General features: G+C 70.8%; 103 protein-coding genes, 1 tRNA gene and 1 pseudogene. 60 read left to right on the top strand and 45 right to left on the bottom strand.

Translation table 11 applies throughout. The annotated features are described in order from the left end of the window. Window positions 1-149 precede the first annotated feature (149 nt). The 3 genes from AS029_RS06705 to AS029_RS06695 all read left to right on the top strand — a co-directional run bounded on the left by AS029_RS06705 (window position 150) and on the right by AS029_RS06695 (window position 3,090). Window positions 150-479, top strand: coding sequence for a DUF3140 domain-containing protein (locus AS029_RS06705; RefSeq protein WP_058231820.1), 330 nt, complete (start codon window positions 150-152; stop codon window positions 477-479). Between the two features lie 36 nt (window positions 480-515). Then, on the top strand, window positions 516-1,514 hold the full coding sequence (gene corA / locus AS029_RS06700) for a magnesium/cobalt transporter CorA (RefSeq protein WP_058231819.1): 999 nt from the start codon (window positions 516-518) through the stop codon (window positions 1,512-1,514). Window positions 1,515-1,629: 115 nt separating this feature from the next. Further along, a complete protein-coding gene (locus tag AS029_RS06695; RefSeq protein WP_058232048.1) occupies window positions 1,630-3,090 on the top strand; it encodes an amino acid permease in 1,461 nt (486 codons plus the stop codon). Between the two features lie 178 nt (window positions 3,091-3,268). Here AS029_RS06695 and AS029_RS06690 read toward each other — a convergent pair whose 3' ends face one another. After that, a complete protein-coding gene (locus AS029_RS06690) occupies window positions 3,269-4,444 on the bottom strand; it encodes a 4-hydroxybenzoate 3-monooxygenase (RefSeq protein WP_058231818.1) in 1,176 nt (391 codons plus the stop codon). A 357-nt stretch (window positions 4,445-4,801) separates the two neighbouring features. Beyond that, entirely contained in the window at window positions 4,802-5,554 is a 753-nt protein-coding gene (locus AS029_RS06685; RefSeq protein ID WP_058231817.1) for an IclR family transcriptional regulator, read from the bottom strand. 90 nt (window positions 5,555-5,644) lie between these two features. Here AS029_RS06685 and pcaH point away from each other — a divergent pair, with 90 nt between their 5' ends. From pcaH to AS029_RS06635, 10 genes are all read left to right on the top strand, one after another. Then, window positions 5,645-6,454 (top strand): protocatechuate 3,4-dioxygenase subunit beta, encoded by an 810-nt coding sequence (gene pcaH, locus AS029_RS06680; protein WP_074615873.1) that lies wholly within the window; start codon window positions 5,645-5,647, stop codon window positions 6,452-6,454. Between the two features lies 1 nt (window position 6,455). After that, window positions 6,456-7,043, top strand: a complete 588-nt coding sequence (pcaG, locus tag AS029_RS06675) for a protocatechuate 3,4-dioxygenase subunit alpha (RefSeq protein ID WP_058231816.1) — start codon at window positions 6,456-6,458, stop codon at window positions 7,041-7,043. Beyond that, entirely contained in the window at window positions 7,033-8,505 is a 1,473-nt protein-coding gene (locus AS029_RS06670) for a lyase family protein (protein ID WP_074615872.1), read from the top strand. Before pcaG ends, AS029_RS06670 begins: the two co-directional genes overlap by 11 nt. Further along, window positions 8,502-9,284, top strand: coding sequence for an alpha/beta fold hydrolase (locus AS029_RS06665; RefSeq protein ID WP_058231815.1), 783 nt, complete (start codon window positions 8,502-8,504; stop codon window positions 9,282-9,284). Before AS029_RS06670 ends, AS029_RS06665 begins: the two co-directional genes overlap by 4 nt. Further along, window positions 9,284-9,799 (top strand): 4-carboxymuconolactone decarboxylase, encoded by a 516-nt coding sequence (gene pcaC / locus AS029_RS06660; protein WP_414683034.1) that lies wholly within the window; start codon window positions 9,284-9,286, stop codon window positions 9,797-9,799. The genes AS029_RS06665 and pcaC overlap by 1 nt, the downstream gene beginning before the upstream one ends. Beyond that, window positions 9,796-10,575, top strand: coding sequence for a 3-oxoacid CoA-transferase subunit A (locus AS029_RS06655; protein WP_058231814.1), 780 nt, complete (start codon window positions 9,796-9,798; stop codon window positions 10,573-10,575). Before pcaC ends, AS029_RS06655 begins: the two co-directional genes overlap by 4 nt. Next, a complete protein-coding gene (locus AS029_RS06650) occupies window positions 10,572-11,210 on the top strand; it encodes a 3-oxoacid CoA-transferase subunit B (RefSeq protein ID WP_058231813.1) in 639 nt (212 codons plus the stop codon). Before AS029_RS06655 ends, AS029_RS06650 begins: the two co-directional genes overlap by 4 nt. Before the next feature lie 3 nt (window positions 11,211-11,213). Continuing rightward, window positions 11,214-12,380, top strand: coding sequence for a thiolase family protein (locus AS029_RS06645; RefSeq protein ID WP_058231812.1), 1,167 nt, complete (start codon window positions 11,214-11,216; stop codon window positions 12,378-12,380). 280 nt (window positions 12,381-12,660) lie between these two features. Further along, window positions 12,661-13,962: a C-glycoside deglycosidase beta subunit domain-containing protein gene (locus tag AS029_RS06640; protein ID WP_058231811.1), complete on the top strand. Its 1,302-nt coding sequence runs from the start codon at window positions 12,661-12,663 to the stop codon at window positions 13,960-13,962. A gap of 9 nt (window positions 13,963-13,971) precedes the next feature. Further along, window positions 13,972-15,450 carry a C-glycoside deglycosidase beta subunit domain-containing protein gene (locus tag AS029_RS06635; RefSeq protein ID WP_058231810.1) on the top strand — a complete coding sequence of 493 codons (1,479 nt, stop codon included), beginning with the start codon at window positions 13,972-13,974 and terminating at the stop codon, window positions 15,448-15,450. 81 nt (window positions 15,451-15,531) lie between these two features. On the opposite strand, the gene AS029_RS06630 is transcribed toward AS029_RS06635, so the two are convergent. From AS029_RS06630 to AS029_RS06595, 9 genes and pseudogenes are all read right to left on the bottom strand, one after another. Next, window positions 15,532-16,182 (bottom strand): TetR/AcrR family transcriptional regulator, encoded by a 651-nt coding sequence (locus AS029_RS06630; protein ID WP_058231809.1) that lies wholly within the window; start codon window positions 16,180-16,182, stop codon window positions 15,532-15,534. A gap of 35 nt (window positions 16,183-16,217) precedes the next feature. Further along, window positions 16,218-17,657, bottom strand: coding sequence for a GH39 family glycosyl hydrolase (locus AS029_RS06625; RefSeq protein ID WP_058231808.1), 1,440 nt, complete (start codon window positions 17,655-17,657; stop codon window positions 16,218-16,220). 17 nt (window positions 17,658-17,674) lie between these two features. Continuing rightward, complete coding sequence (locus AS029_RS06620; RefSeq protein WP_058231807.1) at window positions 17,675-18,838, bottom strand: FAD-dependent monooxygenase; 1,164 nt, start codon at window positions 18,836-18,838, stop codon at window positions 17,675-17,677. A gap of 224 nt (window positions 18,839-19,062) precedes the next feature. Then, a complete protein-coding gene (locus tag AS029_RS06615) occupies window positions 19,063-20,001 on the bottom strand; it encodes a LysR family transcriptional regulator (protein WP_058231806.1) in 939 nt (312 codons plus the stop codon). A 103-nt stretch (window positions 20,002-20,104) separates the two neighbouring features. Beyond that, on the bottom strand, window positions 20,105-22,258 hold the full coding sequence (locus tag AS029_RS06610) for a glycoside hydrolase family 3 N-terminal domain-containing protein (RefSeq protein ID WP_082642197.1): 2,154 nt from the start codon (window positions 22,256-22,258) through the stop codon (window positions 20,105-20,107). Further along, window positions 22,255-23,718 carry a family 43 glycosylhydrolase gene (locus tag AS029_RS06605; RefSeq protein WP_058231805.1) on the bottom strand — a complete coding sequence of 488 codons (1,464 nt, stop codon included), beginning with the start codon at window positions 23,716-23,718 and terminating at the stop codon, window positions 22,255-22,257. The genes AS029_RS06610 and AS029_RS06605 overlap by 4 nt, the downstream gene beginning before the upstream one ends. A gap of 124 nt (window positions 23,719-23,842) precedes the next feature. Next, the gene (locus AS029_RS06600; protein ID WP_058231804.1) at window positions 23,843-25,126 is read right to left on the bottom strand and encodes an ABC transporter substrate-binding protein; all 1,284 of its coding nucleotides are present in this window, start codon (window positions 25,124-25,126) and stop codon (window positions 23,843-23,845) included. 150 nt (window positions 25,127-25,276) lie between these two features. Further along, window positions 25,277-25,720, bottom strand: a complete 444-nt coding sequence (locus AS029_RS18055) for a glycosylhydrolase-like jelly roll fold domain-containing protein (protein WP_342341538.1) — start codon at window positions 25,718-25,720, stop codon at window positions 25,277-25,279. Window positions 25,721-25,870: 150 nt separating this feature from the next. Beyond that, window positions 25,871-28,432: pseudogene (locus AS029_RS06595) on the bottom strand (glycosyl hydrolase); the annotation flags it as partial. Window positions 28,433-28,588: 156 nt separating this feature from the next. Here AS029_RS06595 and AS029_RS06590 point away from each other — a divergent pair. The 12 genes from AS029_RS06590 (at window position 28,589) to AS029_RS06535 (ending at window position 39,950) form a co-directional block, all read left to right on the top strand. Next, entirely contained in the window at window positions 28,589-29,554 is a 966-nt protein-coding gene (locus AS029_RS06590) for a carbohydrate ABC transporter permease (RefSeq protein WP_058231803.1), read from the top strand. After that, window positions 29,554-30,390: a carbohydrate ABC transporter permease gene (locus tag AS029_RS06585; protein WP_058231802.1), complete on the top strand. Its 837-nt coding sequence runs from the start codon at window positions 29,554-29,556 to the stop codon at window positions 30,388-30,390. Before AS029_RS06590 ends, AS029_RS06585 begins: the two co-directional genes overlap by 1 nt. 160 nt (window positions 30,391-30,550) lie before the next feature. Beyond that, window positions 30,551-31,345: a TIM barrel protein gene (locus AS029_RS06580; RefSeq protein WP_058231801.1), complete on the top strand. Its 795-nt coding sequence runs from the start codon at window positions 30,551-30,553 to the stop codon at window positions 31,343-31,345. Then, window positions 31,342-32,889, top strand: a complete 1,548-nt coding sequence (locus tag AS029_RS06575; RefSeq protein WP_058231800.1) for a GMC oxidoreductase — start codon at window positions 31,342-31,344, stop codon at window positions 32,887-32,889. The genes AS029_RS06580 and AS029_RS06575 overlap by 4 nt, the downstream gene beginning before the upstream one ends. Before the next feature lie 88 nt (window positions 32,890-32,977). After that, entirely contained in the window at window positions 32,978-33,385 is a 408-nt protein-coding gene (locus AS029_RS06570; protein ID WP_058231799.1) for a C-glycoside deglycosidase beta subunit domain-containing protein, read from the top strand. Continuing rightward, window positions 33,382-34,524 carry a sugar phosphate isomerase/epimerase family protein gene (locus AS029_RS06565; RefSeq protein ID WP_058231798.1) on the top strand — a complete coding sequence of 381 codons (1,143 nt, stop codon included), beginning with the start codon at window positions 33,382-33,384 and terminating at the stop codon, window positions 34,522-34,524. The genes AS029_RS06570 and AS029_RS06565 overlap by 4 nt, the downstream gene beginning before the upstream one ends. 17 nt (window positions 34,525-34,541) lie before the next feature. After that, window positions 34,542-35,582 (top strand): sugar phosphate isomerase/epimerase family protein, encoded by a 1,041-nt coding sequence (locus AS029_RS06560; protein ID WP_058231797.1) that lies wholly within the window; start codon window positions 34,542-34,544, stop codon window positions 35,580-35,582. 25 nt (window positions 35,583-35,607) lie between these two features. Then, window positions 35,608-36,390: a nuclear transport factor 2 family protein gene (locus AS029_RS06555; RefSeq protein WP_058231796.1), complete on the top strand. Its 783-nt coding sequence runs from the start codon at window positions 35,608-35,610 to the stop codon at window positions 36,388-36,390. Between the two features lie 8 nt (window positions 36,391-36,398). Beyond that, window positions 36,399-36,815 carry a C-glycoside deglycosidase beta subunit domain-containing protein gene (locus AS029_RS06550; protein ID WP_058231795.1) on the top strand — a complete coding sequence of 139 codons (417 nt, stop codon included), beginning with the start codon at window positions 36,399-36,401 and terminating at the stop codon, window positions 36,813-36,815. 56 nt (window positions 36,816-36,871) lie between these two features. After that, the gene (locus tag AS029_RS06545) at window positions 36,872-38,038 is read left to right on the top strand and encodes a Gfo/Idh/MocA family protein (protein ID WP_058231794.1); all 1,167 of its coding nucleotides are present in this window, start codon (window positions 36,872-36,874) and stop codon (window positions 38,036-38,038) included. A 31-nt stretch (window positions 38,039-38,069) separates the two neighbouring features. Further along, the gene (locus AS029_RS06540) at window positions 38,070-39,074 is read left to right on the top strand and encodes a sugar phosphate isomerase/epimerase family protein (RefSeq protein WP_058231793.1); all 1,005 of its coding nucleotides are present in this window, start codon (window positions 38,070-38,072) and stop codon (window positions 39,072-39,074) included. Between the two features lie 3 nt (window positions 39,075-39,077). Further along, a complete protein-coding gene (locus tag AS029_RS06535) occupies window positions 39,078-39,950 on the top strand; it encodes a ThuA domain-containing protein (RefSeq protein WP_058231792.1) in 873 nt (290 codons plus the stop codon). Between the two features lie 242 nt (window positions 39,951-40,192). On the opposite strand, the gene AS029_RS06530 is transcribed toward AS029_RS06535, so the two are convergent. From AS029_RS06530 to AS029_RS06510, 5 genes are all read right to left on the bottom strand, one after another. Beyond that, window positions 40,193-41,182, bottom strand: a complete 990-nt coding sequence (locus AS029_RS06530) for a sugar phosphate isomerase/epimerase family protein (RefSeq protein ID WP_058231791.1) — start codon at window positions 41,180-41,182, stop codon at window positions 40,193-40,195. Then, complete coding sequence (locus AS029_RS06525; protein WP_058231790.1) at window positions 41,179-42,138, bottom strand: sugar phosphate isomerase/epimerase family protein; 960 nt, start codon at window positions 42,136-42,138, stop codon at window positions 41,179-41,181. The genes AS029_RS06530 and AS029_RS06525 overlap by 4 nt, the downstream gene beginning before the upstream one ends. Next, a complete protein-coding gene (locus AS029_RS06520; protein ID WP_058231789.1) occupies window positions 42,135-43,145 on the bottom strand; it encodes a hypothetical protein in 1,011 nt (336 codons plus the stop codon). The genes AS029_RS06525 and AS029_RS06520 overlap by 4 nt, the downstream gene beginning before the upstream one ends. Then, window positions 43,142-43,555, bottom strand: coding sequence for a hypothetical protein (locus AS029_RS06515; RefSeq protein ID WP_058232045.1), 414 nt, complete (start codon window positions 43,553-43,555; stop codon window positions 43,142-43,144). Before AS029_RS06515 ends, AS029_RS06520 begins: the two co-directional genes overlap by 4 nt. A gap of 84 nt (window positions 43,556-43,639) precedes the next feature. Then, window positions 43,640-44,908 (bottom strand): ROK family protein, encoded by a 1,269-nt coding sequence (locus tag AS029_RS06510; protein ID WP_058231788.1) that lies wholly within the window; start codon window positions 44,906-44,908, stop codon window positions 43,640-43,642. Between the two features lie 110 nt (window positions 44,909-45,018). Here AS029_RS06510 and AS029_RS06505 point away from each other — a divergent pair, with 110 nt between their 5' ends. The 11 genes from AS029_RS06505 (at window position 45,019) to AS029_RS06455 (ending at window position 57,281) form a co-directional block, all read left to right on the top strand. Next, entirely contained in the window at window positions 45,019-46,125 is a 1,107-nt protein-coding gene (locus AS029_RS06505) for a Gfo/Idh/MocA family protein (RefSeq protein ID WP_058231787.1), read from the top strand. Further along, entirely contained in the window at window positions 46,122-46,859 is a 738-nt protein-coding gene (locus tag AS029_RS06500; RefSeq protein ID WP_058231786.1) for a hypothetical protein, read from the top strand. Before AS029_RS06505 ends, AS029_RS06500 begins: the two co-directional genes overlap by 4 nt. A gap of 147 nt (window positions 46,860-47,006) precedes the next feature. Continuing rightward, window positions 47,007-48,023 (top strand): VOC family protein, encoded by a 1,017-nt coding sequence (locus AS029_RS06495; protein ID WP_058231785.1) that lies wholly within the window; start codon window positions 47,007-47,009, stop codon window positions 48,021-48,023. Window positions 48,024-48,057: 34 nt separating this feature from the next. Further along, window positions 48,058-49,002 (top strand): fumarylacetoacetate hydrolase family protein, encoded by a 945-nt coding sequence (locus AS029_RS06490; RefSeq protein ID WP_058231784.1) that lies wholly within the window; start codon window positions 48,058-48,060, stop codon window positions 49,000-49,002. Window positions 49,003-49,061: 59 nt separating this feature from the next. Next, entirely contained in the window at window positions 49,062-50,048 is a 987-nt protein-coding gene (locus AS029_RS06485) for a cyclase family protein (protein WP_058232044.1), read from the top strand. Between the two features lie 31 nt (window positions 50,049-50,079). Then, entirely contained in the window at window positions 50,080-51,213 is a 1,134-nt protein-coding gene (locus tag AS029_RS06480) for an FAD-dependent monooxygenase (RefSeq protein WP_058231783.1), read from the top strand. Beyond that, window positions 51,210-52,277 carry an amidohydrolase family protein gene (locus AS029_RS06475; protein WP_074615871.1) on the top strand — a complete coding sequence of 356 codons (1,068 nt, stop codon included), beginning with the start codon at window positions 51,210-51,212 and terminating at the stop codon, window positions 52,275-52,277. Before AS029_RS06480 ends, AS029_RS06475 begins: the two co-directional genes overlap by 4 nt. Then, on the top strand, window positions 52,274-53,245 hold the full coding sequence (locus AS029_RS06470; protein ID WP_058231782.1) for a fumarylacetoacetate hydrolase family protein: 972 nt from the start codon (window positions 52,274-52,276) through the stop codon (window positions 53,243-53,245). Before AS029_RS06475 ends, AS029_RS06470 begins: the two co-directional genes overlap by 4 nt. Continuing rightward, window positions 53,242-54,030, top strand: coding sequence for an SDR family NAD(P)-dependent oxidoreductase (locus tag AS029_RS06465; protein WP_058231781.1), 789 nt, complete (start codon window positions 53,242-53,244; stop codon window positions 54,028-54,030). Before AS029_RS06470 ends, AS029_RS06465 begins: the two co-directional genes overlap by 4 nt. Before the next feature lie 130 nt (window positions 54,031-54,160). Continuing rightward, on the top strand, window positions 54,161-55,654 hold the full coding sequence (locus tag AS029_RS06460; RefSeq protein ID WP_058231780.1) for an MFS transporter: 1,494 nt from the start codon (window positions 54,161-54,163) through the stop codon (window positions 55,652-55,654). Between the two features lie 40 nt (window positions 55,655-55,694). After that, window positions 55,695-57,281, top strand: coding sequence for a GMC oxidoreductase (locus AS029_RS06455; protein WP_058231779.1), 1,587 nt, complete (start codon window positions 55,695-55,697; stop codon window positions 57,279-57,281). 301 nt (window positions 57,282-57,582) lie between these two features. Here AS029_RS06455 and AS029_RS06450 read toward each other — a convergent pair whose 3' ends face one another. Continuing rightward, window positions 57,583-58,896 (bottom strand): cytochrome P450, encoded by a 1,314-nt coding sequence (locus AS029_RS06450; protein ID WP_058231778.1) that lies wholly within the window; start codon window positions 58,894-58,896, stop codon window positions 57,583-57,585. A 195-nt stretch (window positions 58,897-59,091) separates the two neighbouring features. Here AS029_RS06450 and AS029_RS06445 point away from each other — a divergent pair, with 195 nt between their 5' ends. The 4 genes from AS029_RS06445 (at window position 59,092) to AS029_RS06430 (ending at window position 61,188) form a co-directional block, all read left to right on the top strand. Beyond that, window positions 59,092-59,481 (top strand): ester cyclase, encoded by a 390-nt coding sequence (locus tag AS029_RS06445; protein WP_058231777.1) that lies wholly within the window; start codon window positions 59,092-59,094, stop codon window positions 59,479-59,481. A 126-nt stretch (window positions 59,482-59,607) separates the two neighbouring features. Then, on the top strand, window positions 59,608-59,895 hold the full coding sequence (locus AS029_RS06440; RefSeq protein ID WP_058231776.1) for a hypothetical protein: 288 nt from the start codon (window positions 59,608-59,610) through the stop codon (window positions 59,893-59,895). After that, window positions 59,892-60,329 (top strand): BLUF domain-containing protein, encoded by a 438-nt coding sequence (locus AS029_RS06435; protein WP_058231775.1) that lies wholly within the window; start codon window positions 59,892-59,894, stop codon window positions 60,327-60,329. Before AS029_RS06440 ends, AS029_RS06435 begins: the two co-directional genes overlap by 4 nt. A 205-nt stretch (window positions 60,330-60,534) precedes the next feature. Next, window positions 60,535-61,188: a Pr6Pr family membrane protein gene (locus tag AS029_RS06430; RefSeq protein ID WP_082642196.1), complete on the top strand. Its 654-nt coding sequence runs from the start codon at window positions 60,535-60,537 to the stop codon at window positions 61,186-61,188. Between the two features lie 87 nt (window positions 61,189-61,275). Here the strand turns inward: AS029_RS06430 and AS029_RS06425 are convergent, their stop codons facing one another. Continuing rightward, window positions 61,276-61,980, bottom strand: a complete 705-nt coding sequence (locus AS029_RS06425; protein WP_058231774.1) for an SGNH/GDSL hydrolase family protein — start codon at window positions 61,978-61,980, stop codon at window positions 61,276-61,278. 92 nt (window positions 61,981-62,072) lie between these two features. After that, entirely contained in the window at window positions 62,073-62,657 is a 585-nt protein-coding gene (locus tag AS029_RS06420) for a YdeI/OmpD-associated family protein (protein ID WP_058231773.1), read from the bottom strand. Window positions 62,658-62,812: 155 nt separating this feature from the next. Between AS029_RS06420 and AS029_RS06415 the strand changes: the two genes are divergently transcribed. Next, on the top strand, window positions 62,813-63,145 hold the full coding sequence (locus tag AS029_RS06415) for a hypothetical protein (RefSeq protein ID WP_228375896.1): 333 nt from the start codon (window positions 62,813-62,815) through the stop codon (window positions 63,143-63,145). A 440-nt stretch (window positions 63,146-63,585) separates the two neighbouring features. Further along, window positions 63,586-64,347: an SDR family NAD(P)-dependent oxidoreductase gene (locus AS029_RS06410; protein ID WP_058231771.1), complete on the top strand. Its 762-nt coding sequence runs from the start codon at window positions 63,586-63,588 to the stop codon at window positions 64,345-64,347. A gap of 38 nt (window positions 64,348-64,385) precedes the next feature. On the opposite strand, the gene AS029_RS06405 is transcribed toward AS029_RS06410, so the two are convergent. Beyond that, on the bottom strand, window positions 64,386-64,604 hold the full coding sequence (locus tag AS029_RS06405; RefSeq protein WP_058231770.1) for a hypothetical protein: 219 nt from the start codon (window positions 64,602-64,604) through the stop codon (window positions 64,386-64,388). Between the two features lie 542 nt (window positions 64,605-65,146). Next, window positions 65,147-65,217 (bottom strand) — tRNA-Gly (locus tag AS029_RS06400). A gap of 235 nt (window positions 65,218-65,452) precedes the next feature. Here AS029_RS06400 and dcd point away from each other — a divergent pair. Next, window positions 65,453-66,058, top strand: coding sequence for a dCTP deaminase (dcd, locus tag AS029_RS06395; protein ID WP_058231769.1), 606 nt, complete (start codon window positions 65,453-65,455; stop codon window positions 66,056-66,058). A 438-nt stretch (window positions 66,059-66,496) separates the two neighbouring features. Here the strand turns inward: dcd and AS029_RS06385 are convergent, their stop codons facing one another. From AS029_RS06385 to AS029_RS06330, 12 genes are all read right to left on the bottom strand, one after another. Beyond that, window positions 66,497-67,513, bottom strand: a complete 1,017-nt coding sequence (locus AS029_RS06385) for an NAD(P)/FAD-dependent oxidoreductase (protein WP_082642195.1) — start codon at window positions 67,511-67,513, stop codon at window positions 66,497-66,499. Continuing rightward, window positions 67,506-67,829: a ferredoxin gene (gene fdxA / locus AS029_RS06380; protein ID WP_058231767.1), complete on the bottom strand. Its 324-nt coding sequence runs from the start codon at window positions 67,827-67,829 to the stop codon at window positions 67,506-67,508. The genes AS029_RS06385 and fdxA overlap by 8 nt, the downstream gene beginning before the upstream one ends. After that, complete coding sequence (locus AS029_RS06375) at window positions 67,826-69,202, bottom strand: FAD-dependent oxidoreductase (RefSeq protein WP_058231766.1); 1,377 nt, start codon at window positions 69,200-69,202, stop codon at window positions 67,826-67,828. Before AS029_RS06375 ends, fdxA begins: the two co-directional genes overlap by 4 nt. Then, window positions 69,199-70,104, bottom strand: coding sequence for a uroporphyrinogen-III C-methyltransferase (cobA, locus tag AS029_RS06370; RefSeq protein WP_082642194.1), 906 nt, complete (start codon window positions 70,102-70,104; stop codon window positions 69,199-69,201). The genes AS029_RS06375 and cobA overlap by 4 nt, the downstream gene beginning before the upstream one ends. Beyond that, window positions 70,101-70,991 (bottom strand): ABC transporter permease, encoded by an 891-nt coding sequence (locus tag AS029_RS06365; RefSeq protein ID WP_058231765.1) that lies wholly within the window; start codon window positions 70,989-70,991, stop codon window positions 70,101-70,103. Before AS029_RS06365 ends, cobA begins: the two co-directional genes overlap by 4 nt. Beyond that, a complete protein-coding gene (locus AS029_RS06360) occupies window positions 70,981-71,760 on the bottom strand; it encodes an ABC transporter ATP-binding protein (protein ID WP_058231764.1) in 780 nt (259 codons plus the stop codon). Before AS029_RS06360 ends, AS029_RS06365 begins: the two co-directional genes overlap by 11 nt. A 1-nt stretch (window position 71,761) precedes the next feature. Further along, the gene (locus AS029_RS06355; RefSeq protein WP_414683033.1) at window positions 71,762-72,823 is read right to left on the bottom strand and encodes an ABC transporter substrate-binding protein; all 1,062 of its coding nucleotides are present in this window, start codon (window positions 72,821-72,823) and stop codon (window positions 71,762-71,764) included. 58 nt (window positions 72,824-72,881) lie between these two features. Next, window positions 72,882-74,213: a sulfate adenylyltransferase subunit 1 gene (locus AS029_RS06350; RefSeq protein WP_058231762.1), complete on the bottom strand. Its 1,332-nt coding sequence runs from the start codon at window positions 74,211-74,213 to the stop codon at window positions 72,882-72,884. Next, the gene (gene cysD, locus AS029_RS06345; protein WP_228375895.1) at window positions 74,213-75,130 is read right to left on the bottom strand and encodes a sulfate adenylyltransferase subunit CysD; all 918 of its coding nucleotides are present in this window, start codon (window positions 75,128-75,130) and stop codon (window positions 74,213-74,215) included. Before cysD ends, AS029_RS06350 begins: the two co-directional genes overlap by 1 nt. Beyond that, window positions 75,127-75,870 (bottom strand): phosphoadenylyl-sulfate reductase, encoded by a 744-nt coding sequence (locus AS029_RS06340; protein ID WP_058231760.1) that lies wholly within the window; start codon window positions 75,868-75,870, stop codon window positions 75,127-75,129. The genes cysD and AS029_RS06340 overlap by 4 nt, the downstream gene beginning before the upstream one ends. Next, window positions 75,867-77,579 (bottom strand): nitrite/sulfite reductase, encoded by a 1,713-nt coding sequence (locus tag AS029_RS06335; RefSeq protein WP_058231759.1) that lies wholly within the window; start codon window positions 77,577-77,579, stop codon window positions 75,867-75,869. The genes AS029_RS06340 and AS029_RS06335 overlap by 4 nt, the downstream gene beginning before the upstream one ends. A 234-nt stretch (window positions 77,580-77,813) precedes the next feature. Further along, the gene (locus AS029_RS06330) at window positions 77,814-78,620 is read right to left on the bottom strand and encodes a MarR family winged helix-turn-helix transcriptional regulator (RefSeq protein ID WP_058231758.1); all 807 of its coding nucleotides are present in this window, start codon (window positions 78,618-78,620) and stop codon (window positions 77,814-77,816) included. A gap of 108 nt (window positions 78,621-78,728) precedes the next feature. Here AS029_RS06330 and AS029_RS17865 point away from each other — a divergent pair, with 108 nt between their 5' ends. After that, the gene (locus tag AS029_RS17865) at window positions 78,729-79,253 is read left to right on the top strand and encodes a MarR family winged helix-turn-helix transcriptional regulator (RefSeq protein WP_074615870.1); all 525 of its coding nucleotides are present in this window, start codon (window positions 78,729-78,731) and stop codon (window positions 79,251-79,253) included. A 309-nt stretch (window positions 79,254-79,562) separates the two neighbouring features. Here the strand turns inward: AS029_RS17865 and AS029_RS06320 are convergent, their stop codons facing one another. Further along, entirely contained in the window at window positions 79,563-80,933 is a 1,371-nt protein-coding gene (locus tag AS029_RS06320; RefSeq protein WP_058232038.1) for an MFS transporter, read from the bottom strand. 126 nt (window positions 80,934-81,059) lie between these two features. Here AS029_RS06320 and AS029_RS06315 point away from each other — a divergent pair, with 126 nt between their 5' ends. The 5 genes from AS029_RS06315 to AS029_RS06295 all read left to right on the top strand — a co-directional run bounded on the left by AS029_RS06315 (window position 81,060) and on the right by AS029_RS06295 (window position 87,722). Beyond that, window positions 81,060-82,802, top strand: coding sequence for a DEAD/DEAH box helicase (locus AS029_RS06315; RefSeq protein WP_058231757.1), 1,743 nt, complete (start codon window positions 81,060-81,062; stop codon window positions 82,800-82,802). A gap of 914 nt (window positions 82,803-83,716) precedes the next feature. Further along, a complete protein-coding gene (gene dnaK, locus AS029_RS06310; RefSeq protein ID WP_058231756.1) occupies window positions 83,717-85,588 on the top strand; it encodes a molecular chaperone DnaK in 1,872 nt (623 codons plus the stop codon). 9 nt (window positions 85,589-85,597) lie between these two features. Continuing rightward, window positions 85,598-86,212, top strand: a complete 615-nt coding sequence (locus AS029_RS06305) for a nucleotide exchange factor GrpE (RefSeq protein WP_058231755.1) — start codon at window positions 85,598-85,600, stop codon at window positions 86,210-86,212. An 11-nt stretch (window positions 86,213-86,223) separates the two neighbouring features. Further along, window positions 86,224-87,210 (top strand): DnaJ C-terminal domain-containing protein, encoded by a 987-nt coding sequence (locus tag AS029_RS06300; RefSeq protein WP_058231754.1) that lies wholly within the window; start codon window positions 86,224-86,226, stop codon window positions 87,208-87,210. Between the two features lie 74 nt (window positions 87,211-87,284). After that, complete coding sequence (locus AS029_RS06295) at window positions 87,285-87,722, top strand: heat shock protein transcriptional repressor HspR (RefSeq protein ID WP_058231753.1); 438 nt, start codon at window positions 87,285-87,287, stop codon at window positions 87,720-87,722. A gap of 99 nt (window positions 87,723-87,821) precedes the next feature. On the opposite strand, the gene AS029_RS18075 is transcribed toward AS029_RS06295, so the two are convergent. After that, the gene (locus AS029_RS18075) at window positions 87,822-88,034 is read right to left on the bottom strand and encodes a hypothetical protein (RefSeq protein WP_414683032.1); all 213 of its coding nucleotides are present in this window, start codon (window positions 88,032-88,034) and stop codon (window positions 87,822-87,824) included. A 551-nt stretch (window positions 88,035-88,585) separates the two neighbouring features. Here AS029_RS18075 and AS029_RS06285 point away from each other — a divergent pair. The 4 genes from AS029_RS06285 (at window position 88,586) to AS029_RS06270 (ending at window position 96,119) form a co-directional block, all read left to right on the top strand. Next, window positions 88,586-90,313 carry an ABC transporter ATP-binding protein gene (locus AS029_RS06285; RefSeq protein WP_058231752.1) on the top strand — a complete coding sequence of 576 codons (1,728 nt, stop codon included), beginning with the start codon at window positions 88,586-88,588 and terminating at the stop codon, window positions 90,311-90,313. Beyond that, window positions 90,310-92,481, top strand: a complete 2,172-nt coding sequence (locus AS029_RS06280) for an ABC transporter ATP-binding protein (RefSeq protein WP_228375894.1) — start codon at window positions 90,310-90,312, stop codon at window positions 92,479-92,481. The genes AS029_RS06285 and AS029_RS06280 overlap by 4 nt, the downstream gene beginning before the upstream one ends. A 1,102-nt stretch (window positions 92,482-93,583) precedes the next feature. Beyond that, window positions 93,584-94,744, top strand: a complete 1,161-nt coding sequence (locus AS029_RS06275) for a glycosyltransferase (protein WP_058232037.1) — start codon at window positions 93,584-93,586, stop codon at window positions 94,742-94,744. A gap of 4 nt (window positions 94,745-94,748) precedes the next feature. Further along, the gene (locus tag AS029_RS06270; RefSeq protein ID WP_058231751.1) at window positions 94,749-96,119 is read left to right on the top strand and encodes a glycosyltransferase; all 1,371 of its coding nucleotides are present in this window, start codon (window positions 94,749-94,751) and stop codon (window positions 96,117-96,119) included. Between the two features lie 239 nt (window positions 96,120-96,358). On the opposite strand, the gene AS029_RS06265 is transcribed toward AS029_RS06270, so the two are convergent. Beyond that, window positions 96,359-96,613 carry a hypothetical protein gene (locus AS029_RS06265; RefSeq protein WP_058231750.1) on the bottom strand — a complete coding sequence of 85 codons (255 nt, stop codon included), beginning with the start codon at window positions 96,611-96,613 and terminating at the stop codon, window positions 96,359-96,361. 87 nt (window positions 96,614-96,700) lie between these two features. On the opposite strand from AS029_RS06265, the gene AS029_RS06260 reads away from it, so the two are divergent. Continuing rightward, the gene (locus tag AS029_RS06260) at window positions 96,701-97,717 is read left to right on the top strand and encodes a GlxA family transcriptional regulator (protein WP_058231749.1); all 1,017 of its coding nucleotides are present in this window, start codon (window positions 96,701-96,703) and stop codon (window positions 97,715-97,717) included. Between the two features lie 233 nt (window positions 97,718-97,950). Continuing rightward, window positions 97,951-100,146, top strand: a complete 2,196-nt coding sequence (locus AS029_RS06255; RefSeq protein WP_074615869.1) for an ATP-dependent Clp protease ATP-binding subunit — start codon at window positions 97,951-97,953, stop codon at window positions 100,144-100,146. A 173-nt stretch (window positions 100,147-100,319) separates the two neighbouring features. Here the strand turns inward: AS029_RS06255 and AS029_RS06250 are convergent, their stop codons facing one another. Together AS029_RS06250 and AS029_RS06245 are read right to left on the bottom strand one after the other, a co-directional pair. After that, complete coding sequence (locus tag AS029_RS06250; protein ID WP_058231748.1) at window positions 100,320-100,904, bottom strand: nitroreductase family protein; 585 nt, start codon at window positions 100,902-100,904, stop codon at window positions 100,320-100,322. 395 nt (window positions 100,905-101,299) lie between these two features. After that, complete coding sequence (locus AS029_RS06245) at window positions 101,300-102,661, bottom strand: glucose-6-phosphate dehydrogenase (RefSeq protein WP_058231747.1); 1,362 nt, start codon at window positions 102,659-102,661, stop codon at window positions 101,300-101,302. A gap of 113 nt (window positions 102,662-102,774) precedes the next feature. Between AS029_RS06245 and AS029_RS06240 the strand changes: the two genes are divergently transcribed. The 3 genes from AS029_RS06240 (at window position 102,775) to AS029_RS06230 (ending at window position 105,865) form a co-directional block, all read left to right on the top strand. Next, window positions 102,775-104,556, top strand: a complete 1,782-nt coding sequence (locus AS029_RS06240; RefSeq protein WP_058231746.1) for a glycoside hydrolase family 15 protein — start codon at window positions 102,775-102,777, stop codon at window positions 104,554-104,556. Between the two features lie 200 nt (window positions 104,557-104,756). After that, window positions 104,757-105,470 (top strand): hypothetical protein, encoded by a 714-nt coding sequence (locus AS029_RS06235; protein ID WP_058231745.1) that lies wholly within the window; start codon window positions 104,757-104,759, stop codon window positions 105,468-105,470. Between the two features lie 14 nt (window positions 105,471-105,484). Further along, a complete protein-coding gene (locus AS029_RS06230) occupies window positions 105,485-105,865 on the top strand; it encodes a VOC family protein (RefSeq protein WP_058231744.1) in 381 nt (126 codons plus the stop codon). Between the two features lie 68 nt (window positions 105,866-105,933). Here the strand turns inward: AS029_RS06230 and AS029_RS06225 are convergent, their stop codons facing one another. The 4 genes from AS029_RS06225 to AS029_RS06210 all read right to left on the bottom strand — a co-directional run bounded on the left by AS029_RS06225 (window position 105,934) and on the right by AS029_RS06210 (window position 110,282). Further along, window positions 105,934-107,052: an ABC transporter permease gene (locus AS029_RS06225; protein ID WP_058231743.1), complete on the bottom strand. Its 1,119-nt coding sequence runs from the start codon at window positions 107,050-107,052 to the stop codon at window positions 105,934-105,936. Then, window positions 107,049-107,933, bottom strand: a complete 885-nt coding sequence (locus tag AS029_RS06220) for an ABC transporter ATP-binding protein (RefSeq protein WP_058231742.1) — start codon at window positions 107,931-107,933, stop codon at window positions 107,049-107,051. Before AS029_RS06220 ends, AS029_RS06225 begins: the two co-directional genes overlap by 4 nt. 443 nt (window positions 107,934-108,376) lie before the next feature. Then, the gene (locus AS029_RS06215; RefSeq protein ID WP_074615868.1) at window positions 108,377-109,042 is read right to left on the bottom strand and encodes a response regulator; all 666 of its coding nucleotides are present in this window, start codon (window positions 109,040-109,042) and stop codon (window positions 108,377-108,379) included. Further along, on the bottom strand, window positions 109,035-110,282 hold the full coding sequence (locus AS029_RS06210; RefSeq protein WP_058231741.1) for a sensor histidine kinase: 1,248 nt from the start codon (window positions 110,280-110,282) through the stop codon (window positions 109,035-109,037). Before AS029_RS06210 ends, AS029_RS06215 begins: the two co-directional genes overlap by 8 nt. A gap of 143 nt (window positions 110,283-110,425) precedes the next feature. Between AS029_RS06210 and AS029_RS06205 the strand changes: the two genes are divergently transcribed. After that, window positions 110,426-110,998, top strand: coding sequence for an NADPH-dependent FMN reductase (locus tag AS029_RS06205; RefSeq protein ID WP_058231740.1), 573 nt, complete (start codon window positions 110,426-110,428; stop codon window positions 110,996-110,998). Window positions 110,999-111,210: 212 nt separating this feature from the next. Here the strand turns inward: AS029_RS06205 and AS029_RS06200 are convergent, their stop codons facing one another. The 3 genes from AS029_RS06200 to AS029_RS06190 form a co-directional block, all read right to left on the bottom strand. Beyond that, complete coding sequence (locus AS029_RS06200) at window positions 111,211-112,446, bottom strand: RNA polymerase sigma factor (protein WP_058231739.1); 1,236 nt, start codon at window positions 112,444-112,446, stop codon at window positions 111,211-111,213. A 4-nt stretch (window positions 112,447-112,450) separates the two neighbouring features. After that, window positions 112,451-112,876, bottom strand: a complete 426-nt coding sequence (locus AS029_RS06195; protein ID WP_058231738.1) for a YciI family protein — start codon at window positions 112,874-112,876, stop codon at window positions 112,451-112,453. A gap of 309 nt (window positions 112,877-113,185) precedes the next feature. Then, on the bottom strand, window positions 113,186-114,031 hold the full coding sequence (locus AS029_RS06190) for an exodeoxyribonuclease III (protein WP_058231737.1): 846 nt from the start codon (window positions 114,029-114,031) through the stop codon (window positions 113,186-113,188). 83 nt (window positions 114,032-114,114) lie between these two features. Here AS029_RS06190 and pyrE point away from each other — a divergent pair, with 83 nt between their 5' ends. Then, window positions 114,115-114,693, top strand: a complete 579-nt coding sequence (gene pyrE / locus AS029_RS06185) for an orotate phosphoribosyltransferase (RefSeq protein WP_058231736.1) — start codon at window positions 114,115-114,117, stop codon at window positions 114,691-114,693. The last annotated feature ends 358 nt before the right edge of the window (window positions 114,694-115,051 follow it).

Here is a 115,051-nt window from a genome sequence, read left to right as displayed (position 1 = left end):
ACGGATGCCGCCGCGCGGTGAGCGCCACAGCGAGCCGTCGGCGGTGCGGACGCCGACGCGTGGCGGATGCCGGTGCGGTGCGGATGCCACCGCGTCGTCGCCGGCGCAAGGGGGCGTCGACGTCGTCGGCCCTTGGCGAGGATGACGGCATGAGCGACGACAACGATCAGACCAAGAAGGACTTCGACGACGCGGTGAACATGACCGCGAGCGAGCTGAAGAAGTGGCTCGACACCGACGAATCGAAATCCGTCGGGCAGAAGAAGGACGGCGGCGAGTCGACCGGTCACGAGAGCGGGCGGCACATCGTGCGCATCCTCGAGAAGAAGAAGGCCGATCTCACCGACGACGACTACGCCCACATGCGCAAGGTCGTCGGCTACGTCAAGCGCCACAGCGCGCAGAAGCCGAAGGGCGACATCACCGACACCGACTGGCGCTACTCGCTCATGAACTGGGGCAACGACCCGAAGAAGTGACCGGGCGCACATAGGCGTCGGGAGTACAACGGACTCATGCCCATCATCGACAGCGCCGTGTACGTCGACGGTCACCGCATCGAGAACCCCGCGAGCCTCGACCAGACCTTCGAGTACATGGAGGCCCACGGCGGCATGGCGTGGATCGGGCTGCTGCGCCCCTCGCCCGACGAGCTCGAGCGTGTGGCCGCCGAGTTCTCGCTGCACCCGCTCGCCGTCGAGGACGCGCTCACCGGGCACCAGCGGGCGAAGCTCGAACGCTACGGCGACAACCTCTTCGCGGTGCTGCGCCCGGCGCGGTACATAGACGAGAGCGAGACGGTCGAGTTCGGCGAGCTGCACGTGTTCATCGGCGCCGACTACGTCGTCACGGTGCGTCATGCCGAGGTGCCCGACCTCTCGCGCGTGCGCCGTCGCCTCGAGAAGAGCCCCGACCTGCTCGCGCGGGGACCCGAGGCCGTGCTCTACGCGATCCTCGACGAGGTCGTCGACCAGTACGACCCGGTCGCGCGGGGGCTGCGCAACGACGTCGACGAGATCGAGGACCAGCTGTTCGGCACCGGCGGCGCCGAGCTCACGCAGCGCATCTACGAGCTCGCGCGGGAGGTCATCCACTTCCAGCGAGCCGCCGAGCCGTTGCGCGGCATGCTCGAGGCGCTGCTGCGGGGCGCCGACAAGTACGGCGTCGACCTCGAACTGCAACGGTCGCTGCGCGACGTGCTCGACCACGTGCTGCGCCAGTGCGAGAAGCTCACGGCGCTGCGCGCGATCCTCGACAACGCCCTCACCGTGAACGCCACCCTCGTCACCCAACGGCAGACCGAGACCTCGCTGCAGCAGAACGAACAGGTGAAGAAGATCTCGGGGTGGGCGGCCATCCTGTTCGGCCCCTCGCTGATCGGCGCGATCTACGGCATGAACTTCAAGAACATGCCCGAGCTGGAGTGGCAGTACGGCTACCCGATGGCGCTGGTGCTCATGGTGGCGGTGTCGGCGGGTCTGTGGCTGACGTTCAAGTGGAAGAAGTGGCTCTGAGCCGTGGCATCCGGATGCCGCCGATCTCGGCGCGCTTGCTGGACAGGCGGTGCGCGAAACGAATGATGGGTACGTGAACGACTCCACTCCGCGCTCGGGCGACGCCGCCGAGCCGATCAACACCTCGACCGTGCAGCTCGAGGACAGCGGCTACCACAAGGGCCTGTCGTCGCGTCAGGTGCAGATGATCGCCATCGGCGGTGCGATCGGAACGGGGCTGTTCCTCGGCGCCGGCGGCCGTCTCGCCCAGGCCGGGCCGGCGATCGTCATCTCGTACGCCGTCTGCGGCGTCTTCGCGTTCTTCATCCTGCGCGCGCTCGGCGAGCTGGTGCTGCACCGCCCGAGCTCGGGGTCGTTCGTGTCGTACGCGCGCGAGTTCTTCGGCGAGAAGGCCGCGTTCGTCTCGGGCTGGTTCTACTGGATCAACTGGGCGATGACGACCATCGTCGACATCACCGCCGCGGCCGTCTACATGAACTTCTTCGGCAAGTACGTGCCGTGGATCGGCGCGGTCCCGCAGTGGCTGTGGGCGCTGATCGCACTGGTCGTGGTGCTGGCGGTCAATCTCGTGTCGGTCAAGGTGTTCGGCGAGCTGGAGTTCTGGTTCGCCCTCATCAAGGTCGCCGCCCTCGTGGCGTTCCTGCTCGTCGGCATCTACTTCGTCGTGTTCGGCACGCCCAACGGCTCGCCCGTCGGGTTCTCGCTCATCGCCGACAACGGCGGGTTCCTCCCCAACGGCATCCTGCCCGCCATCCTCCTCATGCAGGGCGTCGTCTTCGCCTACGCCTCGATCGAGCTGATCGGCACGGCCGCCGGCGAGACGAAGAACCCCGAGAAGGTCATGCCCCGGGCCATCAACTCGGTGGTGCTGCGCGTGGCGGTGTTCTACGTCGGGTCGGTGCTGCTGCTGTCGCTGCTGCTCCCGTTCACGGCGTACTCGGCCGGCGAGAGCCCGTTCGTGACGTTCTTCGCCTCGATCGGGGTGCCGGGCGTCGACGTCATCATGAACATGGTCGTGCTGACCGCGGCGCTGTCGTCGCTGAATGCGGGGCTGTACTCCACGGGCCGCATCCTGCGCTCGATGGCGATCGCGGGCTCCGCGCCGCAGTTCGCCGCGCGCATGAACAAGGCGGGCGTGCCCTACGGCGGCATCGCGATCACGGCAGCGGTGGCCCTGTTGGGGGTCGTGCTGAACTTCTTCGTGCCCGCCGAGGCGTTCGAGACGGTGCTGAGCGTCGCATCGGTCGGCATCATCTCGACGTGGGCGACCATCATCATCTGCCAGATGCGTCTGAAGCAGCTCGCCGACCGCGGGCTGCTGGTGCGCCCGTCGTTCCGGCTCTTCGGCGCGCCGTACACGAACTGGGTGACGCTGGTGTTCCTCGCGGGTGTGCTCGTGCTGGTCTTCGTGGACTCACCGGCGACGCTGGTGGCCACGGTCGTCGCCGTGATCGGCATCGTCATCGGCTGGTACGCCTGCCGCAAGCGCATCGCCGAACTGGCTGCGGAGCGTGAGGGCTACACGGGAACGCACCCCGTGGTGCCGAGCCCGTTCCCGAAGGCGCCCGAGGACTGAGCTTCTCCGCCCCGGCACGCGGGGATGCCGGGCTCGCTTCGGTTCGGGGCGGGTTTCGCCGATCGGGGCGCGATTTTTCTGCCCCGAGTGGCCGATTCCGCCCCGAACCGGCTGGTCTCGCCCGGACGGCTCGTGCCGACCTGGGCCCGAGGTCACGGCCGGGGGAGCACGGAGAGGGTCAGACGTCGAGGGGCCACCCGCAGTACGCCTCGGCGAGGTACGCACGGCCGTGCTCGGACTCCACCACGGTGCGCAGCTCGCCGAGCTGGCGGCGGCGGTCGAAGTCGGTGGCATCCGGAGCCGCGTGCAGCATGCTCGTCATCCACCATGAGAAGTGCTGGGCCTTCCAGATGCGGCGGCTCACGGTCTCGGGATAGGCGTCGAGCAGGCGTTCCTCGCCGTCGAGGAGGAGGGCGCGCAGGGCTTTCGCGAGCACGCGCACGTCGGCGATGGCGAGGTTCATGCCCTTCGCGCCGGTCGGTGGCACGGTGTGGGCGGCGTCACCGACGAGCGCGACGCGGCCACGACGCAGCTCGTGCGCAACGAAGCTGCGGAAACGCAGGACGTCGCGCTGGAAGATAGGGCCCTGCTTCAGCTCGGTGCCGGGCACGCGCTTCTGCAGCTCGTCCCAGAGCTGCGCCTCGCTGTAGGCGGCGGTGTCGGTGTCGGGGGCGCATTGGAAGTACATGCGCTGCACGGTCGCCGACCGCTGGCTGACGAGCGCGAAGCCGTCGGGGGAGTTGCTGTAGATGAGCTCGTCGCTCGAGGGCGGGGCTTCGCAGAGGACGCCGAACCAGGCGAACGGGTACTCGCGGAAGTATCCGCCCGTGCTCGACCCGGTCACCGCGGCGCGGGCGACGCTGCGCGAGCCGTCGGAGCCGACGACGAACTCCGCCTCGATCTCGAAGGGCGCGCCGTCGGCGTCGCGGGCGATCACACGCGGGCGGTCGCCGTTCTCGATGCGCTCGGCGGTGACGCCGAATCGCAGGTCTTGCCCGGCGGCGAGCCGCGCGGCGATCAGGTCCTTCAGCACCTCGTGCTGCGGGTACAGCCACACGGCCCGGCCGACGGATGCCGCGAAGTCGATGCGGTGCCCCTCGCCCTCGAAGCGCAGTTCGATGCCGTCGTGGCGGTGGCCGACGGTGCGGGCGCGCGAGGCCGGGCCGATGGTGTCGAGCAGCTCGACGGTGCCCTGCTCGAGGATGCCGGCGCGGATCGTGCTCTCGATCTCGTCGCGCGAGCGCTGGTCGATGACGACCGATTCGATGCCGGCCTGCTCCAGCAGGTGCGAGAGCAGGAGCCCCGCGGGGCCGGCGCCGACGATGGCGACACGAGTGCGGACGGTGGTGGTCATGGCGTCTCCTTCGACGGTGGCTGTGGTCGATGGTGCCTCCCTCACCCCGAGCCCATGCGCCCTCTCTCATTGAACGGGATGCCACGAGCATCCCGCGCGTGCCGTTCCGCGCCGCGGTCGGCAATGTCTCCCGGACGTGAGCCGTGGCGTGCGCCGAACGGGCGCGGCCCCAGGATGACTTGCGCCGAATGGTCGCCGGGGCGGGGCTTTCATGTACGCATGGCGCACGTCAGAGGGTCGTTCCGAGCGAGGTGGCCGCGGCCTCAGGATGACTTGCGCCGAATGGTCGCCGGGGCGCGCTCTTCGCGTGCATACGGCGCAAGTCACGGGGGGAGCGGGGGCGGGCGCGGGTGGAGGTCAGCGACGGTAGCCGAGGGCGCGCTCGGTGTCGCGGGCGGCGCGGTGCAGTTCGACGAGGGCGAACTGCGTCTCGGCGTCGCGCGGCAGCACCACCGACAGGGCGGCGATGACCGCGCCGGTCTCGTCGCGCACGGGCACGGCGACGCCCGTGGACACTTCGTCGACGTAGCCGGGCGCGATGACGCGGCCGAGCGTGCGCACTTCGGCGAGGGTACGGCGAAGCGCGGTCGGGTCGACGATCGTCTCGGGCGTGACGCGGGGGAGGGGGCCTGCCAGCACCCGTTCCTGCAGGTCGTGCGGGGCGAAGGCCAGCAGCACCAGGCCCGACGACGACGCGTGCACCGGCAGCCGGCCGGCGACGCGCGTGATGTTCGCGCCGGAGTCGGGCGCGCTGAGTCGTTCGAGGAACAGCGCCTCGTCGTGCTCGAGGATCGCGAGCTGCGTGTGCTCGCGCACGCGCTGCTGCACCCGTTCCATGTACGGCAGGGCCGCCTGGCGCAGGCGCAACGCGTGCGACGACCGCGTGGCGAGCTCCCAGAGCCGCATCCCCACGCGCACGCGTCGCTCGTCGTCACGCTCGAGGAGGCCGGCATCCACGAGTTCGTTGACGATGCGGTGCGCCGAGGAGCTCGGCAGACCCGCCCGTCGCCCGATGTCGGCGGTCGTCTGCGCCGTGCGGGTGGGGGTGAACGTCTCGAGGATGCGCACGAGACGGTCGGTCACGGAATCGCCGGAGGGGGAGTTCGCCACGACGCCAGGATGCCATGACTCCCATTGAGCGGGAACATCCCGGCATCGGGTCGATCGGTGCCGGACGATGGAGGCGTCGAAGGAGACCCCATGTCCCACACCCTCGCCGCGGCGCCCGAGACGCTTCTGGCCGCCCCCGACCAGGCGTCGCAGGCCGAGATCGTCGACGAGATCCGCGCGCGCCATGCCGAGCTCGACGCGCTCGAGGCCGCCGGGGAGCGCGTTGCCGCGACCGCGCACGACTTCCCCGCGTACCGCTCGAGCGTGCTGCGGCATCCGACGAAGAACCCGAGGCTGGTCGACCCCGAGACGATCGAGCTGTTCTCGCCCGCGTTCGGCCAGCGCGATGTCGCGGCGATCGAGTCCGATCTCACCCTGCAGCACGCCGGTGAGCCGTTGGGCGAGCGCATGAGCGTGCAGGGTCGCCTGCTCGACTCGTGGGGCCGGCCGATCGCGAACCAGCTCATCGAGATCTGGCAGGCCAACTCCGCCGGGCGCTACATCCACCAGCGCGACCAGCACCCCGCCCCGCTCGACCCGAACTTCACCGGCGCCGGGCGAGCGGTCACGAACGCGAACGGCGAGTATCGCTTCACCACCATCAAGCCCGGCCCGTACCCGTGGAAGAACCACCGCAACGCGTGGCGTCCGGCGCACATCCACTTCTCGGTGTTCGGCTCGTCGTTCACGCAGCGCCTCGTGACGCAGATGTACTTCCCGGGCGATCCGCTGTTCGCGCTCGACCCGATCTACAACAGCATCCACCGGCAGAAGGACCGCGACGCCCTCGTGGGCGTCTACGACCACGACCTCACCTCGCCCGAGTGGGCGACGGGGTACCGCTTCGACATCGTGGTCGATGGGCCGGATGCCACCTACTTCGAGCCCGAGGACGAGTGAGATGACGACGACCTCCGACGCCGCGGCGCGTGTCGCTCCGGCCAAGACGCACCGGGCGACCCCCGGCCAGACGGTGGGCCCGTTCTTCGCCTACGGCCTCGAGTACCCGAAGCAGCACGAGGTCGTGTTCCCCCACTCGCCGGGCGCGATCGTGCTGGGCGGCACCGTGTACGACGGCGTCGGAGCGCCGATCCCCGACGCGCTGATCGAGATCTTCGGGGCGGATGCCGACGGCTCGGTGCCGCGAGCCCGCGGCGCGTTCCGCCGCGACGCCCACACCTTCACCGGCTTCGGGCGAGCGTTCACCGACGACGAGGGGCACTTCGAGTTCTGGACGCGCGAGCCCGGCGGCATCCAGGGGCGTCCGGGCTTCTTCGCCGCGATCGTCTTCGCGCGCGGGCTGCCCGACAAGCTCCACACGCGCATCTACGTCCCGGGCGACGACGAGGCGCTGGCGGCGGACCCGCTGCTGTCGACGCTGACGACTGAGGAGCGCGCCAGCCTCATCGCGACGCGCACCCCCGACGGCGGTCTGCGGCACGACATCCGGCTGCAGGGCGAGAAGGAGACGGTGTTCCTTGCCTTCTGACGCCCTTCCGTGGATCGACATCGGGCTGTTGTCGCCGGTGACCGTCGGGCACGACCTGCTCGTGTCCGACGCGGCGGTGGCCGACGCGCTCGTGCGTGCGGAGTGCGCGCTGGTGGCCGCCTACGCGAACCTCGGGGTCGCACCCTCCGAGGTTCGACGCGACGTCGATCACGCCTTCGGCATCGATGAGAAAGCCGGCCCCGCCGTGGGGGCCGGCGACCTCGACCGGCTCGCCCGCGAGGCGGTGAGCGGCGGCAACCCCGTCATCCCTTTGGTCGCGCTGATGAAGGAACGGGTGCCGGCCGAACACCGCGTGTGGATCCACCGCGGGGCGACGAGCCAGGACGTCCTCGACACGGCGCTGATCCTGGTCGCACGGCGCGCGATGGAGCAGGTGGGCTCATCGCTGCGCATCGCGGGGCAGCGTGCGCGCGAGCTCGCCGAGATCCACGCCGACGCGGTGTCGCCCGCGCGCACCCTGACCCAGCATGCGGTCCCCACCACGATCGGCGCGCGGGCCGCGACCTGGGCGCGCGGGATCGAGCGCGCGCTGCGGCGCGTCGAGGCGCTGGAGTACCCGGCGCAGCTCGGCGGCGCCGCGGGAACCCTCGCCTCGTTCGTCGAGATCACCGGGTCAGAGGATGCCGCGGCCTCCCTGCCCACGGCCTTCGCCCGTGCCGCGGGACTCGACGCTCCGGACGCCCCCTGGCACGTGACCCGCTGGCCGATCACCGAGCTCGGGGACGCGCTCGTGCAGGCCCTCGACGCGCTCGGCAAGATGGCGTCCGACGTGGCGACGCTCGGCCGCACCGAGATCGGGGAAGTGGCCGAGGGGATCGGCGGCGGATCGTCGGCGATGCCCCAGAAGCAGAACCCGGCCGAGGCGGTGCTGGTCCGCTCGGCGGCCCTGCGGGCCCCGCAGCTGGCCGCGACGCTTCACCTCGCCTCCGCTCTCGCGGTCGATGAACGGCCCGACGGGGCGTGGCACGCGGAGTGGCCGACCCTGCGCGAGCTGCTGCGGCTCGCCCTCGGGGCGACCCGGCACGGCGCCTCGATGGTCGCCCACCTTCGGGTGGACGGCGCCGCGGCGGCGCGCAATGCGCGAATGACCGGCGGCCGTCTCGTGAGCGAGCGGCTGCGCGGCGTGCTCGTGCCGCTCATCGGCGCGGACCGGTTCGCCGAGCTGCTGACCGGCGACGACGACCTCGCGCCGCGGCTCCGGGCGTTGCCCGAGGCGGCAGGACTCGACGTCGATGCGCTGCTCGACCCGCGCGCCTACGTCGGCCTCGCGCCGCGGCTGGCGCGCGGCGGGGCGCGCGACGATGTGGGCGCCCGCGCCGGGGCGGGTGCGGACTCGGCGACTCCGGCGGGCCCGCGGGAGGGCGTGGACGACGCCGAGGACGCGCGCGATCGTCGAGGCCGCATGGGAATCGACACAAACGGATGCGGAGCCGACGAATGAGTGCGGCCTCGCTGATCTCGCTGACGGCCCCGGTCGGACCCGCCGACGCGCCGCTCCTCGTGCTCGGGCCCTCACTCGGAACGTCGACCATCCTGTGGGATGACGTCGTGCCGCTGCTCGCCGACGACTACCGGATCGCCGCCTGGGACCTGCCCGGCCACGGCGCCGGCCCGGTCGCGCGTGAGGCGTTCACGGTCGCCGACCTCGCGGATGCCGTGGCGCGAGCGGTACCCGACGACACCTTCTTCTACGCCGGTGTCTCGCTCGGCGGGGCCACCGGCCTCGAGCTGGCACTGCGTCACGGCTCTCGTCTGCGGGGGGCTGCGGTCCTGGCATCCGGGGCCCGGCTCGGCGAACCCTCCGCTTGGCACGAACGCGCGGCGCAGGCGCGGACGCAGAGCACGTCGAGCCTCATCGTGCCTTCCGCGCAGCGCTGGTTCGCACCCGACTCGATCGCGCGCCGCCCCGATCTGACGGGGCGCCTGCTGCACGCGCTGCAGGACGCCGACGACGACAGCTACGCCCGGTGCTGCGAGGCGCTCGCCGCCTTCGACGTGCGCTCCGCGCTCGGGGCCATCACGGTTCCCGTGCTCGTGGCGTGGGGCGCCTTCGACGCGGTCGCCCCCGAGGTCAAGGCCGTCGAGATCGCCGAGGGCGTGCGCGACGGGCGGATCTCGCGGATCGAGGATGCCGGACACCTGCCGCCCGCCGAACAACCCGAGGCCGTGGCGGCGCTGCTGCGGTCGTTCTTCGCATCCGTTTCTGGAAAGGACGCCTGATGCCCACCGATCAGGAACGCTACGACCAGGGCATGGCCGTGCGCCGCGCCGTGCTGTCGGACGCGCACGTCGATCGCGCGACGGCCGCCGCGACCGACCTCACCACCGACTGGCAGGACTTCATCACCCGCGTCGCATGGGGTGACGTGTGGTCGCGGCCGGGCCTCGACCGCCGATCGCGCTCGATCGCGGTGCTCAGCTCGCTCATCGCCCACGGGCACCACGAGGAGCTCGCGATGCACCTGCGCGCGGCGCTGCGCAACGGCCTGACGGTCGACGAGATCCGCGAGGTCATCCTGCAGTCGGCGATCTACTCGGGCGTGCCCGCCGCGAACACGGCGTTCCGCATCGCATCGCAGGTGTTCTCGGCTCCGGCCGACGAAGCGGCGGCCGAGACGCCGGTCGGAGCGGATGCCGAGACGCCGGCCGATGCCCCGGCATCCGCGTCCGGGGCCCCGGCCGAGACGACCGCCGACACCTCGGCATCCGCCCCCCGCGAGGGAGGCGCGACGTGATCGACAAGACCGTTCCCGACGTCGCGGCCGCCGTCGCCGGCATCCCCGACGGCGCGACCGTGATGATCGGCGGCTTCGGCCGCGCGGGTCAGCCCGTCGAGCTGATCGACGCGCTCATCGCCCACGGCGCCCGCGACCTCACCGTCGTCAACAACAACGCCGGCAACGGCGATACCGGCTTGGCCGCCCTGCTGGCCGCGGGGCAGGTGCGCAAGATGATCTGCTCGTTCCCCCGGCAGAGCGACTCGTGGGTGTTCGACGGGCTGTATCGCGAAGGAAAGGTCGAGCTCGAGCTCGTGCCGCAGGGCAACCTCGCTGAACGCATCCGCGCGGCGGGCGCCGGCATCGGCGGGTTCTTCACCCCCACCGGTTTCGGCACGCAGCTGGCCGAGGGCAAGGAGACGCGGCGGATCGACGGCCGCGACTACGTGCTGGAGTATCCGATCCGGGCCGACGTGGCGCTGATCAGCGCACGCGCGGCCGACCGCTGGGGCAACCTCGTCTATCGCGAGACCGCGCGCAACTTCGGCCCGATCATGGCCGCGGCGGCCTCGACCACCGTCGTGCAGGTCGACGAGGTCGTGCCGCTCGGCTGGCTCGACCCCGAAGCGGTGATCACCCCGGGGCTCTACGTCGATCGCGTCGTCGCGGTGGGCGAGCGCCCGTGGCTGCGCGACGGCGAGTTCGTCGGCGGCGTCGACATCGAGGGGCGCCCGCTCGCGCTCGAGGCACCGCCCACGGCAGACCCGACCACCGCAGGAAGGGCAGAACAGTGACCACCCGCATCCCCCGTCGCGACCTCGCCGAGCGGCTGGCATCCGACATCCCCGAGGGTGCCGTCGTCAACCTCGGCATCGGGGCGCCGACCCTCGTCGCCGACTACCTGCCCGAGGGCCTCGAGATCGTGTTGCACACCGAGAACGGCATGCTCGGCATGGGTCCCGCGCCCGAGCGCGGCCGGGTCGATCCCGACCTCATCAACGCCGGCAAGCAGCCCGTCACGGCGCTCGCCGGCGCGGCGTACTTCCACCATGCCGACTCGTTCGCGATGATGCGCGGCGGTCACCTCGACGTGTGCGTGCTGGGCGCCTTCCAGGTCTCGGCGAGCGGTGACCTGGCGAACTGGTCGACGGGTGAGCCCGGGGCGATCCCCGCGGTCGGCGGGGCGATGGACCTCGCCATCGGCGCCAAGGACGTCTACGTCATGACCGATCTGCTCACCAAGGCCGGTGAGCCCAAGCTCGTCGAGGTGTGCACCTACCCGCTCACCGGCGTCGGCTGCGTCTCGCGCGTCTACACCGATCACGGTGTCTTCGACGTCACGCCTGACGGCTTCCGCGTGCGCGAGCTGTTCGGCGACAACACGCACGCCGAGATCGAGGCCCTGCTCGGTCTGTCTCTGGAGGTCTGACCCATGCCCGCTTCCTTCGTCTACGACGCCGTGCGCACCCCCTTCGCACGGCACGGCAAGGCGTTCGCCGACGTGCGGCCCGACGATCTCGCGGCGACGGTCATGGCATCCGTCGTCGAACGCACCGGGATCGACCCGGCCCGCATCGAAGACGTGGTCTTCGGCGACGCGAACCAGGCAGGAGAAGACAACCGCAACGTCGCGCGGTTCGGGGCGCTGCTCGCGGGCTTCCCGTCGTCGGTGCCCGGCACGACGATCAACCGCCTCTGCGGATCGTCTCTGGATGCCGTGATCCAGGGCTCGCGGGCGATCGAGGCCGGCGACGCCGACGTGATCCTCGCCGGTGGCGTCGAGTCGATGACGCGTGCGCCGTTCGTGGTCGAGAAGAGCCCGCGGCCGTTTCCCGCGGCGAATCAGACGATGTGGAACACCTCGATCGGCTGGCGCATGACGAACCCGCGGCTGAGGGCGGACTGGACGATCTCGAACGGCGAGAGCGCCGAAAAGCTCGCCGAGATCTACGGCATCTCGCGCGAGGAGCAGGATGCCTTCGCCGCCCGCAGCCACCGCCTGGCGGCCGCGGCGTGGGCCGCGGGGCGCTTCGACGACGAGATCGTGCAGGTGGAGGGACACGCGCTCGCGCGTGACGAGGGCATCCGCGACGACTCCACCGCCGAGGTGCTCGCGGGTCTGCGCCCGGCGTTCCGCGCGGGCGGGTCGGTCACGGCGGGCAACTCCTCGCCCATCAACGACGGGGCCTCGGCCGTGCTGCTCGGCGCGGAAGGGGCACTGGATGCCGAGCCGCTCGCGCGCATCGCCGGCCGGGCCGCGTTCGGCAACGCCCCCGACGTGTTCGGCGTTGCCCCTGTGGAGGCGGCGAACCGCGCGCTCGCCCGCGCCGGCCGGTCGTGGAGAGATGTGACCTTCGTCGAGCTGAACGAGGCGTTCGCCTCGCAGACCCTCGCGTGCGCGAAGCTGTGGACCGAGCTCGACCCGTCGACGCTCAACGAGAACGGCGGGGCGATCGCGATCGGCCACCCGCTCGGCGCCTCGGGCGGGCGCATCATCGCGCGCGCCGCGCACGAGCTGAAACGCCGGGGTGGCGGCGTCGCGGTCACGGCCATCTGCATCGGCGTGGGCCAGGGCTTGGCGGTGGTGCTGGAGCGCTGACGCGAGGCATCCCCGTCGTGATGACGCGACAGAGGCGGCCGGCCGGAGGTGCCGCGCGGGGTGGATGTCCCGGCATCCACGCACCGAGAACAGGGGATGCCACGAGAACAGGCGAATCCGTGGCGGATCGCCCTGTTCTCGTGTCGTTCGCCTGTTCTCGTCGCGCCGGGGCGGCCCTTCGTCGTCGATGGTGAGGGTGATGCACGGCATCAGAACCCCTTATGTCTAAATGAGGCAAAAGAGGGGTAGCGTCGAAGCAACCCACAGAGAGTGAGCGACGATGCTTCTCGAAAGAGACCTCATCCAGTCCGTCGGCTTCCGCAACGTCCGCGAGGACGGCGAGATCACCGGCTTCCAGTTCCGCGTCCGCATGCCGTCCTATCGCGGCATGGCGGCGTCGCTGATCGACGGGATCGGCGTCAGCATCCCGGGCCTGGTCGACGTCGCCCCTGACGTGCCGTTGTGGACCCTGCAGGGGCAGCAGTACTCACTCGCCCAGTTGTGGGACGGCGACGGCGTGCGCTGGCCGCTCGAAGACGCCGCGATCGTCACCGTCCCCTTGCCGGGCGGCCTCCCCGACGGCGTGCATGAGCTCTCGATCGAGTTGCGCCTGCGGATGTCGTACATCCCCCAGGAGCACCAGCCGAGCACCTACCGCGTCACCAAGCACGTCACGCTCGCGCCCGAGGCATCCGGTGCGCCCTTCCGCTACGGCGTTTCTCTGTACAGCTACATGAGCGACTTCGGCACCGTCATGGACCTCGAGACCGCGATGGCCTCGATCGCCGACCTCGGCGCCACCGGCCTGGAGATCCTCGGTGAGGCGCACGTGCCGAACTACCCGAACCCCTCGGACGAATGGGTCGAGCAGTGGTTCGCGCTCCTGCAGAAGTACGACCTCGAGCCCACGAACTACGGCTCGTGGATCGACACGCGCCTGCACTCCAGCGGCCCCAACGGTCGAGACATGACCGTCGAGGAGGGCGCCGCAGCACTGCAGCGCGACCTTCGCCTCGCCAAGCGCCTGGGCTTCCGCTTCGTGCGACCCAAGATCGGCGTCGTCTCGGGCGACCTGATCCCCCACCCGATCTGGACCGAGGTCGTCGAGGCGTCGCTCCCGCTCGCCGAGGAGCTCGACGTCGTCATCTGCCCCGAGATCCACTCGCCGACGCCGATCAAGCACGAGGTCGTCGACGACTACATCGCGCTCATCCGTCGCACGGGCACGAAGCACTTCGGTCTGCTGCTCGACACGGGGATCTTCCAGGACCGCCCGATCCCGCTCAAGCCCGGCGAGCTGCCGGGCCAGCGTCCGGCTTTCCTCGACGGCATCCACGTCGACCCGAACGACGTGTTCGACGTGATCGAGAACGTGGTCTTCATCCAGGCGAAGTTCCACGACATCGACGACAACCTCCACGACCAGCAGATCCCGTGGGAGCCCGTGCTGAAGGCGCTCAAGGCCGCCGGCTACACCGGCTACCTCTCCAGCGAGTACGAGGGCGAGCGCGAACCGTGGCGCTCCATCGAGCAGGTGCGGCGCCAGCACTCGCTCATCCGTCAGATCGCCGACCGGCTTTAAGGAACGCTCATGCCCAACGGACTCATCCACGCCGACAGTCTGCGCACGCACCCCGACGGGCTCGCGCTGCGCCTCACCATCCCCTGGTACCGCAGCCTCTGGCTGTCGTCGGTGACGACCCTCGCCCTCACGGTCGACGGAGAGGCGGTGGATGCCGACGACCTCCGCGTCTCGTTCGGCGACGAGTCGTATCGCCTCGACGAGCTGCCCGAGCAGAGCGAGCGCCTGTGGTTCCTGCAGGAGCACCCGCTTCTCATCGCTCGCCGTGACCACCCCGTGGCGCTCGGCGAGACGCACGAGGTCGTGCTGCACGGCGAGCTGCGACTGCCCTACATGCAGATCGCGCCCGGCCCGGACGGGGGACCCGGGCTGTACGTGCCGAACGTCGTCCACGACGTGAAGGCGCTCACGGTGGTGGACGCGGATGCCGCGATCCCGGCGCTCGTGTCGGACGTGACGCCGCCGCCCCCGGCGTCGGACGACGATCCGTTCCGGCTCGGGCTCACGCTGTACTCGGCCAGCGCGGAGTTCCGCGCGGGTCACTTCGATTTCGACGGTCTGCTGGACCGCGTCGCGGAACTCGGCATCGGTCCGGGCATCGAGATCGTGGCATCCCAGATGGTGCCGACCTACCCCGTTGTGGGCGACGAGTTCGTGCGCACGTGGCGCGAGGCGTTCGACCGGCACGGGTTCGTCGCGAGCTCGTTCGGAGCCAACCTCGACATGGGCCGCCGTCGCGACCGCGACATGACGCCCGACGAGGAGTTCGCGTTCTCGAAGCTGATGTTCGAGGGGGCGAAGAAGCTCGGGTTCCCGCTGGTGCGCATCCAGAGCGCGAAGCCGGCGCTGCTGCGCCGCCTGCTGCCGATCGCCGAGGACCTCGAGCTGAAGCTCGCCTATGAGATCCACGCGCCGATGGGGCCGAACGCCGAGCCCATCCTGCGGGTACGCGAGACGTACGCCGAGCTCGACTCGCCGCTGCTCGGTTTCGTCGCCGACTTCTCCTCCACCATGCACGCGATGTCGCCGACGCTGCTGCGCGCCGTGCGGCGGGCGGGGCTCGACGACGAGGCGGTGCAGCGGCTGCAGGACATCTGGGCGACGGATGCCACGATGCAGGCGCGCCAGCAGGAGTTCCTCGCCTACCTGCGCGGACGCGACTTCGACCCGGGTCGCCTGGGCTCGTTCGCGCATCTCGCTTTCAACATGCACGGGCACGTCGATCCGCGCGAGTGGGCCGACATCATGCCGCAGATCCTGCACGTGCACGCGAAGTTCTACGACATCGACGCGCACGGCCAGGAGCCGGCGATCGACTACCCCGAGCTCGTGCGCGTGTTCGTCGAGGGCGGCTACCGCGGATTCTGGTCGAGCGAGTGGGAGGGCCACGCCTTCGCCGAGCTCGGCGAGGTCGACCCGCTGCTGCTCGTGCGGCGCCAGCACGACCTCATCCGGGCGTCGATGCGGGCGGTGACGGCGGCGGTGTGACCGAGGTGGGGCGGCGGGGCGCGACGTGCGCCCCGTCGTCCTACGCCGGCCGGACGCCGACGCGTCGGGATCGGAGCCGGTTCACTCCGGCGCGGTCATGAGGACGACGGTGTGCGCGAGGCGGTCGAGCAACTCCCGCCAGCCGTAGGCATCGTGGGGGCTCGCGGTCGCCGCGACACCGAGGCCCAGGTACCGCACGCACAGGCTGTAGAAGACCTCGAAGGCCCAGCGCGCCCTGTCTGCCGACACGTCGACGCCGTGCTCCTCGGCGGCGGCGACCAGGGCCCCGAGGAAGACCTCCTGCCCGGCGTCACCGGATCGACGCCCGCGCTCGAGGAGGGCCGCATCCTCGACGCCGAGAAGGAAGAACGGCGACAACATGTCTCGGTTCTCGCGCAGCAGCTCGGCGTAGGCGGTGACGATCGCGGTCGTCGCGCGGGCGAAGTCGGGTGCCCCCGCGCCGGCGACGGAGACGCGCTCCGCGGTCTCGAGGTCGAGGCGGTCGAACTCCTGGCTCTGGACGGCGCGCAGCAGCTCCGCCTTCCCGGTGACCCGGCCGTAGATCGACCCGATCGACACCTCCGCCCGCGCACTGACCTCGGCGAGTGAGAACTGCCCCGTTCCGCGTTCGTGCAGAAGCTCGAGCACGGCGGCGCAGACCTTGGCGAACGAGTCGCGGCTGCGTTGCTGCTTGGGCTCGGTCACCCCGCTCACGACCGGTCGTGCTGCCATCGGCTCCTGCTCTCGGTTGTGCCGGACGACTGTCCTCAGACCGTCAGTTCGATGAGGAGCGCGGACTGCGGCACGATGTCGACGTTCAGCTGCAGGCTACCCGTGTCGGACACGATCGCATCGCGCGGGCCGACGACCTCTCCGCCGAGGGTGGTGGTCGTGACCTTCACCGTGGCATCCGTCCACGGCAGATTCTTCAGCTCGATACGGGCCGAGTCCACCCCGGCGGATGCCAGGTCGAGACGCTGCGGAGGAAGGGTGAGCCCCAGCTCGATCCGCTGCTCGCCGATGGGGATGCGGAACGTGAAGCGGTCCTCGTCGCGGGGCGCGAGCGCGGAGTCGGGCGCGACGTAATTCGCGACCAGCACGCGCACGCGATCTCCCTCGCGTCCGGCGATGGCGGTGAACCCCGACTCATCGCCCCCGGTGACGGCGAGGCGGCGTCCCCGCATCGCACGACCGGCGAGCACGAGGGCGCGCGTGCGCTCGTCGGGCTGTCCGTCGACCTGGCCGACGCCACCGGGGTCGACGAAGCCGTAGTGCGGGTCGAGGCCGCTGTCGGCCCGGAAGAAGAAGGCGTGGTCGATCACCGTGTCCTGCAGGGAGATCGCCGTGGCGGCTTGGAAGGCGCCCTTCTCCGCTGCGGGCGCGGTGGAACTGGGGACCGCGAGGTAGTTCCAGTAGCTGAGCGTCAGGTCGGTGTCGGCGAACCCGTGCGCGTCGAGGAGTGCGCGAAGCTCGCGCGAGACGTACCGGTAGTCGAGCGGGTCGCGGCTGCCGTCGGTGAACCAGAGGAAGGAGTAGAAGTCGAGGGGCAGGTCGTTCTCGCGCACGAAGGTCAGGAATCCCTCGCGGTAGGGCGCGTCCGCTTCGAGGGGGAACGCGATGGCCGGACCCCCGACCGTCAGCGTGGCGTCGACGCGCCGCACCGCCTCGCAGAACGCCTTGTACATGGCGAAGAACTGCTCGGGATGCCCGTCGAAGTGCAGGGGCCCGAAGTCGGGCTGGTCGCCGAACTCGTAGATGCGGACGGGCTTCGCGGGTCCGCCCGCCCAACCCGCGGAGTAGTGCCGCACGATGCGCTCGACGACCCGGCCATAGACTTCGACGTCTTCGGCGGGGAGCTTGTTGCGGGGGATCGAGCTGGCCACCGTGAACATCACCTCGGCGCCCACGGCGTGCACGGCGTCGATCCACTGGTCGGTGGCGGCGAAGTTGTAGCTCGCGGGATCGTCGACGTCGGCGCTCCAGTCGGGGAAGAGGCTCGTCGGGTTGTCACGGGTGTCGAGGCGCGAGACCCAGTCGAAGGAGCGGACGACGCTCACCCCCGCCTCGCGCCACATCGGCGTCAGGTCGGGGAACTGCTCGTAGCCCTCGACGGGACCGGGGACGCCGCCGACGCCGTTCAGTGGGCGGAAGGCGCTTTCTGCGGTCGCGTCGACGACGAGGGTGCGGGTGTTTGAAGGGTTCGACACGTTCGTCTCCTCGGAGGTCAGTAGGGCATCCGCAAGAGGCGGTTCGCGTACTCGTTGGCGATGGGCTCGTCGTGGCGCAGGTGCTCGATGCGCGCACGATAGGTCTCGTCGGTGACGGAGTCGAACTCCTCGAGCATCGACTCGATCGAGCGGTCGTGCACGGCCCGCACGCGCGGGAGCCGGCGCTTCATGACCTCGAGCTGGGCGTCGAGCACCGAGTCGTTCCTGGCGAGCTCCTGGGCGAGCACGACGCCGTCCTCGATGCTCATCGCGGCACCCGAGCCGAGGTAGGGCGTCATGGTGTGCGCCGCGTCTCCCAGGATCATCACGCGACCGCGGAACCAGGGGTACGGCACCCACACGGTCGAATACGGCGTGTAGGCGACGTTGTCGGCGTGGCGCACGTCGTCGAGCGCGTCGGACAGGAAGGCCGATCCGCGGGTCAAGGCGGCCGCGCGATCGTGCATGATCTCGGCCATCTTGCTCGCGTCGTACCGGGGGCGTCCCTCTTCGGCCACGGTGAGCACCATGTACATCGTGTCTTCCGACAGCGGGGTGAGCATGATCTTGCCGCCGTAGCCCTGGCAGATGATGGGCTGCATGATCTTGCGGCGGTTGGGGAGCCCCACGCGCCACGCGACTCCGCCGACCGGGCGCGGCGCGTACTTCTCGCCGAAGTAGTCCCGGCGGATCTGCGAGTGCAGGCCGTCGAAGCCGAGCACCAGGTCGTACTCGGCTCGGTCGCCGCTGCTGAAGGTGACCGTGGCGCTCTCGTCGTGCTGCGCGATGTCGGCGACGGTCGTGCTCATGCGGAAGGCGCAGCCGTTGTCGAGGGCGTACCGGGCGGCGAGCTCGAGGAAGGCGATCCGCGACATCGTCACGCAGCCCGGGAGCCCCTCGTCCTGCGTGCCGTAGCTCATGGTGCTGAGGAGGTTCCCCTCGGCGTCGTAATTGTCGATCCCCGGCGCGGGGTGCCCGATCTCGAGCACCTCCTCGAGCAGACCGATGTCGCGCACCGCCCGCAGGCCGTTGATACGGAGCCCGAAGCCGACGCCGGCGACGCTGATCTCGGGCTTGTCGTCGATGACGTCGACCTTCGCGCCCATTCGGGCGAGCGCCGACGCCGTGCTGAGGCCTCCGATCCCGGCTCCGACGATCAAGATCTTCAACGGTTCGGCCACGGGATGCTCCTCACTGAGCGGATGACGGGACGCGCGGGAGAGCGGCCATTTTCAGAATCAGTACGTTGGTTCTGGTTCTGAACCTATGGCGGAACGGCCGCGTCCACAAGATCCGTCCCCGACGCCGGGTGCGCGGCATCCTGATGCGCCGCATAGGACCGCTCGATAGTGCTCGGCGCAACGATCGGGCGACGTCGGTCGGCCGTTCGCGCCCGGCGGACCCCTCAGTGCGGGGCGTGTCCGGCGGCGATCACGCGGCCGGCCTCGGCGAAGAGCCCGCGCATCCACTCGTGCTCCGGGTCACGGTTGTGCGAGGGATGCCACCACAGTGCGCTCACGATGGGAGTCGCCGCGAAGGGCAGCGGTACGACGCGGATGCCGCCGATGCGCAGCAGGTGCGGCGCCAGCGCCGACTGCACGAGACCGACGCGACGCGTGCCGCTGACGAAGTGGCCCACCGAGAGGAAGCTCTCGAGCACGACCTCGATGTGCGGCTCGACGCCGAGTTGCTGCACCTGCCGCGCGGCCGAGGTGAAGGCCGACCGCGATTGGAACGTCAGCACCCAGGGCAGATCGGCGAGGTTCTGCATCGTGAGCGCATCGCCCACGTCGGCGTTGTCGTCGGAGACGACCGCGAGCCAGTCGTCCTGCCACAGGTCGAGGTAGGGCAGTTCCGAGACGGGGCCGTGGGGGATGACCATGGCGTCGGCGGAGCGAAGACGGTTCGCGGCGTCTTCGACGATCCCGGGATTGTGCAGCATGTAGCGGAACCGGACGCCCGGGGCCTGCTCGGCGGCGAGTTGCGACACGACCGTGCCGACGGTGACGAAGCCGTAGTCGGAGCCGTAGATCGAGAACTCGCGGGTCGATTCCGCCGGTGACCACGAGGACTGGCTCTCGAACACGCGCCGTGCGGCCTCGAGGGCGGTGCTGGTGTGGTCGGTCAGTCGCAGCGCGAACGGCGTGAGCTCGTACGTGTTGCCGCGGCGGGCGAGGATCTGGTCGTCGAAGTGGGTGCGCAGGCGCGCGAGCGAGGCGCTGAGTGCGGGCTGGCTGAGGTGCAGGCTCTCGGCCGCGCGGGTGACGCTGCGCTCGGTGAGCAGCGCGTCGAGCGAGACCAGGAGGTTCAGATCGAGGCGGGAAAGAGCTGCGTTGTCGGACACGTCGTCGTGTTCTCCTCGTGCCGGGGTGGAACGAATCGGCTGAGCCCGAGCGTATCAATCACATCGATGCAATGGCTGAAGATATTCCCGATCGTGATCCGAGTCACTCCGCCGCGATCATCACCACCTGCGTCGCATCGAGGGAGCCACCCACGTGCAGCTCGAAAGCGCCCGGCTCGACCACCCATCCGTCGCGCCACAGGGCCAGGCATTCCCGCCGCACCGGGATGGTCACGGTCGCGGTGGCGCCGGCATCCACCGTCTGACGCGCGAAGCCGATGAGGCGCCGCACCGGCTGGGTGACCGTGGCCACCACGTCGCGGGCGAAGACCTGCACGACCTCATCGCCACGGCGGTTCGAGACGTTCCTCACCTCGATCTCGACGGTCAGCACGGTCTCGTCGCGCGGGCCCTCGGCCGAGAAAATGGATGTCGACACCCGCGGCGCCTCGTGTGCGAAGCGCGCGTAGCCCGACCCGTGGCCGAACGCGAATCGCGGACCGAGGGGCAGGTCGAGGTACTTCGAGGTGTACTTGTTCTCCACGTTTCCGGGGCCGTGGAGCCCCACGTCGTGGTGTTCGACGGTGAGGGTGCCGCCCGTGGTCGCGGGGCGACCGGTGTTCTCGTGCGCGTAGTGGATCGGCACCTGGCCGACCGAGCGGGGGAACGACATCGGCAGGCGTCCGGCGGGCTCGGCCTCGCCCAGCAGCAGATCGACGATGGCGGCCGGCGCCTCGGTGCCGCCGTGCCACACCACGACGGCGGCGGCGACGTGGTCGATCCAGCCGGCCACCACGAGCGGCCGACCGGTGACCAGCATGACGACCGTGGGTGTGCCGGTCGCGGCGACCGCGCGGATGAGGTCCTCTTGACGGCCGGGCAGGGCCAGGTCGCTGCGGGAGGCTGCTTCGCCCGAAAGCGCCGACGGTTCGCCCGCCAGGACGACGGCGATCTCGACGTGACGAGCGGCCTCCGCGGCCGCGGCGATGCCCGTGTCGTCGAGTGAGAGGAAGTCCGCGCCCTCCTCGACGATCAGATCGAGGTCGGGACGGCGCGCGCGCAGGTCGTCGGCGACGGTGCCCGCGTGCGCGCCGAAGAACTGCACCCACGCGCCCAGGTGGTCGGTCGAGGTGGCGTACGGACCGGTGAGCAGCACCGAGCGCGGGTCGACGAGCGGCAGAACGCCGTCGTTCTGGAGCAGCACACTCCCGCGCGCGGCGGCGGCTCGCACGAGGGCGCGCGATGCGGCATCCGGTGCGGTGATCTCGGCGGCGGGATCGACGTAGGGGTTCTCGAACAGACCGAGGGCCTCTTTCAGTCGGAGCACCCGGCGCACGGCGTCGTCGATGCGGGCGGGGTCGAGGCGGCCCGGCGCGAGGTCGTCGGCCGTGAGCGAGAGGGGAGCGCCGCCCATCTCGATGTCGAGCCCGGCATGGTACGACTGGCGGACGGCATCCGGCACGTCACGGGCCACCCCGTGCGGCACGAGGTTGGCCACGCCCTCGGCGTCGCCCACGACGACACCGCCGAAGCCCCACTCCCCCTTGAGCAGGTCGGTCAGCAGGCGCCGGTGAGCGTGCATCGGAATACCGGAGACCGAGGTGAACGCGGCCATCACCGACGCCGCGCCCGCGCGGACGGCGGCGTCGAACGGCGGGAGGTGCACGGTGCGCAGGGCGCGCTCCGACAGGTCGGCGCCGTTGTAGTCGCGGCCCCCTTCGCCGGCGCCGTACCCGACGAAGTGCTTCGCCGTCGCGGCGATGGCGTCGGGGGCTGACAGATCGTCGCCCTGATAGCCCTCGACCATGGCGGCGACGAGCAGCGAGGTCAGCAGTGGGTCCTCGCCGAACCCCTCGGACACGCGGCCCCAGCGCGGGTCGCGCGAGACGTCGGCCATGGGCGAGAAGGTCCAGGTCACGCCCCCCGATCGGGCTTCGCGCGCGGCGAGGTGGGCGAGTTCGCGCACGAGCCCGGGGTCGAAGGCGGCGGCCTGCGAGAGGGGGATGGGACCGATCGTGCGCTGCCCGTGGATCACGTCGAGTCCGACGAGCAGCGGGATGCCGAGTCGCGTCTCTTCCGCGGCGACGCGCTGCAGCGCGTTGGTGGCCGCGGCGGACGGCGGCCAGAAGGTCGAGCCGATGCCCCGGCGGACGAGGGCGGCGGCGTCGTCGGGGTTCGGGCGGAAGACGATCTGCAATTGGCCGAGCTTCTCGTCCCACGTCATGCGCGAGACGAGCTCGTCGATGCGGGAGCTCACGACAGCGGCCGGTAGGACACGCAGCGGAAGCGCGCCGAGCCGGAACCGGTCGCGTACAGCGCGGGACGCAGGCTCAGCAGGTCGCCGACGGTGTTGGCGTGGTAGCCCGACACCTCGAAGCGCAGGCCGTGGCGGGTCCACGCGCCCCCGGGTTCGCGGTAGTGGATTTCGACGATGTGCTCGATCGTGCGGATGCGCAGCTGCAGACGCCGCACCGGCGGTGCCGGCTCCGGTCGGTGGTGCGGGTGCCCGCCGAAGTACGTGAGCATGCGGTCGCCGTCGATGCCGATTCCGACGTACAGCCGGTCGTTGAAGAAGAGCAGGAGCCCGGCCTCGGTGTCGTCGCCGAGGAGTTCGACGTCGGCTTCGATCTCGTAGGAGTGGTCGGGCGCGATGGCGACCAGGGGAGAGGTGTCGGACGGGGAGGAGCCCTTCGCCGCCAGCACGAGGCCGTGATCGAGGCGGAGCCGCGCAGCCGCATCGGGCCCGGGGGCGTGGAACGTCCAGCGCTCGCCGGAGGGAAGGGCCGCGAAATCGTCGGTCCACGACGCCGGCTGCGCTTGCGGGGCGGCCCCGGCCGGGGCCTCGAGGTCGCCGCCGATGTCGTCGGCGCCCACGGGCCACCCGTCGTCGGTCCAGGTCACGGGTTCGAGCAGGATCTGCCGTCCGAGCGTGCGGTAACCGTTCTCGTAGCCGTGCGAAAGCATCCACCAGCCGTCGCCGGTCGGCCCGGGCACGAGGGTCGCATGACCGCGCGACCACCAGGCCTGCGCGGCATCCGTCGTGCGGGTGACGGGATTGTGCGGGCTGTTCTCCCACGGACCGTCGACCGAACGCGACCGGGCGGCGATCACCATGTGCCCGGTGGGAGGCCCGCCGGTGCCGCCGACGGCGCTGATCAGGTAGAACCAGCCGTCCTTTCGCAACAGCTTCGGCCCCTCGAGGGCGTAGGCCTCGGTGATCCATTCATCGGGGTAGTGCCACCCGTCGTAGACGTGCTCCAGCTCGCCGACGGTCGAGAGTCCGTCGGCGCTCAGCGCGATGCGACGGATGCCGTTGGTGAAGAGGTACCGCGTTCCGTCGTCGCCCACGGCATGACCGGGATCGATCGCCCCGCGGATGCCGAGGTCGATGGGCTCCGACCAGGGGCCCTCCATGGCATCGGCGTGGATGACGAAGATCGAGGGCTCGGTGAGGCTGGACCAGGATGCCGGGACGAAGGGGATGTAGATGAAGAAGCGCCCGTCGACCTCGGCGATGTCGACGGCGAAGGTGCTGCCGACGGGGTGGGGAAGCGCTGCCGTGACGTACTCCCACGTGACGAGGTCGCGGGAGCGATAGAGCGGGAGCCCCGGGGCCGACTCGAACGAGGAGTACGTCATCCAGTACTCGTCGCCCACTTTGATGACGGCGGGGTCGGGGCGGTCGCCGCCCAGGACGGGGTTGCGGAAGGTGGTCACGAGGCTCCAGCGGTCGAGGGGAACGGGCGATCGGCCGCCGCCCCGTGGGGCGACAGCCGATCGGTCTGGGAGGGGGACATCGGCCGACCGTCGCCCGCGGGGACGCCGGTCGGCCGAGACCGGATCACCCCCAGGCGCTGTCCATGTCGGCGAGCACCTGGTCGACCGTCTTCTGGCCGGTCAGCAGGCCCTGGACGCCGGTGCCGAGCGCGTCGTAGACCGCGGCGTTGGGCCAGGCGGCGTTCGGCAGGCCCGTGTACGCGTTCGCCTCGAGCAGCGAGCCGACCGTCGTGTACTGCGGGAGGAGGCCGTCGGTCGTGGCTCCCGCGATGGGGACCGCGCCGAACGAGTCGGCGAAGCTCTTCGCCTGCTCGGGAGTGGCGACCCAGTCGAGGAAGTCCTGGATGAGCTTCTTCTTGGCGTCGTCGGCCTTGGCGTTGACCGCCCACGCGTAGTTGGCCGAGGCGAGCAGGAACGGCTTCTGGCCCGACGCGGGCGGGAAGCTCTGCACGGTGAGCGTGGCACCGCTGGCCTGGCCGATCGAGCTCGCCGCGCTGCCGGGCACGGCGGCCGAGAGCGACGTGCCGCCGCCCAGGCCGGCGGTGATGTTGTCGAACGTGCCGCCCGCGACGCCGTCCTGGAAGCAGCCGCCGGCGTTCATGTCGACGAGGTCCTGCAGCGTCTCCTTCCAGCCCTCGGAGTCGGCGAAGGTGACCGTGCCGTCGGCGCGCTGCTGGTTCCAGTCGGGCTCCGCCTCGTACACGCGCGTCGCCGAGATGAGCTGGGCCATCAAACCGGTGTTGAAGGGGATCCCACCGGCGAGGACCGTGAACGACTTGCCGGCGTCGCGGACGGTCTTGCAGTCCGACAACAGTTGTTCGTATGTCTCGGGGTACTCGCTGAGGCCGGCCTCGGCGGCGGCGTCGTTGTTGTACACGAGGCCGACGGGCACGAGTGCCGTGGGCTGGCCGTACGTCTTGCCGTCGACCTGGTACTGGTTCTCGGCGTTCGCGGGGATGACGCCCGTGGAGGAGTCGGCGAGCGGTGCGAGCAGCCCCGCCTGGGCGAGGTTCACGATCGAGATCGGCTGACCCGTGCCCGGCGCGAGGATCATGACGTCGGCGGCATTGCCGGCCTGCAACTGCGTGGTGACCTGCGTGTTGTAGCCGTCGGAGGGGTAGGGGATGACCTCGATGTTGAGGCCCTTCTCCTGTCCGTAGGCCTCGAGGACCTTGGCGTACGACTGGTCGTCGTCATTGGCCTGAGCGACCATGACGGTGAACCCGTCGGCCGAGTCGCCGCTCCCGGAGTCGCCGCTGCCCGAGCATCCGGCGAGGAGGAGGACGCCGGCGAGGGGGGCTGCGAGCAGGGGAAGACGGAGGGGCCGGAGCGAACGGTGCTGTGGCATGGAACGAACCCTTTCGGTGACTTCTTTGTCTCCAGCCCCGGGAGCGGCTGGTGCGGCGTCGGGGCCGCGTCTTCAGAGTGACATACATCCGTCGGTTTTCGACATTAGCTGTGTTGATGCCGTGCAGTAGTGCGACGGATTCGCCCGTGATCAGGCGATGTCGACGAGGGTCACCGGTCCGGCGAGGCCCGCGGGACGCACCTCGGCGTCGGCCGAGAACACCTGCGTCATCGGTGCGAAGATCTCGCCCGTGGGTCGGGCGGCCTCTGCGATCAGTCGATTGCGCCAGGGGACTGCCACGTCGATCTCGACCTCGTTCGCTCCCTCGAGCCACGCGTCCGAGACGTCGACGCGGTACGGGCTCGTCCACGTGATCCCGCACTCACGTCCGTTCACGCGGACGCGGGCGACGCCGTGGACCGCGCCGAGGTCGAGCTCGATGCGGCCGGCGGGGGCGGCATCCGGGGTCGTCAGCCGGGCGCGATAGACGCCGATCCCCGAGAATCCCCGGGCGGACGCGCCGTCGTCGGTCCAGGGGTGCGGGGCGTCGCCGTGGGCGGTGGTGGCGAGTCCGGGCAAATCGACGCTCCACATCCCCGTGGCGGCGAGACGGCGTTCGACGGGCGGGGCGACCGCCTCCGCGCCGTCGACGACGAAGACCGAGCCGAAGGGGGGAAGCGACACCTCGGCCCGACCGTCGAGGGGGGCGAGTGCGCTCCGCCTCAGCGACACCGGGTCCCAGACCTCGACGCTCTGCGGCAACGCGCTGAGCGCTATGGTGACGGGGTCGGGTGACGGATTGGCGAGGAAGTCCACGCGACGTCCGTCGACCACACGGGCGATTCGGCGCACCGGGGCGCCCGTCACGGGACGGGCGGGAGCGACGCCGAGGCTGGCGAGGGCACCGGGCAGATCCGTCATCTCGATGACGCTCGTCGCGCGCCAGATCGCGGCGACGAGCGCAGCGAACTCCGCCGGGTCGTCGCCTCGAGAGGGCGACTTCTCGGGACGTCGGCCGATGATCGTCGCTCCCGCCTCGACCAGGGTGCGAAGACGCCGAAGGGTCGCCACGGTCAGACGGTGGCTCGATCCGCCGAGGAACAGGGCCCGGTAGCGCGAGTGGCCGGCGACCATCTCGTCGCCCTCCACCTCGAGCAAATCGAGCCCGGCGACGCCGAGGTAGTCGAAGTCGAAGCCCTCGGGCACGGTGCGGTCGAGGAGGTTCTCGTACAGGCCCGTCACCGGTGCTTCCTCCCCGACGAACACTGCGACGTCGACCGCCGGCCGGCCCGCCGCGAGCACCGCCGAGCAGCGTGCGAGGTAGGCGATCCATGGACCGGCCATCTCGGCCCACGTCTCGTGGCGGGTGAAGGCCTGACCGAGGAAGGGCGCCAGCGCGATCCCGGGCGGGGGAGTGGATGCCGGCTGGTGCGGCGAGGTGTGCACGCAGAACCGCGTGACCCCCAGCGCCAGCTGCAGGTCGGCGACGTGCTTGAGGTTCGACGGCATCCAACCCCAGGGGTCGCCGAACGACGTGAACGCCTCGGCACCGGTCCAGGTGCGCCCGTGCACGTGCGCGACCGACGACGCGCCCTTCAGGTCGGCGACGTACGTGGGCTTCGGCCCAGCAGCCGGGTCGAAGGTCCACATCGCGCCCATCGGCACGTCAGCCGGCGCGCGCATCGCCAGGTCGTCGCCCCACTGCGGTCGCCCGTCTTCGAGGGCCTCGGCGTAGTACGTCATTCCTCGCTTGTGCGCCTCGCTCGACAGTGTGCCGTAGTACTCGGTCGCGAGCAGCTCTCCCAGCGTGCGGCGATAGTCGTACAGGAAACCGTCGCTGGCGGTCGCCCCGCCCACGACGTACCCCGCCAGCGCGGGGAGCCACGCGGTCGGGTCGTAGCCGCGCGCGATGGCGAAGCGCTCGGCGAGATCGTCGGTGTAGTTCTGGGCACCGGCCTCGATGCTGTCGCTCAGCAGCGCGGTGAAGCGGCCTGTCCGCGGACGTTAGCGCTCGAGATGGGCCCGAAGGTAGGTCCGGACGCGACGGCCGTCGAGCTTGTCGACCTCGAGGCCGGTCGAGATCGCGGGGGCCGGTCCGTTCGTCTGGCCGGTGAGCGAGGCGCCCAGACGCAGCACGCGCCACGACCCGGGTGGGGCGTCCCACCGCAACCGCCGCCCGTCGAAGGCGTCCGTCAGGTCGACCACCCGGCCGGGGTCGATCGCGCGGGTCGAGGGGTCGTCCACCGAGTCCAGGGCGTAGAAGTCGCGCTCCTCTCCGAAGCCCGCCTTCGTCTCGGCGTGATGCACGCGGGGCCCGGTGAACAGCGCGAACTCGCTCACGACGAAGGCATCGGCGCGGCGCAGCACCGGTGGCATCCGGACCCCCGGCGACAGCTGCGGCAGCGCCTCGCTCGCGCTCGCCGCCGAGAGCACGAGGCGGAAGCGGCGCGCGGTGACGGCGGGGAAAGCGGCCGTGCGGGCGACCACGGTCGTGGGATCGAGCCGCGCCACCTCGCGGAATCCGGCGCCGTCCTCGGCCTCCAGCACCGCCAGCGGCGGGGGTGCCGCCCCGAAGCCGCGAGGTCCCGGCAGCCCGAGCGTGACCGCGCGCACCGTCACGGGCTCGTCGAAGACGGCCTCGAGAACGGCCTCCGACCACGCGTCGGGATCGCGGGGGAGACGGATGCCGTCCCCGAAGGCGCGGTCGATAAGCGGGGCGCCGTCGATCTCCGCACCCTCGCTCATATAGGCCGTGGGGCGAAGGGGGGTCTGGCCGGGATCGGCGGGGAACGCGACCACGCGCCAGTCGGTGCACCACCGGGGTGACCCGTCGGCGCCGTGGCGCGCGGCGTCCTGGAAGCCGCCGGCGGCATCGGGCAGGGGCGGCAGGGTGATGTCGACTGAGCCGCCCTCGACGACGGTCTCACTCCACACCACCTTCTTCATCGCATCAGCGGGCTCCACCCACGGTCCGCCCGCGGCGCTCCACCCCGCCGAGGTCACGATCGCGATCTCCATGCCCAGGCGCGCGGCGGTGGTCACGGCGGCTTCGACGGCGTCGTCCCATTCGGGTGTCCCCGGATGCCGCGGGGCGTCGACCACCAGGGGCACCCCCATGCCCCCGTCGAACAGGTGCACGCCGCGCACGCCCACGCGGTGCAGCCATTCCAGGTCGGCGACGGCTCCCTCGGCGTCGGCGTTGCCGTCCATCCAGTGCCACCACGCCCGGGGGCGGGCCTCGGCGGGCGGGTCGAGGAAGAGGGACCAGAGATCGAGGGGCGCACCGTCGCGCGAAGAGGAGCTCACCGCGGCATCCTCGCAGTACGCCTTGCGCCGCGGGGCTCCCGCCTCCTTATGCGGTCCATCCGTGGAACTAATGTGTCTTTTCGACACAAGGGTGCGATAGTCGGTGAACCGGCACCCGCCTTCACAGGGCGCCTCGACGAAGAAGTCAGAGAGCAGATGACTGTGACCATCGAAAAAGACAGCACGCGGACGCTCACCGTGCCGCCCAAGGCGCGGCGGACCTCGCAACGACCCGTCCGCGGTGGCAAGCCCCTCATCAGCTACGGGCAGTGGTGGTGGGCGCTGCCGGCCATCGTCCTCGTGCTCGGCGTGCAGTACGCCGCCACCCTCACCGGCGGCTTCTTCGCCTTCACGAACTGGATCGGGCTGGGGTCGTTCGAGATCACCGGCTTCGACAACTTCGCGAAGATCTTCGCCGACCCGCAGCTGCTGGGCGCCGTGTGGAACACGCTCTTCCTCGCGTTCGGGTCGGTCATCCTGACGAATGTCCTGGGGCTGCTGTTCGCGCTGGCGATCAATCGCACGCTGAAGACCCGCTACATCCTGCGCACGCTGCTGTTCATGCCGGTCGTGCTGAGCCCGCTCGCGGTGGCGTACGTCTGGAAGTTCATCTTCCAGTTCAACGGTCCGCTCAACGGCTTCCTCGGCGCGATCGGCCTGGAAGAGTTCCAGAAGACCTGGCTCGCCGACCCGACCTGGTCCATCTGGGCGATCCTCATCACCGTCGTCTGGCAGCAGACCGGGTTCACGATGGTCATCTACCTGGCGGGCCTCGCCTCGGTGCCGGTCGAGGTCGAAGAGGCCGCCGCTCTCGATGGCGCCGGGGTCTGGGGACGCTTCTGGAACGTCGTCGTCCCGGCCATCCGCCCCTCGATCGCGATCGCCACGACGCTCGGCCTCATCCAGGGGCTGCGCATCTTCGATCAGATCCTCGCCCTCACTGGCGGCGGACCCGCCGGGGCCACCGAGACCCTGGCCACCGAGGTCTACAAGAACGCGTTCTCCCTCGGGCAGTTCGGTTTCGGCTCCGCGCTCGCGCTGGTGCTGACCGTCATCATCCTGGCGTTCGCGATCCTCCAGCAGTACGTCACCCGCGACCGCGAGGTCGGGAAGGTCTCCTGATGTTCCGTTACACGAAGTTCACGGCCGTTCGCGAAGTGCTCGTGTGGGTCGTCACCCTCATCGGCCTTCTGCCGCTGTACATCCTCGTCGTCACGGCGTTGAAGAGTGACAAGGAGGCCCTCTCCAGCAGCGCCGTCGCTCCGCCGACGAGCATCGACCTCGGTGCGTTCGTCTCGGTGCTCACCTCGACGGGGCGCAACAGCATCCCGATGAGCATCCTCAACAGCGTCATCATCACCGCCGGGTCCATCGCCGGTCTCGTGCTGTTCGGGTCCGTCGCCGCCTACGTGATCGCTCGACGCACGCGCAGATGGACGACGATCACGTACTACCTCGTCCTCATCGCCATCATCCTGCCCGCGCAGCTGGGCACCGTGCCGCTGTACATCGGTGCCCGCTCGATCGGTCTGACCGGCAATGCCTTCGGCATGATCATCCTCTGGATCGGCATCCTCATGCCGCTGTCGGTCTTCCTCTACGCCAGCTTCTTCCGCGGGCTGTCGACCGAATACGAAGAGGCCGCGGTCATCGACGGTGCCTCGCCCGTACAGGCCTTCTTCCGCGTGGTGCTGCCCCTGATGGCGCCCGCCACCGGCACGGTCGCGATCCTCGCGGGTCTCATCGTCTGGAACGACTTCTTCAACTCGCTGATCTTCCTCGGCGGCTCCACCACCCAGACCCTCCCCGTCGCGATGTACACCTACGTCGGCGGGCTGGTCTCGGCCTGGAACAAGATCTTCGCCGTCGTGATCATCTCGATGATCCCGATCCTGCTCTTCTACATGTTCGCCCAGAAGCGCTTCATCCAGGGCTTCGCCGGCGGCCTGAAAGGCTGACGCCTCTCCCGCTTCGCTGCCGGCCGTCGGCCGATCAGCTGACGCCTTCTCCACACCGATGCCGGATACCCGGCCTCACGGGCTGAGCCTGCCCAGATGGATGCCGCATTCCCGGCATCCGTCGATCGTCGCGCCTCGCGTCTGTCGAAAGGACACCCTCGTGTATCACCTCGCCCCCAATATCGAACTCCTCTTCACCGAGGCCGGTGACTACCACGACCGCGTGCGCGCGGCGGCGACCGCGGGCTTCGACGCCGTCGAGATGTGGGGTCCCACGGGCGTGGACGCCCCCGCGGCCCCGAAGGATCTGCCGGCGCTCAAGGCGGCGCTCGAAGAGACCGGCGTGCAGCTCACCGCGCAGCTGGCCGAGCCCCGCACGCAGTTCATGATCCCGCCGTGGGACCACTCCGAGTTCTTCCGCAAGCTCGACGAGGGTGTCTCGATCGCGCAGGACCTGGGGTGCCCGCGCATCGTCGTCGGCAGCGGCACGGGTTTCGGCGGGTGGAAGCGGCAGGTGCAGCTCGACAAGCTCATCGAGATCTACCGGAAAGCCGTCGCGCAGATCGACGGATCGGGCGTCGGTCTCGTGCTCGAACCGGTCAACGTCCGGGTGGACCACCCGGGTTCGCTGCTCGACCGCACCGCCGAGGCCGTGTACGTCGCGCGCGGCGTCGCGTCGGCGAACTTCGGCGTGCTGTACGACATCTACCACTCGGCCGTCGAGGGAGAAGACATGGAATCCGAGCTCGCGAACGCCGGCGACCTCATCCATTACGTGCAGCTCGCCGACGCGCCGGGCCGCGGCGAGCCCGGCACGGGCCGGCTCGACTGGGCCGAGCGCTTCCGCCTGCTGCGCGACAGCGGCTACGACGGGCCCGTCGGCCTGGAGTACTACCCGACCATCGCGTCGGAGGCTTCGGTCGCCCACGTCGTCGAGATCGCGCGCGCAGCATGAGCGGGCGGCGGTATCCGGAGTCGGTCGACGTCGCCATCGTCGGTAGCGGTCCGACCGGATCGGCGTACGCGCGCATCCTGTCGGAGCGGGCGCCGGGGGCGACCATCGCGATGTTCGAAGTCGGCCCCACCGTGTCCACCCCGCCCGGGGCGCACGTGAAGAACATCTCCGACCCCGCCGAGCGCGCTCGCGCGCAGGCGGCGTCGGAGGGACCGGGGGAGCGCGGCGCGAAGGTCGCCAACCCCGGGGCCGCGAAGGCCGGAGTGCGCGGGGCGCGGCCGGGGACGTTCCTGCTCGAGGACGGCTACGCGTTCGAGGGCGAAGACGGTCTGCCGGTCGCGGCGATGTCGAGCAACGTCGGCGGCATGTCGGCGCACTGGACGGGTGCCTGCCCGCGCCCGAACGACAGCGAGCGCATCGCCTTCCTCGACGACCTCGACGAACTGCTCGACGAGGGCGACCGTCTGCTGGGCGTCACGCGGAACGCCTTCGATTCCGCGCCGTTCGGCGCCATCGTGCGCGAACGTCTCTCCGCCGCGGTCGATGCGGGCCGGGTCGACGAGACGAAGGTCCAGAGGATGCCGCTCGCCGTCCACCGGCGCGACGACGGCCGCCTCGTGTGGTCGGGTTCCGACGTGGTGCTCGGCGAGGCGACGCGGGAGAATCCCGGCTTCTCGCTGTTCGACGAGTCGCTCGCGGTGCGCGTGCTCGTGGAGGGCGGCCGCGCGGCCGGTGTGATCGTGCGCGATCTGCGGACGGGGGAGGAGCACCGGGTCGCGGCGCGCTTCGTCGTCGTCGCCGCCGATGCTCTGCGGACGCCGCAGCTGCTGTGGGCGTCGGGCATCCGCCCGGAGGCCCTCGGGCGGTACCTCAACGATCAGGCCCAGGTGGTCTTCGCCTCGCGCCTGCGCGACATGCCCCCGCTCGCGGAGGATGCTCCGACGGCCGGGCTGGCGGAGTACAGCGGCGTCAGCTGGGTGCCGTTCACCGACGACATGCCCTTCCACGGTCAGATCATGCAGCTGGACGCCTCACCCATTCCGCTGGCCGAAGACGACCCGGTGGTCCCGGGGTCGATCGTGGGCCTCGGGCTCTTCTGCGCGAAGGACCTGCAGGCCGACGACCGCGTCGTCTTCGACGACGAGCACGTCGACGGATACGGGATGCCGGCTCCGCGGATCCACTACCGCCTCACCGATCGCGATCACGAGGTCGTGGAGCGCGCTCGGCAGGAGATCGTGCGCCTGGCCGAGGCCATCGGCGACCCGGTCGGGGATCGCCCCTTCACCCTGCCGCTGGGTTCATCGCTGCACTACCAGGGCTCGACGCGGATGGGTGTGGCCGACGACGGCACGAGCGTGTGCGACCGCGACAGCGAGGTGTGGGGCGTGCCGGATCTCTTCGTCGCCGGCAACGGCGTCATCCCGACCGCGACCGCGTGCAACCCCACGGTGACCTCGGTCGCCTTGGCGGTGCGCGGTGCGCGGAAGATCGCGGCGGTGCTCTCCCAGGAACGCACCGTGGCGGCAACGGCATCCGTCTGACTCTTGCTTATGCAGGATTACGACATTAGTATGTAGGAACCAGAACAAAGAAGTTCGCGGCTCCGGCCGCACCGACGAGGAGGTCATCGTGATCCCGGATCGCATCATCGAGCAGGGGACGCTCATCGCCGACGGCGGCCGCGCATCGGTGGAGGTTCGTCTGCCCTGGTACCGGGCTCTGCCGGCATCCTGCATCTCCGGCGCGAAGCTCGCCGTCGATGGCGTGGAGGCGCCCGCGGACTCCCTGCGCTGGCAGATGAACGGTGAGGAGTTCACCTTCGCCGAGATGAAGACGAACACCGACCAGTGGTGGTTCCCCACCGACTCCGCCGTCCTTTCCGCAGAGGTGGCGGTGGATGCCGGGGAGCACGAGGTGCGCGTCGACCTCGAGCTGTACATCCCGTACATCATCATCGCCGACGATCAGGTGCTGCACATCGAGGAGCACGACAGCAAGACGATGACCGCCCGCCAGGTCGAGGAGGCCCGCGCATGACCCTTCGACAGGCTCAGGGACCCCATCGACAGGCTCAGGGACCCGAGCTCGGCACGCCCATCCAGGGCGTCACGCTCTACAGCTTCACCCGGGCCTTCCACGGCCGTCAGTACGACCTCGATCAGCTCATCCGCAAGACCGCGGCGGAAGGCTTCGGTCCGGGCCTCGAGATCATCGGGTTCTCGAGCTTCCGCGGGTTCCCCGAGATCGACGACCGTTTCGCCGGTCGCTTCTCCGATCTCGTCGACGAGGTGGGCCTGGTGCGCACCTCCCTCGCCGTCAACGCCGACATCGGTCTGCGTCCCGACAAGCTGATGGACCAGGACGAGCTGCTCGCCTACATGCGCAAGCAGATCGCCGCCGCGGCGAAGCTCGGCTTCCCCATCGCGCGCGTGCAGATCTCCATCACTCCCGACTCGATGGAGGCGCTCGCCCCCATCGCCGAGGAGTACGGCGTCACTCTCGCCCTCGAGGTGCATGCCGACCAGTACGCGTCGCACCCGCGCATCCTCGCGCTCCGCGACCGCTACGAGAAGGTCGGCTCGCCCTTCCTCGGCTTCACCATGGACTGGGGTGCCACCGTGACCGGCTTCGCCCCCTCGCTCCTCGAGGCCTATCGCCGCCGCGGTGCGTCGGAGGAGCTGCTGTCGGCCGTCGTCGCCCTCTGGGACGAGTACTACGAGCAGGGCCCGCCCGCTGACCAGGCCGACCACGGCCAGCGCTTCGGGCGCTTCATCGGCCTCGCCCACCAGCACGGCCGCCCCGACCTCGGCATCGACATGGGCATCAACGGCACCGGACTGTTCGGCCCGGCGCGCGTGGACGACTGGCTCGAGATCATGCCGTGGGTGAAGCACGTGCACGGCAAGTTCTTCGGCATCGACGAGAACGGGAACGAGCCGTCGGTGCCCGTCGCCGACCTCATCACGTTGCTGGTCGAGAACGGCTATAGCGGCGCCGTCTCGAGCGAGTACGAGGGCTGGCACTGGAACCACTGGCAGAACCCCTTCGAGATCATCCGCGGTGAGCAGGCCCTCCAGCGCACCGCCGCCGAGGCCGCCGGATCACGGATGATCACGGATGCGGCAGAGGCCCGCGGCGCCCTCGACACCCACCTCGCGCACGCGGTGCGCGCCTGACCCTCCGGGACGACGACATGACGGACACCGACGGCATCGCCGGAACGGGCATCAAACTCGGCACGACGCTCTACTCGATGACGAGCGAGTTCGCCGCGGGCCTCTACACGCCCGAGACCCTCATCGAAGAGGTGCACGACCAGGGGATCGGCCCCGGCGTCGAGTTCAACTTCGCACAGCTGCTGCGCTCGTACCCCGACGTGGACGCCGAGTTCGTGAAGCTCTGGTTCGACGCGCTCGAGACCCACGGTCTCGAACCCAGCGCCGTGGGCACGAACCTCGACATGGGTCGGCGCAAGGACCGCGACATGACCCCCGACGAGGAGCACGACTTCTTCGCACGCCAGCTGAAGTCGGCGCACACGCTCGGCTTCAAGAGGGTGGTCATCCGCTCCGCCGGCAAGGAACTGCTGCGGAGTCTGCTCCCCCTCGCCGAGGAATACGACCAGAAGCTCGGCTACGAGATCCACGCGCCCTCGGGCCCGAACGACCCCAAGGTGCTCGAGATCCGCGAGGTGTACGAGGAGCTCGGAAGCGACCGCCTCGGGTTCACCGCCGACTTCTCCTCGACCATGCACTCCCTCTCGCCGACGCTGTTGCGCACGCTCGCGCAGATGGGCATGGACGAGAAGCACTTCCCCGTCATGGAGGAGATCTGGCACGAGCCGACCCCCATGCACGTGCGCAACCAGAAGTTCGAGGACTACCTCACGGGCGAGGGCGTCGACCCCCTGCGGTTCGGGCCCTTCACGCGCCTCGCGTTCAACATGCACGGGCTCGTGCCGCCGGAGGAGTGGCTCGACATCATGCCGCAGATCTTCCACGTGCACGCGAAGTTCTACGACATCGGCGCCGACGGCGAAGAACCCGCCATGGACATCCCCCGCATCGTGAAGCAGTTCGTGATCGGCGGGTACGAGGGCTACCTCTCGAGCGAGTGGGAGGGCCACGCCTTCAGCGACCTCGGTGAGAGCGACCCCATCGACCTCGTCAAGAAGCAGCACGCGCTGATGCGCACAGCCATCGAAGACACCGTCGCGGCGCGTCAGCCCGCGTGACCCCCGACCACACGAAGGAGTGATCATGTCGAACACCACCGCCGAAGCATCCGTCTCCGAGCTCGTCGCCGAAGTCGCGCGCCTGCGCGAACAGATCGAGGCAGCGCACGCCCTCGCGCAGCGCGCCGAGGACCGCGGCCAGGTCGAGAACCTCTTCAACCGCTACATGTACCTGCACAACGCCTTCGAGGACGAGCAGATCATCCCGCTGTGGGTGAAGGAGGGCACCGAGGGCATCCGCGCGCGTTACACCAACGCCGGTCAGTACACGACGTGGCAGAGCGTGACCGACTACCACCGCGGACGCCCCCACCCCGAGGGAAAGCTCATCCTGCACGCCACCAACACCCCGGTGATCGAGGTCGCCGGCGACGGCAAGACCGCAACGGGCGTCTGGATGATGGCCGGCACCGAGTCGGGTCTGACCGACCCCAAGGTCGCCGAGGCGTTCCCCGACATGTATTCGCCCGAGGAGGTGCTCGGCAAGAAGGTCTGGGCCCACTGGGTCTGGTGCAAGTACGCGATCGACTTCCTCAAGCAGGACGGCGAGTGGAAGTTCTGGAAGTTCCGCTGCTACGAGCTCGCTCGTGCGCCGTTCGAGGAGAACTGGGTCAGCTTCGGCCTGAAGAATCAGGGCGCGTTCGACCTCGACCTCATGTACTTCGGCGACGACGGCAAGCCCGTCTTCATGCCCCCGGCCGACGAGCCGGTGCCGTCGAAGAACCACCCGTACAGCCCCGAGACCACGCAGAAGCTCGAGCCCGCGCCGCCGGTCGCGCACCAGAGCTTCTCCGACACCTACGCCTGAGAGACACCATGGCCACCCACAACTCGCTCTTCGCCGAGAAAGACGTCCGTCGCACCGACGACGGCCTCGCGGTCTCGGTGCAGCTGCCCTGGTACCGCAGCCTCTGGCTGTCGGCCGTCGACGACGTCGCGGTCACGGTCGACGGTGCGGTGGTGCCGAAGGACGACCTGCGCTTCGCCCTCGAGGGGCGCGAGTACCGCGTCGAAGACCTGCCCGAGCAGTCCGAGACGCTGTGGTTCGTCGCCGACCGCCCCGACGTGCTCATCCACCTCGACACCCCGCCGGCCGCGGGCGAGAAGGTCACCGTCGAGGTCGTGCTCACGATGCGCCTGCTCTACATGCAGATCATGCCCGGCGTCGACGGCGGCCCCGGGCGATACGTCACGAACCGCGTTCCGGTCGAGCGCGAGCTGGTGCTGTCGTGACCCTTCGACAGGTTCAGGGGCCCCTTCGACAGGCTCGGGGACCCCTACGTGTCGCCATGATCGGCTACGGCTTCATGGGGGCCGCGCACTCCGTCGGGTGGCGCCAGGCGCCGCGCATGTTCGACCTTCCGCGCGCGGTCGAGATGACCGTGGTGGTCGGACGCAACGCGGATGCCGTGGCCTCGGCCGCCGAGAAGTGGGGCTGGGCCGAGTCGGCCACCGACTGGCGCGAGGTCGTCACCCGTGACGACATCGACATCGTCGACATCGTCACCCCCGGGGAATCCCACGCCGAGATCGCCATCGCGGCCCTCGACGCGGGCAAGCACGTCCTGTGCGAGAAGCCGCTGGCCAACACGGTCGCCGAAGCCGAGGCGATGGCCGAGGCCGCCGCGCGGGCGCGGGTGCGTGGCATCCGGTCGATGGTGGGGTTCACGTACCGCCGGGTCCCCGCCGTCACGCTGCTGCGCGACATGATCGCCGAGGGCGCCGTTGGCACGGTCCAGCAGGTGCGCGCGGCGTACCGGCAGGACTGGTTGGTCGACCCCGAGACGCCGCTCGCGTGGCGCCTGCAGAAGGAGCACGCCGGCTCGGGCGCTCTCGGTGACATCGGCGCGCACATCATCGACATGACCCAGTTCGTCACCGGCCTCGGCGTGGAGCGGGTGTCGGGAACGATCGACACGATCGTGAAAGAACGCCCGCTCCCCGCCGACGGCTCGATGGGGCTGACGAAGGGCGTCGGCGCCGCCGAGAAGGGGGCGGTCACCGTCGATGACGTCGCCCTCTTCACCGGCCGCCTCGCGAACGGCGCGCTCGCCTCGTTCGAGGCCACCCGCTTCGCGACCGGCCGCAAGAACGCTCTGACCATCGAGGTGTCGGGCGACCGGGGTGCGCTCGCGTTCGACCTCGAAGACCTCAACAGCCTGCGCTTCTACGACCGCACGGCGCCCGAGGGGCGTCAGGGCTTCACGCAGATCCTCGTCACCGAGGCCCGGCACCCGTACGTCTCGGCATGGTGGCCCGCGGGGCACATGCTCGGCTACGAGCACGGCTTCAGCCACCAGGTCGTCGACCTCGTCGAGGGTATCGACGCCGGCACCGACCCGCACTCCTCGTTCGACGAGGGTCTGCGCGTGCAGCGCGTGCTCGACGCCGTCGAGCGCAGCAGCGCCGCCGAGTCCGCCTGGACCCGCGTGGGCGCCCCCGTTCCCGCCCTCTGACTTTCCGTCCCTCCCGCGCAAAGGACCCGCCATGGCCCGCCCGATCACCCTGTTCACCGGCCAGTGGGCCGACCTGCCCTTCGAAGAGGTCGCGCGTCTCGCGGGGGAGTGGGGCTACGACGGCCTCGAGATCGCCTGCTGGGGCGACCACATCGACGTCTCTCGGTGGGATGACGCCGACTACGTGCAATCACGGCTCGACATCCTCGAGCGCAACGGCCTGAAGGTATGGACGATCTCCAACCACCTGGTCGGCCAGGCCGTGTGCGACGACCCCATCGACGAGCGCCACCACGACATCGTCCCGTCGCGCGTCTGGGGCGACGGGGATGCCGAGGGGGTGCGGCAGCGCGCGGCCGAGGATCTCGAGAACACGGCGCGCTTCGCCGCGAAACTCGGGGTGAAGACCGTGACCGGCTTCACCGGCTCGAGCATCTGGAAGTACGTCGCGATGTTCCCGCCGGCCTCCGACGCCATGATCGAGCGAGGATACGCGGACTTCGCCGCTCGTTGGCATCCGATCCTCGACGTGTTCGAGGAGGTCGGCGTGCGCTTCGCGCTCGAGGTGCACCCGTCCGAGATCGCCTACGACTACTGGACCGCGAAGAAGACGCTGGATGCCATCGGGCACCGCAAGAGCTTCGGCTTCAACTTCGACCCCTCGCACTTCGTGTGGCAGCAGCTCGACTCGGTCGCGTTCGTGCTCGACTTCGCCGAGCACATCTTCCACGTGCACTGCAAGGAGTCGACGACCAACCTCGACGGGCGCAACGGCGTGCTCGGCTCGCACTTGTCGTGGGACAACCCGCGCCGTGGATGGACGTTCGTCTCGACCGGTCACGGCGACGTGCCCTGGGAGCCGCTCTTCCGCGCGCTCAACGCGATCGGCTACGACGGCCCCACGAGCGTGGAGTGGGAGGACGCCGGCATGGACCGCCTCGTCGGCGGCCCCGAAGCCCTCGCCTTCGTGCGCAAGCTCGGCGAGATCACCCCGCCGCACCAGCTCTTCGACGCGGCTTTCTCTCAGAAGGGCTGATCGATGACCGACGTCCTGAACGTGTTGATCCTCTCGGGGCACATGACCATCGAGCACGACAACGCCCACCGCAGCTTCCGCCTGCACAACCAGTGGATCACCACGCTGCTCGAAGACACCGGGCGCTTCAAGGTCCGCGTCGTCGAAGACCCGAGGGGTCTGCCCGCGAGCGTCATCGACAAGTACGACGTGCTCATCGTCATCTTCGAGGGGCGCGACGGCTACCACGACATGGCGACCGGCTTCGGCGCCGAGACGGATGCCGCGATCCTGCGCTTCGTGCACGACGAAGGCAAGGGGATCGTCTGGTTCCACGGCTCCGCAGCTCAGGAGGACCGCTGGGGCTACCCCGAGGAGTACAACGTCATGCGCGGAGCCAAGCTCAGCGCCTGGGAGACGGGACTGCGCCCCCGCCCGTGGGGCGAGGCGCAGCTGCACACCGTCGAGCCGCGGCATCCCATCACCGAGGGCATCAACGCCACGTGGACCGTCACCGGCGACGACATCCTCGTCGGCGTGCAGATGTACGAGGGTGCGCAGGTGCTGCTGACGACCTTCGACGACCTCGAGGCCTACGAGAAGGCGCCGGTCTGGCCGATGCCGCACTACCCGGTGGATATCCCGCCGGAGGGCATCGCCGCCCTGCCCGGGATTAACACGGAGCAGCCGCTGGCGTGGATCAACGAGTACGGCGCGGGCCGCTCGTTCACGATCACCATCGGCCACGACATCGACACGTTCCGCCGTATCGAGTTCATCCGCATGTTCCCCCGGGGCGTGGAATGGGCGGCGACCGGCGAGGTCACGCTGACCGGCCCCGACCGCCGCGGCGACCGTCGCATCAACCCCTGGCCGTACTACAACGGCGAGGGGTGACGCGCGGGGGCTCGCGCCGCCGTCGGCGTGGGGGCGCCGGCGGCGGCTGCGGGCGGCGGGTCGCGCGCTGCGACGAGAACAGGCGATGTCACCGGAACAGGCCGTCTCGGTGCGAATCGCCCTGTTCTCGTGGCATCGCCCTGTTCTCGTGGCATCGCCCTGTTCTCGTGACGGCGGCAGCGACCGAGGCGGCGGCGGCACGGAGCCCGTGCGACCGCAGCCCCGGTCGGCCGCGGGCGAGGTCAGGCGCGGACGCGCGCCCCCTCGAGGACCGGCCGCAGCACCTTCTGCACGTACCAGCCGGCGACCATCGTGCTCTCGGCCGGGTGCGGGCTCTGGTCGGACTCGACCACGATCCAGCCGCGGTAGCCGTGCTCGGCCAGGGCGCCGACGAAGCCCTCGAAGTCGACGAGCGCGCGTTCGTCGCTGGGCTCGTAGAACCAACGGAGGATCTTCCGCGAGCCGCCCTCGGTGCGGATGAACTGCTCGGCGTGCGGGGTGCTCGCCTCGGCGTCGTCGACCGTCTCGCGCGCGTCCTTCAGCTGCACGTGCACCACGCGGTCGGCGTGACGCCGGTAGAACGCGACCGGGTCGATGCCCGCGATCGCGTACTCCGCCGTGTCGATCGCGAGGCCGACTTTCTCGGCATCCGTCGCCTCCAACAGGCGCGAGATGCCATCGTCGAGCCGCAGCGCGGACAGGAAGTCGACGTGCAGGCCGAGGGCGACGCCGTCCGCGGCGATGGCCGCGCCGACGGTGTTCCACAGGGTGGCGAGCACACCGATCTGCTCGGCTGACAGAGCGCCCGTCTGCCACGCCGACGGCGCGGCGCGCACGACCAGCACGCTCCCACCCAGCCGGCGGATGGCATCCGCGAACCACCGCGCAGTGCGCACGATCTGGTCGACCGACGCCGGATCGAGGGGGTCGGGGCCGCGCCCCATCTCGACCTCGAAGCCGACGGAGGGGTCGTAGACGTAGCTGCTCACCGCCTCGATCGCGCACGAGGAGAGGAACTCGCCGAACTGCTCGACCGACCCGTACAGGTCGGCGAGTTGCTGGGGCGTGCCCAGCGGCTCCCACGCGCCGAAGCTCTCGGCGGTCAGCTCCACCCCTGCGAAGCCGCTGATGGATGCCGTCTTGAACGCCCGCTCGTGCTCGCGTTCGCGCACGAACGAGTCGATGTTCGTGTCCCACTGGTTGATGGCGTAGGCCCAGCGCACGTCGCTCATCGCGCGACCTCCTCGTTGTAGATGCCGTCCAGCACGTTCTTGGCGTACCAGCGTGAGATCGCCGTGCTCTCGGCGTAGTCGCCGCCGAGCTTGTCGGCTTTGTCGTGCTCGACGCTGATCCAGCCGGTGTAGCCGTTGTCGCGCACCGAGCGCATCATCGCCTCGAAGTCGACGAGGCCCTCGTCGGTGCCCATCTCGTAGAACCACTTCTCGGTCGTCTTCGCCGAGACCTCGGCATCCGGGAACATCCGGTAGTCCTCGTTCGTGTCTTTGTGCCGCGTGTCTTTGAAGTGGAAGCCCGTCACGCGCTCGTGATGCTTCTCGTAGACGTCGACGGGGTCGACGTCGGCGATGCAGTGCTGCGCGGTGTCGACGAAGAACTTCACGTAGCGCGGGTCGGCGTACGAGTAGAAGCGGTCGATCTGGTCGCGCGTGCGGATGCCGGCGTAGAACTCGTGGTGGCAGGTGAGGTTGACGCCGTACTGCTGCGTGAGCTCGCCGACCTTGCCCCAGATGTCGGCCGCGTGCTTGAGGCCGTCGTCGGGGACGCCCGCCTCGTCGAAGTAACGGGACCCGGGCATGACGATGATGTTGTCGAGCTGGATGCCCGACCACATGTCGAGCGTCCGCCGGAAGTCCTCGAGGATCGTGCCGTGCGTCGCCGGTACTTCGGGCGCGTAGCGGTCGGGCGAGTAGTAGACGCCGTGGAACGTATTGACGATGCGCTCCAAGCCCTGCTCCTGCACGAACTCCTGATAGTTCGCGACCGAGCCGTACTGCTCGAAGATCTGCCAGATGCGGAAGTCGAAGGTGTCGATGGCGTCGAACCCGACGGCGGCCACCTGCTGCAGGAAGCGCTTCATCGCCAGCTTGGACTGCCACTGGTCGTAAGGTCCGGCGGGGCCCTGGGCCCGCCAGTGGTCCATGTAGCTCCACTTGATGGGTCGGTCGGTCATTGCGCGCTCGCTCTCTGAAGGGATGCGGATGAGGGGCGGTCGGAGAGGAGAGCGCCGGCCAGAGCGAGGTGACGAGACGTCATCTCCCACGGGTCGTCGTCGAGCCACTCCTGGCCGCCCCACTCGCTGCAGAGCGTGCCGGTGAAGCCCGTCGCGGCGAGGGCGGCGCCCACGTCGCGAAGGGGGTCGGAAACTCGGTCGTCGGCATCGTCGAGATCCCAGAACTTCAGGTGCACCGCACCGAGGAGAGGAAGAGCGGATGCCAGATCCTGCACTCGTGATCGCCCGAAGCGCACGAGCAGGTTCATGTAGAGGGTGTGCACCGGCCTGGGCACATGGCCCGAACGCAGCAGACCGACGACCGCGTCGTGGGTCGCGGGGTCGCGCCACTCGTCGCGGAGGCGTCGCGCGATATCGGCGGGGATTCCGCCGCGCTCGAGCCGTTCCAGGTAGGTGACCGGGAGGGCCGGCATGAGCATGCTGATGTCGAGCAGCAGTCGCACGCGCGGGGTGTCGAGCTCGGCGATGCGCGCGTACGCCTCCGGGCGCGCGGCGGGCGTCTCGTGGCCCTGCGCCTCCTCGTAGAGCACGAGGTCGAGCTCTTCGAGCAGGGGCACCAGATCGTCGAGCATCGCCCCGGCCTGGCCGATCGGCAGGCGCACGCCCGCGGCTCCCGCCGAGGCCGCCGCCCGCAGCTGCGGTTCGAGGAACGCCCGGCGCTCGGCATCCGTCCGCCGTCGTCCGCGGTCGTACTCGTCGATGCTGACGCCGACGATGCTGACGCGCCCGCCCGCAGCGGCGAGCCGGGCGCGGAACGCCTCGACCTCGTGCGTCTCGGGCGCGGGGAATCCGCGCCACATCTGCCCCAGCTCGATCTCGATGGCTGACGCGTCGCCCCGCTCGACGAGGGTGAGCGCGAGGTCGGGGGCGGTGCGTTCGGCGCGGATCACCGCGGGAGTGAGGTTGAAAGCACTGGCCGACAGGGTCCAGCCGGGGGGCAGGCTCATGCGGCTACTCCGACGTCGAGCGAGACGGTCGCGGCGGCGGCGCCGGTTTCGAGGGTCCGGGTGACGGAGAACGGCAGGCGCAGGGGCGCGTCCGGACCCGCGGGCAGGTAGGGGATCTCCAGGCGGAACGACACCGACACCTCGTGGATGCCGGGGCTCACGGCATCCGGGATCTCCAGGACCACGCGGTCCTGCAGATACCACCAGCCGTCCTCGTCGAGGAGCGCTGCGGCGGGCACGCGTCGTGCGCCGAGGACGACGGCGGGTTCGTGCCGTGCGCCGTCGAGGTGCACGACCGGGTCGGTGAGGCTCGCGAGGGGAAGCGAGCGGATCCACGGCAGCGAGAGGCGGATCTCGGTCACACCGTCGGTGGCGCGCAGGGCGTCATCGCGGAGAGCGGAAAGGGTCATGGCGGGCACGTCCTCGTGTCACAGCGCACCCCACGGCACGCTTCCGCTCACAACATACCGACTAATGTCGGAATTAGGAAGAAGCTAGCCGCTCAACCCGTGCACGGCGGCGACCGTCGGGCGGCCCTCGCCGAACCAGCGGGGGAGGCTCACCTCGAACAGCTGCTCGAGGGCGAGGTCGACGCCGCCCCGCACCGGCTCCCGCGTGTCGTTCTCGCTCGTCTTGATCAGGAGGTCGCGTGTGGCCAGGGGGAGTGACAGCTCGTAGACGCGGTGGCGCACCTCGGCCAGGAACAGTTCGCCCGTCGAGGCGACGGCCCCGCCGATCACGATGAGGCCCGGGTTGAACATGTTGACCAGCGCGGCCACGGCCTCACCGACCTGTCGGGCCGACGCCTGGACGAGCGAGATGGCCAGCGCGTCGCCTCTGCTGGCCGCGAGAGTGATCTTCTCGAGGCTCAGATCGTCGCCGGCGGCCACGCTCTCGGCGAGGGCTCCCGTGGCACCGCCCTCGATCGCGGCGCCTGCGTCGCGCACGAGCGCCCAGCCTCCGGCGACGGCCTCGAGGCAGCCGATCTTGCCGCAGCGGCAGACCTGCTCGGCGCCCGGAACACGTACATGGCCCATGTCGCCGGCCGCGCCGTTGGCACCGCGGTGCAGACGCCCGTGCGAGACCAGTCCCGCGCCGATGCCCGTACCGACCTTGCAGTAGATGAGGTCGATGCCCTCGTCGCGCCGGCGCGCGCGCTCGCCGGCGGCGAGGAGGTTGACGTCGTTGTCGACCCAGACGGGCGCGTCGTAGCGCGTCTCGAACGCGCCGCGGACGTCGAAGCCGTTCCAGCCCGGCATGATCGGCGGGGCGACGGGGCGGCCCGTCTCGAAGTCGACGGGGCCCGGCAGGCCCACGACGATCGCCCACACGGGGCTGCCGTTCCCCGCGGCCAGAAGGTCGTCGACCATCGCGGTCGCGGTGGCCAAAGTCTCTTCGGGGCCGCGCGCGATGTCCCAGACCCGGTGGTCCTCGTCGAGGATCTCGCCGTCGAGGTCGGTCACGCCGACGTGGACGTGCTGTCCGCCGAGCGCGCAGACCACGATCCGCCCGCGTTCGGCGCGGAAACGCAGAGTGCGCGGGGCGCGCCCGCCGGAGGACGGCGCGTACTCGGCGTCTTCGAGGAAGCCCATCTCGACGGCGCGGTCGACGCGCTGAGCCACGACACCGCGGCCGAGGCCCGTCACGCGACCGATCTCGGGACGGGTCACGGCTTCGCCGAGGCGGACCATGTTGACGATGCGCAACAGACTCGTGACCTCGTCGGTCTGTGCGCCGAAGCGAAGGGTGGAGACGTTGGCCATGGGTTGATCTTCACATAAGAGTCGCACTGCCCCGCAGGAACCTGGTCACCTATAGTTCCTATCGTGACGACTTCGGCATAAATAATGCTGAAGTAGGCGAAGGGGCCGACATGACGTGGGGCGTGGGCATCATCGGATCGGGGCCCGGTGTGGCGGCGTTGCACGCGCCCACCCTGGCGCGCGTCGGCGGCGACTTCCGTCTGGTGCACGTCAGCGACGCCGGCAGCGGACGAGCGGCGATGATCGCGGAGCGCTTCGGTGCCCGCGCGTCCACGGGGCTCGACGCGCTGCTCGCCGACCCCGATGTCGACGTCGTCGCCGTGTGCAGTCCGCCGTCCCTGCACGCGGACCACGTGCGCGCCGCACTCGCGGCCGGCCGGCGCGCCATCTTCTGCGAGAAGCCCCTCGCCGACACCGCGGAGGAAGCCGATCGACTCGTGGAGGAGTGCGCCGCGGTCGGCGCCCTGCTCGTGGTCGGCACGAACCATCTCTTCGATCCGGCATGGGGGCGGGCGACGCACCATCTGAGCGCTCTCGACGGTCGCATCTCGGCGGTCACCGTGACGCTGTGCCTCTCGCCCAACGACCGCTATCACGCGCTCACGATGGCGGAGCCGCTGCCGGCAGGCACAACCCCGAGCCGGCCGCCCCTCGACCTCGACGACCCCGAGCAGAGTGCCGCGGTCGTGCGGCAGCTCGTCGCGGGACTCGGCGTGCACGACCTGCCGCTCGTGCGCGACCTCGTACCCGCGACGCCCGAGCTGGTGTGGGCGCGGCCCGTGCCGCCCGTCGGGTTCGATCTCGCGCTGCGCGCGAACGGTGCGCTCGTGCGGTTCACGACGGTGATGCTGCCCGAGGGAGCGGATTCGCTGTGGCGTGTGAGCGTGACGACCGCCGGCGCGCGGGTCGAGGTCGAGTTCCCGCCTCCCTTCGTCCACGTCGGGGGCGCGCGCACCACCGTGCGAGATGCGCAGGGCGTGCAGACCGTCTACCCGATCGACCGGCGCGACGGCTACGAGGTGGAGTGGCGCGCCCTCGCGGCGCTGCTGCGCGGGGAGGCGGCCATGGAGTACGACGAGCTGCGCGCCGATGCCGCGTTCGTGACGGCGATCGCCGACGCCGCGGCCGACGCCGTGCGCGAGGGAGCCGTGCGCAAGGGAACAGCGCGCGACGGAGCCGAACGCGAGGGAGTCGTGCGAGACGGGGGCGCGCGATGACCCCGCGCGAGGTGTGGACCGACCTCGCCGCCTACCGGGCGGCGACGGCCGAGCTTGCCCCGCGAGTGCGCCCCGGTACCGGCGTCGAGGCGATCCGCGTGGTCGAGGGCCGCGGCGCCTGGTGGGAGCGCCTCGTCGACGCGTCGGCCTTCGTCGTCGACGAGCCCGACCCGGCACCCGTCGCTGCGCACGATCGGCTCGCCGCGATCGGGGTGCCGGTCGCCGTGGTCCGTCGCCGCCTTCGTGCCGACATCGTCGCCGACGCGGGCGCGGAGGCCCTCGCCCTCCGTCACATCGTGATCGACGCCTGGGGAGGGCGGACGGATGCCGCGGCCCTCCTCCGCGACGCCGTCGGGTGGGCGCGGGTTCTCGCCGGTGGCCCGCTGAGCGTCGTCGACCGTGCCGATGCGACGGCGGCCACGACCCTGGCCCTGCGCGGTCCGGGCGGCGTCGGCGTCAGCGTGACGCGAGCGATCGGCGGCGGAGTGGGCGGCGCGCTGACAGCCACGGCGCTGGGGACGCGGCGTCTCGAGGTGCGCGTCGACTCCGCCTCCCCGCTCCCGGAGGTGGCGTTCGACGATGAGGAGGGTCGCCGCATCCGGCCCGTGCGTCGCGAGTCGCCCGAGCGTCTCGCGCTGCGCCGGATCTTGGATGCCACGGAGGCGGGCGCCGCCGTGAGCGACCTCGCCGAGCTCGCGGCCGACGACGCTGTCCTCCGGCACCCGTCCCGGTGACCGTTCCGGTGGTCGAACGCGCTCGGCGGGGCGTCCGGATCAGCCACGCCGATACTCGGCATCCACAGGATCGGGTTCCCTGATACCGACTTCGGTCGGATAGTGGAAGAAGAGTCGGAACGACCCGATTCACCGAAAGGATCGAAGATGATCAAGCTTCTCTCTCATCTGTCGTTCGTCGCGATCACGACTCCTGATGTCGAGGCCTCGGTGGACTTCTACGTCAACCAGGTGGGGCTGACCGAGGTCGCTCGTGAAGACGACCGCGTCTACCTCCGCTGCTGGGGTGACTACTACGCGTACTCCGTGGTCGTCGCGAAGGGCGACGAGCCCGCCCTCGAGACCATGGCCTGGCGTACCTCGTCGGCCGAGGCCCTGGAGGAGGCGGCGAAGCGCGTCCAGGCCGCCGGCGTCGAGGGCGAATGGTTCGAGGGCCGCGGCATCGGTCGCGCGTTCCGCTTCACGGGCCCGCAGGGACACAACATGACCCTGCACTGGGACGTCGAGCGTCACCGCGCCCAGCCGCACACCGCTTCGATCTACCCCGACCGCCCCGAGAAGCGCAGCCCCGTCGCGGGTGCCCCGCGCCAGCTCGACCACGTCACGGTCGCGGCCAACGACGTCGACGCGTTCGTGCAGTGGTACGTCGACACGCTCGGCTTCCGCTTCATGGCGCGCACCGTGCTCGACGAAGCGCCGATCTCGGTGTTCTCGGTGCTCACCACCAATGAGAAGTCGCACGACCTCGGCGTCGTGCTCGACGGCTCGACCCGCGCCGGCCGCATCAACCACTACGCCTTCTGGGTCGACACCCGCGAGGAGCTGCTCATCGCCGCCGACACGCTCATGGAGAACGGTGTGCCGATCGAGTACGGCCCCAACATCCACGGCATCGGCGAGCAGACCTTCCTCTACTACCGCGAGCCCTCGAGCCTGCGCATCGAGCTGAACACCGGCGGCTACCGCAACTACGTGCCCGACTGGGAGGCCAACACCTGGAAGCCCTCGCTGGGCTCGAACAACATGTACCGCAACGGCGCCATGCCGATGTCGATGACCGAGTCGTTCCCGCCCGCCGACGGCCCCAGCGCCACCGAAGAGGGCGTGCCCGACGAGATCAAGGACGCCCTGCTCAACCCCTACGCCGTCCAGGGCCGGGGCTGACCGGCGATCCCGGTCGGGGAACGAGAGGAACACCATGACCACCGCACCGTACGCACTCGCCCGCTATCGCGACGGGGATGCCGTGCGCGTCGGCCTCGTGGCCGGCGACCGCGTCCGCCCGCTCGACGCCGACGAGCTGGGCGGGGGTCTGAACGACTTCCTCTCCGACCCCGACTGGGATCGGATCGCCGCACTGGTGGACGCGCCGGCCGCGTGGCATCCGCTCTCCGACGTGACCGTCACCGCGCCGGTCGAGCCGCGGCAGGTGCTGCAGACCGGGGCCAACTACCGCGAGCACGTCATCCAGCTCGTGGCCGCGGGCCTGACGCAGAACACCGACCGTACTCCCGAAGAGGCGCGCGCATTCGCCGCCGACATGATGGACGAGCGCGCCCGCAGCGGAGAGCCGTACTTCTTCATCGGGCTCCCGGCATGCGTGGTGGGCGACGACGTGCCGCTCGTGCTGCCGGGCTACAGCGACGTGCACGACTGGGAGCTCGAGCTCGCCGTCGTGATCGGCAAGGAAGCCTTCCGCGTGTCGCGCGAGGAGGCGCTCGACCACGTCGCCGGGTACACCATCGTCAACGACATCACCACGCGCGACCTCGTGTTCCGCAAGGACATGAAAGAGATCGGCACCGACTGGTACCGCGCGAAGAACGCGCCCGGATTCCTGCCGACGGGGCCTCTGCTCGTGCCCGCGCGCTTCGTCGACCCGGCCGACACCGACGTGCGCCTCGAGTTGAACGGACAGGTGATGCAGGATGCCAACACCTCCGACCTGCTCTTCGATGTGCCGGCGCTCGTCTCGGCCGCATCGCAGACGCACCCGCTGCTGCCCGGCGACCTGCTGCTGACCGGGAGTCCCGCGGGCAACGGGCAGCACTGGAAGAGGTTCCTCCGCGACGGCGACGTCATGACGGCGACGATCGGCGCGCTGGGCACGCAGGTCGTGCGGTGCGTGGGGGAGGCGTCGTGACCCTTCGACAGGCTCAGGGACCCCTTCGACAGGCTCAGGGACCCGACGCCCAGGAATTCCTGCCGTCGGAGGACCCGGCCGATCTCGACCGTCAAAACCCCGAGACCGAGATCGCCGCGCGCGCCGAGGCCTACCGCAATTGGGGGCGGTGGGGCGAGGACGACGTGCTCGGAACGCTCAACTTCATCGACGCCGACAAGCGCCGTCAGGCCGCCGCCCTCGTGCGCGACGGCGTCTCCATCTCGCTCTCGCAGCGTTTCGACACCGACGGGCCGCAAAAGGGCTGGCGTCGACGCACCAACCCGGTGCACACGATGACCGACACGGGAACGGATGCCGAGCGCGGCAATCAGGGATTCCCGCACGGCATCGGCGGGGCGGATGACGTCATCTCGATGCCGCTGCAGTGCTCCACGCAGTGGGACGGCCTGGGCCACATCTTCGACCACGGCTTCGCGTGGAACGGCCGGCGCGCGGGAGACGTCGTCACGAGCGACGGCGACCTGGTCACCGGCATCGAGCACGCGGCATCCGTCATCGTCTCGCGCGGGGTGCTGCTCGACATGGGCCGCCACCTCGCGCCGGACACGGGTGAGCTCGCCGACGGGTACGCGATCACCGTCGCCGATCTCGAGGCCTGCGCCGCGGCCGAGGGCGTCGAGGTGTCGCGCGGCGACATCGTGCTCGTGCGCACCGGCCACTACACGCGCGCTCACCGAGAGGGCTGGGGCGACTACGCCGGGGGTCCCGCTCCCGGCCTCTCGCTCACGACGGCCGGGTGGCTGCACCGTACCGAGATCGCCGCGATCGCGACCGACACGTGGGGGTTCGAGGTGCGGCCGAACGAGTTCGACGTGCCGGCGTTCCAGCCGTTGCACCAGGTCGTCATCCCCAACCTCGGGCTCACCATCGGCGAGATGTGGAATCTGGACGCCCTCGCCTCGGCCTGCGCCGATGCGCGACGCTGGGAGTTCTTCCTCGCGGCTCCGCCGTTGCCCATCACCGGTGCCGTCGGCTCCCCGGTGAACCCGCTGGCCCTTCTCTAACCCCCGTCCCCCAGAACAGAGAGGTTCTGACATGACCGCCGTTCAGAAAGTCGCGATCGCCGGAGCCGGCGTCGCGGGCCTGGCCACCGCCATCTTCCTCGCGAAGGCCGGTGTCGAGGTCGATCTCTACGACGCCCAGCCCGCGCTCACCACGCGCGGCTCGGGCATCACCCTGCAGGGCAACGCTCTGCGCGTCTTCGACGAGCTCGGCGTCTGGGACGAGGTCGCGGCCGCGGGCAAGGCCTTCGAGGGGCTCAACCTGCGTGCCCCGGGACCGGGAGCCCCGGTCGTCGCGGCCCTGCCCGACCTCAAGACCGGCGGCCCCGACTACCCCTCCACGATGGGGATGTCACGGCCCGACTTGGCCCGGATCCTGCTGGCCGAAGCCGAGCGGTCGGGCGCGCGCGTGCACTTCGGCACCCGCGTCACGGGCGTCTCGCAGACCGACGACACCGTCGCGGTCGAGGTCGACGGGCAGCCCGCGGGCACCTTCGACCTCCTCGTCGGCGCCGACGGCCTTCACTCGGCCGTGCGCGAGATGATCGGCATCCAGGTCAGCCCCGAGCAGACCGGGATGGGCATCTGGCGCACCTTCGTGTCCCTGCCCCCCGACGTCGACCGCAGCGAGCTCTACTACGGCGGCCCGATGTACATCGCGGGCTACACGCCCACGGGCGACGACACGATGTACGCCTTCCTCGTCGAGGCCGCGCAGGACCGCTCGCACGTCTCGCCCGACGAGGCCCGGCGCATCATGGTCGAGCAGTCGCGCGCGTACGACGGTCCGTGGAACCACATCCGCGCCGACATCGAGGCCGGCGCCGACGCGAACTACACGTGGTTCACCCGGCACCTCGTCGAGGCCCCCTGGAACCGCGGTCGCGCCGTGGTCATCGGCGACGCCGCCCACAGCTGCCCGCCCACCATCGCGCAGGGCGCGGCGCAGGGCCTCGAAGACGCGGCGGTGCTGAGTGAGCTGCTGGTGACACGGGATGCCGTCGACCAGGCGCTGTGGGACGCGTTCCACGAGCGCCGGGTGGCGCGGGCGAAGGCCATCGTCGACGCCTCGGTGCAGCTCGGCCAGTGGCAGCTCGACGGCGTCCGCGACGCCGACATGGGCGGCCTGATGTTCGGTGTGGCGCAGCTGACGGCGGCCCGCGCATGACCGGCGTCGTCGACGGCACCGCACCCGTCACGGGCGATCACGGGGCGTCGCGAACGAGCGAGATCACCGACGTGCACGCCCACCTGCTCATGCCGGGGCTGCACGCCGAGGTCGAACGCCGCGTGCCCGACGAGGTGCAGGCCGCGGCCGACCTCGAGCTGACGCGCAACGGGCTCGCGAGCCTGCAGGCTTCGGGCCGCATGATCGGCGAGCGCTTCCCGCGCCTGACCGACGTGCGCGCGCGCCTCGAGGCAATGAACGCGCAGGGCGTCGACCGTCAGTGGGTGAGCCCCTCCCCGAACCACTTCTACCCGTGGGCGAACGAGGGACTCGCGACGTGGGTGACGGGCGAGGTCAACCGCCTCATCGCCGACCATGTCGCCCAGGCGCCCGACCGTCTCGTCGGCCTCGGAGTCGTCCCCATGCAGCACCCGCACCTGGCCGTCGACGCGCTCGACGACGCCGTTCTCGGTCGCGGTCTCGCGGGAGTGGAGATCTCGTCGTTCGCCGGCGATGTCGAGCTGAGCGACGAACGTCTCGAGCCCTTCTGGGCGCGAGCGGCCGAGCTGCGCGCGGTGGTCTTCCTGCACCCCTTCGGCTGCTCGCTCGATGAGCGTCTCGACCGGTTCTACCTCTCCAACACCGTCGGCCAGCCCACCGAGAACGCGGTCGCGCTGTCGCACGTCATCTTCGCGGGCGTGCTCGACCGGCATCCGGAACTCCGTCTCGTCGCCGCGCACGGCGGCGGCTACTTGCCGACGGCCATCGGTCGCTCCGACCGCGCGTGGAAGGTGCGGCCGGAGGCCCGGGGCTGCGCGCACGCGCCCTCGTCCTACCTGTCGAGGATCTGGTTCGACACCGTCGTGCACGACGAGCGCGCACTGCGCTGGCTCGTCGAGGCGGCGGGAGCCGACCGGGTGCTGCTCGGCAGCGACTTCCCGTTCGACATGGGTCTCGACGAGCCCGTCGCCTTCGTGCGGGGCGCGGGACTGTCGGATGCCGAGGTGACCGGTATCCTGGGCGCGAATGCGGCCGAGTTGCTGCGCACCCGGGTGCACGCGTGAGGATCGCGCGCTGGGCCGACGGTGCCGACGTGGGCGAGGGGTTCGTCGACGGCTCCCAGGTCATCCCCTTCCCGGACGGGCTGAGGGTGGCCGAGGTGTTGGCGCAGGGGCTCGAAGCCGCCGGCGAGCTGTTCCGGCGCCGCGATACGAGCCTGGCTCGCCCGCTCGCCGAGGTGCGTCTGCTCGTTCCCCTCGTGCCCGCATCCATCCGGGACTTCGTGGCGTTCGAGGAGCACGTCGAGGGCGTGAGCGCGTCGGTCGACGGCAAGAGCGAGGTCGTGCCCGAGTGGTACGAGGCGCCGACGTTCTACTTCACCAACCCGCACACCGTCCGGGCGACCGGTGATGTCGTCGCGATTCCCGAGACCCGGCGACTCGACGTGGAGCTCGAGCTCGCCGTCGTGATCGGCGCCGTACCGGGCTCCGACGGCGAGAACCTGGATGCCGAGACCGCGGCATCCCACATCTTCGGCTACACCGTGATGAACGACTGGTCGGCCCGTGATCTGCAGTCGCGCGAGATGAAGGTGCGGCTCGGGCCCGCGAAGGGCAAGGACTTCGCGATGACGCTCGGGCCGTGGATCGTCACAGCCGATGAGCTGGAGCCGTTCGTCGACGCCGACGGCTTCCTCGCCGTGCGCGCCGAGCTCTTCGTGAACGGCGAGCTGGTCGGCCACGACCTCGTGTCGAACATGGGCTGGCCGTTCCCCGAGCTCGTGGCTTACGCCGCGCGCAACTCCGTGGTCGTTCCGGGCGACGTCCTCGGCTCGGGCACGGTGGGGAACGGCGGCTGCCTCGGCGAGCTGTGGGGCCGCCGCGGCGGTCTCAACCCGCGACCGCTCGAACCGGGCGATGAGGTGCGCCTCGTGATCGAGGGCGTGGGTGAGATCGTCAACGTCGTGGGGGAGAGGGTGGCGGCGCCGCCGGTTCTGCGAGCGCGGCAGCGGTCTCGGGCGCGGAGCAGATGAGCGGCGCCGGCGCGGTCTCGGCCGCCGCCGACGCGGACGTGCCCGGCCTCGCCGGGCACCTCTTCGTCGTCACGGGCGCCGCCGGCGGCCAGGGGGCTGAGGAGGCGCTGGTCCTGGCGCGGGCGGGCGCCGAGGTGATCGCCGTCGATGTGTCTGCCGACGCCCCGGCGCTCGTCGCCTCGAGCGCCATCACCTACCGCCGCCTCGACGTCTCGTCGGAGGAGGACTGGACGACCCTCGCCGCGTCCCTCGCGGGCCGCCGCGTCCGCGGCCTCGTCAACAACGCCGGCATCACGCACCGCGCGCGCATCGGCGCCCTCGCTCGCGACGACTGGGATCGCGTCTTCGCGGTCAACGTCACGGGAGCGATGCTCGGCATCCAGGCGCTTCTTCCACTGATGGATGCCGGGTCCTCGATCGTCAACATCGGCTCGGTCGCGGGCCTGACCGGGCATTACACCGCGGCCTACACGGCCAGCAAGTGGGCTCTGCGCGGGCTCACGCATGCTTGCGTCACCGAGCTCGGACCCCGCGGTATCCGGGTCAATCTCGTACACCCCGGTTTCATCGACACCGCCATGACGGCCGGTGCGCCGCCCGCCTTCCGCTCGGCGAACGAGTCGGTGATCCCTCTGGGACGAGCGGGTGCCGTGACCGAGGTCGCCGGCATCGTCGCCTTCCTGCTCTCGGATGCCGCGGCGTTCCTCACCGGGGCCGAGATCGGCGTCGACGGGGGGCAGACGCTGTCGGGGGCCGCGACGGTTCTGTCGAATGCGCTCCGGTAATGTTCGAAACCGACAAAAGTCGGGTATGATGGCGGGGACGTCGGGGCTCATCGAGTCCGTTCGCCCGGTGAGGGAGCCGGAGCGGCACACACGGTCGCGTCGATCGCCCGGTCGTACGGGCGCCCCACGCATGACTCTCTCTCCTACGCGCGTGCGCGTCCTCGTCGCGGCCCTGCTCGCGGTGTCGTTCCTCGGCGCCCTCGACCACACCGTCGTCTCCACCTCGCTCGCCACCATCGCCGGCGACCTCGGTGCGCTCGAGCACATGAGCTGGATCATGGTCGGCTACACGCTCGCGGCCACGGTGATGCTCCCCGTACTCGGCAAGCTCGGAGACGTCGTCGGCCCGCGCCGCGTCTTCGTCGTCTCGCTCGTGATGTTCCTGGTGGCCTCGCTCGCCTGCGGCTTCGCGCCCGACCTGGGGTGGCTCATCGCCGCGCGCGTGCTCCAGGGACTCGGGTCGGCGGGGCTGCAGCTGATGTCGCAGACCATCGTCGCCCGGGTCACCACCCCCCGCCAGCGACCCCGCTACATGGCCGTGATCGGCGCGGCCTTCCCGGTCGCCATCGTCGTCGGCCCCGTGGTCGGCGGCCTCATCACCGACTATTCGAGCTGGCCGTGGGTGTTCTGGATCAACATCCCGGTGGGGCTCGTCGCACTCGTCCTCGCGCTCACGGCGATTCCGCGCCTGCCGGGCGGCGCCCATCCGCGCTTCGACGTGCCCGGCTCGCTCGTCTTCACCGGCTCGCTCCTGGCGCTCATCCTCGCGGTCACCTGGATGGGCGACGAGACCCTGCGTCCCGCGGCGATCGTCTGCGCGGTGGCGGCGGCCCTCGGCATCCTGGCCCTCGTCGTGATCGAGCGTCGCGCCCTCGCGCCCATCCTTCCCCCGCGGATCCTCCGCAACCGCACCATCCTCGTCTGCCTCGGACTCTCGCTCGTCGTCGGTGCGGGCCTGTTCTCGGTGGTCGCGTACATCCCCACCTACGTGCAGATGGCGTATCGCACCAGCGCGACGGTCTCGGGTCTCGTGCCGGTGGCGACCGTGCTCGGCATGCTCGTCAGCAGTCTGCTCACCGGGTGGCTGGTCAGTCGCTCGGGGCGGTACCGGCTCTACCCCGTGACGGGCACCGCGCTCGCCGCGGCCGGCCTGTTCACGATGGCGCTTCTTCCGGCGGGGGTTCCGCTGTGGGCGCCGATGGCGGTCATGGCTGCGGTCGGCATCGGCACCGGAGCGTTCACCAACCTCATCTTTGCGGTCGTGCAGAGCGCCGCCTCCCGAGACGATCTGGGGGCGGTCACCGCGACCACGAACCTCGTGCGACAGGTGGGAGCGGCCGTGGGCACCGCGGTCGTCGGCGGCGTGGTCGGCTTCTCGGTCGCGGCCGCTCTTCCATCGGGACTGGATGCCGCCACCCTCACGCCGGCGGCGGTCCGGTCGACACCCGAGGCGCTGCAGGCGCAGGTCGGGCTCGTTTACCACGACGTGTTCGCGCCCGTCTTCCTGGGGCTCGCCCTCGTCTACGCGTGCGGAGTGGTCATCGCGCTGCTGCTTCCCGCGGAGCGTCTGTCGGATGAGATGCCGGCCCCGCTGCCCGAACCAGTCGACCGTCAACCGGCGTGACCACCTGCTTGCCATCGCTGTGAACAACGAAGGAGAAATCATGAGCGACACCCCCGTCGTCGCCGTCGTCGGCAGCGGCCCCGTCGGAGCCACGTATGCGCGACTGCTGCTGGAAGCGCTGCCCGACGCGCGAGTCGTGATGTTCGAGGCCGGCCCGCAGGTCACCGAGCGTCCCGGCCAAAGTGTGCGCAACATCACCGATCCCGACGAGAAGGCCCGCGCGCGCGAGCGTTCGCAGGGACCGCAGGCGGGGGAGTTCCGGGCCTCGCTCGGCATCCCCGCCGGGGCGGTCGTCGAGGGCATGTTCACCGCCCGCCAGGGAACGCACCTGCTGGACTTCGGCGGTGAGGGGTCGGCGCACGCATCGAACTTCCCCGCGGCCGCGGCCGCGACGAATGTCGGCGGTCAGGGAGCCCACTGGACCTGCGCGATCCCGCGTCCGGCCTTCAGCGAGATGATCGACGTCATCCCCGATGGGGAGTGGGAGGATCTCATCTCCACCGCCGAGGGACTCCTGCACAAGCAGAGCGCCGCCTTCTCGGACTCGCCCGTCGGAGCCGCCATCCGCGAGCTCCTCTCGCGCGAGTTCGGCGACGAGCTGCCCGACGGATACGGCGTGAGCACCCTACCCGTCGCCGGCGACCCCCAGCCCGACGGCACCATGCGCTGGGCCGGCGCCGACACCGTTCTCGGCCCGCTTCTCGACCAGGGGAGCGACACCGCCGCCCGTTTCGAGCTGCGCGACCTCACGCTGGTCCGGCACATCGAGCACGACGGCGCGCACGTGCGGGGGGTCGTGATCGAAGACCTGCGCACCGGCGAGCAGTCGATCGTCGAAGCGGATGCCGTCGTGGTCGCGGCCGACGCGTTCCGCTCGCCGCAGTTGCTCTTCGCCTCCGGCATCCGCCCCGCGCCCCTCGGGCGCTACCTCACCGAACACCACGTGGTCATCAGCACGGTGGCGCTCGACGGCGACCGCATGGCCGACCTCGTCTCGGACGACGAGCTGAGCGCCGAGCTGGCGCGTCGGGCGAAGAACCCCACCGATCCGGTCGCGGCGGTCAATCGCATCCCCTTCTCCGAGCCCGATCACCCCTACTCCGCCCAGATCATGTACGCCGAGACGCCGCCGTTCCCCCTGCCGAGCGACCACCCGGCGTCGGGCAACCGCTGGGGGTACGTCAACATGGGCTACGGCGTGCGCAAGTTCCCCCGTGTCGAAGACGGCGCAACCTTCTCCGACGACGAGGTCGACTACCGCGGGCTTCCGAACTTCACGATCGACTACGCGCTCGACGCCGACGAGGAGCGGGAGATCGAGGAGGCGACCGCACTGCTGCGCCGAGCGGGGAGCGCGCTCGGCACGTTCATCGCTGAGCCGCGCCTGCTCCCCTTCGGCTCGAGCCTGCACTTCATGGGCACCATGCGAATGGGCACCGACCCCGCGGTCTCGGTCGCCGATCCGTACTCGCGGGTTTGGGGCTTCGACAACCTCGTGGTCGGCGGCAACGCCCTCATCCCCACCGCCAACACGATGAACCCCACCCTGACGAGCGTCGCCATCGCCGTGCGCGGCGCCCGGCACCTGGCCGAGCAGCTGGCGGCCACGCGCGCGGCTCGCGTGTGAGGCGCGTCTCGGGTCGCGGAAGGCCATCGGAGCGGGCCGGGAGCGAATGACGCACGCACGTACGGCGGTTCTTCCCACAGGCTGTGGATAACTCTGTGGAATCGTGTGCGAAACCCGCTGAGCGCTGTGCACAGTGTGTGGGAAGACTCGCTCATTCGATGGGAACTTCGAAACTACACGCGCGTAATTCCGCGCCTTCGGCCGGCCCACGATCCGGCGAAGCGTTCGCACGGTGGTGGACACGTCGCCTCGCCGCGTCTGTGGACAACTCCGCCGACCAAGACGGGCGCCGCCGCCGATGTCAGCGCGAGCCGCGGTGGAACGGACAGCCCGACGGCGCATCGGCGCGGCGCACCCGTCCGCCGGAGCGGGGCTTGGTCGGCATCCGTCGCCGGTTCACGTCGAGGCCGTGGCCCGAGATGCGCAGGCGCGGGTCGCTGAGGACGGCGATGGATGCCGCCAGCCCGGCGATCGCGAGCTTCTCACCGGGACAACGGTGGCCGGTGCGCACGTCGCCCCCGCCGTGGGGGACGAAGGCGTGCAGCGCCTCGTAGTCGTCGACGCCGACGAAGCGCTCGGGGGCGAACTGCGACGGCCGCTCCCACTCCCGGGTGTCGGTGTCGGTGCCGAGGATGTCGAGCACGACCCGGCCGCCCGCGGGCACCCGCTCACCGTCGACCTCGACGTCGGTCTCTGCCCAGGCGGGCAGCATCGGCACGAAGGGGGCGGTGCGACGGATCTCCTGCGCGAAGGCCGTGGCGAGCGGCCCGCCGACGAGCGATCCCCGCTGGGCGGTCTCCGCGGCGATGCGCTCGCGCCATTCGGGGCGGTCGTGCAGCTCCTTCGCGGCGAAGGCGACGAAGCGCGAGACGGCGATCATCGGCCGGAAGCTGTTCTGCAGCTCGACCCCCGCGCGCTTCGCGGGCAGCAGCTCACCGCCCTGGTCGCGATGGTGCGCCCACGCGTGCAGGGCGGTGCCCTCGGCGGGTCGCAGCGTGCCGGTGCGCACGGCCTCGATCAGCTCGGCAGCATGCCGGTCGGACCACGCGCGGTTGACGAGGGCGAGGGCGAACTCGGGGGAGTAGGGCACGCCGAAGCCGTCGACGATCTGCGCTTGACGCTTCGCCCACCGCGTCTGGGCGGCCGCGGTGCCCGGGATGCTTGCCCACCGCATGATCGCGCGACCGAGCGCTCCGACGGCCGCCTCGTAGGCCGAGCGCTCGCCGCCCGCGACCCACGCGTCGAGCTCGCCCTGCCACTGCCCCTCGAGCTCGGGCAGCAGCCGCTGCACCTCGGCGTCGTCGTAGAGCACGTCGACGAAGGTGGCCTTGCGGTGACGGTGCTCCTCACCGTCGAGGCTGTGCACCGAGCCGTGGCCGAACAGCGACTCCTGGATGAACGCCGGCATCGCCCCGTGCCGTCGCACGAGCGATTCGTCGTAGAAGACGCGCACGCCCTCTTCGCCGCGCACGAACAGGGCCTCGCGCCCGAGCAGGCGGAACGGCACCGCACGTGCACCTCTGTCGGCGCGCCGCCATAGATGCGCGCCGAAGCCGTAGCCGCGGAGGAGGAGCGAGAGCGAGTCGTCACGGAGCAGGGCGAGGGGGGATGCCATGTGCGCCACGGTGTCACGCCGGGACGGGAACGGCCGAGGGGGCGGCGGTGGCGGGGGCGATGTGTTAGACGGGGACCCCCCTGACGTGTGCTTCGACATGAGGCGTCACCGAGTGTCCGATCGCCACCGCGCACGTCGCGCGCACGCGCCGACGACGGCGGATCGCTTCCCGCTGTCGCCGTCGATAATGGGGGAGTGGAGCCCTGGGAGACGCGCGAGTGGTTCGCCGACGTGCTCGACGCGTTGAACCGGCACGATCTCGACGACCTGCGCGGCTTCCTGCAGCCCGACGTCCGTCGCGCGCACCTGCCCGCCGGCGCCGACGCCTGGATCGAGGAGTACGCCGACCTGCTGCACGGGTTTCCCGACTGGCAGTGGAAGCGCATCCAGCTGCTCGTCGAGGACGACCGCCTCGCGGTGCACCTGCGCGGCGGCGGGACCCACACCGGCGTGTTCGCGCACATCGCCGCCACGCGACGACGCGTGAGCATCGCATCCTTCGCGATGTGGCGCGTGGAGCACGGCCGCATCGCCGAGGCGAGCGGCACCGACGACGCCGCCCAGATCCGCGCCGCCATCGGCTGAGCCCCACCGACTGCGGGCCGGATGCCGCGGCGTGCAGCCGCGGATCTGTCAAGGGCGGCTCGATGTCGGAGGGCCCGGGTACGGTCACTTCTGCCCGGTTCCATCGCGGGTGTAAGGAGGGCGACCATGGTGTCTCCCGAACAGCCCGGAGCGGGAGTCGTCTGGGCTCGCGTCGAAGAGGGCTTCCATGTCGGCAGCCGCAGCGGAGTATTTCTCGGCTACATCGATCGTCAGCACGACGGCGTCTATCTCGCGCACGACGGCCACGCGCGCGTGGTCGGCCGCTTCCCGGCACTCACCGAGGCCATGGCCGCCGTCACGAACGCACAGCCGCCGCACGACGCGCCGATCACCCTCGAGCAGGTGCGCGTGCCCGCGCCCCGTTCGGCCGACGACGGGAGCGCGGTCGCATGAGCACACCCCTGGTGTCGGTCTCGTACGTCAGCACGGCTGCCGAGTCGTTCGACGACGCCGCGCTCACCGCCCTGCTCGCGCAGAGCCGCGCGTCCAACCACGAGCACGACCTCACCGGCATGCTGCTGTACCGGCGTGGGCGGTTCTTCCAGGTGCTCGAGGGGTCTCAGGATGCCGTTGACGAGCTCATGACGAAGATCCGATGCGACCCGCGGCACACCGACGTGCGGGTGCTGCTCACCGAGCAGCTCGACGAGCGACGGTTCTCGGAGTGGACGATGGGGTACGAGCCCATCGGTGTCCCCTCCTCCCCGCCGCCCGAGGGTTTCCGCGACACGTTCGCCGACCTGGAGTCCGACGACGACGATGCCAGCATCCGCGCGGTCAGGGAACTGACCGTGTGGTTCCGCGCGCGCACGACCGTCGACGCCTGAGGTGTCGCGGCGGAAGAGGTGAGGTTTCCAGTTCGCGGTCGTGAGACCCTCGGCGCCTGACCTGCCGCGATGGCGGGGCTGATGGGCCTGCCTCGCCCGCGCGAGCGCCTTCGACGCTCGCGATCCGACTGCCGCGAGGCGCGATGTCGGTGCGGCGCCGGACGTCTCCGAGAACATCCGGCTGGCTCCGCGTAACGTCGACCAGGTGACCTCCGTCTCGACCGTACGCTCGGCGCCGCCCCGGTCGACGGGGCGCGTGCTGCCGCTCGCTCGCGTCGTCGTCGGCGTGGTGGTCCTGCTCGTGGTGCTGTTCGCGTACGCCCTGCGGATCGCCGTGGGCGATGCGAATCCTTTCGACTTCTTCGGGTATTTCACGAATCAGACGAGTTCGCTCACCGCTCTCGTGCTCGTCGCCATCGGGGGGTGCGCCCTCGCGGGCCGTCGCCGACCGGAGTGGCTCACGGTGGGGTGGGGCGTCGGGGCGGCGTGCTTGATCGTCGTGGCCGTGGTCTACAACGTCCTCGTGCCGGGTACGGGTTCCGCGCCGCCGTGGGTCAGCGTCGTGCTGCACGTCGTCTTCCCCGCGATCGTTCTGGCCGACGTCCTCCTGTCGCCGGATCGACCGCGGCTTGCGTGGAAGCGGCTGTGGTGGGTGCTGCCGTACCCCCTCGCCTGGGTCACCGTGGTGCTGATCCGCGGTGCGACGGATGGATGGGTACCGTACGGCTTCCTGCTGCCGTCGCGGGGGCTCCCCTCTCTCGGGCTGCATGTCACGGGCATCCTGGCGCTGCTGATGCTTTCGGCGACGGCGGTATGGACGCTCAGTGGCCGGCCGTCGCGGCGTCCTCGGCGGACGTAGTCCTCACGCTCGTTCAGCCCGCGCCTCGCGGCATCTGCTTCCGGCGCGTCGAGTCGGTTCCGCCGTGCGCCGGGGGCGGGGCGCCCGTCAGAGAGGCGGGTCGAGGGCGCGCAGCGCGGCATCCATCCGTTCCGCCATCTCGGCGTAGCCGGTGTCGTTCGGGTGGAGGCCGTCGGATGCCATCCAGCTGTCGGCGGAGTCGGCATAATGCCCGTCGAGCCAGTGGCTGGTGCCCTCGATGTGGTCGGCGTCGATGCGTTCGGCGGCGGCCTCGACCCATCCCGCGATGATGTCGACCGAGGCGGGGCGATCGTCGGTGTACCAGAACGGCTCGACGACGATGATGCGCGCCTCGGGCAGGCCGTCGCGCAGGCGCTGCAGGTCGCTGTCGATGGCGGCGCGGATGTCGTCGGCGGCGCTGTCGTAGCTGAAGTTGTCGTTGAGCCCCATCGTCACGAACACGATGTCGGGGTCGTCGGCGACGATCAGCGTCGGGATGTCGTTCAGGCCCGCGCCCATCGAGGCGCGGCGGTTGACGAAGCCGAGGCCGTTCTCGCAGCGGTTGATCTCCTGCCAGCCGCGCTCGGCCGACACGATGGTCGACCAGCGCTTCTCGGGCGAACTCGCGCCCGTCCCGCGCGTGTACGAGTCTCCGTAGAAGGCCACGACGGGCCCGTCGACGGCGGCGGCGGGCGCAGACGGCGCCGCGCCCGAGTTCGGGGCGGAGCAGGCGACGAGCCCCGCGAGGAGGGATGCCACGATCCCCAGGCTCACCGATCGACGCGCGCGCATGAGCCCATTCTCGCCCGTTCGGGCGGGGCCGGGCCTGTATCGGTCGCCCGTCCTTCGCGACGCGGCGCCCGGCGCGGGGGAGCGTCGGAAAGTCAGGCGCCCTCCCCGGTCGCGGCGTCGAGCGCCTCCAGCCGCTCGATGTGCCGTGCGATGCGTGCCGCACGCACGCTGTCGTTCGCGGCGGTGACCACCGGGTGGAGTACCGAGTAGCGCTGCGTCTTGTTCAGGGCGGCGAAGGCGCGGGCAGCCGCCGGCGCGGCGTCGAGAGCAGCCTGCAGGTCGGGTGGAACCTCGATCGTCGCGGGGCCGGCGTAGGCCCGCTCCCACCGTCCGTCGGCCTGGGCCTTCGCGATCTCGTCGGCCCCCCGCGGACGAATGCGCCCGTCCTCGCTGAGTCGGGCCACGATGTCGACGTTGCGTGTCGACCACAGCGACCGCGAGCGGCGCGGGGTGAAATGCTGCCAGAAGGTCGTGGCATCCCGAGACTGCCGGCGGCCGTCGATCCATCCGCTGCACAGCGCCTCGTCGAGCGCCTCGGCGTAGGTGAGGGTCGTGGGGACCGTCGTGCCCTTCTTCGCCAGGACGAGCCGCACACCGTCGCTGGCGCTCTCGTTCTGATCGAGCCACGCCCGCCACCGCTCCGCGTCGGCGACGATGAGCTCGGGGATGTCAGCCACTGATTGCGCTCCTCTTCGTCGTGTCTGGCAACCTAGCGCGTACTCCCGACATCGACCCCTAGCCGAGCGGAGGCCTGCGGGGCAAGCGGCCCCCTGCGCGGTGTGCTCACCCCCACCATGAAGGGATGCGATGTGTAACGTACGCCGGCGAGACCGTGACCACGACCGACGACGTCGCCGAGGCGCTCGTGCAGCTGACGGCATCCATCGCCGCCGACGGGCAGGCCGAGGCGGTGAGCATCCCGATCGTCACCGACGCGGGCGACACCGAAGAGGCCGAGCTCGTCATCGGCGTCGGCAACGACGTGCTGAGCGCTCCGGCGCACGACTGGACCGGCGACGAGCCCGATTTCGGGTGGGCCGCCGAAGAACTGCGGCAGCACAAGCGCTTCCCCCAGGCGCCGGCGATCGCGCACGAGCAGACGGTGGACACCGACAACCCCGACGCCTTCTGGGACCCCGACCTCGACGGCTTCACCCGCGCCTGACCCGGGTTCCTTCGGGTTGGGGCAGGTTTTGCCGCTCGGGGCGTGAATTTCCCGCCCCAAGGTGCGGAACCCGCCCCGAACCGGCGGGGCCGCCCCGAACGCGCGGCGAGGAGCGCCGCGGCGGGAACTCGTACTCCGAAGTCGCCGTGAGCGCCCGGTTCCTTCGCTTTGGGGCGGGTTTCGCGGTTTGGGGCGTGAATTTCCTGCCCCAAGGTGCCGAATCCGCCCCAAGCTGCCGGATGCGCCCCGAACCCGCCTCCCCGCACCTGCCGGGGGAGCTCGTCAAGCCGGGTGACGCACGCCCGGTGCGACGTAACGTGAGTGCTCCACGTCGGACGTGACCGGTCATCACCCCCGACGTGTGAGCCCCGGACAGTTCGGGCGGCGTCGCCGTTTCGCGTCGCCGCCCGGACGCTCGGCGCATCGACGAGGATGAGCACATGCTGTTCTCCCTCGTCACCGGCGCCTCCCGCGGGATCGGCCGGGCCGTCGCCATCGCCCTCAGCGAGCGGGGCGACCGCGTCGCCGTCCATTACGGGCAGGATCGGGATGCCGCGCTCGAGACGCTCGCATCCCTGCACGGCGAGGGGCATGTCGTCGTCGGCGGCGATCTCACGGATCCCGCGACCGCGGAGCGCGTCGTGAACGAGGTGCTCGGAGCCTTCGGCCGGATCGACGTGCTCGTCAACAACGCCGCCCTCGCGCCGAACGCCTCGACCTCGCATCCCATCGCCACCGTCGACTACGCCGCCTGGCACACCGTCTGGCAGCAGATGGTCGATGTCGACCTGCGCGCCCCGGCCAACATGGCCTTCCTCGTGGCGCGTTCGCTCATCGAACGTGGTCTTCCCGGATCCATCGTGAACGTCGGCTCGCGCGGCGCCTTCCGCGGCGAACCCGAGTTCCCCGCCTACGGCGCCGCGAAGGCCGGCCTGCACGCGATGGGCCAGTCCCTCGCCGTCGCGCTCGCCCCGCACGGCATCGCCGTGACGAGCGTCGCGCCCGGCTTCGTGAGCACCGACCGGCAGCAGGAGAAGCTGGCCGGTGCGGCGGGCGATGGCATCCGGGATCAGAGTCCGTTCGGCCGCGTCGCGACCCCGGAAGAAGTGGCGGATGCCGTGGTGTACCTCAGTTCACCTCGCTCGCAGTGGGCGTCGGGCGCCGTCCTCGACCTGAACGGTGCGTCGCACCTGCGTAGCTGACGCGCCGCCGCGGCGGGGCTGCCCGATGGGCGCAAGCGTCACTGCTGATCGCGATCCTCGGGCGCGGCGGTGCCACCGCGCCCGCGTATCTCCACGGCGAGGCGAATCATTCCCACGATGATGAGCAGGAAGCCCAGCACGGTGAGGTTCCACCTCCACAGCCCCTCGAGGCCGAACAGCACGGAGGAGGAGAGGGCGAACGTCGCGCCGATGAACACCCAGACGGCGATCTGCGGGGGAGCCTCGTCTCTTCGCATGTCTCCCACGGTAGGCGGGTGCTTTCCCGTCGGCATCCGTCGAGCGAGGGAGATCAGGATGCCGTCCCCGCACCGTCTCGGACAGCCTGTGGCCACCCGTGAGGGGTGCCCAGGGGCTGATGGGATCGTCCCGACCGCCGCTCCGGCGGCGTGGGCCCACCCGCTGCGGGATCGGTTCCTACGGCACCCACGCGGAAGGTCCGCCACACCGGCTACGCCGGCATGTCGGACCTTTTGAGGGGCTGACGGGAATCGTCCCCACCGCCCCTCCACGCGCCGCTTCGCGCCGCGCGGAGCCTCCGGCGGCGTGGGCCCACCCGAGGCTTCGATTCACGGCAACACGAAAGCCCTCCCGAACGGCCTGCGGCCGCCCGTGAGGGCTTTGAGGGGCTGACGGGAATCGTCCCCACCGCCCCTCCACGCGCCGCTTCGCGCCGCGCGGAGCCTCCGGCGGCGTGGGCCCACCCGCTGCGGGATCGGTTCCTACGGCACCCACGCGAAAGGTCCGCCACACCGGCTACGCCGGCATGTCGGACCTTTTGAGGGGCTGACGGGAATCGAACCCGCGCTATCTGCTTGGGAAGCAGATGTTCTGCCATTGAACTACAGCCCCGGAGCCTTGCGGCAACCCGGCCAGCATAACAGGGTGCGCCGTGGCATCCTCCGGCTCGCAACGTCACCGCCCGCGGCGACGACACCGCACGCATCCTCGAGGCCGCATGCGATTGACGAGACCGCGCACGATTGCGTCGAGAAGCGTGCGGTCTCGACGAAGGGATGCGGCCTCGGCGGGCGGACGCCGCTCGGCGACGGGAGCGTCATCCCCGCACCGCCCCTAGGCTGGGGCCGTGCTGCTCTCCGATCGCGACATCCGGGCCGAACTCGACGCGAAGCGCCTCGGCCTCGACCCCTTCGACCCGGCCATGGTGCAGCCCTCGAGCGTCGATGTGCGGCTCGACCGGTACTTCCGGCTCTTCGACAACCACAAGTACCCGTTCATCGACCCGGCCGAGGACCAGCCCGAGCTCACGCGCCTCATCGAGGTGGAGCCCGACGAGCCGTTCATTCTTCACCCGGGTGAATTCGCGCTCGGATCGACCTTCGAGCGGGTCAGCCTCCCCGACGACGTCGCCGCGCGCCTCGAGGGCAAGTCGTCGCTCGGCCGCCTCGGCCTGCTCACCCACTCGACCGCCGGCTTCATCGACCCGGGCTTCTCGGGACACGTCACGCTCGAGCTGTCGAATGTCGCGACGCTGCCGATCAAGCTCTGGCCGGGCATGAAGATCGGGCAAGTCTGCTACTTCCGCCTCACCTCGCCCGCCGAGAACCCCTACGGCTCGGGCCCCTACGGCAACCGCTACCAGGGCCAGCGCGGACCGACGGCCTCGCGCTCGGCGCTGAACTTCCACCGCACCGACGTCGGCTCCACCGACGCGGGTTCGCTCGGCGGCTGACCGTGGTCCGGCGCCGGCGCGCGCCGAGATGACCCGCTCTTGCCGACCTCACCCCTGTTTGCGCGGCAACGGAGGTCATCTCGCGTATCGCGGGTCATCTCGCGAACCGTAGCGTACGCATCGAGTTGCCGCCTCGCGTCATCGACCGACCCGTTGTCGACCACGACGACGGTCTCGACCCCCGCGGCGCGCATCGCGCCGACCGTCGCCAGGCACGAGGCCGCACGGGAGCCGTACGTGACCGTGGCGCCGATGACGCGCGGAGGGGCCACGGACGCAGCACACGCCGCGGCCATCGCGGCCGCCCCGGCCACCGTGTCCACGGCGGACACCGCAGAGCCGGCGCACACCGCGGCCACCGCAGAGCCAGCAGATCCGGCCGACACCGCGAACACGCCGCGACAGCGGGCACACCTCCCCGCCCCGGCGCCGCCCGCGTCAGTGCGCCGTGCGCACCCCGAGCAGGTCGTGCACCAGCACCGCGGCCACCCGCGCGCCTTGCCCGGCCGCGACGATGAGCTGCTGCGGACCGGGGGCCGCGGCATCACCCGCCGCATAGAGCCCCGGCACCGACGTGCGGCCGGAGCGGTCGGTGACGAGGTGCCCGTCGGCGTCGGTGTCGGGCGCGAGCGGATCGAGGAAGTCGTGCGCGGCATGCCACGTCGGCCGCACGAAGCCCCCCTCGATCACGAGAGTGCCACCGTCGGCGAAGCGCACGGCCCTGACCTGTCCGCGCTCGCCGTCGAGGTCGGCGATCACGCGCCGTTCGACCGCGATCCCGGATGCCACCAGCTCGGCCTCGTCGGCCGGATCGATGACGTCGGCGCCGTTGGTGCACACCGTGAGCTGCGATGTCCAGCGGGTCAGCAGACGAGCCCGGTCGGCGAGATCGGAGGTCTCGCCGATGAGGGCGACGGGCCTGTCCTGCAGCTCCCACCCGTCGCACGCGGCGCAGCTGAACATCGACATGCCGTAGAACGAGCGCAGGTTCGGCACCTCGGGCAGCGTCTCGCGCAGGCCCGTCGCCACCACGACGGTCCGTGCGGTCAGGATCGGGGATGCCGCGGCGACGCGGCCCGTGAGCGTGGCGACGAAGCCGTCGGCATCCGTCTCGATGCGAGCCACGGCGGAACGGTCGAGGATGCGCACCCCGTCGTACGCGAGCAACTCGTCGCGGGCGAGCTTGCGCAGCTCGATGGGCGAGACGCCGTCGCGCGTGAGGAAGCCGTGCGACCGCAGGGTCGCGGCGTTGCGGGGGCGACCGGTGTCGACCACCACGACCGACGCGCGGGCGCGCGCCAGGTTCAGCGCCGCCGACAGCCCCGCCGGGCCCCCGCCGACGACGAGCACGTCGGCGGACGGCGTCTCGTCCGCCGGCGTCTCGGCCGGCCGCCCGGCCGGGAACGCCGCCGCGGAACCGGCGCCCCACGCGGAGGAGCGCGCGAACTCAGTCATGCGCCTGCGGCGGCAGCACCGCGACGACCGGGTGGTCCTTCGCGATGACCCCCACCTTGGCGGCGCCGCCGGGCGAGCCGATGTCGTCGAAGAACTCGACGTTGGCCTTGTAGTAGTCGGCCCACTCCTCGGGCAGATCGTCTTCGTAGTAGATCGCCTCGACGGGGCACACCGGCTCGCAGGCGCCGCAGTCGACGCACTCGTCGGGGTGGATGTACAACGAGCGTTCGCCCTCGTAGATGCAGTCGACGGGGCACTCGTCGATGCAGGCGCGGTCCTTCACATCGACGCAGGGCAGCGCGATGACGTACGTCACGAGACGAACGCCCCCGACCGCGAGACGGCGACCTGCTCGTCGCGCGGCACGACCTTCACGCGCTCACGCGTGTGCTCGTGCGCGGCGCCGAGCGCGCGTTCGTGCGCGTCGAGGGCCCGCCAGCCCTCCCACGTCGTGAACTCCACGCCCCGCTCGGCCAGAGCCTCGAGCACGTCGCCGTCGACCGTGGGGGCCGACAGCGCGCCGGCCTCGACATCGGAGACGAGGTGGGCGATGGTCTCCATGGCATCCGACTTGGTGTGTCCGATGAGGCCGACGGGTCCGCGCTTGATCCAGCCGGTGGCGTAGAGGCCCGGCACGACGGCGTCGGCCTCGACGACCCGGCCCTCGACGTTCGGCACGACACCGCGGACGGCGTCGAAGGGCGCGCCGAGAACGGGGCTCGAGAAGTACCCGACCGCGCGGTACACCTGCTGCACGGCGATCTCGCGGATCTCTCCCGTGCCCCGCACGGTGCCGTCGCCGACGGGCTCGGTGCGCTCGAAGCGCAGGCCCTCGACGCGCTCCTCGCCGAGCACCGCGAGGGGCGAGTGGTAGAAGTGCAGGTGCAGGCGGCGGCTCGCGCCGGTCTGCTCGCGCGTGCGCCAGCTGTTGAGCACCCGCAGCATGACCTTCAGCTGGTTGTTGGAAGCCTGGGCGGGGTCGGCATCCGCGAAGTCTTCGTCGTGCACGATGATGTCGACGTTCGGCACCTCGCCGAGCTCGCGCAGCTCGATGGGCGTGAACTTGATGTCGGCGGGGCCGCGGCGACCGAACACGTGCACGTCGGTGACGGCCGAGGCCTCGAGTCCGTGCAGCACGTTGTCGGCGATCTCGGTCGAGCGCAGGTCGACGGCGTGCTTGGCGAGTACGCGGGCGACGTCGAGGGCGACGTTGCCGTTGCCGATGACGGCGACCTCGCGCTGATCGAGCGGCCATTCGCGCGAGACGTCGGGGTGGCCGTCGTACCAGGCGACGAAGTCGGCCGCGCCGTACGAGCCGGGCAGGTCGATGCCGGGGATGTCGAGCGGCGCATCGCGCAGCGCACCCGTGGCGAGGATGACGGCGTCGTAGCGCGCGTTCAGCTCGTCGACCGCGATGTCGCGGCCCACCTCGACGTTGCCGATGAAGCGGGTGGAGCCCGCGTCGAGCATCTCGTGCAGCGAGTCGACGATGCCCTTGATGCGCGGGTGGTCGGGAGCGACGCCGTAGCGGATGAGTCCGTAGGGCGCGGGCAGCGAGTCGAACAGATCGATGGCGACCGTGCCGCCGGCGTCGGTCACCGCGCGCGTGAGGATGTTGCCCGCGTAGATCCCGGCGGGGCCGGCGCCGACGATGGCGACGCGGAGCGAGGTGAGAGAAGACGAGGTCACAGCGAAGGGGCCTTTCGGGGAACGGCGAGCGGATCGAAGGTGAGATCGAGGGATGCCACGGCTGCCGGCGCATATGGGCTCAGGCGAACCACGTCTCCGACGACCACGACGGCGGGGGAGCGCACACCGCGCTCGGCGGCCTGCGCGGCGATGGTCGCGAGCGTGCCGACGGTCACGCGCTGGCGCGGGCCGAAGCCGTCTTCGACGATGGCGACCGGGCAGCCGGCGCCGCGCTCGCCGCGGGCGAGGGTGATCGCCGAGTGCGCGAGCGTGCCGACGCCCATCAGCAGCACGACGGTGTGGTCGCGCCCGCCGCTGAGCGCGGCGATCTGGTCGTGCGCGGTCGCGACGGTGAAGGTGGTGGCGAGACCGCGGTGCGTGAGGGGGATGCCGGCGAGCGCGGGCACCGAGACGGCGCTCGTGACCCCGGGCACCACGCGCACGTCGATCCCGGCGTCCTGGCACGCGAACAGCTCTTCGCCGCCGCGGCCGAAGACGTAGGGGTCGCCGCCCTTGAGGCGCACGACGGTGCGCCCGGCCCGCGCCTCGCGTACGAGCAGGGCGTTGATGGCATCCTGCGGCACGGCGTGGTGGCCCGGGAGCTTGCCGACGTCGACGATCTCGGCGCTCAGGTGCACGCCCTCGGCCGCGAGGCCGTCGAGCACGCCGCGCGCGCCCAGGCGGTCGGCGACGATGACGTCGGCGGACTCCAGCGCCCGCAGCCCGCGCAGCGTCAGGAGCCCCGCGTCACCGGGACCGGCGCCCACCAGCCAGACGGTTCCGGAGGCCGGGGCCCCGGCCGTCTGCCGAGCACCGAGCAGCGTGGCATCCGGGACGACCGCGTCGGAGGCATCGCCCGCGCGAGCGGCGGCCGCATCCGTTCCCTCGGCGGAGCCGCTCATCGCGTACCGCCCGACAGCAGCAGACCGCGCCCGCGCAGCATGCGCCGCTCGATGGGTCCGAAGAAGGCGAGCTCGATGAGGATGCCGATACCGAGGATGACGACGATCGTGGCGAGCACGCCGGCGAGGTCGGCGAGGTCGCGCGTCTGCTGCAGCATCGTGCCGAGGCCGAACCCGATCGTGCCGCCCGAGGTGATGATCTCGGCCGCCATCAGCGAGCGCCACGAGAACGCCCAGCCCTGTTTGAGGCCGGCGAAGTAGCCGGGGAGGGCGGCGGGGAGGATCACCGAGGTCGCGAGCTGCCACTTCGACGCACCGAGCACCGTGCCCACGCGCCGCAACTGCGGCGGCACCTGGTCGACGCCCGAGATGAGCCCGTTGACGATCGAGGGGATCGCGCCCATCAGGATGACGAAGTAGGCCGTGGCATCCGTCAGACCGAACCAGATGATCGCCGCGGGCACCCACGCCACCGACGGCAGCACCTGCAGGCCCGAGATGATCGGGCCGACCGCGCGGCGGATCGGACGCACCTCGGCCAGCAGCAGGCCGATCGGCGTGCCGATGATGATGGCGATGACGAAGCCCAGGATGCCGCGTTCGAGGCTCGTCAGCACGGCCTCCTGCAGGCGGCCGGTGTCCCACGCGTAGGTCAGCGCGCCGAGCACGTCGGCGGGGCTGGGGGCCTTGTCGGGGCGCGGGTCGGCGATGACGATGTAGAGCTGCCACGCCGCGATCAGCAGCACGACGAAGATGACGGGCGGCAGCACGCTCGACCAGAAGGTGCGGAAGCGTCCGGCGCCGGCGTCGGTCGTGGTCTGCAGATTGTCGAGGCCGGCCTCGAGGCTGCGGAGGTCGTCGGCGGATGCCGTGGTGTCAGCGCGCATTGCGGCGGATCTCCTTGCGCAGTTCGTCGGTGATCTCCACCGACAGGGCGGCCACCTCGGGCGATTCGATGCGGCGGCCCTCGGTGCGCTCGATGCGCCACTCGTTGACCACACGGCCCGGGCGGCTGCCGAGCAGCACGACGCGCTGGCCGAGGCGGGCGGCCTCGCGCACGTTGTGGGTGACGAACACGATGGTGCGGCCGGTGGTGCGCCACACGCGCTCGAGCTCCTCGTGGAGCAGGTCGCGGGTGATGGCGTCCAGCGCGGCGAAGGGCTCGTCCATCAGCAGCACCGGCCGGTCCTGCGCGAGGGCGCGGGCGAGGGCGACGCGCTGACGCATGCCGCCCGAGAGCTCGTGCGGGCGCTTGTCGGCGGCATCCGCGAGGTTGACGGTGTCGAGCAGGCCGAGGGCCTCGTCGCGCCGGCGAGCGCGCGGCACACCGCGCAGGCGCAGCGCCAGCTCGACGTTCTTGCGGGCGCTGAGCCAGGGCATGAGCGCCGACTCCTGGAACATCACCGCCGAGCCCTCGGCGGGCGTCTCGATGCGTCCCGCCGTGGGGCGGTCGAGGCCGGCGATGAGGTTGAGCAGCGTCGACTTGCCGCAGCCCGACGCGCCGAGCAGGCACACGAACTCGCCGGGGGCGAAGTCGAGGGAGATGTCGTCGAGCACGACCGGGCCCGCACCGAAGCGCTTCGAGACGCCGTCGATCCGCACCGCCGGAGCGGTGCTGAGGGCGGGTGCCGGGCTGTCGATGCGGGCCGTGGTCATGTCACTCCTCGCCGAGGCCGGCGGCCGAGATCTTCGTGCCGCCGCTGGTCGCGAGCTGCGCGTTGAGCAGCCGCAGGTCGAACAGGCCCTCGATCGAGCCCTCCTTCTGGGTGCCGGCCGCGACGCCGTTCTCGACCAGCGTCGAGAATGTGTCGGCGTGCGGGTCGACCGAGTACGTCACGTGCTCGAGGGCCCGGGCGATGACGGCGTCGGCGAGCGGCTTGCCGGTGTCGGCGGCGATCTGCGCGTTGATGACGGATGCCGCGGTGCCGGCGTTGTCGGCGATCCACTTCACGGATGCCTCGTGCCCGGCGAGCAGCTTCGACACCGTCTCGGGGTGCTGGTCGAGGAACTCCTTGCGCACCAGCAGCACGGTGGTGGGGAACTCCCCGTCGGGCCACTCGTCGGCCTCGTCGACCAGCACCTTCGCGCCGGCGTCGACGACCAGGCGCGACACCCAGGGCTCGGGGAGCCAGGCGCCGTCGAGCTGACCGTCCTTGAAGAGTTGGAAGGTCTGCGCGTTCTCGGTCGGCGTGATCGTCACGTCGCCGCCGCCCGAGGTGTCGGTCTGGAAGCCCTGCGCCTTCAGCCAGCCGCGCAGCGCCACGTCTTGCGTGTTGCCGAGCTGAGGGGTGGCGAGGGTCTTGCCCTCGAGGTCTCGCGCCGACGTGATGCCGTCGCGCACGACCAGAGCCGCACCGCCGGTGGCGGCGCCGGCGACGATGCGCGCCGACTCGCCGCGCGACTGGATGAACGTGTTGATCGACGGGTTCGGGCCGATGTAGGTCGCGTCGATCGCACCGGCCGACAGGGCCTCGATGGCGGCGGGGCCGGCGTTGAACACCTCGGTCGACAGCTTCGTGTCGCCGAGGGCGTCCTGCAGCAGGCCCTCCTGCAGACCCACGAGCGCGGGGGCGTGCGTGACGTTGGCGAAGTAGCCGAGGCGCAGCTCTTCGGCGGGGCCCTGATCGGTGGCCTCCGCCGTCGACGAGGCGCAGCCGGCCATCATCGCTGCCACCACTCCCAGGGTCGTGATCGTTGCTGCAATGCGTCGTATTTTCACTGTCGCCTCCTTCACAGGGCTGGGTGCGCCGATCGGCGCGGGAGTTCTCGAGCGCCGGTCAGCGCACGATGCCGGCGGCGAGAGTCGCGCCGTCGGACGGATGGATGACGAGGAACGAGCCCTCGTGGCGGCTGTCGCGGTACGGCTCCAGCGGCAGGTCGGCGGCCAGGCGCAGACGCGCGCGGCCGATGTCGTTGGTCTCGAGCCGGTCGGCCGCGACGTGGGTGAGCGCGTCGAGGTCGTAGCGGGAGTCGATGGATGCCACGATCGCCTGCACCGTGGCGGTGCCGTGCTTCACGAGCACGCGGGCGCCGGGGGTCAGGGGCCGCGCGTCGAGCTGGAAGAGCTCGACGTCGGCCTCGCGGCGCGGCGCCGGCAGGGTGCCCGCCGAGGCGATCACGGCACCGCGGGCGGCATCCACGTCGTCGGCGAGTTCGAGCGACACCGACTGCGGCGCGACGGCGCTGTCGGCGGCGACGCCCGCGACCCGGATGCCGCGCACCACCGTGCGCACACCCGAACCCGACACCTCGACCTCGTCGCCCACGCGCACGGCGCCGCGCGAGATGCGTCCGGCGACGGCGCGGTAGTCGCGCAGCGCGGTGGCGGTCTCGGGGTCGGCGGCGAGCTCGGGCGAGAGGCCCCCCTGCGGGCGGATGACCGACTGCACGGGCAGGCGCAGCGGCTCGTTCTCACGGGCGGACTCGTCGGCCGAGGGCAGCGTCTCGAGCAGTTCGAGCAGCGCGGGCCCGTCGTACCAGGGGGTGCGCGCCGACCGGTCGACGATGTTGTCGCCCTCGAGGGCCGAGACCGGCAGCACGTGCAGGTCGTCGATCTCGAGCTCGGTGGCGACGGCCCGCGCATCGGCGGCGACCGCGCCGAACACATCGGCCGAGAAGTCGACGAGGTCGATCTTGTTCACCGCGATGATGACGTGCGGCACGCGCAGCAGAGCGACGACGGCGAGGTGGCGGCGCGTCTGCTCGACGACCCCCGCGCGGGCGTCGACGAGCACCACGACGGCGTCGGCCGTGGTGGAGCCGGTGACCATGTTGCGCGTGTACTGCACGTGGCCGGGGCAGTCGGCGAGGATGAACGACCGCGTCCCGGTGGCGAAGTAGCGGTAGGCGACGTCGATCGTGATGCCCTGCTCGCGCTCGGCGCGCAGCCCGTCGGTCAGCAGCGCGAAGTCGAACGCGCCGTGCGCGAACCCGCGATCGGCCGAGGTGCGCGCGACCTGCTCGAGCTGGTCGGCGAGGATCGCCTTGGCGTCGTGCAGCAGGCGTCCGACGAGCGTGGACTTGCCGTCGTCGACGGAGCCGGCGGTGGCGAAGCGGAAGAGCGTGGGCTCGGTCGTGGTGACCGGCGCCTCGAGGGTGTCGAGCGACATCAGAAGTACCCGTCCTTCTTGCGGTCTTCCATGGCCGCCTCGCTGAGGCGGTCGTCGGCGCGGGTCGCCCCGCGCTCGGTGATGGTGGTGCGCGCGACCTCGGCGACGATGGCCGTGAGGTCGGCGGCATCCGATTCGACCGCTCCGGTGCAGCTCATGTCGCCGACCGTGCGGTAGCGGACCGTGCGCACCTCGACGTTCTCGCCCTCGCGGGGCGGGGAGAACGGACCGACCGGATGCCACATGTCGCCCCGGCGGTACACCTCGCGCTCGTGCGCGAAGTACAGCGGCGGCAGCGCGATGTTCTCACGCTCGATGTAGCGCCAGATGTCGAGCTCGGTCCAGTTCGAGATGGGGAAGGCGCGCACGTGCTGGCCGGGGGTGTGGCGTCCGTTGTAGAGGCTCCAGAGCTCCGGGCGCTGGTTGCGCGGGTCCCACTGGCCGAACTCGTCGCGCAGCGAGATGATGCGCTCCTTGGCGCGCGCCTTGTCCTCGTCGCGGCGCGCCCCGCCGAAGACGGCGTCGTGGCGGCCGGCGGCGATGGCGTCCAGCAACGGCAGGGTCTGCAGCGGGTTGCGGGTGCCGTCGGAGCGCTCCTGCAGGCGCCCGTCGTCGATGTAGTCCTGCACGCGCGCCACCTCGAGGCGCAGGCCGAGCCGCGCGACGGTCTCGTCGCGGAAGCGCAGCACCTCGGGGAAGTTGTGCCCGGTGTCGACGTGCAGCACGGGGAAGGGCACGCGGCCCGGCGCGAACGCCTTGGTGGCCAGGTGCAGCACGACGACGGAGTCCTTGCCGCCCGAGAACAGCAGCACGGGCCGCTCGAACTCGGCGACGACCTCGCGGATCACGTGGATCGCCTCGGCCTCGAGCAGGTCGAGGGTGGAGAGGGCAGTGGATGCCGTGGACACAGCGCTCATGTGTGCAACCCGCATTCCGTCTTCGAGAAGCCGGCCCAGCGACCGGCTCGGGGGTCTTCACCGGGGGCGACCGGTCGGGTGCACGGCTCGCACCCGATGGAGGGGTAGCCGTGGCTGAGGAGGAGGTTGACCGGCACCTTCTGGTCGTTGGCGTAGCCGATCAGGTCGTCGAAGCTCCACGCGGCGACCGGGTTCACCTTGACGAGGCCGTTGCGCTCGTCCCAGGTGACCAGGGGAGTGTGCGTGCGCGTGGGCGCCTCGTCGCGGCGCACGCCGGTGAACCACACCTCGTACCCGCCGAGGGCGCCCTGCAGCGGGTCGACCTTGCGGCGGGCGCAGCACAGCGCGGGGTCGCGCTCGTACAGGCGCGCGCCGTACTCGGCATCCTGTTCCGCGACCGTCTGCTCGGGCAGCACGTCGACGACCCGCACGTCCAGGGCGCGGTCGACCTCGTCGCGGGTGAAGTGCGTCTCGCGGAAGTGGTAGCCGGTGTCGAGGAAGAGCACGTCGACATTCGGCAGCTGCGCGGCGACGAGGTGCGGCAGCGCGGCATCCGCCATCGAGCAGGCCACCGCGGCGGACTCGGGGGTGAAGTTGCGGGCGACCCAGGCGACGACCTCGGCGGGCGACGCCTCGTCGTCGGCGAGGCTGCGCAGCTCGACGTTGCCCTGTTCGGCGAGGGCCTTGAGCTCGTCGTGGCTGCGGCGGGCGGTGACGCGGGGCGCGAGGGAGACGCTCACTGCAGGGCCTCCTCTTCGGCGCGGTGGGCCCACTGGGCGAAGGTCTCGTCGGCTGCGGCGTCGCGCTCGTCGAGGAAGCGGCGCACCACCCGGTCGACGTAGTCGGCGATGCCGTCGGCGGCGACCTTCAGGCCGCGCACGGTGCGGCCGAGGCCGGCCTCGTCGCGGTCCTGCGAGGCGAGGCCGCCGCCGAGGTGCACCTGGTAGCCCGGCACCTGCTCGCCGTCGATGGTGACGAGCTGGCCCTTGAGGCCGATGTCGGCGGTCTGGATGCGCGCGCACGAGTTCGGGCAGCCGTTGACGTGCAGCGAGATCGGGTGCGGCAGGTCGAACCCGGCGAGGCGCTCCTCGAGGTCTTTCACGGCGGCCGTGGCGTTGACCTTGGTCTCGACGATCGCGAGCTTGCAGAACTCGATGCCCGTGCACGCGATCGTGCCGCGGCGGATGAGGCTGGGGCGGGCCTGCAGGCCCAGCTCGTCGAGCCCGGCGACGAGGGAGTCCACGCGGTCCTCGGGGATGTCGAGGATGACGACCTTCTGGTGCGGCGTGGTGCGCAGGCGCGTCGAGCCGTGCTCCTCGATGAGGTCGGCGAGGCGCGCCAGCGTCGTGCCCGAGACGCGGCCGACGATGGGCGTCGCGCCGACGTAGAACCGCCCGTCTTTCTGACGGTGGATGCCGACGTGGTCACCGGGGGCGGCCGGCTTGGCCGGCGCGGGACCGTCGGGGAGCGTGTAGCCGAGGTATTCGTCTTGCAGCACCTGGCGGAACTTCTCGGTGCCCCACTCGGCGAGCAGGAACTTCAGACGCGCCTTGTTGCGCAGACGCCGGTAGCCGTAGTCGCGGAAGATCTGCGCGACGCCGTGCCAGGCCTCGGCCACCCGGTCGGGGGAGACGAAGACACCGAGGCGCTCGCCCAGGCGCGGCGTGGTCGACAGGCCGCCGCCGACCCACAGGTCGTAGCCGATGCCGAGTTCGGGGTGCTCGACCGCGACGAAGGCGACGTCGTTGATCTCGTGCACGACGTCCTGGTTGGGGTGGCCGGTGATCGCCGACTTGAACTTGCGGGGCAGGTTCGACAGCGTCGGGTCGCCGATGAAACGGCTCGTGATCTCGTCGATCTGCGGGGTGGGATCGATCAGCTCGTCGGCCGAGATGCCCGCGACGGGCGAGCCGAGCACGACGCGCGGCACGTCGCCGCACGCCTCGGTGGTTCCCAGGCCCACGGCCTCGAGGCGGCGCCAGATCTCGGGCATCGACTCGACCTCGACCCAGTGCAGCTGCACGTTCTGGCGGTCGGTGAGGTCGGCGGTGTCGCGACCGAACTCCTGCGAAATGCCGGCGATGACGCGCAGCTGCTCGGTGGTGAGCTGACCGCCGTCGATGCGCACGCGGAGCATGAAGTACGCGTCTTCGAGCTCCTCGGGGCTCAATGTCGCCGTGCGACCGCCGTCGATGCCCGGCTTGCGCTGCGTGTAGAGGCCCCACACGCGGAACCGCCCGTGCAGGTCGGTCGGGTCGATGGAGGAGAACCCGCCCGCGGCGTAGATGTTCTCGATGCGCTCGCGCACCGCGAGGCCGTCATCGACCTGCTTCCACTCCTCGTTGCCGTTGAGGGGTGCCGTGCCGTCGATCTTCCACTGCCCGTTGGGCTTGGTGGACGGACGCGGCGGCCGGGCGGCGGGGCGCGGTGTGGTCTGACTGGTGGTCACGGTGCGGCTGTTCCTTCACTGCGCCGTTGCGTCGTGCCGGCGGCATTCCAGGTGACGCTAGAACGCGCTGCGGAACCGGGCCAATGGATGCGTCTCGAAGCGTCGCGGAGTGAAACGGAGCGTCATGAAACGCGCGGGCTCTTGCGCCGTGAGCCGTGACGCAGTATCCCGACGACGGCGACCGCAGCCCCGCTCGGGGCGCGGTCGCCGATGGTGGGGCGCCACGGGACGCTCTCAGTCCTGCGCGGCGGGCGGGGCGCCGGCCTCGCGTCCGCGCCGGAACCCGGCGTCGAAGCCGCGCTCGTACGCGCGCTCCTCGCGGCGGTGGCGGCGGTGTTCGCCGCCGCATCCGTGCGCACCGCGGCCGTGGCGGGTCGCGCCGCGCTCGCCGCGGTGCTCGCCGTGGCCGTGGCGGTGCTCGCCGTGCGGGCCGTGGCCGTGGCTTTCGCCGCGCTCGCCGTGGCTCTGAGGGCGGCCGTCCGGCGCCGCGGGCGGGTCGGCGGGCTCGAACGGGCGGCGGGGTCCGGGGCGCTCGCCCACGCGGAAGCCGCGGTGCTCGTTCGGTCCGAAGGCCCGTCGCGCGCCGGGGCCGAAGCCGCGCGGCCCGGCGCCGAGGTCGACGCGGAATCCGCGCGCCGGGCGATCGGCGCTCTCGTCGTCGTCGACGCCCAGCGCGTTCGCGACGGCGTCGAGCGCCGTTGTGAGGTTCGCCAGCTGCTCCTCCGGTACATCGGCCAGCAGCGCCGACCGCTCGGCATCCACTCGGTCGAGCAGGGCCCGGCCGTCGTCGGTCAGCGACCAGGCGTCGTCGGTGCGGACGATCCACCCGCGCTCGGCGAGGGCGGCGACCCGCTTGCCGCCGCGTTCGAGGCGATCGGCGACCCAGGGCGCGTCGACCCTGCCGTCGACGGCGCTGAGCAGCAGGAGGGTCTTGGGATGGATGCCGCTGTCGTGCAGCTGCGCGAAGAGGCGGTGGTGCAGCGCGTGGCCGACCGTGGTGAGGCGGTGGGCGAGGGCGCGGGGATCGTTAGGGGTGTTCATGGGAGGTCCTTTCGTCGGCGGGCGATCCGCCGGTACATGTCATGTGACAACGAATGTACTGTGACATGTATTCCTGATGCTTGTCAAGAGACATGTAAAATCAACGTCATGCCCACCGACCCCGCCGACGAGATCGCCGCGGCGCTGGCACGCCTGCGCGGTCGGCGTCCGCGCCCGCCCTTCCCGCCCGAGGCGCATCATCACCCCCACGGCGGACACGAGGGTCACGGCGGGCGCGGCGGTCCCTGGGGTCGCGGTGCGCCGCCCTGGGCCGACCCCGCGCACGGACGCTTCGGTGGTCCCGCGCGCCTGCGCATGCTCGATGCGCTCGTCGCGGCATCCGGATCGCTGTCGGTCGGAGAGATCGCCGAGGCGGTCGGAGTCGACCAACCGCGCGCGTCACGCCTCGTCCAGCAGTCGGTCGAGCTCGGCCTGGTGGCGCGGGAACCCGACCCGGACGACGCACGCCGCACCCGCGTGCGTCTCACCCCCGAGGGGCAGGGCCTCGTGTCCGGATTCCGCGTGCGACGACGGGATGCCGTTCGCAACGCCCTCGCGTCGTTCAGCGACGCCGAGCGGGTGGAGTTCGCCCGCCTGCTGGCGAAGTTCGCCGATGCCTGGCCGCGCGACTGAGTCCGCGGCATCCTCGTTGCGGCCGTGGGCCGCGCTCCGGAGAAATCGAGCGGGCGGCTACTCGCGGATGCGGTTTCGAGCCAGCGTCAGCGCTCGACCACGCAGAAGGTCCGGAGTCCCGCACGCCCCGCCGCGTCGCTGACGACGACCGCGCTCGCCGCCCGGACGTCTGAGCTCCGTCCCGCACGCGGGCCGCGCTCCGGAAAAGTCGCGCGTCGAGGCGAGAGCAGGCCCGACATCACGCGGAGGTCAGCGAGCGGCTCGTCAAAATCTCCGGAGCCTCGGCCGGGGTGGGCCCGTGCGCGAGAGTCAGCGGATGACGGCGCCCTTCGCCTTGACCGGGAGCATCAGCAGCAGACCCGCGGCGAGGATCAGCACGATGCCCAGGATGCCGAGGCGGGTGTCGCCGGTGAGCCCGACGAAGAGCGCGAACAGACCGGGGGCGAGGAACGACACCGCGCGGCCCGTCGTCGCGTACAGACCGAAGATCTCGCCCTCGCGGCCTTCCGGGGCCACCCGCGCGAGGTACGACCGGCTCGCGGACTGCACCGGCCCGACGAACGCACCGAGCCCGAGCCCGACGATCCAGAAGCCGACCTGCGAGGTGCCGATGAACAGCATCACGGTACCGAGCGCGATCAGACCGGTGAGCGAGACGAGGATGACGTTCTTGGGGCCGAAGCGATCGTCGAGGCGCCCGGCGAGCATGACGCTGACGCCCGCGACGAGGTTCGCCGCGACCGCGAAGTACAGCACCTCGGTCGAGCTGAACCGGAACACCTGCGCCGCGATGATCGCGCCGAAGGTGAAGACTCCCGCGAGCCCGTCGCGGAAGATCGCGCTGGCCACGAGGAACAGCAGCACCTGACGGCTGTCGTGCCAGAGCGAGCGCAGCGTGCCCCAGAGCACCGCGTACGACCGGAAGAAGCCGACGCGCACCCGACGCGACTGCGCCGGGATCTCCGGCACCCGCAGCAGAACCGGGATCGCGAAGACGGCGAACCAGACCGCGGATGCCAGTACGGCGAGGCGGATGTTCAGACCGCCCTCCTTGCTCACGGCGAGCAGCCCCCCGGCATCCGGATTCCCGAAGCTCTGGATGAACAGCACCAGCAGGAGCAGGAGCAGCACGATGCCGCCGACGTAACCCATGCCCCAGCCGAACCCGGAGACGCGGCCGATGTTCTCGCGCGTGGAGACCTGCGTGAGCATCGCGTAGTAGTTGACGCTGGCGAACTCGAAGAAGACGTTGCCGACGGCGATGAGGGTGGCGCCGAGCACCAGATACTGCGGCGTCCCCTCGACGAACACCATCGCGGCCATCGCCAGCACCACGAGTGCGGTGTTGATGCCGAGCCACAGCTTGCGGCGCCCCGTGCCGTCGGAGCGCTGGCCCAGCACGGGCGCCACGAGCGCGACCACGATGCCGGCGACCATGAGCGCGACGCCCACGACGCCGGCGTTCTCGGCGAGCGCGCGCACGAGCTCGGGGTCGGAGTCGTCGCCGTTCGCCGCCGCCACGACCGCGGGGTCGACGAACAGCTCGCTCGCGAGATACGTGCTGAAGACGAAGGTCGTCACCACGGCGTTGAAGGCGGCCGAACCCCAGTCCCACAGGGCCCAGGCGAGGACGGGACGTCGAACGGCGGTGGTGGGCGGAGCCGTCTCCGGGGAAGACATGTCGGTCACGCTAGGGTCCTTGGGTGAATTCCCGGTTCGCCGGGATCTCGCTGCACCGGCGTTGGCGCGCGCGTTCAGGTTATCCCCAGGCCCGCGCGGCAGGGCCAGGCGGACTACCGTGGAGTCATGGCATCCGAAACCCCCGTCGACTCCGCTGAGGCGGAGACCGCTCCCGACCAGCTCACCTTCTCCGATCTGGGTCTGGATGCCAACGTGCTCAAGGCCCTCAAAGACGTCGGCTACGAGACCCCCTCCGCCATCCAGGCGGCCACGATCCCGGTCCTGCTGCAGGGCCGCGACGTCGTCGGCCTCGCCCAGACCGGAACCGGCAAGACCGCGGCCTTCGCGCTGCCGGTGCTGTCGCAGATGGAGACCGGGCACAAGAATCCCCAGGCCCTCGTGCTCGCGCCGACGCGTGAACTCGCGCTGCAGGTGTGCGAGGCGTTCGAGAAGTACGCCGCCCACATCAAGGGCGTCTCGGTGCTGCCGGTCTACGGCGGCCAGGGCTACGGCCAGCAGCTGTCGGCGCTCCGCCGCGGCGTCGACGTCATCGTCGGAACGCCCGGTCGCATCATGGACCACCTCGACAAGGGCACCCTCGACCTCAGCGAGCTGAAGTTCCTCGTGCTCGACGAAGCCGACGAGATGCTCAAGATGGGCTTCGCCGAAGACGTCGAGACGATCCTCGCCGACACCCCCTCGACCAAGCAGGTCGCGCTGTTCTCGGCCACCATGCCGGCGCAGATCCGTCGCATCTCGGCGCAGTACCTGAACGACCCCGAAGAGATCACGGTCAAGACCAAGACCACGACCTCGGCCAACATCACCCAGCGCTACCTCGTGGTGTCGTACCAGCAGAAGATCGATGCGCTGACGCGCATCCTCGAGGTCGAGAACTTCGAGGGCATGATCGTCTTCACCCGCACCAAGAACGAGACCGAGACGGTCGCCGAGAAGCTCCGCGCCCGCGGCTACACCGCCGCCGCCATCAACGGCGACATCGCCCAGGTGCAGCGCGAGCGCACGGTCAATCAGCTCAAGAGCGGCAAGCTCGACATCCTCGTCGCCACCGACGTCGCCGCCCGCGGCCTCGACGTCGAGCGCATCAGCCACGTCGTCAACTACGACCTGCCGATCGACACCGAGTCGTACGTGCACCGCATCGGCCGCACCGGCCGCGCCGGCCGCACCGGCGACGCGATCAGCTTCGTCACCCCGCGCGAGCGTCGCATGCTCACCGCGATCGAGAAGGCCACGCGCCAGCCGCTGACCGAGATGTCGCTGCCGAGCGTCGACGACGTCAACGCCACGCGCCTCACCCGCTTCGACGACGCGATCACCACCGCCCTCGAAGACACCGCCGCCATCGCGACGTTCCGCGATGTGGTCGCCCACTACGTCGCGCACCACGACGTGCCCGAGGCCGACGTGGCCGCAGCGCTCGCCGTGGTGGCGCAGGGCGACACCCCGCTGCTGCTCGAGGAGGAGACGATCCAGCAGCCGCGTTTCGACCGCGACCGGTCGGACCGCGCGGGCCGCGAGCCGCGCGAGGGCGGCGACCGGCGCGGTGGCGGCGGGCGTTTCGCGACGTACCGCATCGCCGTGGGCCGTCGCCAGCGGGTCGAGCCGCGTCAGATCGTCGGGGCCCTCGCGAACGAGGGCGGCCTGCGTCGCAACGACTTCGGGGCGATCCAGATCCGTCAGGACTTCTCGCTCGTCGAGCTGCCGGCCGACCTCTCGCGCGACACGATCAACCGCCTCGCCGACACCCGCATCTCGGGCCAGCTCATCGACCTGCGCCTCGACCAGGGCGGACGCTCCGCCAAGCGCAGCGATCGCCCCCAGCGCCGCGACCGCGACCGCGACTGACTCCGCACCGTCGGGTGCGTGGCCCGGCGTGGCGGTGATTCCGGCCATGCGCCGGGTGCGTGGCCTGGTGCGGCGGTGATTCCGGCCATGCGCCGGGTGCGTGGCCTGGTGCGGCGGTGATTCCGGCCGGTGCGCTGGGTGCGTGGCCTGGCGCGGCAGTGATTCCGGCCGGTGCGCTGGGTGCGTGGCCCGGCGCGGCAGTGATCCCGGCCGGTGCGTCGGGGAGTCGGCATCCGTTCGACGCCCCCGCAGACCCTCGGGTCGCGGGGGCGTCGCCGTTCTCGTGAGCCCGGGGCGTCGCCGGGTCCGGGCTGCGGGCTCGGGGAGGTTTCCGCCGTCCCGGGTGGGCGGGCGGCGGCGGGCGGGCGGCCGGCCGGTGCGGGGCGCCGGCTCGTGAACCGCCCCAGAACGGTCAATCGCGCCCCGGACCGAGTTCGTCTGCGGTTCGGCAGCCGGGCGGCGCGGCGGGCAGCCAGTGCGAGTGCCGGCTTGTCATGGGGGTTTGGGGCGGTTTTCGCCGTTTGGGGCGGACAGATTCCGCCCCAAACGGCCGATGACGCCCCAAACCGGGCTCGCCTGCAGTTGTGGGGCGCGGAATGTGCACCGGGGGGCGTCCATCGACCGCCCCGGTGCATATTCGCCGCCCCGGTTCGGTGAGGCGCCACCTGCGCAGGCACCGGCACCCGTGTCGCCTGCGCATGCGCCCGCACCCCCGCGTCACCCCCACCCTCGCGCCACCCGCGCCCCATGCCCGCGGCATGGCATCCGGAAGTTGAGCCAATTCATATCAAGTCATCTTGACCTCGCGAGGGGGCCGCGATAACCTTGAGTCATCGCGGCTCAACCCGCGCAGCAGACTTCAGCACCAACCTCGAGTCGTGGCATCCGCCCGACTCACAAGCAAGGAGACACATATGCCCCGTGCAGTGGGAATCGACCTCGGTACGACCAACTCCGTCGTGAGCGTGCTCGAGGGTGGCGAGCCCAAGGTCATCGCCAACGCCGAAGGTTTCCGCACGACCCCCTCGGTCGTCGCCTACACGAAAGACGGCGAGGTGCTCGTCGGCGAGACCGCCAAGCGCCAGGCCGTCACCAACGTCGACCGCACCATCTCGAGCGTGAAGCGACACATGGGCACCACCTGGAGCTTCGACGTCGACGGCAAGAAGTGGACGCCGCAGGAGATCTCGGCCCGCATCCTGCAGAAGCTCAAGCGCGACGCCGAGGAGTACCTCGGTGACAGCGTGACGGATGCCGTCATCACGGTGCCCGCGTACTTCAACGACGCCGAGCGTCAGGCCACCAAGGAGGCCGGTGAGATCGCGGGCCTCAACGTGCTCCGCATCATCAACGAGCCCACCGCCGCGGCCCTCGCGTACGGCCTCGACAAGGGCAAGGAAGACGAGCTCATCCTCGTGTTCGACCTCGGTGGCGGAACCTTCGACGTCTCGCTGCTCGAGGTGGGCAAGGACGACGACTTCTCGACCATTCAGGTGCGCGCCACCTCGGGTGACAACCGCCTCGGCGGTGACGACTGGGACCAGCGCGTCGTCGACTACCTCATCAAGCAGTTCAAGGACACCACCGGTGTCGACGTCTCGGGCGACAAGATCGCCCTGCAGCGCCTGAAGGAAGCGGCCGAGCAGGCCAAGAAGGAGCTGTCGAGCTCGACCTCGACCTCCATCAACCTGCCCTACCTGTCGCTCACCGACTCGGGCCCCGTCTCGCTGAGCGAGACCCTCTCGCGAGCCAAGTTCGAGGACCTCACCAAGGACCTCCTCGACCGCACCCGCAAGCCCTTCTCCGACGTCATCCGCGAGGCCGGCGTGAAGGTCGACGACATCGCCCACGTGGTGCTCGTCGGCGGCTCGACCCGCATGCCCGCGGTCGCCGAGCTGGTGAAGAAGGAGACCGGTAAGGATGCCAATAAGGGCGTGAACCCCGACGAGGTCGTGGCCGTGGGCGCAGCCCTGCAGGCCGGTGTCCTCAAGGGCGAGCGCAAGGACGTCCTGCTCATCGACGTCACCCCCCTGAGCCTCGGTATCGAGACCAAGGGCGGCATCATGACCAAGCTGATCGAGCGCAACACGGCCATCCCGACCAAGCGCAGCGAGACCTTCACCACGGCCGACGACAACCAGCCGTCGGTCGCGATCCAGGTCTTCCAGGGCGAGCGCGAGTTCACCCGCGACAACAAGCCGCTCGGCACCTTCGAGCTGACAGGCATCGCCCCGGCGCCCCGTGGCATCCCGCAGGTCGAGGTCACCTTCGACATCGACGCGAACGGCATCGTGCACGTCTCGGCGAAGGACAAGGGCACCGGCAAGGAGCAGTCGATGACCATCACCGGCGGCTCGTCGCTGCCCAAGGAAGACATCGAGCGCATGGTGCGCGAGGCCGAGGAGAACGCGGCCGAAGACAAGAAGCGCCGCGAGTCCGCCGAGACCCGCAACCAGGCCGAGACCCTGTCGTACTCGATCGAGAAGCTGATCAAGGAGAACGACGACAAGCTCCCCGCCGAGGTCAAGACCGAGGTGCAGGGCGACGTCGACGCGCTCAAGACGGCCCTCGCCGGTGACGACGACGACGCGGTCAAGACCGCGTTCGACAAGCTGAACGCCAGCCAGGGCAAGCTCGGCGAGGCCATCTACGCCTCGTCGCAGGCCGCGGGCGAGCCCGCCGACCCGAACGTCGGCCAGCCCGGCAACGGCGAGACGCCGAACCCCGAGGAAGACGTCATCGACGCCGAGGTCGTCGAAGACGACAAGCCCGAAGACAAGAAGTAAGCAGAGAACATGGCACACAAGGACGACGAACAGCCCACGGGCTCGGGCGCCGGTCCTGACGAGACGGGGCCGGAGGAGAACACCTCCGGCCCCGCGCCGTCGGGCGAGCAGCCTGAGAGCGAGGGGACGGATGCCGATGGCCTGACCATCGACGACATCCTCGGCGCCGAGCAGACGCCCGAGGCCGCAGCCGAAGACGCCGGTTCCGACCGCGAAGCCTCGCTGCTGATCGACCTCAAGCGTCTGCAGGCCGAGTACGCCAACTACCGTCGGCGCACCGAAGAGCAGCGCCAGCGCGAGATCGAGCGCGCCAAGGGTGAGGCCGTGAAGGGCCTGCTGCCGGTCATGGACGACCTCGATCGCGCTGCCAAGCACGGCGACCTCGTCGAGGGCAGCCCGCTGGCCGCCATCGGTGACAAGGTGCGCGCCGTGGCCGAGCGTCTCGGTGTGGTGTCGTACGGCGCCGTCGGCGACGTGTTCGACCCGCAGCAGCACGAGGCGATCTTCCAGGCCCCGACTCCGGGCGTGACCGAGACGACGATCCTCGAGGTCGTCGAGGTGGGGTACCGCCTCGGCTCCGTCGAGCTGCGACCGGCCAAGGTCGTCGTCGCGGTGCCGGCCTAAGAGGAGGACGCATGGCGAGTCAGGACTGGTTCGACAAGGACTTCTACAAGGTCCTCGGTGTCGACAAGAGCGTCAGCGCTGCTGATCTGAAGAAGACGTACCGCAAGCTCGCGCGCCAGTACCACCCCGACTCGAACCCGGGAGACGCGAAAGCGGAGGCGAAGTTCAAGGAGATCAGCGAGGCGTACTCGGTGCTCAACGACCCCGAGCAGCGCGAGGAGTACGACCAGATCCGGGCCATGGGCTCGGGGGCGCGCTTCTCGGCTCCCGGGGCCGGGGGCGGCGGGGGCTTCGACGACGTCTTCAGCCGCTTCGGTCAGCAGCGCGGCGGCGGTCAGGCACCGGGCGGCTTCGAGGACATCTTCTCGATGTTCGATCAGGGCGGCGGGGGCTTCGGTTCCGGCCGGTTCGGTCAGACCACGGGCGGGTTCCGCGGCTTCGGCGGCCCGCAGCGCGGGGCCGACGTCACGGCCCGAACGACGATCGACTTCGTCACCGCAGCGAAAGGCGAGACCATCACCCTGCAGGGTGAAGACAATGTGCCCTTCAAGGTGAAGATCCCGGCCGGCGTCTCCGACGGGCAGAAGATCCGCCTGCGCGGGCGGGGTCGCAAGTCGCCCGACGGCGGCGAGAGCGGCGACATCGTCGTGACCGTCGCGGTGCGGCCGCACCCGGTGTTCACGCGCGACGGCCTCAACCTGCGGGTGACGGTCCCCGTCACCTTCACCGAGGCGGCGCTGGGCGCGACCATCGAGGTACCGACCCTCGGCGGCGACCCGGTGCGCCTACGCGTCGCCCCCGGCACCCCGTCGGGGCGCGTGTTGCGCGTCAAAGGACGCGGCATCGAGTCGACCAAGGGCGCCGGCGACCTCCTCGCCGAGGTCCAGGTCGCGGTGCCCTCGCACCTCGACGACGCCGCCCGCGAGGCGCTCGAGCGGTTCCAAGAACTGCAGCCGAAAGAGAACCCGCGCGCCGACCTGATGTCGAAAGCGCGATAGAACAGCAGCAGGGTTCCCGGCAACCGGATTCAGGATGCCGGGACCCCGCCGCCGACACCAGGGGAGGAGAGACCGTGCCCGAGAGGGAGATCGACGAAGACGCTCCGATCTTCGCCATCGCCGCCGCGGCGGAGCTGTCGAACATGCACCCGCAGACGCTGCGGCAGTACGACCGGCTCGGTCTCGTCGTTCCCGCCCGCACCCAGGGCGGGTCGCGCCGCTACTCCAGCCGTCACGTGCAGCAGCTGCGCGAAGTGGCGCGTCTGTCGGGCGAGGGCATGAGCCTGCCCGCCATCGCGCGTCTGCTCACCCTCGAGCAGCAGGTGCACGACCTCGCACGCCGCGTCAACGACCTCGAGCGTCAGCTCACGATCGAGCGGCAGTCTCGTCCCGGTGCCCGCGTCTTCGCGGCCGGTGCCACCGGCTCGGTCGTGACGCTCCGCCACGGCGCTCGCGTCCGCCGCGCCACCGACATCGTGCTGTGGCGCCCGCGCGACATGCACGGCGACTGACGACGTTCTCCGGTGGATGCCGCGGGTGACCGCCTGGGGCCCCGGAGCTCGCGGAGCGGAGGTCCCTGAGCCTGTCGAAGGGACCGGATGCCGCGGCGCTCAGGCCGGCTTGATCCGCAGGACCGTCGGCACCTCGCCGAGCTTCAGGTCGTCGACCACCCGAACCGTGCGCGCCACGGCATCCACCGCTCCGATCACCGTGCCGAAACGTTCCCGATCGGAGCACACGGCCGTCACCGTGACGAAGTGGGAGCCGGCGTCCCACGTGTAGGTCGCGAACGGCGGCGTGCGCGCGTCGCTCGGCAGCGGCATGGCCAGTTTCTCGCCGACCCCGAGGAAGGGGTTGGGGGAACGACTCGGTGTCGTCGTACTCCATCGGCATCATTGCCCGCGCGGTGCGCGCCTGCGGCGTCGCCTCCTGCAGCTGAGCCATGACGACGAGCAGTTCGGGGTCGCTCTTCCACACCCACACGAGCACGCGCCCGCCGGCCCGGCGCATCAGAAGCGGGGTCGCCTGGCTCAGGAGCCACGCGAAGGCGCCACCGCCGGGGCGAGGGGCCGCTCCCGCCGCCTGATTGGCCTGGCTCAGCAGCATGCCGATCGCGGCCTTGCGGTGGCGGCGGCCACGCAGGCCGAGGGAGCCGGTGACGGGCACCCAGAGGTCGGCGGGGGCGTCGGCCTGCAGTCGGGACATGCCTTCAGCCTACGATCCGGCGCAGGTGAGGGGGATGCCGGAGGCTCGGCGCGGGGCGGCGGCAGCCGTCGACCGGGGGTGTGCGTGCAGGGGGTCGCCGGTGTCGGAGGTTGGTGCAAGGCTGTACTCCGCGGCCACCCCGACCGCATCACGACCGTTCGGAGGTGCCGTGCTCGGCAAGATCCTCATCCGCTACCTCTCCCGGTACCGGTGGCTGCTCGTCGCTCTGCTGGCGTTCCAGTTCGTGGCGGCCATGGCCTCGCTCTACCTGCCCCGACTGAACGCCGACATCATCGACCAGGGGGTCGCGCGCGGCGACACCGCCTTCATCTGGTCGCAGGGGTCGCTCATGCTGGCCATCTCGCTCGGCCAGATCACGGCATCCATCATCGCGACCTACTTCGCGGCGCGTGCGGCGATGACCGCGGGCCGCGACATCCGCCGCGACATCTTCGAGAAGGTCAGCGGCTTCTCGGAGCGCGAGCTGTCGCACTTCGGCGCCGGGTCGCTCATCACCCGCAACACCAACGACGTGCAGCAGGTGCAGATGCTGGCGATGATGGGCGCGACCATGCTCGTCAGCGCGCCGCTGCTGGCGATCGGCGGCATCTTCATGGCGCTGCAGCAAGACGTGGGCCTCAGCTGGCTCATCGCCGTCTCGGTGCCCACGCTGCTGATCGCGGCCGGGCTCATCATCGCCCGCATGGTGCCGCTGTTCCGCAGCTACCAGTCCAAGCTCGACGCCGTGAACCGCATCATGCGCGAGCAGCTCACGGGCGTGCGAGTGGTGCGCGCCTTCGTCCGCGAGCGCATCGAAGAGAAGCGTTTCCGCGGGGCCAACACCGACATCATGGTCGTCGGGCGCAAAGTCGGCTCGCTTTTCGTGCTGCTGTTCCCCCTCGCGATGCTGGTGCTCAACGTCACCGTGGTCGGCGTCATCTGGTTCGGCGGCATCCAGGTCGATCAGGGCGGCGTGCAGATCGGCACGCTGTTCGCCTTCATGCAGTACGTCGCGCAGATCCTCATGGGCGTGCTCATGGCGAGCTTCATGACCGTGATGATCCCCCGCGCCGCCGTCTCGGCCGAGCGCATCGGCGAGGTGCTCGACAGCCACTCGACCCTGGAGCGCCCGGTGAACCCGGTCAGCGTATTCCCCGAGCGCGGATCCATCGAGTTCGACGACGTCGCCTTCGCCTATCCGGGCGCCGAGTCGCCCGTGCTCGCCGGCATCGGCTTCGCCGCACGGCCGGGTGAGACGGTCGCGATCGTCGGCTCGACCGGCTCGGGCAAGACGACCCTGGTGTCGCTCATCCCGCGCCTGTTCGACGTGACCGCCGGCACCGTGCGGGTCGGTGGTGTCGACGTGCGAGAGGCCGACCTCGACGTGCTGTGGAAGAGCATCGGGCTCGTGCCGCAGCGCCCGTTCCTGTTCAGCGGCACCGTGGCATCCAATCTTCGCTTCGGGCGAGAAGACGCCACCGACGACGAACTCTGGCGCGCCCTCGAGATCGCGCAGGGACGAGATTTCGTCGAGGCGATGGACGGGCAGCTCGACGCCCGCATCGCCCAGGGCGGAACGAACGTCTCGGGTGGTCAGCGCCAGCGCCTGGCGATCGCGCGGGCGATCGTGCATCGCCCGGCGGTCCTGGTCTTCGACGACTCCTTCTCGGCGCTCGACCTCACCACCGACGCGCGGCTCCGGCAGGCGCTCTGGCATGAACTGCCCGAGGTGACCAAGATCGTCGTCGCCCAGCGCGTCTCGACAATCACGGGGGCCGACCGCATCGTCGTGCTCGAAGAGGGTCGCCTGGCCGGTGTCGGCACCCACGAGGAACTGCTGCAGACGAGCAGCACCTATCGCGAGATCGTCGAATCGCAGCTGGGGGTGGAGGCATGAGCACCACTGACACGCTGACCGAAGAAGAGCGGGCCGAACTCGAGCTCGCCGAGCAGGCCCGGCTGAACTCCGGAGACTGGGACAGCGTCGCGCCCGGCAAGGCGTCCGACTTCGGGCGCAGTTTCCGACGGTTGATCGGACTGCTGCGCCCCTACGCGGCCGCCTTCACGTTCGTCTCGGTGCTGGGCGCCCTCGGCGTCGTGCTCGCGGTGCTCGCGCCGCGCGTGCTGGGCGATGCGACCAACATCATCTTCGAGGGTGTCGTCTCGAAGGGATTGGCCGAGCAGTTCCCCGCCGGCACCTCGCAGGCCGAGGTGGTCGAGGCCCTGCGGGCGGCGGGGCAGGGCGACATCGCCAACATCGTGGGCGCGATGAACAACTTCTCCGTCGGCGCGGGGATCGACTTCGACGCCCTGCGCCTGGTCGTGGTGGCGGTGCTCGCGATCTACGTGGGCTCGTCGCTGCTGTCGTGGATCCAGGGCTACGTCATCAACGTGATCATGGTGCGCACCATGTGGCGCCTGCGCGAAGACGTCGAGGCGAAGATCAACCGCCTGCCGCTGTCGTACTTCGACAAGGTGCAGCGCGGTGAGCTGATCTCGCGCGTCACGAATGACATCGACAACATCACGCAGACGATGCAGCAGTCGCTCTCGAGTGCGCTGACGTCGGTGCTCACCGTCGTGGGCGTGCTCATCATGATGTTCACGATCTCGTGGCAGCTCGCACTGGTCGCCCTCGTCTCCCTCCCCCTCATGGCCGTGATCTTCGGTGTCATCGGCCCGAAGTCGCAGAAGGCCTTCGGCGAGCAGTGGAAGAAGGTCGGTCGGCTGAACGCCCGGGTCGAGGAGTCCTTCTCGGGCCACGCCCTGGTCAAGGTGTACGGCCGCGAGAAAGACGCCCGCGACAAGTTCGAGATCGAGAACGAGGAGCTCTTCCAGGCGAGCTTCAAGGCGCAGTTCCTCTCCGGCATGATCATGCCGGGCATGATGTTCGTCGGAAACCTGACCTACGTCGGCATCGCCGTGCTCGGCGGGCTGATGGTCGCCGGCGGCCAGTTGCGCCTCGGCGACGTGCAGGCCTTCATCCAGTACTCGCAGCAGTTCACCCAGCCGCTGTCGCAGCTCGGCGGTATGGCCGCAGTGGTGCAATCGGGCACGGCGTCGGCGGAGCGCGTCTTCGCCCTGCTCGACGCCGACGAGCAGGATCCGGATGCCGCCGACGCCCCCGCCCACGTCGAGGGCCGCGGCGTGATCGAGTTCGAGAACGTCCGCTTCGCCTACACACCGGAGCGGCCGCTCATCACCGACCTGTCGTTCCGCGTCGAGCCCGGCCAAACGGTCGCGATCGTCGGTCCCACCGGCGCGGGGAAGACCACGCTGGTCAACCTCATCATGCGGTTCTACGAGCTCGACGGCGGTCGAATTCTGCTCGACGGGCAGAACATCGCCGACCTCCGCCGCGACGACGTGCGCTCCCGCACCGGCATGGTGCTGCAAGACCCGTGGCTGTTCGCCGGTTCCATCCGCGACAACATCCGCTACGGCCGCGAGAGCGCCACCGACGACGAGATCGCGGAGGCCGCCGTCGCCACGCGCGTCGACCAGTTCGTGCACTCACTGCCCGAGGGCTACGACACCGTGCTCGACGAAGACGCCGCGAACGTCTCGGCCGGAGAGAGGCAGCTCATCACCATCGCGCGCGCGTTCGTCGCCCGCCCGTCGGTGCTGATCCTCGACGAGGCGACGTCGTCGGTCGACACCCGCACCGAGTTGCTGCTGCAGCAGGCGATGGCCGCGCTCCGCGAGGGGCGCACGTCGTTCGTCATCGCGCATCGCCTGTCAACCATCCGCGATGCCGACCTGATCCTCGTCATGGAGCACGGCGACATCGTCGAGAAGGGCACGCACGAGCAGCTCATCGCCGCCGAGGGGGCGTACTACCGCCTGTACCGCTCGCAGTTCGAGCAGGCCGCAGCCGACCTCGACGTCGCCGACCCGTCGTCGGCCGCCGACCCTGAGCGCGCACCGGCGACCGACGACGCCGAAGTGGTGTCGACGTTCGCGGCGGCGGCATCCGACGTTCGAGCCCCCGCGGGCACCGACGGTCCGCCGCGCCCGGCCCACGGTGCGCCCACGCCCGACCCCCGTCTGGAGGGGAAGGGGTAGCTCCGGCCCGCCGCCGCGATCTGAAGCCCGCTCGCCCTCGCGCCGAGCGGGCTTCGTCGTGCCCGGTGTCGCTCACCACGGCGTCCGGGGGCGGGCCTCCCGTTTGGGGCGGATTCCGCACTTTGGGGCGGGCGGTTTCTGCCTCAAGTGGCGGATCCTGCCCCAAATTGCGGGGGCACGAGCGGTTCGCTGGTGCGTGGTCGGCCGCGGCCGGGCGTCGCCGTGATCGGTGCCGCCCGTGCGACGTTCGGGGTGGGCCGCCCGTTTGGGGCGGGTTCCGCACTTTGGGGCGGGCGGTTTTCGCCCCAAGTGGCGGATCCTGCCCCAGATTGCGGGGTCACGAGCGGTTTGTCGTTCTGGGGGCGCTCAGACTCGGCGGCGCGTGGTTGGGCGCGGGCGGGTTTGGGGCGGATTCCGCACTCCGGGGCGGGAAATTCCTGCCCCAAGTGGCGGAGTCCGCCCCAAACCTGAAGTCACGAGCGGTCCTCACGAACCTGGCCGGGCCGAGACGCCTTCGGCGCGTGTGCTGCATTTCCGGGCGGGTGATCCGCGTCGCAGCGGGCGCCTCCCGGCGCCAGCGCCACCCGCCGCAGGGGGCGTACACCACCCGGCGACCGCGCCACCCGCGGCAGGGGGGCGTACACCGCCCGGCGCCGCGCCGACCGCAGCGGGGAGCGGCCCCGCTCGAAGGCCAAGGCCACCCGCGGCGGCCGTCACCGCCCGCAGCCGGCCGGGGTGCAACGCACCCTGGGGATGCTTCCCGGGGTCGCAAAACCCGCTCGGGTAGGGTGGACGGGCGCACGACCCGCACCGCGCGAACCGCCCGCCGCACAGATAGGCCTCACCGTACGTGACCACTCCTGCGACGCCCGCCGACCATCCCGCGACCGGCGCCCCGGCCGAACCGGCCACAGCCGCCGCCCCCTCCGCCTCGGCGGAGCCCACGGCCGCGGCATCCTCCGTTTCGGCGGAGCCCACGGCCGCGGCGCCCACCTCCTCAGCTGAGTCCGCCGCGCCGGCGCTCACCCCGCCGGTCGAGCCCGCCGCGCCGGCGCCGTCCGCCTCCGCCGATGCCGCGGCTTCCCCGTCCGGAGACCGGCCCCTGCGCATCCTCATCGGCGCCGACACCTTCCTGCCGCACGTCAACGGCGCCGCCCGCTTCGCCGAGCGGCTGGCCGCCGGTCTCGTCGCGCGCGGCCACGACGTGCACGTCGCCGCGCCCAGCATCGGCCACCAGAACGGCGGCACCGCGACCGAGACGGTCGAGGGGCAGCCCATGACGGTGCACCGACTCCCCGCGTTCCGCTTCCGCCCGCACGACTGGATCACCTACGTGCTCCCCTGGCGCTCGAAGCATTACGCGCGCATCGTGCTCGACGAGGTCAAGCCCGACGTGGTGCACATCCAGTCGCACATCGTCATCGGCCGCGGACTCACGCGCGAGGCCCGTAAGCGTGGCATCCCCGTCATCGCCACCAATCACGTGATGGCCGAGAACATCCTCGACTTCACCACGCTCCCCGATTTCCTCGACCGCATCTTCGTGAAGCTCGCGTGGGCCGACGCCGAGCGCACGTTCAAGATGACCCGGGCCGTCACCACGCCGACCCGCCGGGCCGCCGACTTCCTCGAGAAGACGATCGACATCTCGGGCGTCATCCCCATCTCGTGCGGCATCGACCGCACCAACTACCGACCCGACCTCACTCCGCGTGACAAGAACCGGCTGCTGTTCGTCGGCCGTCTGACGACCGAGAAGCACATCGACGTCGTGCTCCGGGCGCTCGCCCAGCTCGACCCGTCCCTCGACGTCACCTTCGACGTCGTCGGGGGCGGCGACCAGCGGGCCAAGCTCGAGGCGCTCGCCCAGCAGCTCGGCGTGGCCGGTCGCGTCACGTTCCACGGCCACGCCTCCGAGGACGATCTGCGCACGCTCTACTCGCGGGCGAGTGTCTTCGTCATCGCCTCGATCGCCGAGCTCCAGTCGATCGCGACGATGGAGGCCATGGCATCCGGACTCCCCATCGTGGCCGCGAACGCCGTCGCGCTCCCGCACCTCGTGCACCACGGCGAGAACGGCTACCTCTTCGAGCCGGGCGACGCCGAAGAGCTCGCCGCGCGCGTCACCGACGTGCTGACCGCCTCCCCCGAGGAGAGGCTGCGAATGCAGCAGGCGTCGCTCGACGAGGTCGCCGTGCACGACATCACCCGCACCCTCGACACGTTCGAGGCGCTCTACCGCGGGCGACCCCTGCCGGAGTAATCGCGTGCACGTCGTCATGTTCGCCGACCAGCACCTCGAGTCGCTCGGCGGTGCGCAGGTGTCGATGCGGCTGCAGAAGCGGTTCCTCGAGCGCGCGGGCCACGTGGTCACCATCGTGGCTCCCCGATTGCATCGCGACGCGCCCGACGACGCCGCCTACCTCGACCTCCCCTCGATCGCGATCACGCCCGACCGCGAGTACGCGCTCACCTGGCCGGGAGCACGCACCGACCGCTTCGTCGACGCGCAGATGGGTGCGCGGCTCCCCGTCGACGTGGTGCACGTGCAGGCCGACTTCTGGGGCGCCTTCATCGGCCATCGCTACGCGGCCCGTCACGGTCTTCCGGTCGTGCACACCATGCACAACCGGGTCGACGTCGGCATCGAGGCGACGGCGCCGTTCCCCGGGCTCGTGCTGCGGGTGCTGAACGCGTGGGCGCGGCGCGCGTTGCGCGGCACTGCACCGTCGCGGGACGTTGTTCCGGATGCCGCCGGGGCGGCGCGGTCGCGGGATGCCGGACCTGTGGGGCGCGGTGCCGGGGCGGGGCGCGGTGCCGGGGCGGGGCGCGGTGCCGGGGCGGGGCGCGGTGCCGGGGCGGAGCCCGCCTCAGTACGAGCCGGGCGAGTGGCCGCTGTCCCCTCGGGTCGCAGCGCGGCGGACGGCTGGGCCTACCTGCGCCGCCTCGCCGCCCTCTCCCACGCCGTCACGGCACCCTCGTCACATTTCGCACGCCGCCTCGAGGAGCACGGGGTCGCATCCGCCGTCGACGTGATCTGGAACGGCATCGACGACGACGTGCTCGATGCCGCGCTCGGCGCGGGGTCGTCCGTGCGCCGGCCGGGCCGGCCGCGATTCATCTGGCTCGGACGGATGAGTCCCGAAAAGCGCCTGCTTCCATTTGTGGAGGCCGTCATCGCGTCGGGAATCGACGCGGAGGTCGAGATCGTCGGCGGGGGAGCGCAGCTGCGGGCGGCGCGGCGACTGATCGAGCGGGCATTGCCCAAGGCGACCGTGACGTTCTCTGGACGACTTCCGTACGCCGAGACTCTCCGGCGCTTGGCGGATGCGGACGCGGTGGTGCAGACCTCGATCGGGTTCGAGACGCAGGGGATGACCGTCTTCGAGGCCGCCTCCCTCGGCACGCCGGCGGTGGTGAGCGACCCCGACATCGCCGACGAGCTCGGGTCGGGAACGTGGAGGGTGACGGATGCCACCGTCCCAGCCCTCGCGAACGCGCTGCGCCGCGCGGCGGCCGACATCGCCGCCGGCACCCCGGTCGAACCGGACGCGTCGATCGCGGAACGCTTCCGCCAGTCGTCCCGCACCGCCGCCATGGTCGACGTCTACCGCCGGGCGGTCGCCGCCGGGCGCTGAGACTCGGCGCTGCGGCTGAGGTCGGTGCCCCGCGGTGGGGCCGTGGCTCCAACTACGACGTTGGGGCGATGGACTCCGTTGCCACGGCGTCCGGGTCGCGCCGGGGTGATGCCGCGTGCACAACGGCGGGGGTTTCTGCGACGCGCCGGGGTGGTGGCATCCGGTGTCGGCGTGTCGGCGGTGCCGCCTGCCGTTGTGCACGCGTGGTGCGGGGGTGTCTCTGCCGCGGGGCTCCGCGATCACTTCGCTCGCGCGATGCGCAGCGGGCGCGTGACCGGCGCCGCCGAGGGGGCCGACACCTGGATGCTCGGTCGCGCGGCCTCGACTCCGGGCGCCGCGGCGGGAGCGAGCTGCGAGCGGACGGATCGATCGGCGCGGGAGGCGACCCGCGACGGGTCGGTGGGGATGCGGCCGTAGCCGTCGGTGCGCACGAGCCAAACGGTTCCGACGATGCCGGCGAGGGACAGGATGCCGAGAGCGATGAAGTAAGCCATGGCAGGAAAGCTACGGGTAGAGGAATGATGCCCACGAGTGGCATGATGGACGTCAGTCGTCAGATTCCTGCCACACCGGAGGTTCGCATGCGGTCGGTCGCCGTCGTCATCCAGCCGGGGTTCGCCCCGTTCGAGTTCGGTCTCGCGTGCGAGGCGTTCGGGCTGGATCGCAGCGATGACGGCATCCCGAACTTCGACTTCCGCATCGTCGCGCCCGATCCGGGCGTCGTGCCGTCGAACATCGGCTTCTCGATCAATGTCGAGCATGGGTTGGAGGCGGCGGCCGACGTCGACATCCTCGTTCTCGCCCCCATTCCGCGGGCCTCCTGGGCGTCGGTCGACCCGCGCGTGACCGAGGTGGTTCGGGCCGCGCACGCCCGCGGAGCCTGGTTGCTGAGCGTGTGCAGTGGGTCGTTCGTCATCGCGGCATCCGGGGTGCTCGACGGCAAGCGCGCGACGACGCACTGGCGCTACACCGACACGCTCAGCCGGATGTACCCGCAGATCGAGGTCGACCCCGATGTGCTGTACGTGCAGTCGGGCAACATCATCACCAGCGCCGGGACTGCCGCGGGCCTCGACGCGAGTCTTCACCTGCTGCGCCAGGAGCTGGGCTCCGAGCTCACCAACCGCATCGCCCGGCGCATGGTGGTCGCTCCCCAGCGCGACGGCGGGCAGGCGCAGTTCATCGCGTCGCCCATTCCGATCGACTCCTCGCTCTCGCTGGCCCCGGTGACCGAGTGGATGCTGCAGAACCTGGATGCCGAGCTCTCGGTCGACCGGCTCGCCGCGCGCGCCCACATGTCTCCGCGCACCTTCGCCCGGCGGTTCAAGGCCGACCTCGGCGCGACGCCCGCGGCCTGGCTCGCGCGTCAGCGTCTGCTGCACGCGCAGCGGCTGCTCGAGGAGACCGACCTCGGCCTCGACAGGATCGCGTCGGAGTGCGGATTCGGTTCCGCGGCGGTGCTGCGGCAGAACTTCGCCCGCACGATGGGGCTCACCCCCACCGCCTATCGCGCGCGGTTCTCGTGTGCGGCGCCGGAGGCGGTGGCATCCGAGGTGGCCTCGTCGGAAGCGGCATCCCCGGAGCCGGTTCCGGCCTGACCGACGGCGCTTCACGAGCTGCCGCACGGGTGCCCTCGCACCTCCCGCGCGAGCCCGCCGCCGCGCTGACCCGACGCTGTGACCGCGCCACGGCGCGACCATCTCACCGCGGTCTCGTCCTCGGCGGTCGCCGCGGAGAGACGGCATCCATTGTCCGACGCTGACACCGGTGCTAAACTTGAGTCAACGCCGCTCAAGTTTGAGCGAGAGCGAACCGACTTCCAGGAGAACGTATGAACGCCACACAACAGCCGGGGCAGGAGGACGCGCGCAGCGCCCTCGAGCAGTTCGGCATCAACCTCACCGACCGGGCCCGCCAGGGCAAGCTCGACCCCGTGATCGGGCGCGACGGTGAGATCCGCCGCGTCAGCCAGGTGCTCACCCGGCGCACCAAGAACAACCCCGTGCTCATCGGCGAACCCGGCGTCGGCAAGACCGCCGTCGTGGAGGGCCTCGCTCAGCGCATCGTCGCGGGCGACGTCGCCGAGAGCCTCAAGAACAAAGAGCTGGTCTCGCTCGACATCTCGGCGCTCGTGGCCGGTGCCATGTACCGCGGCCAGTTCGAGGAGCGCCTCAAGAGCGTCCTGAAAGAGATCACCGAGTCCGACGGACGCATCATCACGTTCATCGACGAGCTGCACGTGCTGATGGGCGCGGGCGGCGGCGAGGGTTCGGTCGCGGCCTCCAACATGCTCAAGCCCATGCTCGCCCGCGGCGAGCTGCGCCTGATCGGCGCGACCACGCTCGACGAGTACCGGGAGTTCATCGAGAAGGATGCCGCGCTCGAGCGCCGTTTCCAGCAGGTCTACGTCGGCGAGCCCACGGTGGAGGACACCGTCGCGATCCTCCGCGGGCTCAAGGAGCGGTACGAGGCGCACCACAAGGTGGCCATCGCCGACGCGGCGCTGGTGGCCGCGGCATCCCTCTCCAACCGGTACATCCCCGCGCGGCAGCTGCCCGACAAGGCCATCGACCTGATCGACGAGGCCGCCTCGCGCCTGCGCATGGAGATCGACTCCGCCCCGCTCGAGATCGACGAGCTGCGGCGGCACGTCGACAGGCTGAAGCTCGAAGAGCTCGCGCTGAAGAAAGAGAAGGACGACGCCTCGAAGGAGCGCCTGGCGGCGCTGCGCGAGACACTCGCTTCCGAGCAGGCCAAGCTCGACGAGCTGCAGGCCCGGTGGGAGCGCGAGCGCGCCTCGTTGAACCGCGTCGGTGAGCTCAAGACGCGCCTCGACGCCGCCCGCGTGGACGCCGAACGCGCCCAGCGCGAGGGCAATCTCGAGCGCGCGTCGCGTCTGCTCTACGCCGAGATCCCGGCCCTCGAGCGCGAGCTGATGGTCGCCGAGCGCGAAGAGCCCGCGGGCGATCGCATGGTGAACGACCAGGTGACCGACGAGGACATCGCCGCCGTCATCGCCGCGTGGACGGGAATTCCCGTGGGGCGCCTGCTGCAGGGCGAGACCGAGAAGCTGCTGCACCTCGAGCGCGAGCTCGGTAAGCGGCTGATCGGGCAGCGGGATGCCGTGAGGGCGGTGTCCGACGCCGTCCGTCGCTCGCGCGCCGGCATCAGCGACCCGCACCGGCCCGTCGGATCGTTCCTGTTCCTGGGCCCGACCGGTGTCGGCAAGACGGAACTGGCGAAGTCGCTCGCCGACTTCCTCTTCGACGACGAGCACGCCATGGTGCGCATCGACATGTCGGAGTACGGAGAGAAGCACTCCGTGTCGCGCCTGGTCGGTGCCCCTCCGGGCTACGTCGGGTACGAGGCCGGTGGCCAGCTCACCGAGGCGGTGCGGCGGCGCCCCTACAGCGTCGTGCTGCTGGATGAGGTCGAGAAGGCGCACCCCGAGGTGTTCGACGTGCTGCTGCAGGTCATGGACGACGGTCGCCTGACCGACGGACAGGGCCGCACGGTCGACTTCACCAACGTCATCCTGATCCTGACGTCGAACCTCGGCTCGCCGATCCTCATCGACCCGACGCTGTCGATGGATGCCAGGCGCGAGCAGGTGCAGGCGCTCGTGCGCCAGGCGTTCAAGCCCGAGTTCGTGAACCGTCTCGACGACATCGTGATCTTCCAGGCGCTCAGCCAGGACGACCTCGCCCAGATCGTCGAGCTCGCCGTCGACGCGCTGCACAAGCGGCTGCGCGAGCGCCGGTTGACCCTCGCGGTCACCCCCGACGCCCGGTCGTGGCTCGCCGAACGCGGCTACGACCCGGTGTACGGGGCCCGGCCGCTTCGCCGACTGATCCAGACCGAGATCCAGAACCGCCTCGCGATGGCGATCCTGGCCGGGTCGGTGCGCGACGGCGACGTCGTACGGGTCGACGTGGCGAGCGACGGCGACTCGCTCATGCTGGTGAGCACGGGGCCGGCGGCGGATGAGCCGGACGACGACGTGATCGAGGCCGAGATCGTCGAGTAGCTCCGGCCTATCGGGGATGCCTCGCGACAGGCGTGGCATCCCCTTTCGCGTATGTTCGCCGTGCGCTCGGGGTCGCAGGCGCTCCTGTCAGCGAGAAACGCCGTTCCGATCGAGACACGACGCGGCAGCGCGTGTCTCGATCGAAACGGCGTTTCTCGGGATGGATCCGGGGCTCAGTCGTCGACGAGCAGCGACTCCGCGACCGTGCGGCGCTCGCGCGGGGCGAGCTCGCGCTGACGCAGACCCTCTTCGGCGGCGTCGATGTCGCCGAGGGCGCCGACGGCGATGACGGTGACGGGAGTGAAGCGGGCGTCGATGTCGAAGACCGCGCGCAGGTCGTCGGCGACGAAGCCGCCCATCTGGTGCGTCGCGAGACCCTCGGCGTGCGCCTGCACGGTGAAGTGCGCGGCGGCCTGGCCGCTGTCGTACAGCGCCCAGGTGCGGGCCTCGCCGTCTTCGGTCTCGGTCTCGGCTAGTACGACGACGAGGGCGCCGGCCGCGGGGGCCCACGCCTGGTTGAAGCCCATGAGGGTCGAGACGAGGCGCTGGTGCGCGGCGGTGCCGCGGCGGGCCACGATGAAGCGCCACGGCTGGAAGTTCATGCCCGACGGCGCCCAGCGGGCGGCCTCGAGGGCCGAACGCAGCGCCTCTTCGTCGATGGGGGTCTCGGCGTCGAAGACGCGGGTGCTCCAACGCTCGGCGAGCACGTCGAGGATGGGGGCGTCGGTGGGGGCGGTGCGATCGAGAACGAGAGACATGGGTCCTCCTGAGAACGGGAACTGAACCGGGACGCCGTTGACCCGATTCAGTGAACGCGAGTCACGCGCGAGATGTTCCCGTGTGACGTCGTGCGTCGGTCGGCCGCGCGTCGGTCGGCGTGCGTGGCCGGCCCGTGCACAACGGCGGGGATTATCGCGACACGCCGGTGGGTGGATGCCGGTGGTCGGCGTTCCGCGAAGCACCTCCGCCGTTGTGCACGGCGCGGGGCAGCGCGTCCCGCACGGCACGAGACGGCCGCGCCCGGCACGTCCCGGCACGGCGCCGCGCACCGCGGGGCAGCGCGTCCCGCACGGCACGAGACGGCCGCGCCCGGCACGTCCCGGCACGGCGCCGCGCACCGCGGCGCAGCGGGGTCAGGCCCGTGGCAACCGTCTCACAGGTTCCAGGATGCCGGTCCCGCGGTGCCCGCCGCGTACTCGTCGAGCGGCACCTCGTTCTTGCGCCACGCGTCGATGACCGGCTGCACGATGCGCCAGCACTGCTCGGCGGCGTCACCGCGGACGGCGAGCATCGCGTCGCCGTCGAGGATGCCGGAGAGCACCTCGCCGTAGGCCTTGAGCGCGCCCTCGCCGAGGTCGGCGGCCAGGGTGACCCGTTCGAGCTCGAGCGGGTCGTCGGCACCGTTGACGTTGAGGCCGAGGCTCATCGTGTCGGGGCCGAGCGAGAAGACGAGCACCGACGGCTCGCTCTCGCCGACGAAGCCGCCGGGCAGGTGCCGCACCGGCTTGAAGGCGACCGTGACCGCGCGGTGGCCCGAACTCAGCGCCTTACCGGAGCGGAGGGTGATCGGCACGCCCTGCCAGCGGGCGTTGCGCACCTCCACGGTCATCTCGGCGAGGGTCTCGGTGCCGCGCGCCGCGTCGACGCCCGGTTCGTCGACGTACGACGTGAAGTGGCGGTCGCCGACATCGCCTGCGGTGTAGCGCGCGCGGCGCGAGTTGTGCACGGGATCGTCGTCGCGCACGTGCGTCGCGCGCAGCACGGCGGAGGTCGCGTCGCGCAGATCGAGCTGATTGAGGGATGCCGGGGGCTCCATCGTCACGAACGCCATGACCTGCAGCAGGTGGCTCTGGATCATGTCGACGAGCGCGCCGGCGCCGTCGTAGTAGCCGGCCCGGCCCTCGAGGCCGAGCGCTTCGGGATAGTCGATCTCGACCGACGCGATGTCGTCGGCCGACCACACGCTCTCGAGCAGGCGGTTGGCGAAGCGGGCGCCCAGCAGATTGAGCACGGTGGATCGCCCGAGGAAGTGGTCGATGCGGAAGACCTGGTCTTCGGGCACGAGCTTCGCCAGCTGCTGATTGAGGCGATGGGCGCTGGCCTCGTCGGTGCCGAACGGCTTCTCGAGGGCGAGGACCGTGCCGTCGGGAATGGTCACATCGCTCAGCGCGAGGCACGACTTCTCGGCGACCGCCGGGGGCACGGCGAAGTACAGCGCCGGTCGACCCTCGGCGTCGTCGAGGAGCTTCTGCAGATCGGCGGGCTCGGTGATGTCGGCGCGTGAGTACGTCGTCTCGGACACCGCGGCGAACGCGGCTGCGGCATCCGTCGTCTGGAAGGCCTTCTGCACGACCTCGCGCCAGTGCTCGTCGGTCCAGTCCTCCATGCCGGCACCGTGCAGCCGGACGGAGCGGCCGGGCTCGCGCGTCAGCAGCTGCCCGAGCGCGGGCAGCAGCAGCCGGGAGGTGAGGTCGCCCGAGGCGCCGAGGATGATCAGGGTGGTGTCCGCCGTCATGCGGCCACCGTAGCGCTCCCCTCCGACACGGGCAGGATGCTTGCAGGGGGCACATGGATGCCACTAGCGCGACGCACGGCCGCGATGTCGGGGGCCTCTGCCATGATCCGAGGGTGACCACACCGATCGAGGAGTACGCCCTCCTCAGCAACTGCCGCTCCGCCGCGCTGGTCTCCCGTGACGGCCGTGTCGACTGGCTGTGCCTGCCGCGGTATGACAGCGGGTCGATGTTCGCGGCGCTGCTCGGTGACGAGTCGCACGGCGCGTGGTCGGTGCGTCCCGCCGATCCCGACGCGCGGGCGACGCGGCGCTACGACGGCGACACGTTCGTGCTCGTCACGAGGTGGGAGACGGCGACCGGCATCGCCGACGTCTACGACGCGATGCCCGTTGACGAGGGCGTGGACGCCCTCATCCGACGCGTGGTCGGGGTGTCGGGCGAGGTCGACTTCGTCAGCGAGGTGCGTCTGCGCTTCGACTACGCCCGGGCGGTGCCGTGGGTGCGGCAGGTGGGCCACCACGGCGAGCATGTGATCCTCGCCGTGGCGGGGCCGGATGCCGTCACGATCCGGGGTCCCCGGCTGATCGCCGCCGACACCGCCCACCGCGGCCGCTGGACCACCGAGGCCGGCGTGAGTGTCGACTCGGTGCTGGCGTGGGGCCCGTCGTGGCGCGACGCGCCGGCGGCGTTCGACGTCGAAGCCGCGCTCGAACGCACCCGCGAGTGGTGGGCCGCGTGGGCCGACCGAGTGCAGTCGGCCGGTACGCACGCGGCGCTCGTGACGCGCTCGCTCATGGTGCTGCGCGCCCTCACGCACTCCGAGACCGGTGGAATCGTGGCGGCGGCGACCACGTCGCTCCCCGAGGCGTTCGGCGGCTCGCGCAACTGGGACTACCGCTACGTCTGGCTGCGCGACGCGGCGCTCACGCTCAGCGCCTACATCGACCACGGCTACCTGGATGCCGCCCAGCGGTGGCGCACCTGGCTGCTCCGCGCGATCGCGGGCGATCCGGCCGACGTGCAGATCATGTACGGCATCGCGGGGGAGCGCGACCTCCCCGAGCGCGAGATTCCCAGCCTCCCCGGGTACGGGGGCGCTGCGCCCGTGCGCATCGGGAACGGCGCGGTCACGCAGTATCAGGCCGATGTCATCGGCGAGGTCATGGTGGCCCTCGAGGCGGCGCGGAACGCCGGTGTCGAAGAGACGACCTTCTCGTGGTCGCTCCAGCGCGCCCTGCTGAACCAGCTTGCGGGCGAGGTCGACAAGCCCGACCTCGGCATCTGGGAGATGCGCGGCGCTCCCCATTTCTTCACTCACTCGCGCGCGATGGTGTGGGCGGCGTTCGACCGCGGCATCCGGGCCGTCGAAGAGGGCGGGCACGACGGTGAGGTCGAGACGTGGCGCACGTTGCGCGACCGGGTGCGAGCCGACATCGATGCGCACGGGGTGCACCAAGGCGGCTGGTTCACGCAGCATTTCGACACCGACGAGGTCGACGCCTCGCTCCTCGTGCTGCCGCAGGTGGGTTTCTGCGCCTACGGCGATCCCCGCATGCTGGCGACCGTCGCCCGCATGGAAGAGACGCTCATGCCCGATGGGTGGCTGCTGCGCTACCGCACGACCGGGGTCGACGGGCTGACGGGCGACGAGCACCCGTTCCTCGCGTGCTCGTTCTGGCTGGTCGGGCAGTACGCGCACAGCGGTCGGCGCGACGAGGCCGTGGCGTTGATGCACCGCCTGACCGCGGTCGCGAACGACCTCGGTCTGCTGTCGGAGGAGTACGACCCCACGACCGACCGCCAGGCGGGGAACACCCCGCAGGCGTTGTCGCACCTGGCGTTGGTGGGCGCCGCAGACGCTCTGGATGCCACGGCTCCGCGTCGCGACGAGTGACACGCACGCGCGTGCGTCCGTGCGGGAGGCGGAGCGGGCGCACGGGAGGTGGCTGAGCCTGTCGAAGCCACCGGTCGTACGCCGGGTCGGGTCCCTTCGACAGGTTCAGGGACCTACGGGCCTCCGAAGCCGGAGAGCGCAACCGCGTGCACATCACCCGACCCGTTCCTGCTTGCCCGACGCGCCTCTAGAGTCAACGCATGGACGACGACGTCGAGCTGCGACGCCTCCGCGAACGCGTGTACGGCGCTGACGGCTCCTCCGCCACGCCCGCGATGCGCGAACGTCTCGCCGAACTCGAGAACTTGGTTCGTCGGCCGGCCGTCGTCGTCGATCCTCCCGTCCCCGCGAACACGCCAGCCAAGCCGGGAGGCGAAGGCCCCCACCCGACCGGCCCGGAGCACGAGGTTCCGGATCCTGCGCCGACCCGCCGCCTGCGCTGGACGTTGGCCGCCGTCGGCGCCGTCGCCCTCTTCGGGGCGGGCGTCGCGATCGGCGCGGCCGTGACCGCGTCCGCGCCCGCCGCGGCCGACCCCGCAGCGGCGACCCCTGACCCCGCCGCAGCCCTCTATCCGGAGCTCACGTTCCGGCAAACGATCGAGGACGCCATCTCGGCCGATGTCCTCCGCGACAGCGGCCTCGCCTCCGGCAGCACGCGCTACATCGCGACCGTCAGCGACTACCTGATCTACTTCGCCCAGCCCGACGACGGTGACGGGCGCTGCATCGTCACGTTCACCGCGAGCGACGAGCGGCCCTGGTCGGCGGCGTGCGCGCCGGGCGCACCCGAAGGGGCGGCGGTCTTCCGGATCGACGACGGCCTCACCGTCGCGATCGGCGACCCCGACGAAGCCGACGTCCGCGGCATCCCCTTCCGCCTGTCCGAGAGCGTCACGGCATACGTGGCGCAATGATGAAGGAGAGAATGATGTTCCATGCTGACGGGGCGTACTCCGGGTTCGCGGTCGATGACCTCGACGCCGCCCATCGGTTCTACGCCGACACCCTCGGGCTCACGGTCGAGGTGCTCGAGGGGTCGGGCTTTCTCACCCTGCACCTGGGTTCGGGCGGTCGGGTGCTCGTGTACGGCAAACCGCGCCACGAGCCGGCCTCGTTCACGGTGCTGAACTTCCCCGTCGCCGATGTCGAGGCGGCCGTCGACGACCTGCGCTCACGCGGTGTGGAGACGAAGATCTACGACGACGCGGACTTCCCCACCGACTCCCGGGGGATCATGCGTGAGGGCGGCCCGCTCATCGCGTGGTTCCGCGACCCGGCCGGTAACGTCCTGGCCGTTCTCGAGGAGTGACGACGAGGGGATGGATGCCGGAGTGCCCGGCATCCATTCCCTCCCTGACGCGGCGCGCGTGACGTCGCTCAGCCCTTCAGCGCCTCCGCGAGCTTCACCCGCGCGCCCATCCGCAGCAGCGAGTTGCGGTAGATCCGCGCCGCGAGGCCGATCGCGAGAACGCACGAGCCGAGCAGGATCGCCAGCGACAGCACCGGCTCCCACCACTGCGCATCTCCGATGTACATGCGCAGCGGCATCCCGACCGGGGCGGAGAACGGCACGTACGACATGATCGTCAGCACGACGGGGTTGTCGTTGAAGAAGATCACGAGGAAGTACGGCGCCATGATCAGCATCGTGATGGGCGTGGTCGTCGAGCCGATGTCCTCCTGGCGCGACACCATGGCCGCCGCCGCGGCGAACAGGGCCGCCAGCAGCACGAAGCCGAAGAGGAAGAAGATCGCGAACCAGGCGATCGGTGCGCCGAGGGCGTCGAGCATCCCGGTCTGCCCCGTCACGGCGAGTCCGATCAGCGCCACGGCGGCCAGCAGCACGATCTGCGCCATGGCCAGGATCGTGTTGCCGAGCACCTTGCCGGCCAGCAGCACCCGTACGGGAATCGCCGAGATGAGGATCTCGACCACACGCGTCTGCTTCTCCTCCACCACGCTCTGGGCGATGGTGCCGCCGAAGGTCGACGCGGCGATCAGGAAGACCAGTCCGAAGCCGAGGGCGATGATGTAGCGCAGCGCGTCGGCGAGTCCGGCGCCCGGATCGAGCAGCTGCACGGGCGGGCTCTCGCTCAGCATCTGCAACAGCGCCGAGGGCACGTTGTCCTCCGCCACGACGGTGTAATCGAAAGCGGCATCCGATGAGCCCGAGACCAGGGCGGCATCCACCGTCCCGTCCTCCACCAGAGCGCGTGCGGCCTCGTCGCTGTCGGACACGGTCACCTCGAGCCCGTCGAGACCCGACACCGCGCTCTGCGTCTGAGAGGTGACGGCGACCGGGATGCCGCTGCCCGACGCGTTGTTCGCGGCGAAACCGCCCCAGATCACCGAGGCGAGCGCGGCGACGATGAGGATCGCGGTGGAGATGACGAACGCCTTGCTGCGCAGCTTCGACCCGATCTCGCGCTCGGCGACGAGCCAGATGCTCTGCAGTTCGCCGGGCGCACGGCGGGGGGTGGGAGTGGCGGTGCTCACTGGATGACCTCCTTGAAGATCTCGGCGAGGGACGGTCTCTGCGGCGCGAAGCTCGCGACATCGCCGCGCTCGACCGCGCCACGCAGCACGCGCTGCGCGGTGGCGTCGTCGGCCGCGTCGAACAGGGCGTATCCGCCGTCGAAATCGAGCACGGTCACGCCGGTCTCATCGCGGAGCCAGCCGGCGTCGCCGCCCGAGATTAGCTCGTAGCGGTGCGTCGCGTGCTGAGCGCGAAGGGCGTCGCGGCTCCCGGCGGCGCGGATCGTTCCTCCGGCGATGATGACGAGGTCGTCGCACAGGCGCTCGACGACGTCGAGCTGGTGCGACGAGAACAGCACGGCGGCGCCCGCGGCCGCCTTCTCTTGCAGCACGCCCGCCACGACGTCGACGGCGAGCGGGTCGAGCCCCGAGAACGGCTCGTCGAGGATGAGGACGTCGGGCTCATGGACGAGGGATGCCGCGATCTGCGCGCGCTGCTGATTGCCGAGCGACAGGGTCTCGATGAGATCGCCGAGGCGCTCGCCGAGCCCGAGGCGCTCGAGCAGCGCGGTGGCCTTCTGCGTCGCCTCGGCCTTTCCGAACCCGTGGAGCCGCGCGAGATAGGCGATGTGCTCGACGACCTTCATCTTGGGATACAGCCCGCGTTCCTCCGGCATGTAGCCGAATCGTCGTCGATCGGCGGTGGTCACGGGTGCGCCGCCGAGCTCGACGGTCCCCGCGTCTTTGCCGAGGACGCCGAGCGCGATCCGCATGGTGGTGGTCTTGCCGGCGCCGTTGCCGCCGACGAAGCCCGTCAGCCGCCCCGGGGCGACCGTGAAACTCACGTCGTCGAGCACGCGGCGTCCGCCGTAGCTCTTGGTGATGCCGTTCAGATCGAGCATGTCGCATCCCTTCCTGTCACTGTGATTCCACGCTAGGGAGACGGACGCCGCGGCGCCTCCGCCCCGGGTGGGGTCGTGGCATCCTCCGCACGGGGGAGGGGGCGTTCCGAACTCCGGAGATTCGTCGCCGCGAAGGCCGGCTCGGCGTCGTGCGGTGCGGTTCGGCGCCGGTTCTCCGGAGCGACGCACGCGCTGGGCGGTGGTGGGCGGCGGGCCTCCCGTCCGGGTGCCCCGGGGCCGGGGCCGGTTCCGGAGTGGCGTGGGGCGGGGCTGCGCGGGCGGGTCGACCGGCGACGACGTACGTGTTCGTCGAGGCCGCACCCGATTGGCGACGAACGAGTGCGTCCTCGGCGAATGAGTGCGTCCTCGGGAGCGCCCACGACCGCGCCCGCCGCGCCGAGCCCCGCCGCCGGCCTCGCTCCACCGCGGCCGCGGCCGCGGTGTCAGGCCAGCCCGTGACGGTGCGCGAGAACGACGGCCTGCACGCGGTCGCGGGCGCCGAGCTTCTGCAGCACGTTCGACACGTGCGTCTTCACGGTCGCCTCGCCGATGAACAGCCGGGCGGCGATCTCGGCGTTGCTCAGGGCTTCGGCGACGAGCCTCAGCACCTCGGACTCGCGCTCGGTCAGCGGCTCGGCGACCGGCAGAGGAGGGGGAACGGATGCCACGGCCGCGGGCCCGTGCCCCGCGAACCGTTCGATCACTCGCCGCGTGACCTCGGGTGCGAGCAGCGCGTCGCCGGCGCCCACGACACGGACGGCGGCGACCAGCTCTTCGGGGCCGGCGTTCTTGAGCAGGAAGCCGCTCGCGCCGGCGGCGAGGGCGGCGAAGAGGTAGTCGTCGCGATCGAAGGTCGTGACGATGAGCACGGCGGCGTCGGAGGCGGGATCGGCGGTGAGCCGCCGGGTGGCCTCGAGGCCGTCCATGTCGGGCATCTGCACGTCCATGCAGATGACGTCGGGTCGCAGCTCGAGGGCGGCGGCGAGGGCCTGCGTGCCGGACGCCGCCTCGCCGACCACGGTGATGTCGTCTTCGAGCGACAGGATCGTGCGGAACCCCGCCCGCATCATCGCGTGATCGTCCACCAGCAGCACGCGCAGCTCAGACACGGGTGACCTCCGCGATGGTGATGGGCACCCGCACGCGCACGAGGAACCCGCCGCGGGCACGCGGCCCGATCTCGATCGTGCCGCCCGACACCGCGGCGCGCTCGCGCATGCCCAACTGCCCGAGCCCCGGCGTCGACGAGCCACGGCGGCCGGTGTTCGAGACCTCGAGCTCGACGGCATCCGGATCGAATCGCAGACGCACGTCGGCGGTCGCGTCGGGCCCGGCGTGGCGACGGGCGTTGGTGAGCGCCTCCTGGGCGATGCGGTACAGGTTGACCTGCACGAGCGGTGGCGGGTCTCGGTCGGGTTCGCCGACGACGGTGAAGGTGGTGGGGAGGCCCGCAGCGGTCGCCTCGTCGCAGAGAGCGTGGATCGAGGTGAGCCCGTGCGTCGTCGGGGCGGTGTCGGGATCGCTGTCGGAGCCGGGCGATCGCAGCGTCTCGAGCAGGTGGCGGAGCTCGTTCAACGAGGTGCGGGCGGAGCTCTCGATACCCGTGAGGGTTTCGCGGGCCGCCGCGGAGTCGCGGTCGAGGAGCGACCGCGCCACCCCGGCCTGCACGCCCATCAGCGACACGTGATGGGCCACCACGTCGTGGAGCTCGCGCGCGATCCGCACCCGGTCGAGGGCGACGGCTTGCGCCGCCGTCACCTCGCGCTCGGCTTCGAGCTCGGTGGTGCGTTCCTCGAGCGCCGCGCGCTCGCGCATCTGCTGGTACGAGCGGTCGCCGAAGTAGTAGGCACCGCCGAAGAACAGCGCGTTCACTCCGATCATCAGCAGCTGGTAGGCGACGAACGGCGAGAACGCGCCGGCGCGCGAGAACGCGGGGTCGACGGGCTGGGTGGCGTCTTGGAACATCACCACGAACAGCCACGCGAACATGCCGACGATGATCGCGATGCGCACGATCGTGGCGCGACGCCGGTTCTGCTCCCACGCGCCCACCGTGTACAGCGCGATGAACATCGCGATGTTGCCGGCGTAGAGCTCGGGGATGCGGAAGGTCACGGCGAGGAAGTACGCCACCGACACGATCACGGCCGTCACCGACGGCCAACGGCGGCGGAACGCGATGGGCACGGCGAGGATCGCGACGTAGACGAGCGCGACGGCGAGGGAGCCCTGCTCGTCGCCGTACAGACCCGAGATCGACGACAGCACGGCGCTCAGCATCCCGCCGAGGAACAGCACGAGCGCGAGCACGATGTCGCCTCGCTGCTGGGTGCGGGTGAGGCGTGGCATCCCTCCACGCTAGAGCGCACCTGCGACATCAGCATCCCCCGCAGGGTGGAGTCAAGAGGGGTCGGAATACAGGTTCGCCCCCGATGCTTGCACGTGAATGAACCCGGGCGCCGTGCGCCCCCGTCGTCCCAGAGAGGATCATCGTGACCCAGTACACGATCGGCTACATCGTCGGAAGCATCTCCAGCACCTCGATCAACCGCCGCCTGGCGAAGGCGCTCGAGAAGGTCGCGCCCGAAGGCGTCACCCTCAAGGAGGTCCCGATCAAGGACCTTCCCTTCTACTCGCCCGACCACGACGGCAACTTCCCCCAGGTCGCGCAGGACTTCAAGCAGGCGATCGAGGATGCCGACGGCATGATCATCGTCACCCCCGAGTACAGCCGGTCCATCCCCGGTGTGCTGAAGAACGCCCTCGACTGGTCGGCGCGCCCCTACGGCGAGGCGTCGTTCAACGACAAGCCCACCGCCGTCGTCGGCACCTCGCAGGGTGGCATCGCCACCGCCGCGGGCCAGCAGCACCTGCGCTCGGTGCTGCTGCACTACAACGCCCTCGTGCTCGGCCAGCCGGAGGGCTACATCCAGTCGACGCCCGGTCTCTTCGAAGACGACGGCACGGTGACCGATGAGGACACTGCCGCCTTCCTGCGCTCGATCATCGAGGCGCTCGTGACGCTCATTTCGCGCACGGCTCCGGCCGAGGTCCCCGCGGCCTGAGTGCACCGCGACGGCGGGGTCGGGGTAGGCCTCGGCCCCGCGGTCGTGTCGGGCGCAGGTTCCCGGCCTGTCGAACGGTTCGGGGTGTGCGGGATCGACGGGTGCAGCCACGGCTCCGTGTCTCATGGAGCCGAGGTCCGTGAGCCTGTCGAAGGGACCCGGGGGATGCCCGGGGCCAGCGGCTTCGGCGGGCTCAGCCACCTGGGTTGCGGTCAGAGGCGCAGCGCCTCGGCCTTCCGCCGCAGCAGCGCAGCCTCCCGCTCGTTGCGCGTCAACTCCGCCGCGGCGAGCAGTTCGGACCGCGCCTCGCGCGTTCGCCCCAACCGCGACAGCAGCTCCCCGCGCACCGAGGGGATGAGGTGAGACCCCTTCAAAGCGCCGGCGTCCGCGAGCTGATCGGCGATCGCGAGACCTTCCAGGGCACCGGATGCCATCGACACGGCGACCGCGCGATTGAGCTCGACCACGGGGCTCGGTGCCACGCGACCGAGCATCTCGTACAGCAGCACGATGCGGTCCCAGTCGGTGGCCTCCACGCTCATCGCCTTCGCGTGACAGAGGGCGATGGCCGCCTGCAGCTGATAGGGGCCGCGGCCCCGGCCGAGCGCGTCCGCCCGATCGAGCATCGCCGCACCGCGGGCGATCGCCGAGCGGTCCCACCGCCGACGGTCCTGGTCGGCCAGGAGCACGGCATCCCCGTTCGCGTCCACCCGGGCGGCGAAACGCGACGCCTGCAGCTCCATCAGCGCGGAGAGTCCGAGCGCCTCGGGCTCGCGAGGCAGCAGTCGGTTCAGCACGCGGCCGAGGCGCACCGCTTCATGCGCGAGTTCGGTGCGCAGCACCGCCCCGCCGGTGCTCGCCGCGTACCCCTCCGTGAAGACCAGGTAGATCACGCTCAGCACCGCGCCCAGCCGCGCGGGCCACTCCGACGGGTCGGGCACCGCGAAGGGCACGCGCGCCACCGACAGCGACTTCTTCGCGCGCACGATCCGCTGCTGCATCGTCGGCACCGGCACGAGGAACAGGCGCGCGATCGCGTCGGTGTCGAGGCCGCCGACCACTTTCAGCGTCAGCGCCACCTGCGCTTCGCGGGCGAGCACGGGATGACAGGCGGCGAACACCAGGCGCAGCACATCGTCGTCGATGGGTTGCCACTCGGCATCCGTGATCTCGTCCAGGTCTGCGCCGATCAGCCGGTACTTCTCGCCCAGGTTCTGCGAGCGGCGCCAGCCGTCGATCGCGCGCCGCTTGGCGACGGCCGTCAGCCAGGCTCCGGGATTGCTCGGGATGCCGTCGCGCGGCCACTGCGCCAGCGCCTCGGCCACGGCATCCTGAGCCAGATCCTCGGCGGTCGCGAGGTCACCGACCACGCGCGCGAGCGTCGCGACGATCCGGGCGCCCTCGATGCGCCAGATCGCCGCGACGCGCCGCGCGACGTCGGTGGTCACGTGGTCAGCGCGAGGCCTGCTCCTCGCGCCAGCCCTCCTCCTTCTGGATGTACTCGTTGTCGGCGAACGCCGCGAAGTCGGTCTCGTCGGTCACGCGTCGCACCTCGAGCTTGTTGCCGGCGATCAGCGGCGCACGGCGCGCCCACTCGATGGCTTCATCCTTGGTCGACACCTCGATGATCCAGAAGCCGTTGAACAGCTCGTGCGTCTCGCCGTAAGGACCGTCGGTGACGACCGGCGCTTCGCCGCCGAATTCGACGACGAAGTTCTTGCTCGTGTCTTCGGCCAGCCCCTCGCCGGCGACGAGAACGCCGGCGGTCATCATCGACTCGTTGTAGGCGCCCATCTCGTTGATGATCTGCTCGAACGGGATCTGCTTGTACGCCGCGTACGCCTCGTCGGTGCCGCGCATGATCAGCATGAACTTCATCGTGAACTTCTCTCGTAGGTGCTCGTGGGAGCGGTCTGAGGGGAGCGAATGCTTCCCCTTACTATCGCGTCGAACGGGCGGTGGCGGAATCGACAGGGACCGGAGGATTTTCTCGGGCGCCCGCTGGGGTCGCTGATTCCAGGTTCACAAACCCGTTCCGAATTCGCGACGCCGCGCCGCACGTTCGCACCGGATGCGTCGCGCAGGGCTCACCTCGGGGGGACGCCCCGTGACGCACTGGATGCCGGGGCACGCAGCGCTCAGCGCGGCGGGGCGGGGGAGCGACGAACGGATGCCGTCGGGCGGCGCTCAGCCGAAGATCATGGGCAGGTCGTCGTCGTCATCCGCGCCCGACAGGTCGAGGTCGGCCACGACCGGGACGTGGTCGCTGGGAACCTCGCCCTTGCGCTCGTTGCGGTGGATCTCGGCGCCGTGCACCGCGTCGGCGAACGCAGGGGATCCGAGGATGAAGTCGATACGGAGGCCCTCGTTGCGGGGGAAACGCAGCTGCTTGTAGTCCCAGTACGTGTAGCCGGTGGGGATCAGCGGCCGCACGACGTCGGTGAGTCCGGCCGACTCGAAGGCCGCGAAAGCGGCGCGTTCGGGCGGGGAGACGTGGGTGGTCGCGCCCTCGACGACGGTGGGGTCGCCGTTGTCGTCATCCGTCGGGGCGATGTTGAAGTCGCCGGTCAGTGCCAGGGGCAGGCGGGGGTTCTGCGCGAGCGTGTCGGCGGTGTACTGCCGGAGCTGGTCGAGCCAGTCGAGCTTGTAGACGTAATGCGGGTCGTCGAGCCCGCGACCGTTGGGCACGTACAGGCTCCATACGCGCACACCGTTCACCGTCGCGCCGATCGCGCGGGCCTCCTGCGGCAGGTCGGGCCCCTCTTTGCCCTTCTCGAAGCCGGGCATGCCGGGGAAGCCGATCTCGACGTCTTCGAGCGGTTCGCGGCTGGCGATCGCGACGCCGTTCCACTGATTCAGGCCGTGCGCGGCGACGTGGTAGCCCGCCTCCTCGAAGGCCGCGTACGGGAACTGCTCCGTCTTGCACTTGATCTCCTGCATCGCCAGCACGTCGATGTGCTCGCGCACGCAGAACTCGACGGTGCGGGTGACGCGGGCACGGATGGAGTTGACGTTCCAGGTGGCCAGGCGCATGGCATCCAGCCTACTTTCGTGGTCCGACATCGTCGTCCGGAGCAGCCCCGACGTGATCCGGACGGAGCACTAAACTCGACGCCGTGACCACCGCCTCCACTCCCGAGCTCGAAGCCGACCGTCAGGCCCTCATCGGCCTCATCAATGAGGAGGCGGTGTTCCACGGCGACTTCACCCTCTCGAGCGGAAAGAAGGCGACGTACTACGTCGACATGCGCAAGCTGACGCTCGATCACCGAGCCGCCCCCGCGATCGGCCGGCTCGTGCTCGACCTCGTGAAGGACCTCGACGGTGTCGTCGCCGTCGGCGGTCTGACCCTCGGAGCCGACCCGATCGCGAACGCCGTGATGCACGAGTCGGTGCACGCCGGAACGCCGCTCGACGCATTCGTCGTGCGCAAGGAGCCCAAGGATCACGGCCGCGGCCGCCAGATCGAGGGCGCCGATGTGAAGGGCAAACGCGTCGTCGTCGTCGAAGACACCTCGACCACCGGCCAGTCGGCGCTGAAGGCCGTCGAAGCACTGCGCCGCGAGGGTGCGGAGGTCGTCGCCGTCGCCGTCATCGTCGATCGCAAGACCGGCGCACAGGCCGCGATCGAGGCGGAGGGCCTGCAGTGGCTGGCATCCATCGACCTCGACGACCTGGGTCTCGCGCCTCAGTAGTCCTCGGCCGGTCGCGCCAAGCGGGACCGCCCGCGCGCGACCCTGCACCCGGTTGCGCGCGTGACTGCCCGCGTGGTGTCACGAGAACAGGGGCGTGCGACGAGAACAGGGCGATCGGCCGTCGATCGGCCTGTTCTGGTGGCATCGCCTGTTCTGGTGACGCGGCGCTCGGGATGCCGCCGCGTCGCCGCGCGCGCCGCGTGCGACTTTTGGTCACATCGCCTGTTCTGGTGACGAACAGGATGCCGCCGCGTCGCCGTGCGAACCGCATCGCCGCGCGCGCCGCATCCGCCTGCGAGGGGCGACCGCCCGCGCGTGGTGTCACGAGAACAGGGGCGTGCGACGAGAACAGGGCGAT

The sequence above is a fragment of the Microbacterium enclense genome, from assembly GCF_001456955.1.
Lineage (GTDB): Bacteria > Actinomycetota > Actinomycetes > Actinomycetales > Microbacteriaceae > Microbacterium > Microbacterium enclense.
This window is presented reverse-complemented; position numbering and strand designations above follow the sequence as displayed.

What these genes read in the sequence shown, in the direction of transcription:
- AS029_RS06705 (WP_058231820.1), top strand. Translation starts at nt 150, where the DNA reads ATGAGCGACGACAACGATCAGACCAAGAAGGACTTCGACGACGCGGTG.
- corA (WP_058231819.1), top strand. Translation starts at nt 516, where the DNA reads ATGCCCATCATCGACAGCGCCGTGTACGTCGACGGTCACCGCATCGAG.
- AS029_RS06690 (WP_058231818.1), bottom strand. Translation starts at nt 4,444, where the DNA reads ATGACCACCACCGTCCGCACTCGTGTCGCCATCGTCGGCGCCGGCCCC.
- pcaH (WP_074615873.1), top strand. Translation starts at nt 5,645, where the DNA reads ATGTCCCACACCCTCGCCGCGGCGCCCGAGACGCTTCTGGCCGCCCCC.
- pcaG (WP_058231816.1), top strand. Translation starts at nt 6,456, where the DNA reads ATGACGACGACCTCCGACGCCGCGGCGCGTGTCGCTCCGGCCAAGACG.
- AS029_RS06665 (WP_058231815.1), top strand. Translation starts at nt 8,502, where the DNA reads ATGAGTGCGGCCTCGCTGATCTCGCTGACGGCCCCGGTCGGACCCGCC.
- pcaC (WP_414683034.1), top strand. Translation starts at nt 9,284, where the DNA reads ATGCCCACCGATCAGGAACGCTACGACCAGGGCATGGCCGTGCGCCGC.
- AS029_RS06645 (WP_058231812.1), top strand. Translation starts at nt 11,214, where the DNA reads ATGCCCGCTTCCTTCGTCTACGACGCCGTGCGCACCCCCTTCGCACGG.
- AS029_RS06640 (WP_058231811.1), top strand. Translation starts at nt 12,661, where the DNA reads ATGCTTCTCGAAAGAGACCTCATCCAGTCCGTCGGCTTCCGCAACGTC.
- AS029_RS06635 (WP_058231810.1), top strand. Translation starts at nt 13,972, where the DNA reads ATGCCCAACGGACTCATCCACGCCGACAGTCTGCGCACGCACCCCGAC.
- AS029_RS06630 (WP_058231809.1), bottom strand. Translation starts at nt 16,182, where the DNA reads ATGGCAGCACGACCGGTCGTGAGCGGGGTGACCGAGCCCAAGCAGCAA.
- AS029_RS06600 (WP_058231804.1), bottom strand. Translation starts at nt 25,126, where the DNA reads ATGCCACAGCACCGTTCGCTCCGGCCCCTCCGTCTTCCCCTGCTCGCA.
- AS029_RS18055 (WP_342341538.1), bottom strand. Translation starts at nt 25,720, where the DNA reads ATGTGGAGCGTCGATTTGCCCGGACTCGCCACCACCGCCCACGGCGAC.
- AS029_RS06590 (WP_058231803.1), top strand. Translation starts at nt 28,589, where the DNA reads ATGACTGTGACCATCGAAAAAGACAGCACGCGGACGCTCACCGTGCCG.
- AS029_RS06585 (WP_058231802.1), top strand. Translation starts at nt 29,554, where the DNA reads ATGTTCCGTTACACGAAGTTCACGGCCGTTCGCGAAGTGCTCGTGTGG.
- AS029_RS06575 (WP_058231800.1), top strand. Translation starts at nt 31,342, where the DNA reads ATGAGCGGGCGGCGGTATCCGGAGTCGGTCGACGTCGCCATCGTCGGT.
- AS029_RS06565 (WP_058231798.1), top strand. Translation starts at nt 33,382, where the DNA reads ATGACCCTTCGACAGGCTCAGGGACCCCATCGACAGGCTCAGGGACCC.
- AS029_RS06560 (WP_058231797.1), top strand. Translation starts at nt 34,542, where the DNA reads ATGACGGACACCGACGGCATCGCCGGAACGGGCATCAAACTCGGCACG.
- AS029_RS06555 (WP_058231796.1), top strand. Translation starts at nt 35,608, where the DNA reads ATGTCGAACACCACCGCCGAAGCATCCGTCTCCGAGCTCGTCGCCGAA.
- AS029_RS06550 (WP_058231795.1), top strand. Translation starts at nt 36,399, where the DNA reads ATGGCCACCCACAACTCGCTCTTCGCCGAGAAAGACGTCCGTCGCACC.
- AS029_RS06545 (WP_058231794.1), top strand. Translation starts at nt 36,872, where the DNA reads ATGATCGGCTACGGCTTCATGGGGGCCGCGCACTCCGTCGGGTGGCGC.
- AS029_RS06540 (WP_058231793.1), top strand. Translation starts at nt 38,070, where the DNA reads ATGGCCCGCCCGATCACCCTGTTCACCGGCCAGTGGGCCGACCTGCCC.
- AS029_RS06535 (WP_058231792.1), top strand. Translation starts at nt 39,078, where the DNA reads ATGACCGACGTCCTGAACGTGTTGATCCTCTCGGGGCACATGACCATC.
- AS029_RS06530 (WP_058231791.1), bottom strand. Translation starts at nt 41,182, where the DNA reads ATGAGCGACGTGCGCTGGGCCTACGCCATCAACCAGTGGGACACGAAC.
- AS029_RS06525 (WP_058231790.1), bottom strand. Translation starts at nt 42,138, where the DNA reads ATGACCGACCGACCCATCAAGTGGAGCTACATGGACCACTGGCGGGCC.
- AS029_RS06520 (WP_058231789.1), bottom strand. Translation starts at nt 43,145, where the DNA reads ATGAGCCTGCCCCCCGGCTGGACCCTGTCGGCCAGTGCTTTCAACCTC.
- AS029_RS06515 (WP_058232045.1), bottom strand. Translation starts at nt 43,555, where the DNA reads ATGACCCTTTCCGCTCTCCGCGATGACGCCCTGCGCGCCACCGACGGT.
- AS029_RS06510 (WP_058231788.1), bottom strand. Translation starts at nt 44,908, where the DNA reads ATGGCCAACGTCTCCACCCTTCGCTTCGGCGCACAGACCGACGAGGTC.
- AS029_RS06505 (WP_058231787.1), top strand. Translation starts at nt 45,019, where the DNA reads ATGACGTGGGGCGTGGGCATCATCGGATCGGGGCCCGGTGTGGCGGCG.
- AS029_RS06500 (WP_058231786.1), top strand. Translation starts at nt 46,122, where the DNA reads ATGACCCCGCGCGAGGTGTGGACCGACCTCGCCGCCTACCGGGCGGCG.
- AS029_RS06495 (WP_058231785.1), top strand. Translation starts at nt 47,007, where the DNA reads ATGATCAAGCTTCTCTCTCATCTGTCGTTCGTCGCGATCACGACTCCT.
- AS029_RS06490 (WP_058231784.1), top strand. Translation starts at nt 48,058, where the DNA reads ATGACCACCGCACCGTACGCACTCGCCCGCTATCGCGACGGGGATGCC.
- AS029_RS06480 (WP_058231783.1), top strand. Translation starts at nt 50,080, where the DNA reads ATGACCGCCGTTCAGAAAGTCGCGATCGCCGGAGCCGGCGTCGCGGGC.
- AS029_RS06475 (WP_074615871.1), top strand. Translation starts at nt 51,210, where the DNA reads ATGACCGGCGTCGTCGACGGCACCGCACCCGTCACGGGCGATCACGGG.
- AS029_RS06465 (WP_058231781.1), top strand. Translation starts at nt 53,242, where the DNA reads ATGAGCGGCGCCGGCGCGGTCTCGGCCGCCGCCGACGCGGACGTGCCC.
- AS029_RS06460 (WP_058231780.1), top strand. Translation starts at nt 54,161, where the DNA reads ATGACTCTCTCTCCTACGCGCGTGCGCGTCCTCGTCGCGGCCCTGCTC.
- AS029_RS06455 (WP_058231779.1), top strand. Translation starts at nt 55,695, where the DNA reads ATGAGCGACACCCCCGTCGTCGCCGTCGTCGGCAGCGGCCCCGTCGGA.
- AS029_RS06450 (WP_058231778.1), bottom strand. Translation starts at nt 58,896, where the DNA reads ATGGCATCCCCCCTCGCCCTGCTCCGTGACGACTCGCTCTCGCTCCTC.
- AS029_RS06440 (WP_058231776.1), top strand. Translation starts at nt 59,608, where the DNA reads ATGGTGTCTCCCGAACAGCCCGGAGCGGGAGTCGTCTGGGCTCGCGTC.
- AS029_RS06435 (WP_058231775.1), top strand. Translation starts at nt 59,892, where the DNA reads ATGAGCACACCCCTGGTGTCGGTCTCGTACGTCAGCACGGCTGCCGAG.
- AS029_RS06425 (WP_058231774.1), bottom strand. Translation starts at nt 61,980, where the DNA reads ATGCGCGCGCGTCGATCGGTGAGCCTGGGGATCGTGGCATCCCTCCTC.
- AS029_RS06410 (WP_058231771.1), top strand. Translation starts at nt 63,586, where the DNA reads ATGCTGTTCTCCCTCGTCACCGGCGCCTCCCGCGGGATCGGCCGGGCC.
- AS029_RS06405 (WP_058231770.1), bottom strand. Translation starts at nt 64,604, where the DNA reads ATGCGAAGAGACGAGGCTCCCCCGCAGATCGCCGTCTGGGTGTTCATC.
- AS029_RS06385 (WP_082642195.1), bottom strand. Translation starts at nt 67,513, where the DNA reads ATGACTGAGTTCGCGCGCTCCTCCGCGTGGGGCGCCGGTTCCGCGGCG.
- cobA (WP_082642194.1), bottom strand. Translation starts at nt 70,104, where the DNA reads ATGAGCGGCTCCGCCGAGGGAACGGATGCGGCCGCCGCTCGCGCGGGC.
- AS029_RS06365 (WP_058231765.1), bottom strand. Translation starts at nt 70,991, where the DNA reads ATGCGCGCTGACACCACGGCATCCGCCGACGACCTCCGCAGCCTCGAG.
- AS029_RS06360 (WP_058231764.1), bottom strand. Translation starts at nt 71,760, where the DNA reads ATGACCACGGCCCGCATCGACAGCCCGGCACCCGCCCTCAGCACCGCT.
- AS029_RS06350 (WP_058231762.1), bottom strand. Translation starts at nt 74,213, where the DNA reads ATGTCGCTCGACACCCTCGAGGCGCCGGTCACCACGACCGAGCCCACG.
- cysD (WP_228375895.1), bottom strand. Translation starts at nt 75,130, where the DNA reads ATGAGCGCTGTGTCCACGGCATCCACTGCCCTCTCCACCCTCGACCTG.
- AS029_RS06330 (WP_058231758.1), bottom strand. Translation starts at nt 78,620, where the DNA reads ATGAACACCCCTAACGATCCCCGCGCCCTCGCCCACCGCCTCACCACG.
- AS029_RS17865 (WP_074615870.1), top strand. Translation starts at nt 78,729, where the DNA reads ATGCCCACCGACCCCGCCGACGAGATCGCCGCGGCGCTGGCACGCCTG.
- AS029_RS06320 (WP_058232038.1), bottom strand. Translation starts at nt 80,933, where the DNA reads ATGTCTTCCCCGGAGACGGCTCCGCCCACCACCGCCGTTCGACGTCCC.
- AS029_RS06315 (WP_058231757.1), top strand. Translation starts at nt 81,060, where the DNA reads ATGGCATCCGAAACCCCCGTCGACTCCGCTGAGGCGGAGACCGCTCCC.
- dnaK (WP_058231756.1), top strand. Translation starts at nt 83,717, where the DNA reads ATGCCCCGTGCAGTGGGAATCGACCTCGGTACGACCAACTCCGTCGTG.
- AS029_RS06305 (WP_058231755.1), top strand. Translation starts at nt 85,598, where the DNA reads ATGGCACACAAGGACGACGAACAGCCCACGGGCTCGGGCGCCGGTCCT.
- AS029_RS06300 (WP_058231754.1), top strand. Translation starts at nt 86,224, where the DNA reads ATGGCGAGTCAGGACTGGTTCGACAAGGACTTCTACAAGGTCCTCGGT.
- AS029_RS18075 (WP_414683032.1), bottom strand. Translation starts at nt 88,034, where the DNA reads ATGCCGCTGCCGAGCGACGCGCGCACGCCGCCGTTCGCGACCTACACG.
- AS029_RS06280 (WP_228375894.1), top strand. Translation starts at nt 90,310, where the DNA reads ATGAGCACCACTGACACGCTGACCGAAGAAGAGCGGGCCGAACTCGAG.
- AS029_RS06265 (WP_058231750.1), bottom strand. Translation starts at nt 96,613, where the DNA reads ATGGCTTACTTCATCGCTCTCGGCATCCTGTCCCTCGCCGGCATCGTC.
- AS029_RS06260 (WP_058231749.1), top strand. Translation starts at nt 96,701, where the DNA reads ATGCGGTCGGTCGCCGTCGTCATCCAGCCGGGGTTCGCCCCGTTCGAG.
- AS029_RS06255 (WP_074615869.1), top strand. Translation starts at nt 97,951, where the DNA reads ATGAACGCCACACAACAGCCGGGGCAGGAGGACGCGCGCAGCGCCCTC.
- AS029_RS06250 (WP_058231748.1), bottom strand. Translation starts at nt 100,904, where the DNA reads ATGTCTCTCGTTCTCGATCGCACCGCCCCCACCGACGCCCCCATCCTC.
- AS029_RS06245 (WP_058231747.1), bottom strand. Translation starts at nt 102,661, where the DNA reads ATGACGGCGGACACCACCCTGATCATCCTCGGCGCCTCGGGCGACCTC.
- AS029_RS06235 (WP_058231745.1), top strand. Translation starts at nt 104,757, where the DNA reads ATGGACGACGACGTCGAGCTGCGACGCCTCCGCGAACGCGTGTACGGC.
- AS029_RS06230 (WP_058231744.1), top strand. Translation starts at nt 105,485, where the DNA reads ATGTTCCATGCTGACGGGGCGTACTCCGGGTTCGCGGTCGATGACCTC.
- AS029_RS06220 (WP_058231742.1), bottom strand. Translation starts at nt 107,933, where the DNA reads ATGCTCGATCTGAACGGCATCACCAAGAGCTACGGCGGACGCCGCGTG.
- AS029_RS06210 (WP_058231741.1), bottom strand. Translation starts at nt 110,282, where the DNA reads ATGCCACGCCTCACCCGCACCCAGCAGCGAGGCGACATCGTGCTCGCG.
- AS029_RS06195 (WP_058231738.1), bottom strand. Translation starts at nt 112,876, where the DNA reads ATGAAGTTCATGCTGATCATGCGCGGCACCGACGAGGCGTACGCGGCG.
- AS029_RS06190 (WP_058231737.1), bottom strand. Translation starts at nt 114,031, where the DNA reads ATGCGCCTGGCCACCTGGAACGTCAACTCCATCCGTGCCCGCGTCACC.